General features: G+C 72.7%; 91 protein-coding genes (1 of these 91 running past the window's edge). 40 read left to right on the top strand and 51 right to left on the bottom strand.

Annotated elements, in window-relative coordinates; all coding sequences use genetic code 11:
• Positions 1-374 precede the first annotated feature (374 nt).
• Positions 375-887, bottom strand: coding sequence for a hypothetical protein (locus tag ABZ810_RS28540; protein WP_358408483.1), 513 nt, complete (start codon positions 885-887; stop codon positions 375-377).
• 554 nt (positions 888-1441) lie between these two features.
• Positions 1442-1711, bottom strand: coding sequence for a DNA-binding protein (locus tag ABZ810_RS28535; RefSeq protein ID WP_358408481.1), 270 nt, complete (start codon positions 1709-1711; stop codon positions 1442-1444).
• A gap of 310 nt (positions 1712-2021) precedes the next feature.
• Here ABZ810_RS28535 and ABZ810_RS28530 point away from each other — a divergent pair, with 310 nt between their 5' ends.
• On the top strand, positions 2022-4331 hold the full coding sequence (locus ABZ810_RS28530) for a LuxR C-terminal-related transcriptional regulator (protein ID WP_358408479.1): 2310 nt from the start codon (positions 2022-2024) through the stop codon (positions 4329-4331).
• Positions 4332-4609: 278 nt separating this feature from the next.
• On the opposite strand, the gene ABZ810_RS28525 is transcribed toward ABZ810_RS28530, so the two are convergent.
• Positions 4610-4777, bottom strand: a complete 168-nt coding sequence (locus ABZ810_RS28525) for a hypothetical protein (RefSeq protein WP_358408477.1) — start codon at positions 4775-4777, stop codon at positions 4610-4612.
• Between the two features lie 420 nt (positions 4778-5197).
• On the opposite strand from ABZ810_RS28525, the gene ABZ810_RS28520 reads away from it, so the two are divergent.
• The 3 genes from ABZ810_RS28520 (at position 5198) to ABZ810_RS28510 (ending at position 8406) form a co-directional block, all read left to right on the top strand.
• Positions 5198-5578: a hypothetical protein gene (locus ABZ810_RS28520; protein ID WP_358408476.1), complete on the top strand. Its 381-nt coding sequence runs from the start codon at positions 5198-5200 to the stop codon at positions 5576-5578.
• Between the two features lie 634 nt (positions 5579-6212).
• A complete protein-coding gene (locus ABZ810_RS28515; protein WP_358408475.1) occupies positions 6213-7439 on the top strand; it encodes an FAD-dependent oxidoreductase in 1227 nt (408 codons plus the stop codon).
• A 10-nt stretch (positions 7440-7449) separates the two neighbouring features.
• Complete coding sequence (locus tag ABZ810_RS28510) at positions 7450-8406, top strand: sigma-70 family RNA polymerase sigma factor (RefSeq protein WP_358408473.1); 957 nt, start codon at positions 7450-7452, stop codon at positions 8404-8406.
• Positions 8407-8517: 111 nt separating this feature from the next.
• Here the strand turns inward: ABZ810_RS28510 and ABZ810_RS28505 are convergent, their stop codons facing one another.
• The 3 genes from ABZ810_RS28505 to ABZ810_RS28495 all read right to left on the bottom strand — a co-directional run bounded on the left by ABZ810_RS28505 (position 8518) and on the right by ABZ810_RS28495 (position 12194).
• Complete coding sequence (locus tag ABZ810_RS28505) at positions 8518-9459, bottom strand: arginase family protein (RefSeq protein WP_358408471.1); 942 nt, start codon at positions 9457-9459, stop codon at positions 8518-8520.
• A gap of 53 nt (positions 9460-9512) precedes the next feature.
• Complete coding sequence (locus ABZ810_RS28500; protein WP_358408470.1) at positions 9513-10610, bottom strand: hypothetical protein; 1098 nt, start codon at positions 10608-10610, stop codon at positions 9513-9515.
• A 153-nt stretch (positions 10611-10763) separates the two neighbouring features.
• The gene (locus tag ABZ810_RS28495) at positions 10764-12194 is read right to left on the bottom strand and encodes a pyridoxal-dependent decarboxylase (protein ID WP_358408468.1); all 1431 of its coding nucleotides are present in this window, start codon (positions 12192-12194) and stop codon (positions 10764-10766) included.
• A 94-nt stretch (positions 12195-12288) separates the two neighbouring features.
• On the opposite strand from ABZ810_RS28495, the gene ABZ810_RS28490 reads away from it, so the two are divergent.
• Together ABZ810_RS28490 and ABZ810_RS28485 are read left to right on the top strand one after the other, a co-directional pair.
• Complete coding sequence (locus tag ABZ810_RS28490; RefSeq protein WP_358408466.1) at positions 12289-12777, top strand: Lrp/AsnC family transcriptional regulator; 489 nt, start codon at positions 12289-12291, stop codon at positions 12775-12777.
• Between the two features lie 494 nt (positions 12778-13271).
• Complete coding sequence (locus ABZ810_RS28485) at positions 13272-13679, top strand: hypothetical protein (protein WP_358408463.1); 408 nt, start codon at positions 13272-13274, stop codon at positions 13677-13679.
• A 51-nt stretch (positions 13680-13730) separates the two neighbouring features.
• Here the strand turns inward: ABZ810_RS28485 and ABZ810_RS28480 are convergent, their stop codons facing one another.
• On the bottom strand, positions 13731-13943 hold the full coding sequence (locus ABZ810_RS28480) for a hypothetical protein (RefSeq protein WP_358408461.1): 213 nt from the start codon (positions 13941-13943) through the stop codon (positions 13731-13733).
• 386 nt (positions 13944-14329) lie between these two features.
• Here ABZ810_RS28480 and ABZ810_RS28475 point away from each other — a divergent pair, with 386 nt between their 5' ends.
• The 4 genes from ABZ810_RS28475 (at position 14330) to ABZ810_RS28460 (ending at position 16257) form a co-directional block, all read left to right on the top strand.
• The gene (locus ABZ810_RS28475; protein ID WP_358408459.1) at positions 14330-14785 is read left to right on the top strand and encodes a carboxymuconolactone decarboxylase family protein; all 456 of its coding nucleotides are present in this window, start codon (positions 14330-14332) and stop codon (positions 14783-14785) included.
• A gap of 36 nt (positions 14786-14821) precedes the next feature.
• A complete protein-coding gene (locus tag ABZ810_RS28470) occupies positions 14822-15274 on the top strand; it encodes a nitroreductase/quinone reductase family protein (RefSeq protein WP_358408456.1) in 453 nt (150 codons plus the stop codon).
• 273 nt (positions 15275-15547) lie between these two features.
• Positions 15548-16096 (top strand): hypothetical protein, encoded by a 549-nt coding sequence (locus tag ABZ810_RS28465; RefSeq protein WP_358408454.1) that lies wholly within the window; start codon positions 15548-15550, stop codon positions 16094-16096.
• Between the two features lie 23 nt (positions 16097-16119).
• Positions 16120-16257 (top strand): hypothetical protein, encoded by a 138-nt coding sequence (locus ABZ810_RS28460; protein ID WP_358408451.1) that lies wholly within the window; start codon positions 16120-16122, stop codon positions 16255-16257.
• Between the two features lie 72 nt (positions 16258-16329).
• On the opposite strand, the gene ABZ810_RS28455 is transcribed toward ABZ810_RS28460, so the two are convergent.
• Complete coding sequence (locus tag ABZ810_RS28455) at positions 16330-16731, bottom strand: hypothetical protein (RefSeq protein ID WP_358408448.1); 402 nt, start codon at positions 16729-16731, stop codon at positions 16330-16332.
• 305 nt (positions 16732-17036) lie between these two features.
• Between ABZ810_RS28455 and ABZ810_RS28450 the strand changes: the two genes are divergently transcribed.
• Both ABZ810_RS28450 and ABZ810_RS28445 read left to right on the top strand, forming a co-directional pair.
• On the top strand, positions 17037-17309 hold the full coding sequence (locus ABZ810_RS28450; RefSeq protein ID WP_358408446.1) for a hypothetical protein: 273 nt from the start codon (positions 17037-17039) through the stop codon (positions 17307-17309).
• 137 nt (positions 17310-17446) lie between these two features.
• Complete coding sequence (locus ABZ810_RS28445; RefSeq protein ID WP_358408443.1) at positions 17447-17695, top strand: hypothetical protein; 249 nt, start codon at positions 17447-17449, stop codon at positions 17693-17695.
• A 60-nt stretch (positions 17696-17755) separates the two neighbouring features.
• Here ABZ810_RS28445 and ABZ810_RS28440 read toward each other — a convergent pair whose 3' ends face one another.
• A complete protein-coding gene (locus ABZ810_RS28440; protein WP_358408440.1) occupies positions 17756-18676 on the bottom strand; it encodes a LysR substrate-binding domain-containing protein in 921 nt (306 codons plus the stop codon).
• A 72-nt stretch (positions 18677-18748) separates the two neighbouring features.
• On the opposite strand from ABZ810_RS28440, the gene ABZ810_RS28435 reads away from it, so the two are divergent.
• Genes ABZ810_RS28435 through ABZ810_RS28425 form a run of 3 tightly spaced genes read left to right on the top strand, consistent with a single transcriptional unit; the run spans position 18749 to position 21256 of the window.
• Entirely contained in the window at positions 18749-19930 is a 1182-nt protein-coding gene (locus tag ABZ810_RS28435) for a thiolase family protein (RefSeq protein WP_358408437.1), read from the top strand.
• Complete coding sequence (locus ABZ810_RS28430; protein WP_358408434.1) at positions 19927-20622, top strand: 3-oxoacid CoA-transferase subunit A; 696 nt, start codon at positions 19927-19929, stop codon at positions 20620-20622. Before ABZ810_RS28435 ends, ABZ810_RS28430 begins: the two co-directional genes overlap by 4 nt.
• Before the next feature lies 1 nt (position 20623).
• On the top strand, positions 20624-21256 hold the full coding sequence (locus ABZ810_RS28425; RefSeq protein WP_358408432.1) for a 3-oxoacid CoA-transferase subunit B: 633 nt from the start codon (positions 20624-20626) through the stop codon (positions 21254-21256).
• 18 nt (positions 21257-21274) lie between these two features.
• Here ABZ810_RS28425 and ABZ810_RS28420 read toward each other — a convergent pair whose 3' ends face one another.
• The 4 genes from ABZ810_RS28420 to ABZ810_RS28405 are packed head-to-tail and all read right to left on the bottom strand — an operon-like array spanning position 21275 to position 25173.
• The gene (locus ABZ810_RS28420) at positions 21275-22531 is read right to left on the bottom strand and encodes an FAD-dependent monooxygenase (protein WP_358408431.1); all 1257 of its coding nucleotides are present in this window, start codon (positions 22529-22531) and stop codon (positions 21275-21277) included.
• Between the two features lie 31 nt (positions 22532-22562).
• Positions 22563-23195 (bottom strand): maleylpyruvate isomerase family mycothiol-dependent enzyme, encoded by a 633-nt coding sequence (locus ABZ810_RS28415; protein ID WP_358408428.1) that lies wholly within the window; start codon positions 23193-23195, stop codon positions 22563-22565.
• Positions 23195-24031: a fumarylacetoacetate hydrolase family protein gene (locus tag ABZ810_RS28410; protein ID WP_358408426.1), complete on the bottom strand. Its 837-nt coding sequence runs from the start codon at positions 24029-24031 to the stop codon at positions 23195-23197. Before ABZ810_RS28410 ends, ABZ810_RS28415 begins: the two co-directional genes overlap by 1 nt.
• Positions 24028-25173 carry a cupin domain-containing protein gene (locus tag ABZ810_RS28405; RefSeq protein ID WP_358408423.1) on the bottom strand — a complete coding sequence of 382 codons (1146 nt, stop codon included), beginning with the start codon at positions 25171-25173 and terminating at the stop codon, positions 24028-24030. Before ABZ810_RS28405 ends, ABZ810_RS28410 begins: the two co-directional genes overlap by 4 nt.
• 68 nt (positions 25174-25241) lie before the next feature.
• Here ABZ810_RS28405 and ABZ810_RS28400 point away from each other — a divergent pair, with 68 nt between their 5' ends.
• The 5 genes from ABZ810_RS28400 (at position 25242) to ABZ810_RS28380 (ending at position 34649) form a co-directional block, all read left to right on the top strand.
• Positions 25242-26045, top strand: a complete 804-nt coding sequence (locus ABZ810_RS28400; RefSeq protein ID WP_358408422.1) for an IclR family transcriptional regulator — start codon at positions 25242-25244, stop codon at positions 26043-26045.
• A 146-nt stretch (positions 26046-26191) separates the two neighbouring features.
• Positions 26192-26581 carry an SHOCT domain-containing protein gene (locus ABZ810_RS28395; protein WP_358408420.1) on the top strand — a complete coding sequence of 130 codons (390 nt, stop codon included), beginning with the start codon at positions 26192-26194 and terminating at the stop codon, positions 26579-26581.
• A 28-nt stretch (positions 26582-26609) separates the two neighbouring features.
• On the top strand, positions 26610-27605 hold the full coding sequence (locus ABZ810_RS28390) for a DUF389 domain-containing protein (RefSeq protein ID WP_358408419.1): 996 nt from the start codon (positions 26610-26612) through the stop codon (positions 27603-27605).
• A gap of 202 nt (positions 27606-27807) precedes the next feature.
• A complete protein-coding gene (locus ABZ810_RS28385; RefSeq protein ID WP_358408418.1) occupies positions 27808-32232 on the top strand; it encodes a GEVED domain-containing protein in 4425 nt (1474 codons plus the stop codon).
• Positions 32233-32516: 284 nt separating this feature from the next.
• A complete protein-coding gene (locus tag ABZ810_RS28380; protein ID WP_358408417.1) occupies positions 32517-34649 on the top strand; it encodes a substrate-binding domain-containing protein in 2133 nt (710 codons plus the stop codon).
• A gap of 30 nt (positions 34650-34679) precedes the next feature.
• On the opposite strand, the gene ABZ810_RS28375 is transcribed toward ABZ810_RS28380, so the two are convergent.
• Positions 34680-35501: a trypsin-like peptidase domain-containing protein gene (locus ABZ810_RS28375; RefSeq protein WP_358408416.1), complete on the bottom strand. Its 822-nt coding sequence runs from the start codon at positions 35499-35501 to the stop codon at positions 34680-34682.
• A gap of 483 nt (positions 35502-35984) precedes the next feature.
• On the opposite strand from ABZ810_RS28375, the gene ABZ810_RS28370 reads away from it, so the two are divergent.
• Complete coding sequence (locus ABZ810_RS28370; RefSeq protein ID WP_358408414.1) at positions 35985-36431, top strand: nuclear transport factor 2 family protein; 447 nt, start codon at positions 35985-35987, stop codon at positions 36429-36431.
• Positions 36432-36448: 17 nt separating this feature from the next.
• Here the strand turns inward: ABZ810_RS28370 and ABZ810_RS28365 are convergent, their stop codons facing one another.
• Entirely contained in the window at positions 36449-37441 is a 993-nt protein-coding gene (locus ABZ810_RS28365; protein WP_358408412.1) for a YafY family protein, read from the bottom strand.
• Positions 37442-37565: 124 nt separating this feature from the next.
• Here ABZ810_RS28365 and ABZ810_RS28360 point away from each other — a divergent pair, with 124 nt between their 5' ends.
• The gene (locus ABZ810_RS28360) at positions 37566-38027 is read left to right on the top strand and encodes a VOC family protein (RefSeq protein ID WP_358408410.1); all 462 of its coding nucleotides are present in this window, start codon (positions 37566-37568) and stop codon (positions 38025-38027) included.
• Between the two features lie 402 nt (positions 38028-38429).
• Positions 38430-38639, top strand: coding sequence for a hypothetical protein (locus ABZ810_RS28355; RefSeq protein WP_358408408.1), 210 nt, complete (start codon positions 38430-38432; stop codon positions 38637-38639).
• 18 nt (positions 38640-38657) lie between these two features.
• Here the strand turns inward: ABZ810_RS28355 and ABZ810_RS28350 are convergent, their stop codons facing one another.
• Genes ABZ810_RS28350 through ABZ810_RS28325 form a run of 6 tightly spaced genes read right to left on the bottom strand, consistent with a single transcriptional unit; the run spans position 38658 to position 44587 of the window.
• Positions 38658-40235, bottom strand: a complete 1578-nt coding sequence (locus tag ABZ810_RS28350) for a fused response regulator/phosphatase (protein ID WP_358408405.1) — start codon at positions 40233-40235, stop codon at positions 38658-38660.
• Positions 40225-41952: an ATP-binding protein gene (locus ABZ810_RS28345; RefSeq protein WP_358408403.1), complete on the bottom strand. Its 1728-nt coding sequence runs from the start codon at positions 41950-41952 to the stop codon at positions 40225-40227. Before ABZ810_RS28345 ends, ABZ810_RS28350 begins: the two co-directional genes overlap by 11 nt.
• A 7-nt stretch (positions 41953-41959) precedes the next feature.
• Positions 41960-42997, bottom strand: a complete 1038-nt coding sequence (locus ABZ810_RS28340; RefSeq protein ID WP_358408401.1) for an ATP-binding SpoIIE family protein phosphatase — start codon at positions 42995-42997, stop codon at positions 41960-41962.
• Positions 42985-43395 (bottom strand): ATP-binding protein, encoded by a 411-nt coding sequence (locus ABZ810_RS28335; protein ID WP_358408400.1) that lies wholly within the window; start codon positions 43393-43395, stop codon positions 42985-42987. The genes ABZ810_RS28340 and ABZ810_RS28335 overlap by 13 nt, the downstream gene beginning before the upstream one ends.
• Complete coding sequence (locus ABZ810_RS28330; RefSeq protein ID WP_358408398.1) at positions 43392-43781, bottom strand: STAS domain-containing protein; 390 nt, start codon at positions 43779-43781, stop codon at positions 43392-43394. Before ABZ810_RS28330 ends, ABZ810_RS28335 begins: the two co-directional genes overlap by 4 nt.
• Entirely contained in the window at positions 43781-44587 is an 807-nt protein-coding gene (locus tag ABZ810_RS28325; protein WP_358408397.1) for an STAS domain-containing protein, read from the bottom strand. Before ABZ810_RS28325 ends, ABZ810_RS28330 begins: the two co-directional genes overlap by 1 nt.
• A gap of 140 nt (positions 44588-44727) precedes the next feature.
• Between ABZ810_RS28325 and ABZ810_RS28320 the strand changes: the two genes are divergently transcribed.
• A complete protein-coding gene (locus ABZ810_RS28320) occupies positions 44728-45105 on the top strand; it encodes an STAS domain-containing protein (RefSeq protein ID WP_358408394.1) in 378 nt (125 codons plus the stop codon).
• A 45-nt stretch (positions 45106-45150) separates the two neighbouring features.
• On the opposite strand, the gene ABZ810_RS28315 is transcribed toward ABZ810_RS28320, so the two are convergent.
• The 5 genes from ABZ810_RS28315 to ABZ810_RS28295 all read right to left on the bottom strand — a co-directional run bounded on the left by ABZ810_RS28315 (position 45151) and on the right by ABZ810_RS28295 (position 49794).
• Positions 45151-46143, bottom strand: a complete 993-nt coding sequence (locus ABZ810_RS28315; RefSeq protein ID WP_358408392.1) for a CU044_5270 family protein — start codon at positions 46141-46143, stop codon at positions 45151-45153.
• The gene (locus ABZ810_RS28310) at positions 46140-46691 is read right to left on the bottom strand and encodes a sigma-70 family RNA polymerase sigma factor (protein ID WP_358408390.1); all 552 of its coding nucleotides are present in this window, start codon (positions 46689-46691) and stop codon (positions 46140-46142) included. Before ABZ810_RS28310 ends, ABZ810_RS28315 begins: the two co-directional genes overlap by 4 nt.
• Positions 46692-46776: 85 nt before the next feature.
• A complete protein-coding gene (locus ABZ810_RS28305; RefSeq protein WP_358408388.1) occupies positions 46777-47625 on the bottom strand; it encodes an LLM class flavin-dependent oxidoreductase in 849 nt (282 codons plus the stop codon).
• A 66-nt stretch (positions 47626-47691) separates the two neighbouring features.
• Positions 47692-48591 carry an RNA polymerase sigma-70 factor gene (locus ABZ810_RS28300; RefSeq protein ID WP_358408386.1) on the bottom strand — a complete coding sequence of 300 codons (900 nt, stop codon included), beginning with the start codon at positions 48589-48591 and terminating at the stop codon, positions 47692-47694.
• A gap of 24 nt (positions 48592-48615) precedes the next feature.
• The gene (locus ABZ810_RS28295) at positions 48616-49794 is read right to left on the bottom strand and encodes an FAD-dependent oxidoreductase (protein WP_358408383.1); all 1179 of its coding nucleotides are present in this window, start codon (positions 49792-49794) and stop codon (positions 48616-48618) included.
• A 210-nt stretch (positions 49795-50004) separates the two neighbouring features.
• On the opposite strand from ABZ810_RS28295, the gene ABZ810_RS28290 reads away from it, so the two are divergent.
• On the top strand, positions 50005-50571 hold the full coding sequence (locus ABZ810_RS28290; RefSeq protein WP_358408381.1) for a hypothetical protein: 567 nt from the start codon (positions 50005-50007) through the stop codon (positions 50569-50571).
• Positions 50572-50600: 29 nt separating this feature from the next.
• Here ABZ810_RS28290 and ABZ810_RS28285 read toward each other — a convergent pair whose 3' ends face one another.
• The gene (locus ABZ810_RS28285) at positions 50601-51683 is read right to left on the bottom strand and encodes a hypothetical protein (RefSeq protein WP_358408378.1); all 1083 of its coding nucleotides are present in this window, start codon (positions 51681-51683) and stop codon (positions 50601-50603) included.
• A gap of 385 nt (positions 51684-52068) precedes the next feature.
• On the opposite strand from ABZ810_RS28285, the gene ABZ810_RS28280 reads away from it, so the two are divergent.
• Positions 52069-52272: a DUF397 domain-containing protein gene (locus tag ABZ810_RS28280; RefSeq protein ID WP_358408376.1), complete on the top strand. Its 204-nt coding sequence runs from the start codon at positions 52069-52071 to the stop codon at positions 52270-52272.
• A gap of 21 nt (positions 52273-52293) precedes the next feature.
• On the opposite strand, the gene ABZ810_RS28275 is transcribed toward ABZ810_RS28280, so the two are convergent.
• The 11 genes from ABZ810_RS28275 to ABZ810_RS28225 all read right to left on the bottom strand — a co-directional run bounded on the left by ABZ810_RS28275 (position 52294) and on the right by ABZ810_RS28225 (position 63688).
• Entirely contained in the window at positions 52294-53313 is a 1020-nt protein-coding gene (locus tag ABZ810_RS28275; protein WP_358408374.1) for a GlxA family transcriptional regulator, read from the bottom strand.
• Between the two features lie 123 nt (positions 53314-53436).
• The gene (locus ABZ810_RS28270) at positions 53437-54063 is read right to left on the bottom strand and encodes a transcriptional regulator (protein ID WP_358408372.1); all 627 of its coding nucleotides are present in this window, start codon (positions 54061-54063) and stop codon (positions 53437-53439) included.
• 10 nt (positions 54064-54073) lie between these two features.
• The gene (locus ABZ810_RS28265) at positions 54074-54448 is read right to left on the bottom strand and encodes a DNA-binding protein (protein WP_358408369.1); all 375 of its coding nucleotides are present in this window, start codon (positions 54446-54448) and stop codon (positions 54074-54076) included.
• A gap of 67 nt (positions 54449-54515) precedes the next feature.
• Positions 54516-55814: a cation:proton antiporter gene (locus ABZ810_RS28260; RefSeq protein ID WP_358408367.1), complete on the bottom strand. Its 1299-nt coding sequence runs from the start codon at positions 55812-55814 to the stop codon at positions 54516-54518.
• A gap of 3 nt (positions 55815-55817) precedes the next feature.
• On the bottom strand, positions 55818-57203 hold the full coding sequence (locus ABZ810_RS28255) for a nucleotide pyrophosphatase/phosphodiesterase family protein (protein ID WP_358408364.1): 1386 nt from the start codon (positions 57201-57203) through the stop codon (positions 55818-55820).
• Positions 57200-58369, bottom strand: a complete 1170-nt coding sequence (gene eboE, locus ABZ810_RS28250; RefSeq protein WP_358408362.1) for a metabolite traffic protein EboE — start codon at positions 58367-58369, stop codon at positions 57200-57202. The genes ABZ810_RS28255 and eboE overlap by 4 nt, the downstream gene beginning before the upstream one ends.
• A gap of 4 nt (positions 58370-58373) precedes the next feature.
• Complete coding sequence (locus tag ABZ810_RS28245; protein WP_358408360.1) at positions 58374-59252, bottom strand: TatD family hydrolase; 879 nt, start codon at positions 59250-59252, stop codon at positions 58374-58376.
• A complete protein-coding gene (locus tag ABZ810_RS28240; protein WP_358408359.1) occupies positions 59252-60748 on the bottom strand; it encodes an EboA domain-containing protein in 1497 nt (498 codons plus the stop codon). Before ABZ810_RS28240 ends, ABZ810_RS28245 begins: the two co-directional genes overlap by 1 nt.
• The gene (locus ABZ810_RS28235) at positions 60745-61620 is read right to left on the bottom strand and encodes an SCO3242 family prenyltransferase (protein ID WP_358408358.1); all 876 of its coding nucleotides are present in this window, start codon (positions 61618-61620) and stop codon (positions 60745-60747) included. Before ABZ810_RS28235 ends, ABZ810_RS28240 begins: the two co-directional genes overlap by 4 nt.
• Positions 61617-62825, bottom strand: coding sequence for an inositol-3-phosphate synthase (locus ABZ810_RS28230; RefSeq protein WP_358408357.1), 1209 nt, complete (start codon positions 62823-62825; stop codon positions 61617-61619). The genes ABZ810_RS28235 and ABZ810_RS28230 overlap by 4 nt, the downstream gene beginning before the upstream one ends.
• Positions 62822-63688 carry a hypothetical protein gene (locus ABZ810_RS28225; RefSeq protein ID WP_358408355.1) on the bottom strand — a complete coding sequence of 289 codons (867 nt, stop codon included), beginning with the start codon at positions 63686-63688 and terminating at the stop codon, positions 62822-62824. The genes ABZ810_RS28230 and ABZ810_RS28225 overlap by 4 nt, the downstream gene beginning before the upstream one ends.
• 189 nt (positions 63689-63877) lie before the next feature.
• On the opposite strand from ABZ810_RS28225, the gene ABZ810_RS28220 reads away from it, so the two are divergent.
• From ABZ810_RS28220 to ABZ810_RS28210, 3 genes are all read left to right on the top strand, one after another.
• The gene (locus ABZ810_RS28220; protein WP_358408354.1) at positions 63878-64489 is read left to right on the top strand and encodes a helix-turn-helix domain-containing protein; all 612 of its coding nucleotides are present in this window, start codon (positions 63878-63880) and stop codon (positions 64487-64489) included.
• Between the two features lie 125 nt (positions 64490-64614).
• A complete protein-coding gene (locus ABZ810_RS28215; RefSeq protein ID WP_358408353.1) occupies positions 64615-65394 on the top strand; it encodes an ABC transporter ATP-binding protein in 780 nt (259 codons plus the stop codon).
• Positions 65394-67949 (top strand): FtsX-like permease family protein, encoded by a 2556-nt coding sequence (locus ABZ810_RS28210; protein ID WP_358408351.1) that lies wholly within the window; start codon positions 65394-65396, stop codon positions 67947-67949. The genes ABZ810_RS28215 and ABZ810_RS28210 overlap by 1 nt, the downstream gene beginning before the upstream one ends.
• On the opposite strand, the gene ABZ810_RS28205 is transcribed toward ABZ810_RS28210, so the two are convergent.
• From ABZ810_RS28205 to ABZ810_RS28150, 12 genes are all read right to left on the bottom strand, one after another.
• The gene (locus tag ABZ810_RS28205) at positions 67933-68952 is read right to left on the bottom strand and encodes a methyltransferase (protein WP_358408349.1); all 1020 of its coding nucleotides are present in this window, start codon (positions 68950-68952) and stop codon (positions 67933-67935) included. The genes ABZ810_RS28210 and ABZ810_RS28205 overlap by 17 nt on opposite strands.
• Before the next feature lie 29 nt (positions 68953-68981).
• A complete protein-coding gene (locus ABZ810_RS28200; protein WP_358408347.1) occupies positions 68982-70217 on the bottom strand; it encodes a hypothetical protein in 1236 nt (411 codons plus the stop codon).
• 59 nt (positions 70218-70276) lie between these two features.
• Positions 70277-71557 (bottom strand): MFS transporter, encoded by a 1281-nt coding sequence (locus ABZ810_RS28195; RefSeq protein ID WP_358408346.1) that lies wholly within the window; start codon positions 71555-71557, stop codon positions 70277-70279.
• A gap of 12 nt (positions 71558-71569) precedes the next feature.
• On the bottom strand, positions 71570-72493 hold the full coding sequence (locus ABZ810_RS28190) for an ornithine carbamoyltransferase (protein ID WP_358408344.1): 924 nt from the start codon (positions 72491-72493) through the stop codon (positions 71570-71572).
• Positions 72481-78936, bottom strand: coding sequence for an amino acid adenylation domain-containing protein (locus ABZ810_RS28185; RefSeq protein WP_358408342.1), 6456 nt, complete (start codon positions 78934-78936; stop codon positions 72481-72483). The genes ABZ810_RS28190 and ABZ810_RS28185 overlap by 13 nt, the downstream gene beginning before the upstream one ends.
• Positions 78933-84017 (bottom strand): amino acid adenylation domain-containing protein, encoded by a 5085-nt coding sequence (locus ABZ810_RS28180; RefSeq protein WP_358408340.1) that lies wholly within the window; start codon positions 84015-84017, stop codon positions 78933-78935. The genes ABZ810_RS28185 and ABZ810_RS28180 overlap by 4 nt, the downstream gene beginning before the upstream one ends.
• On the bottom strand, positions 84014-84220 hold the full coding sequence (locus ABZ810_RS28175) for an MbtH family NRPS accessory protein (protein ID WP_358408339.1): 207 nt from the start codon (positions 84218-84220) through the stop codon (positions 84014-84016). Before ABZ810_RS28175 ends, ABZ810_RS28180 begins: the two co-directional genes overlap by 4 nt.
• Positions 84221-84240: 20 nt before the next feature.
• Complete coding sequence (gene sbnA / locus ABZ810_RS28170) at positions 84241-85197, bottom strand: 2,3-diaminopropionate biosynthesis protein SbnA (protein ID WP_358408336.1); 957 nt, start codon at positions 85195-85197, stop codon at positions 84241-84243.
• Between the two features lie 77 nt (positions 85198-85274).
• Entirely contained in the window at positions 85275-86243 is a 969-nt protein-coding gene (locus ABZ810_RS28165) for a TauD/TfdA family dioxygenase (protein ID WP_358408334.1), read from the bottom strand.
• An 81-nt stretch (positions 86244-86324) separates the two neighbouring features.
• Positions 86325-87743 (bottom strand): condensation domain-containing protein, encoded by a 1419-nt coding sequence (locus tag ABZ810_RS28160; protein WP_358408332.1) that lies wholly within the window; start codon positions 87741-87743, stop codon positions 86325-86327.
• Entirely contained in the window at positions 87740-87982 is a 243-nt protein-coding gene (locus ABZ810_RS28155; protein WP_358408330.1) for an acyl carrier protein, read from the bottom strand. Before ABZ810_RS28155 ends, ABZ810_RS28160 begins: the two co-directional genes overlap by 4 nt.
• A 5-nt stretch (positions 87983-87987) precedes the next feature.
• On the bottom strand, positions 87988-89799 hold the full coding sequence (locus tag ABZ810_RS28150; protein WP_358408327.1) for a fatty acyl-AMP ligase: 1812 nt from the start codon (positions 89797-89799) through the stop codon (positions 87988-87990).
• A gap of 438 nt (positions 89800-90237) precedes the next feature.
• On the opposite strand from ABZ810_RS28150, the gene ABZ810_RS28145 reads away from it, so the two are divergent.
• The 8 genes from ABZ810_RS28145 to ABZ810_RS28110 all read left to right on the top strand — a co-directional run bounded on the left by ABZ810_RS28145 (position 90238) and on the right by ABZ810_RS28110 (position 101007).
• Positions 90238-91059 (top strand): AfsR/SARP family transcriptional regulator, encoded by an 822-nt coding sequence (locus ABZ810_RS28145; RefSeq protein ID WP_358408325.1) that lies wholly within the window; start codon positions 90238-90240, stop codon positions 91057-91059.
• 85 nt (positions 91060-91144) lie between these two features.
• Positions 91145-92740 carry a tryptophan halogenase family protein gene (locus tag ABZ810_RS28140; protein ID WP_358408324.1) on the top strand — a complete coding sequence of 532 codons (1596 nt, stop codon included), beginning with the start codon at positions 91145-91147 and terminating at the stop codon, positions 92738-92740.
• Positions 92730-93278 carry a flavin reductase family protein gene (locus tag ABZ810_RS28135; protein WP_358408322.1) on the top strand — a complete coding sequence of 183 codons (549 nt, stop codon included), beginning with the start codon at positions 92730-92732 and terminating at the stop codon, positions 93276-93278. Before ABZ810_RS28140 ends, ABZ810_RS28135 begins: the two co-directional genes overlap by 11 nt.
• Entirely contained in the window at positions 93275-94501 is a 1227-nt protein-coding gene (locus ABZ810_RS28130) for an acyl-CoA dehydrogenase (protein WP_358408320.1), read from the top strand. Before ABZ810_RS28135 ends, ABZ810_RS28130 begins: the two co-directional genes overlap by 4 nt.
• Positions 94502-94618: 117 nt before the next feature.
• Positions 94619-94960, top strand: a complete 342-nt coding sequence (locus tag ABZ810_RS28125; RefSeq protein ID WP_358408318.1) for a hypothetical protein — start codon at positions 94619-94621, stop codon at positions 94958-94960.
• A complete protein-coding gene (gene fxsT / locus ABZ810_RS28120; RefSeq protein ID WP_358408317.1) occupies positions 94957-97575 on the top strand; it encodes an FxSxx-COOH system tetratricopeptide repeat protein in 2619 nt (872 codons plus the stop codon). Before ABZ810_RS28125 ends, fxsT begins: the two co-directional genes overlap by 4 nt.
• A 5-nt stretch (positions 97576-97580) precedes the next feature.
• Positions 97581-98633, top strand: coding sequence for a hypothetical protein (locus ABZ810_RS28115; RefSeq protein ID WP_358408315.1), 1053 nt, complete (start codon positions 97581-97583; stop codon positions 98631-98633).
• A 136-nt stretch (positions 98634-98769) separates the two neighbouring features.
• The gene (locus tag ABZ810_RS28110) at positions 98770-101007 is read left to right on the top strand and encodes a LuxR C-terminal-related transcriptional regulator (RefSeq protein ID WP_358408313.1); all 2238 of its coding nucleotides are present in this window, start codon (positions 98770-98772) and stop codon (positions 101005-101007) included.
• Between the two features lie 34 nt (positions 101008-101041).
• Here the strand turns inward: ABZ810_RS28110 and ABZ810_RS28105 are convergent, their stop codons facing one another.
• Positions 101042-101596 (bottom strand): DUF308 domain-containing protein, encoded by a 555-nt coding sequence (locus ABZ810_RS28105; RefSeq protein WP_358408311.1) that lies wholly within the window; start codon positions 101594-101596, stop codon positions 101042-101044.
• 177 nt (positions 101597-101773) lie between these two features.
• Between ABZ810_RS28105 and ABZ810_RS28100 the strand changes: the two genes are divergently transcribed.
• The 3 genes from ABZ810_RS28100 to ABZ810_RS28090 form a co-directional block, all read left to right on the top strand.
• The gene (locus ABZ810_RS28100; protein WP_358408309.1) at positions 101774-104437 is read left to right on the top strand and encodes a hypothetical protein; all 2664 of its coding nucleotides are present in this window, start codon (positions 101774-101776) and stop codon (positions 104435-104437) included.
• Positions 104434-105918: a hypothetical protein gene (locus ABZ810_RS28095; protein ID WP_358408307.1), complete on the top strand. Its 1485-nt coding sequence runs from the start codon at positions 104434-104436 to the stop codon at positions 105916-105918. Before ABZ810_RS28100 ends, ABZ810_RS28095 begins: the two co-directional genes overlap by 4 nt.
• A gap of 336 nt (positions 105919-106254) precedes the next feature.
• Positions 106255-107413, top strand: the 5' portion of a protein-coding gene (locus tag ABZ810_RS28090; RefSeq protein ID WP_358408305.1) for a LuxR C-terminal-related transcriptional regulator. It continues 962 nt past the right edge of the window; 1159 of the gene's 2121 nt are visible here — the first part of the coding sequence; it begins with the start codon at positions 106255-106257; its stop codon lies off the right edge, out of view.

Below are 107413 nucleotides of genomic sequence, written 5' to 3'. Positions count from 1 at the left end.
GTCAGAAGGGCGTCCAGTTCAGTCTTCACAAACCGATCTTGGATGCCCTTCGTCACGCCCGCCGGACATCACCAAATTTCACATCAACGATCTAGAAGGGGCCGCCTACGACGGCACGAGTTCTCAGAGCGGCCCAGGCGCCCACGGGGCCGAGTTGGGCGGCCGGGTGCCGCTGGCCGCCTCCGTACTTGCGCGGGGACCCCGCGCGGGGCCTCACGACGGGCCATCGCGGGCGGGCAGGTGCCGCCCGTCCGCCACACCAGGCTACGAGGCCCCGCCCCCACGCAAGCCCGGACCCGTCCAGCTCCGAAGCCACGTCCCGCCCTCACCACCTCCCGCAGATCACCAATGTGGACGCAGACTAGTCAATTGGGTCAATTGCGAAGACTCCGTATATATTCTTCATCCGAATAGCCAAGGCTAGACCTTGCGGCACTGACAAATTCATCAAAACACGCGTAGGCTTGAGGGTCGGTCCCAGGCGACCATTCATCGAAAGTCATCTGAAAAGCTTCCGCCGCCTCGATAACATCGGGAGGAGCGAATAGCTCAAGCTCCCACCTGAGATAGCTCAATTCAAGCTCATGCCTTGCCTGTCTATTAAATAGACGGAGAGTCTCTTCTTCTAGTTTACGCTTTTCTTCGCCATTCTGTGAAGCGCCCTCTTCAGCGATAGCATCCGCCAATTTCAACTGATGCTCCATGGCCTCTCGCCCCTTGGCCAGGAAACGCGCATAGATACTCTTTTGCTCCTCCCGGTGAAGCCGCAAGTCTTCTCGCGCGTATTGCTCCTGCCGAGTCCGCCCCGAAAACCAATACTGCAAAGCAGCACCTAGACAAATACCAACCAAAGCAAATCCGCCAGAAAGCAGAGACGTCCATGACATGTTTTGCACCTCACCTCAGAGGATTTGAACTCCAGCTTTACCGGCCCAGGCTCCCGGGGCAGTGGCAAAAGGTCAAGGACCCAGGCCAGGAAGAGTCACTAGGTCGACCCCACTATCTATCCGCAGCGTTAAGGCCTAGGCGCTGGCATGCCTTCCTCGTTAACCACAGGTGGAGGCTCCGGGGAGCCAGATGGGGAGCCGCCCAGGCTGAACTAGCCGAGACGGGGCGGGACGTACGTGATCCCAGGGACTGGAAGAGCAACCGTACGGAACTGATCCACATCGCTCAGTGCTGGTTCGAGTCCAATCGCGGCAGCTTGACGCTTAAGCGTCAACAGCCCGTGCCACTGTCGTGCCAGAACCACCGGTGAACCACGGGGTGACACGGCGACTCAGGGAGTCGCTCACTTCGCCTCTGACCTGGATTGCAACAGCTTGAGCGATCTTGACCCGTACTCTTCCAAACTGGCTACGCGGGTTCGATTCCCGTCGCCCGCTCCACTGTTTCCCCAAGTCAGCCGCCCTGTTTGCGGCCCTGAAGATCACTTCGTTGATCATCTATCACCGTCTCGTGGATTGCCCACGCCTCTTGTCCGCTCTACGCGGATCTTGACTGCTCTACGCGGACGGAACCTTCCAAGGCCGAGCAGCCTGTGCAGATCGGCTGTGACGACGCGGTAGCTGACACCGATCCGGATCACTCTGCAGGGGAACTGGTTCCGCTTCGCCAGGTCGTAGGCGCGGGTACGCCCCATGCCGAGCGCCCGGGCGGCACTCTCGACACTCGTCGTCGTGGGCAGGGCCAGCAGTTCGTCACGGCTCATGGGCCGCATGCTCAGCCTGCCGTTCCGCCGGAACCGTTCGGCTGGCCGCTCGGCACGGTGGCCGTCAAGGGCCGGATCGTGATCTTGCTGCATGTCTCTCCTCTTCGCGGCGCAGGGCCGCGTGGTCGTGGATGTGTGCGGTCATGAGGGCGTCCTCTCTCCTCGGCAGCGAACGCATGCGCCCTGACCGACGCAAACCATAGATTCCCGTCACTTGGCGCCATCGCGCCGTTACCGTGTTCGTGGACGTCTGTCCGGCCGGTCGTAGCGGGCTCCGGCTGTTCCTGTCGATCGGTGAGGACGGTGGCTCGTGACCGAGAGTGGGGCGTGGAGTTGGGCGAAGACCGGGGCGCGGTACGAGCCGACTGGGTTCATCGGGAGGGCCGCCGAGCTGACCGCCGTCGAGAAGGGGCTGGCCGCCGCGCGGGTGGTCACGCTGACCGGCCCCGGGGGGATCGGCAAGACGCGGATCGCATTGCGGGCCGCCCACCGGGCGGGCCGTGACTTCCCTGACGGGGTGTCGGTCGTGGAGCTGAGCGGCCTGCGGGACGCGGAGTTCTTGCCTAACGAGGTCGCCGCGGCCGTCGGCATGCCCGAGGCGGACGCCCGCGAGTCGATGGACCAGCTCCTGGACTACTTCGCCGACAAGCGGGCGCTACTGGTGCTCGACACCTGCGAGCACCTGGTGGGGGCGGTGGCCGCGTTCGCCGACATGCTCGTCGGCAACTGCGCGCACCTGGTGCTGCTGCTGACCAGCCGCCAGCCGGTGGCGCTGCCGGGCGAACACGTGCTGGCAGTCCCGCCGATGCCGGAGCCGGACTCGGCGTCGACCGAGGAGACCAACGACACCGTCGCCTTGTTCGTCGCGCGGGCCCGGGCGGCACGGCCGGAGTTCGCGCTGGACGACGACAACCGGTCCGAGGTCGTCATGCTCTGCCGACGGCTGGACGGCATGCCGCTGGCGATCGAACTGGCCGCGGCGCGGCTGCGGACCATGACCCTCGACCAGATCCTGCGGCGGCTGGACAACCGGCTGCAGGTCCTGGCCGGCTCCCGCGCCGTCCTGGCCCGTCACCAGACGCTCCGCGCCACCATCGAGTGGAGCCACGACCTGTGCTCGCCCGCCGAGAAGGAGCTGTGGGCGCGGCTGTCGGTCTTCGCCGGCGGCTTCTCCATGGCGGCCGTCGAAGAGGTGTGCGCCGGGAACGAGCTCGACGGCTTCGACGTCATCGATCTGCTGCTCGGGCTGGTCGACAAGTCCGTGGTACAGCGAATCGACAACGTCGAGGAGGACCGCTACCGGATGCTCGACACGCTGCGCGAGTTCGGCGCCGAGAACCTCGAGCGCGCCGGCCGGACCGAGACCTACGCAGCCCGGCACCAGCGCTTCTTCCTGCGGGTCGCCACCCGGGCCGGCGAGGAATGGTTCGGCGACCAGCAACTCCTGTGGGGCCAGCGACTCAAGGCCGACCTGGACAACTTCCGGGTCGCTCTCGACTTCGCCATCGCCAACCCCACAGACCAGGCCTCGCTGCGGATCGCCAACGGCCTGTGGGGGCTGTGGCTGAGCGGGAGCCGGCTGACCGAGGCGCGCCGCTGGTTCGACAAGGCTCTGGAGGCCGAGCCTGACCTCACCAGCGACCATGTGATCGCGCTGTTCTTCTCTGCGTACTGCGGCGTCCTGCAGGGCGACCCGCGCGTCCAGGAAATGATCGTCCGGGTGAGGACCCTGGCCGAAGAGCTCGACGACGACTTCCTGCGGGTGCGGGCCGAGTACGTCGAGGCGGCGGGGGCGGCGCTGTGGGTGTCCACGGCGGAGGCGATCGCGGGGATGAATCGGGCGCGCGAGCTGGCCGCCGCCGCCGGGGACCCGTTCATCCGGGTGATGACCACCATCCCGCTGGCGGCGATGCACGCCGCCCAGGGGGATCCCGCCGCGGCGCTGCTGGCCGTCCAGGACGGGCTGGCGGCTTTGGCGCACATCCCGCGGGAGTCGTGGAACCGCAACCTGCTGAAGACCATGCGGGTGCTGTGCCACCTGGCGCTGAACCAGGTCCAGGAGGCCCGCGACCTCGGCCGGGCCACCGTCCCCGACCTCATCGAGCAGAGCTCCACGATGGCCGCGATGATCGAGTACCTCGCCTGGGCGGCGACCGCGGACCGCGACTTCGAACTGGCGGCCACCCTGCTCGGCGGCTCCGGAGCCCTCTGGCGCAGAATCGGCCGCCTGCTGTGGGGCGAGTTGAGCCTCAACGCCATGCACACCAAGTTCGAGACCGACCTCATCCAGGCCTTGGGCGGAGAGCGCTTCACCCGGCTCTACACCAGGGGCGCGGCTCTGACGCACCCGGAACTGTCGGCACTCGCCACCGGTGACGCACGCCAGCCCCCACCCACGTTCGAGGAGGAAGTGGGCAGCCCCCTGGGCCCGCTCACCAACCGCGAACGCCAGGTCGCCCGCCTCATCGCCGAAGGCCTCAGCAACCGCCAGATCGCCGAACGCCTCGTCATCTCCAAACGCACCGCCGACGCCCACGTCGAACACATCCTCACCAAACTGGGCTTCCGCTCCCGCACCCAGGTCGCCGCCATGATCGGCGCCCTGAAAGACGAGGGATAAGAGGCCGCTCCCCCACCCTCTCTCCGCCCAGACCAGGCCCGAGCGACGACGGGCACCAGCCCCTGAGCAGGGGTCCGGCCCAGATGCGTCTGGACCCCGCAATCAATAGATCTTGAGGTGTCGACAGGAATCGCGTCCCGTGGCCCCAGCAAGGCTCAAACGATACAGATCACAAGGTCTGCCCGGTGGGCGCTCTTGCGACGCCAACGTTCGTGACAATCCGTAATCATGCGCCTCGCGGCCCCAGCCGAGCCACCGCCCGCCGCAACTACCAGCGTTCAGATCTTCGCCGGGTCGGCCACCAGGCGCAGCGCATCAGCCGGCGCCCGGCGGTGCGGCGTGAGCAACGATGTCAGCTCGTCATAACGCCCGTCGATCCCTCCGTGGCCTGGATGGCTGTCCACCCCGGCCTCTCCGGCCACATGACGCCGGAAGCCCACATCCACCTCGCTTGATCATCTATCACTTTTCTGTCATCGGATCTTGTGTGATCCGGTGATAGCGGCTGCGATCGATCGTCAGAAGAATATGCCTGCTGACCTGCACTTTAGCCGGATAGACGGTCATCTTCGAGCATGTGGATTGGTCACGGATCACGGCTTCCAGACTGGCTACGCGGGTTCGATTCCCGTCGCCCGCTCCACACCCCCAGCTCAGAGCCCTGATCGTAAAACGCTCGGCCGATTCAAGATCTTCTATCACCGGGGATCGAGCACGACCATGTGTTCATCTCCGACACGAGACACCACAGCGGCTACGCCGTACGTCCAGCCGACCTCAGAGTGCAGACACCAGGCGTCCGCGGTTCCCGGCGGATTCGGCTATTTCCTATCAGAGATGCCGTACTGCCTCTACTATCCGCTGCCATGGCGCCAGAAGCTTTTACGACCTCCTCCGCGGTCTGGCTCGTGACCGAAGACGTTCACCTCATCCGCGCAGATACCATCACCAGCATCGGTGTAACCGGCGACCAGCTCACCGTCTGGCAGGGTGACCGGGCCACCACGGTGGTCCAGGTCGGTGACCGCCCTCAGTTCTCTACGAGCTACGCAGGCATCTTGGCTCAGCACCTTGCCGCTGCTGCCACCAACCGGACCCTTGACCGCCAAGGTCAGCCTTTCCCCCTCGTCTTCGCATGGCTCTACCTCGACGATGCGGCCGAGCCACGCTGGCACGTTGGAGTACAGGGCAGCCACGAAAACGTCGATCCTCCCATGCCACCCTTCAGCGCTGGCGCACCAGCCTGACCCCAATCCAGGGCAGGGCTGATGATCGGGTGCGATCTCCGCAAGCCGTGCCCACACCTGTTCCGACGCGGTGTGCGGCACGAGCCGGATGGGATTCCCGCCGGCGTCGAGCAGGACTTCATCCGACGTGACCAGAAACCGACTCGCTCCAGGCTCGGGCCGATGGAATGGTGGGGCGCGGCCCCGCTTCATCCGCGCCCCACCAGGAATCAGCAGCGGGAACGGTTGTTGATCGCCGGCCTGGTGCAGCAGCCGTCAGGGCGATGGCCTCCATGCCTCCAGGCGTGACATTGGCGAGCACGGCCGAGCTGGACTTGACGGCCGTGTCCGCGCTCGCCGAACCCTCGGTCCCGCCCATGGCCGCTCCCGCCGTGGCGGCGACTCGCTTGCCCGCGAAGACTCTGCCTTGGCGAAATGGTTTCAGAGCGCGGGTGCGAGCAGCCACGTGATTCCGCGTAAACCTCGGCGACGCGGCCGAGGTTGACTTATCACTTCGGGTGATCCGGCAAGATCTGTCAGCGGGTCATCAAGGTCGCCGCCACCCTGTGACTCAAGTCACATCTGACTCCTGTCAGCAGTCGGGGTGCTGTTCCGCTCAAGTCACCGAGAGCGAGCGAACCGACAGGAGCATCACATGAAGCACCGCATCGTCGTCCTCGGCGCCGGCTATGCCGGGGCCTACGTGGCCGGGATCCTGGCCCGCCGGCTGTCCCCGGCCGACACCGAGATCACTGTGGTCAACGCCGTGCCGGACTTCGTCCAGCGAATGCGGCTGCACCAGCTGGCGACCGGCCAGCACATCGAGGCTCCGAAGCTCGCCGACGTCTTCGCGGGCACGGGGATACGGCTGCGCGTGGCCCGCGTGACCGCCGTCGACCCCGAGCGCCAGGTCGTCACCGTGGCCGATGCCGAGGGCGGCGACGAACTCGGCTACGACACGCTCCTGTACGCGCTCGGCAGCCACGGCGCCGACCACGCCGTGCCCGGCGCGGCCGAGCACGCCTTCGACGTCGCCGCCAGGCCTTCGGCGCTGCGCCTGCGCGAGCGCCTGGACGGCCTGGGCAGGCGGGGCGAAGGCGGGCGCGTGCTGGTCGTCGGCGACGGGTTGACCGGCATCGAGACCGCCACTGAGATCGTCGAATCCCGGCCCGGCCTGTCGGTGACGCTGGTCGCCCGCGGTGAGCTGGGCGCCCGGCTCTCCGCCGGAGCCCGCCGCCACCTGCGCCAGGCCTGCGACCGGCTGGGCGTCACCGTCCTTGAGCGCACCAGCGTCGAGGCCGTCGAGGCGACGCGGGTGCTGTGCGCCGACGGCACCGCCCTGGCGTCCGACGCGACCGTGTGGACGGCCGGGTTCGCGGTCGGCCCCGTCGCCGCCGCCGGCGGGCTCGAGGTCACCGAGAACGGTCAGATCGTCGTCGACCGCACCATGCGGTCGGTCTCGCACCCGAACGTCTACGCCATCGGTGACAGCGCCTACGCCATCGGCGACAACGGCCGGCCGCTGCCGATGTCCTGCGCCTCGGCCGGCCACACCGGCCGGCAGGCCGTCGAGGCGATCGTGGGACGCCTGGCCGGCCGCAAGATCGCGATCACCAGGCTGGTCTACGCCTACAACCACATCAGCCTCGGGCGGCGGGACGGGATCCTGCAGACGATCGACGACGAAGGGCGGGCGAAGCCGAGGTACAGGGGCGGCCGGAATCCCGCGCGGATCAAGGCGGGCATCCTCAAGATGTCGCTGTGGGCCACCTCGCACCCGACCTTCGGCATGCCCAAGCGGAGGCACCGCCTGGCCACCGCGCCGGACGCGACGGCCGAGAGGCCGATCGGCCGCCGAGAAGGCGGTCGCGTTGCCGCCTAGGGTGGTCCGCGTGGACGGCACCGCCACGGATCGCTTCGACACCGGCCGGTTCGAGGCCAGCCGGAACCGGCTGGGCGCACTGGCCTACCGGCTGCTGGGCTCCGCCGCCGACGCCGAGGACACCGTGCAGGATGCGTTCCTGCACTGGCAGGCCACCGACCGGCGACGGATCAAGGTGCCGGAGGCATGGCTGACCAAGGTCGTCACCAACCTGTGCCTCGACCGGCTCCGCTCGGCGCGAGCCCGCCGCGAACGCCCCGCGGGCGCCTGGCTGCCCGAACCCCTCCTCGACGGCGACCCGATGCTCGGCCCGGCCGACTCGTTCGAGCAGCGCGAATCGGTCTCCCTGGCCGTGCTGACGCTCATGGAGCGCCTGTCGCCCCTCGAGCGGGCCGTCTACGTCCTGCGCGAAGCGTTCTCCTGCAGCCACGCCGAGATCGCCGAGATCCTCGACATCACCGAGTCCGCGAGCCAGCAGCACCTCCACCGGGCCCGGCGCCGCATCACCGCCGCGCGCCGCGGCGGCGGCGAAATCGACCCGGCAGCCGCCCGCAGGGTCGTCGAGGAGTTCCTCGCCGCGGCCTCCTCCGGCCGCACCGAACGGCTGGTGGCGCTGCTCACCGACGACGCGACCGCGATCTCCGACGGCGCCGGCGGCCTGGCCGGGAAGGTGCTGCGGTACGACACTCCGCAGCGCATCGCCGCCGTCGTACGGGCCGGCTTCATGCCCACACCGGCGAAACGGCGATTCGTCGGCGGGACGCCCTCCATCCACTACGCGCTCGTCAACAGCACCCCCGCCGTCCTCTTCGTGGTCGGCGACCAGGTCATCGGCGCCGTGACGTTCGACATCACCGGCGGCAGGATCGCCACCGTGCGCGGCATCGCCGCCCCCGCCCGCCTCGTCCGCCTCACCGAAGCCTGGCGGCGGCACGGACCGGACACGCCGCTCATCAGCCTGTGGTGACCCGATGCCGGCCGCGGCCAGGCGCCACCAGCCCCTGCCCCGGGCCCGGAGCCCAAGCCCTCCGCCGCCTGACCGCAGAGGGTGGGGTGACCGGCGTGGCCCGGCGTCCGCTCAGCGGGTGTCGCCGCCGAGGGTGCTCAGCCCGGCCACGAGGACCCTGGTGAGGAGGTCGGCATATCCGCCGTCCGGGTCGAGATCGGGGTCGAAGACGGTGACCTGGGCGCCGGTCGCGCGAGGGGCGAGGGCCGCGAGCAGGCCGGTCAGCTCGGCGGGGGAAAGGCCGCCGGCGTCGGGGCTGTCGACGGCCGGCATCACGCCGGGATCCAGGATGTCCACGTCCAGGTGCAGCCAGTAGCCGTCCAGCTCGGCGCGGTCGACGACGTCGAGGATGCGCCGCGCGGCGTGGCCGGCGCCACCGCTGATGATCTCCGCGGCGGGGATGACGGCGGCCAGCAGGCCGGTGGTCTCCTGGAGCTCCTCGTCGTCGTCACGGCAGCCGGCGTGAACGGTGTCGGCGGGCGCGAAGTAGGGCCCCAGGCCGTCGAGGTCGGCGATCGCGGGCCAGTGCAGCCCCACCGCGGCGGCCAGATCCTCCCCGGCCAGGCTCGCGCAGTGCGCGGAGTTGCCGGGGTGCCGGAAGTCGGTGTGGCCGTCGAGATGAACGAGGCCGTACCGCCCCGCGCGCCGCAGGGACAGCCCCGCCGCCACCAGGATGCCGCAGTCGCCACCGATCACCAGCGGAGCCCGGCCCTCGGCCCGCACGAGGTCGATACGGTCGGCCAGGCGACGCGCATGGTCGACGATCGCGTCCTGGTTGCGCAGGGAGCCCGGCCTGGCGTCGTCCGCGTAACGGCCCGCCAGTACGACGCCATGGTCCTTCGCGCCGCGCTCCTCAAGACGCCGGTAAAGGCCCGCTTCGCGCAATGCTTCAGGCGCCTTGGCCGTCCCGGGCACACTCGTAGGCGCCGGAGGCCGCAACCCGAGGTTGGTAGGAGCAGCGACCAACCCGATCATCTCGATCCCCTCGTCCGCGAGCCCGATCTCTCCACCCATGATCCACCACGGCATGGATGACCGGGCCCGCCAGGACGGGGGTCCAGTGAGGGTCAGGGGCGGTGTTCTATGAAGGGGTAGTCGGCCAGGGAGCTGGGCAGGCCGGCCGACCAGAGGGAGCGCGTTCCTGGGACGCGGGCCAGGTCGCGGATCCAGACGGGGGTGGTCGGGCGGCCCTCGCCGCTTTCGGTGGTCCAGTTGCCGCCGCTGTAGTGGAGGTAGCTCTTGTCGTTGTCGACGGTGCTCACCGAGACCCAGGCGCCCTGGTCGCCGTCGTCGGCGAGTGTGGGGAAGTGGTAGGCGTACGGGCTGGCCGGGATGGTCGCCGACGTCCAGGTCGTCCCGTCCCAGTGCATGAGCTCGGGGGCCGCGTAGCCGGTGCTCGCGCGGTAGGCCCAGACGCTCGTGGGCGAGGCCGGCGCGATCTTCGCGATGTACGTCTGCGCCTTGAACGGGTAGTGGATCGTGCTCCACCTGGTGCCGTTCCAGTGCAGCATGGCCTCGGTCGGGCCGGTGCCGGGAATATCGCAGGTGCAGGCGATCCAGATGTCCTTCGCCGATCGGACGGCGATGGTGGAGGCGCTGACCATGGGCACGGGAGTTCTCGCCCGTACCCATCGGCCGTTCTGGAAGCGCAGGGCCACGGCCTTCTTCGCTTCCGCGTCGTACCCGAGTGACCAGGCCGGTCCGCCGGGTGCCGCGGAGACGATCTGCAGGTACGTGGGCAAGGGGGACGGCATGGTGGGCCGGACCCCGGCCGGGTAACCGACCCTGCGCCACTTGACGCCGTTCCAATGGAGTGCGGGCGAGCCGTTCTCGTTCAGGTAGATGCCCCAGGCGTTCCGTGGTCCGGCGGCGGCGAGGTCGACGACCTGGCCCGTGCCGGGCGGCAGTGCCTGGCGCCGCCACTCCAGGCCGTTCCAGGCCAGCATGAAGGGCGTCCCGCTCGATGTGGCGTCCTCGATCCCGCCGGCCCACGCGGCCCGCGGCCCGGCCGCGGCGATTTCGGTCACCACGGCGAGGCCGTTGAGGGGCGGGGTGGGCACGTTCTCCCATTCCGGAGGTGCCGCGGTGGCTGCGGAGGGGGTCAGCAGCAGGGCGGAGAAGGCGGCGACCCACGCGGTGGCGCGGAGAACTCGATGTCCTGCCATGAAGGCTCCCGGGCGCTCTGGTTGATCTTGCCGCCATTTGCTGGCAAGACGCTGGGAACCTGCTTACCTCAAGATCGATCAGATATATAGACGTGATTGTTTATATGGCCGGTTCGGGCCATCTAGGTGTAGTAACCCGCAGGGTTACTACACCTAGGACCGGGCGAGGTCGAGTTCGGCGACGAGGGTGTCCAGGTCGGCTTCGGTGGTGGCGAAGTTGGTGACGCAGGCGCGCAGGGCGGGGGTGCCCGCGATGGTGGTGACGGAGATCCAGGCACGTCCCGTGCTCAGGACGCGGTCGCAGATCGTCCGCAGCCGCGCGGCGTCGGAGGTCGGTTCGCTGAAACAGACGACCGGCAGCGGGGTGTCGTTGAGGATGCGCCACCCCGTGTCGAGGAGGCGCCGGCGCAGCTCGTCGCCCAGGCCGGCCTGGTGCTCGATCATCTGCGCGTAGCCGGTACGGCCGGCGGCGGCCAGGGCGACGAACAGCTTGAGGCCGATCGCCCGGCGGGACCACTGGGCGGACGCCGCGTAGGGGTCGACGGCGCCGGGGATCTCCGCGGGCATGTAGGCGGTGCTGATGCGGAAGGTCTCCAGCAGCCCCTCGGCGTCAGGGGTCAGGAACGTGCCCGCCCCCATGGGCATGGACAGCCACTTGTGCGCGTCCAGGGTCACCGAGTCCGCGCGTTCGATGCCGTCCAGAACGGGCCGCAGCCGGTCCGACAACGCGGCGGCGCCCGCCCATGCCGCGTCGACGTGGAAACGCAGCCGTTCGGCGGCGGCGATGTCGGCCAGGTCCACGAGCGGGTCGATCACTCCGGCGCTGGTCGTGCCCGCGGTGCCGACCACCAGGAACGGGAGCAGTCCTTGCTCGCGGTCCGCGGCGATGAGGGCGGTGAGGGCGCGGGTGTCCATCCTCAGGTCGTTCGTCACCGGGACCAGCCGGACCGCCCGGCGGCCCAGCCCGCACATGTGCGCGATCTTCAGCCACGCCAGGTGGCTTTCGGCGCTGGCATAGAAGACCGGGTGTCCGGGGAGGGCCGCGATCCCGTCCTCGCCGATCCGGGGGTACGCGCGGGTGAGGGCGAGCAGGACGCCGGTGAGGTTCGCCTCGGCGCCGCCGCTGGTGAAGTGACCGGCCACCGGCTCGCCCGGCAGGCCGAGGCGGCGCCCGAGGAATCCCAGCACGTGCCGTTCGATCTCCGCCGCGGCGGGTGCGTGCGACCACGCGGCCAGCTGCGGGTTGAACGCGGCCGTCAGCAGGTCGCCGAGGACCCCCATGACGGCCGGGTTGGGGTTGAAGAGGCCGAAATAGCCGGGATGGGTGGTGTGGACGATCCAGTCGCGCAACATCGCGGCGGCGTCGTCGAGGACCTGGCCGGGCTCCAGCGCATCCGCGAAGTCGTAACGTTCGAGATGGCGGCGTACGGTCTCGGGCGCGACGTCCGGCGTGGCGGGCAGGTCGCGCACCCCGGCGTTGTGCTCCTCGATCAGATCGATGACCTGCGCGAACAGTCGCCGCCGCGCCTCCGTTCCCAGCTCGAAGACGTTCCTCTCGCCGGCCTCCGCCGTTGCTCTCTTCATGAGCCGGACGCTACCCGCATCCACCTGAGCTTCTACAGGCACATGTGAAGGCCCTATCCCACTTCCGCCTTTGATTTAAAGGTAGGGTCGGCTGATGGCCGACGAAGTGAAGACCGACCTGGACGCGACGGACTGGTGCATCCTCGACGAGCTGCAACTGGACGCGCGGGTCAGCTACAGCGAGCTCGGGCGCCGGGTGTCCCTGACGCCTCCGGCCGTCGCCGAACGGGTCCGCCGGTTGCGCGAACGCGGCGTCCTGGAGGGGTTCACCGCGCGGGTCAGCCTCGAAGGGGTGGGGCTGCCCATCCTGGCGTTCGTCACCATCCGTTTCCCCGGCAGCGACTACCGCGAGTACCTCCGCCGCATCGAGGCCGTTCGCGAGATCATCGAATGTCACCACGTCACCGGTGACGACTGCTTCATCGCCAAGGTGGCCGCGCGCTCGATGCGGCATCTCGAGGAGGTGGTCGCCGGCCTCGCCCGGTTCGGATCGACCTCCACGACCGTCGTCTACTCCACCGTCGTCCGCGACCGCGGCGTGACCCGCGACCTCACGAACGGAGCGCCGCGGGAGCCCGCGTGACCACCGCGACAGGTCACCCGGCACGGCCGGCGCACCGGCCGCCGTTCTGTCCCCGCCGTCCGTGATCTGCGCGAGATCGTACGGCGCACCGACGCCCTTTCGGTCGAGCTCCACTACGACCTGCGCCCGCCCGGCGCGTTCATCGAAGACGGCGGCTGCTGTACCTGTCGCACCGCTACACGGGCAGCGGCATCCTCATCGTCAAATACCGGAAACAGCACCGCAAGGGCGCGGCCTTTCCGTGGGTGAATGGAAGCACCTTCGAAAGGTACTGCGGTTAGCGGCAGATGCCGCGGAGGGCCGGGAGGCGGAGACCCTCGCGGGTGTGCGGTGTCCAGCCGCCCGGCCCCCCGCATCCGAACGTCCGCGGACCTTCCCATCTCGGTGGGGAGTTGTTCATCCGAAGACCGTTAACTTCACGTTCTCGCTCATGCTCATCCGGCCGTCCGGCGTGTTGTCGTTGAAAGGCCAGCTCCCGAGGCACCAGGAGAGCAATGAGCAACACCCTTCTGGCCACCGCGGTCATCGTGGCATTGGCCGCGGCGGCCCCGATCGGAGCGTCTCCCCCGCGTTCCTCCACCGCCCAGGCCACGACCACCCGCCACACTTACTCGATCAAGGGCTCGTTCACCGGGTCCTACCGCTCCGGCTCATGGAAGGCCGCCGCGGGCACGCAACGGATCAGCCTCCGCGTCACGTGCGCGGAGGGACAGCAGGTGACGGTCGCGCTCTACCGTGTGCGAACGGACCGGACCCCGCGCGTCGGCAACCCCGGCGCGATGAGCTGCAACGACAGCGCGCGTTTCGGATGGCGTACCGCGGCGGGGCGGTACTTCTACACGATCCGTATCGACGACGCCGCCCTGCGCGTCCAGTACAAGGGGACCCGCTTCCGCCCCTAGATCGATCTGCGGCGCTCAAGCCGAACCTCGTCGCTTGAGCGCCGCCGCCATCTACCGGGTCAGCTGGGGAGGGCCCTCGTACAGCGACTGCAGGGCGGCCTCGTTGAGGGAGGCGACCAGTGCGCGCGGCAGGGCCTCGTCGTCGGGATGGTGGTCGGCCAGGTAGACCAGCGCCTCGCCGATCTCGTGGCCGGTCAGCTCCGCCAGCGTCTTGCCCGACCATACGGGCCGCTGATCGGGCCCGGCCTCGGTCGTAGCGATCATTTTGCACCCCCTGTGCTGCGCCCCCTGCGCGCACATCAATCTAGCCAACGGCCATTGCCACACGCACAGGAACCGGCACAGCCACTTGAACGCACCTTTGCCATGCGGTCGCCATGTGCTGCGACTTTGACGGGGTGACCTGGGGGAATTGTGGCGGTGGGTGCTGTCGCGGGGATTCGTGCGGTGATCGAGATCACGGCGGGTGGGTCGTCGCTCCGCGTCCCGTCCCGCGCCGGTGGAAGGTTCTTGGGGCGGGAAACGGCTGGTCGGGGTGGTTTCGGGTGTCCCAGGGTGTCCCACGGCCGTCGCCAACGGCGGGGGCCTCGGGCTGTCATGGGGTCACGCCCCCCAAGGGAGGCGCCGAACGGAAAGAAGGAGAAACCACGATGCAGTCTCGTATGCAGAACCCCGCGATGGTCCTGTCGGGCGCGATGCGGCCCATCCAGGAGATCTTCAAGGCCGTGCACTCGGGCGGGGTGCCGGGAGAGATCCTCGAGCTGGTGCACCTGCGGGTCAGCCAGATCAACGGGTGCAGCGCCTGTGTCGACGGCGGGGCCAAGACGGCGCGCAAGGCCGGGGTGAGCGAGGAGAAGCTGGCCACGGTCGTGGCCTGGCGGGAGACCCCGTACTTCAGCGAGGAGGAGCGGGCGGCGCTCGCCCTGGCCGAGGCCGCCACGCGCCTGGCCGACCGTCCCGACTCGGTGAACGACGAGGTCTGGGACACCGCCGCCACCTACTTCGACGAGAAGCAGCTCGCCGCGATCGTCCTGATGATCGGCGTCGCCAACCTGTTCAACCGGCTCAACGCCACCACCCGCCAGATCGCCGGGGCCTGGGGCTGACCGGGCCCGCCGTACACCGACCAGAGGAGATCGAAAATGTCGCAGGCGACCGCTCGTCAGAGCGACCACGGCGCCGTGTCGCGGTGGATGCAGCACCGGATGAACGCCCGGATGGGCCGCAAGATCAGGAAGGGCCGGGGCACGTTCATGGGCATGGACGTCCTGATCCTGCACACGGTGGGACGCCGGAGCGGGCAGCCGCGGGAGACGCCGCTCGCGTGGTTCGGCGACGGCGAGGACGCGTGGCTGGTCGTCGGCTCGGGCGGCAAGGCCGACCACCCGGACTGGCACCTCAACCTGGTGGGGCGTCCCGACGCCGCGGCGGTCGAACTGCCCGGCCGCGACGCCGTGCGGGTGACGCCGCACGTGCTCACCGGCGCCGAGCGGGAGCGGGCGTGGAAGGAGATCACCGCCGCCCAGCCCCGCTACGGGAAGTACCAGAGCAAGTCCGACCGGGAGTACCCGATCGTCCGGCTCACCCCGCGATGAGCCGGCAGGGCCGGGCCCCCAGGGGCCCGGCTCCGGCATGACCTGGATGCTCGCGTGGTCGGTCGTGCGCGCGGCGTCCGCGTACGAGTTGTCCGTGAGCGCACAAGGTTTTCGTCAGCGCGCACAGCACGCCTGATCCGGCGGCCGTCCGCGAACGCTCCGGAAAGGGTGGCCCCTGGCCGTGCCCCGTGGTGAGCGGACGGAGATGACCGGGTGCAGATTCCAGATCAGCATGCGTACAGGCCGGGCGACCCGAGGGCCTGGGACGACTCCTTGAAGGCCGAACGCCGGAAGGGCACCTGGGGCAAGCGGCTTTCCATCGCCGCCATGCTGATGTTCTTCGGTGCCTTCGCCGGAGGCGCCATCCTGGTGATGAGCAGAGTATCGAGCGCGCCGGAGCCGGGTGATTGCCTGGAGGCGGAGGGGCGGGGCGGCAAGACCGGCGTGACGACCGAGTTCCACGTCGTTCCCTGTGAGGCGCCGAACGCCGCCTACAAGGTCGTCTACCTGGGAAGCGAACTGGGGTGCGACGACAACACCTACGGAAGCACGTCGGAACGGAGCGGCCGGCAACGGTGCCTGATGCTGAACGCGAAGGCCGGGGACTGCTTCTACCAGGAGGTCGGGTTCCCCACCGGCAAGGTCACCAAGGTCGCGTGCGGGCCGGGCGCGAGTTACCGGGTCGTCTCCGTGGTGCAGGGCAAGACCGATCACACCGTCTGCGGGCCAAACGTCAACCCGCTGGAACGTGAAGATTTCAACCAGCCCCTCGCCTTCGTGTATCCGAAGCCGGGCCTGACGATCTGCACGACCGGTGCCTGAGCCGGTGAGGGCCTGATGCGCGGGTGGACGTCCTGGTCCGCAAGCAGAACGTGATCCTCCAGGCGGTGGCGGCCGGAGATCTGGTCACCGTTCAGCGGCCGGAGGACATGGCCCCCGTCGCCGCGCGGCTCGCGAACGCCCTCGACCAGCCTCTCGGCTGAGAGGCATCGCCGCGATCTCGTCCGACACGTCGGCCCGGCCCTTCATGGACGCGGGGCCGGGCCGCCGGATGTTCAGGGTGTCCCGGTCGAGCAGCATTCGCTCTGGCGGGTCACGCCCTTCGAGGTGGCGATGACGGTGGTGGACTTGCTGCTGTCGCGGGCCTGGCAGAGCGAGTCGCGAGTGCTGCCGGGCGTCTTCGGCAGGGATCCGGTGGACGCCCCGACGTCGCCGAGCGGGTCTGGATTCCTTACCGGCGGGACGACCATGGTCGGGTCCGCCTCGCCGGCGCCGGGGAGGGCCGGTGCGGGACTGAAGGTCGTGGACACCGTCGCCTCGCACACCCCGTCGGGCGGTTGTGCGGTCGCGGCGAGCGCGCCCGTCGTGGCCGGGAGCAGGACCGCCGAGACAGGAACCATCACCAGCAGGCTCAGCAGTCGGCCGCCTCGGACCCGGATGTTCGCGATACGTCCCATGTGCTGCCTTCCTTTCTGGGCTGGAAACGACGATCAGCCCCTCAGGGACGCATTGTAGTCAATCGAACACAATACGTAACGGCACCCCCTCGGCGAGGTCGGGGGATTCGGGAGATCTGACCGATACCCCCCGATCGCCATGGATGCACAAAATGACTATTACTTACTGAGTGTATTGAATCGACCACTCTGGGCAATGAAGCCTCTGTACGCATCGGACCTTCGCCCCAATTGCGGAGCGTCCGGGTCCGATCACCGAACCGCGTTGCGATCAGTCCCGGCGCGGACGAGAGGGAATGGATTACATGAACAGGGTGCATCGCATCACCGTCATCGGGTTCGCCGCGGCCGGCCTGGCGCTCGCCGCCCCCGCCGCCGCCATGGCCGACGACACCTTCCACGGCCAGGGCAGCAAGTCGGCGGGCCCCAACGGCGCCACGTCCACCGGCACGATGTCCGGCGCCAGCGACGGTCACGGGGACGACGGCCACGGCGGCGGCGTCTTCTACGGCAAGAAGACGCAGACGGCCGGCCCGAATGGCGCGACGTCATCCAAGGTGTTCAGCGCCGCTGGTTGATAGCGTTTCCGCAGGTAACAGTACGTACTGCTGAGCAGCGGTCCCGCCCGATCCTCTTGGGCGGGATCTCTGCTTTGCTCACGTTCCGACCGCCGTGAGCCGTTCCGGCCACCGATCCGCTTGAGCCGAAGGACTACATGATCTCCAAGCTCGGAGGCGCCGCCGCCCTGGCGTTCGCCGCCACCGCCCTGACCTTCACGTCGCCGGCCGCCCACGCCGACACCCGGTATGACCAGGCATGGACCCGGGTGGACTCGACGGGAAGCTCCATCCACCTCCGTTCCTCGTACGTGAACGATCAGGACGTGGTCGGGTTCCGGGACTCCTACTTCCGTTCCGGCCCGGAGGGCGTGAGCACCCACCACACCTTCAGCGAGGCCCGCTGAGCCCGGGCCGGAGCCGCGTGGACGCCGGCCGGTCTCTCGTGAAGAGGCGGCCCGAGACCGTCAGCCGACGATTCGATCGGTGATCGATGCGTCGACGGCGGGGACGATCTCCGCGATGGCCGCGGCGGCTCGGGTGAGGTGGGGCTCGGAGCGGTCGGTTCGGTGGGCGAGGGACAGGTCGACGGTCGCCTCGGGACGGGAGAGCGGCCGGAACACGACGCCTTCCAGGGACAGCGCGGTGACCGGCTCCGGGACGACGGCGACGCCGAGGCCGCCCGCGACGAGGGTGACGAGGGTGGACGTCTCCCCCACCTCGTGGCGGATGCGCGGCTCGACGCCGGCGTCCCGGAAGAGGGTGACGACGACGTCGTACATCACCGAGCGGCGGCCGGCCGAGTGCACGATGAGGTCGGTGTCGCGCAGGTCGGTGATCGCCGCGTGCGGCAGCCCGGCCAGCGGATGGTCGGCGGGCAGCGCGACGACGAGGCGGTCCCGGCGCAGCGGCAGGACGGTGAACGAGGGGTCGGCGATCGGCGGGCGGAGCAGCGCCAGGTCGATCTCGCCGGCCCGCAGGGCCGCCACCTGGTCGGGCACCAGCATCTCGCCGCGGAACGAGAAGTCGACGCCCGGCAGCTCCCGGGCCAGGCCGCGGGAGATCGCGGGCAGCAGGCTGTAGGTCGCCGAGCCGACACAGCCGATCGCGAGATGGCCGACGGCGCCGGCCGCGACCCGGCGGGCCTCGTGCGCCGCGTCGTCCACCTCGGCGAGGATCCCGCGGGCACGGGCCAGGTAGCCGCGCCCGGCGTCGGTGAGGCCGACCCGCCGGGTGGTCCGGCGCAGCAGCTCCACCCCGAGGTCGGATTCGAGCTGCCTGATCGCCTGCGACAGCGGCGGCTGGGCCATGTGGAGCCGTTCGGCGGCGCGGCCGAAGTGGAGCTCTTCGGCGACGGCGACGAAGTACCGCAGGTGACGTAGATCCATATGCCGCGAGTCTCAATTGGGGCGGATATTGATACTTCACTGTATCAAGGCAGGCCACTTAGCCTCGGAACCATGAGCTCCTATCTCTACTCCGCCGTCCGGACCCCGTTCGGCCGGTTCAACGGCGCGCTGGCGGGCGTCCGGCCGGACGACCTCGCGGCCGGGGTGATCACCGCGCTGCTGGAACGGGCCCCCGGCCTCGACCCGGCCGCGGTCGGCGAGGTCGTCTGGGGCAACGCCAACGGCGCGGGCGAGGAGAACCGCAACGTCGGCCGGATGGCCGCGCTGCTCGCCGGGCTGCCCACCAGCGTGCCCGGCACGACCGTCAACCGCCTCTGCGGCTCCAGCCTCGACGCGGCGATGATCGGCTCCCGCACGATCGAGACGGACGAGGCCGACGTGATCGTGGCCGGCGGAGTCGAGTCGATGACCCGCGCGCCCTGGGTGCTGCCCAAGCCCGCCAAGGGCTTCCCGCCCGGCGACCTCGCCGCGGTCTCGACCACGCTCGGCTGGCGGCTGGTGAACCCCCGCATGCCGAGGGAGTGGACCGTCTCGCTCGGCGAGGCGAACGAGATGCTCCAGGAGAAGTACTCCGTCGGCCGCGAACGCCAGGACGCCTTCGCCCTGCGCTCGCACCGGCTGGCGGCCGCCGCCTGGGACGAGGGCTTCTACGACGGCCTGGTCGTCGAGACCGCCGGGCTGGCCCGCGACGAAGGCGTGCGCGCCGACTCCTCGCCGGAGAAGCTGGCCGCGCTCAAGCCGAGCTTCCGCCCCGACGGCACCATCACCGCGGGCAACGCCTCGCCGCTCAGCGACGGGGCCGCCGCGCTGCTGCTCGGCTCCGCGGCCGCCGCCGACCGGATCGGCCTCCAGCCGCTCGCCCGCATCGCCGGGCGCGGCGCGTTCGCGCTCGACCCGCAGGACTTCGGCTACGCCCCGGTCGAGGCGGCGAACCGCGCCCTCGCCCGCGCCGGGATCGGCTGGGACCGGGTGGGAGCGGTCGAGCTGAACGAGGCGTTCGCGGTGCAGTCGCTGGTCTGCGTCGACGCCTGGGGCATCGACCCGGAGATCGTCAACACCCGGGGCGGCGCGATCGCCGTCGGCCACCCGCTGGGCGCCAGCGGCGCGCGGATCCTCGGCACGCTCGCGAAGGTGCTGCGCGAACGCGGCGAACGCTGGGGCGTGGCCGCGATCTGCATCGGCGTCGGCCAGGGCCTGGCCGTCGTCCTGGAGAACCCGGAGGCCCGGTCATGAGCCGCACCCGGATCCTGGAGACGGTCGACGAGGCGGTCGCCGGCGTCGAGGACGGCAGCACCGTCCTGGTCGGCGGCTTCGGCATGGCCGGGATGCCGTTCGGCCTCATCGACGGGCTGATCCGGCAGGGCGCCGGGGACCTCACCGTCGTGTCCAACAACGCCGGCAACGGGGAGGTCGGGCTGGCCGCGCTGCTGAAGGCCGGCCGCGTGCGGAAGGTGATCTGCTCCTTCCCCCGGCAGAGCGACTCCTACGTCTTCGACGAGCTGTACCGGGCCGGGAAGATCGAGCTGGAGGTCGTGCCGCAGGGCAACCTCGCCGAACGTATGCGCGCCGCCGGAGCCGGCATCGGCGCGTTCTACTGCCCGACGGGCGTGGGCACCCCGCTCGCCGAGGGCAAGGAGACCCGGACCATCGACGGGCGCGTCCACGTCCTGGAGTACCCGATCAAGGGCGACGTCGCCCTGGTCAGCGCCCACCGCGCCGACACGATGGGCAACCTGGTCTTCCACCGGACCGCCCGCAACTTCGGGCCCGTCATCGCCACCGCCGCCACCACGACGATCGTGCAGGTCGGCGAGGTCGTCGCGGCCGGGGACCTCGACCCGGAGGCGGTCGTCACCCCCGGCATCTACGTCGACCGGGTCGTCCGGGTCGAGCAGCGGCGCTACACCGTCGAAGGAGCACGCTGACATGGCCCTCACCACCGACGAGCTGGCCGCGGTCGTCGCCCGCGACATCCCGGCTGGCTCCTACGTCAACCTCGGCATCGGGCGTCCCACCAAGGTCGCCGACCACCTCCCCGGCGGCTCGGGCATCGTGCTGCACACCGAGAACGGCATGCTCAACATGGGCCCGGCCGCGACCGGCGACCAGATCGACCCCGACCTCACCAACGCCGGCAAGGTGCCGGTGACCGAGCTGCCCGGGGCCTCCTACTTCCACCACGCCGACTCCTTCGCCATGATGCGCGGCGGCCATCTCGACGTCTGCGTGCTGGGCGCGTTCCAGGTCTCCGCCACCGGAGACCTCGCCAACTGGTCCACCGGGGCGCCCGGCGCGATCCCGGCCGTCGGCGGCGCGATGGACCTGGCGATCGGCGCCAAGCAGGTCTTCGTGATGATGACGCTCTTCGACAAGGGCGGCCGGTCCAAGCTGGTGGCGGAGTGCACCTACCCGCTGACCGGCGTCGGCTGCGTCAGCCGGATCTACACCGACGTCGCCGTCATCGACGTCGGCCCGGACGGCGCCCTGGTCCGCGAGACGTTCGGCATCACCCTCGACGAGCTCTCCGACCGGGTGCCCGTCCCCCTCAAGTCCGTGTGACCGGCGGCGGCTCGGGGGTCAGCCGCCGGTGAGGCTTTCAGCTTTCGCGGTGGACAGCGGGATCGGCGTGAACATCGGGGGCTCCTGCGAGGGGAGCAGCGCGGTCGGTCCGTACAGCCAGTCGACGAACGCGTAGTCGTAGGTGTCGCGCTCGCGCAGCAGCACGTTGCGCCGTTCCCGCGCCGGGCCGTTCAGATGCCAGAGCTCGCCCCAGGCGCGGGAGGTGGTGAGGACGCGGCGGCAGTGCTCGGGCCGCACCGCCTGGTAGGCCGACAGGACCGCCGGCCAGTCCACCGATCCGTCCCCGGCGCGGTTGCGGGCGACGTGCTCGCCGAGCACCCAGCCGTCCTCGATCGCCATGACCGCCCCCTGCGCGATGTACTGGAGCGGCGGGTGGGCGGAGTCGCCGAGCAGCGCCATGCCGCCGTCCACCCAGGTCATGATCGGGTCGCGGTCGTACATGCGCCACCGCTTGTCCCGCCACATGTCGGGCAGGCCTCCGCGCACGAACTCGCAGGTCCCGGCGAACGCGGCGTCCAGCTCGTCGGGGGTGCCCCAGTCCTCCTCGCCGGCGAGCGCCCTGGGCGACTCGAAGACGGCGACCTGGTTGAGCAGCTCGCCGCCGCGCAGCCCGTAGTGGACGAAGTGGCAGCCCGGTCCGACGTACACGACGACCTCGCTGAGGTCGACGCCGGCGGCGCGGCCGGTCGCGGTCGGGGTGGTGCCACGGTAGGCGACGTAGGCGGAGGAGACCGGCCGGTCGTCCGACAGCAGCCCGCGCGCCACCGAGTGCAGCCCGTCGGCGGCGATCACGATCCGCGCCTCCTCGACGCGGCCGCCGGCGAGGGTCACGCGCGCGCCGCCGGCGGTGGTGGCGTAGCCGGTCACCCGGTGCGAGGTCGCCAGGTCGACGCCGGCGCGCCCGCAGGCGCGCAGCAACATGCCGTGCAGGTCGCTGCGGTGGATGACGAGGTACGGGAAGCCGTGGCGCCGCTCCAGGTCGCGCAGGTCGAGGCGGGTCAGCTCGGCGGCGCCGACGGCGTCGCGCATGACCATCGCGTCGGGGACGACGCCGAGGCTCCGCGCCTCGCCCAGCAGGCCGTAGTCGTCGAGGATGCGCGTGCAGTTGGGGGCCAGCTGGATGCCGGCGCCGACCTCGCCGAACGCGGCGGACCGTTCGAGGACACGGACCGCGAGGCCGCGGCGGGCCAGCGAGAAGGCGGCGCCGAGGCCGCCGATCCCGCCGCCGACGATGATCACATCGGGGTTCGTCATGTCGTTGCCTTCCCGGTCTTCCTGGGTCGGTTCAGAGCCACGGGCCGAGCGGCGGCGCGCCGGCGAGGGCGTGCGGCCGCCCGGCCAGCCAGGCGGCCACCTCGGCGGGCGGCCCGTACGGCAGTTCCGTGACCTCCAGCCCGCGCTTGGCGGCGATGTCGGCGACGAGGGCCTCGACGAAGTCGTCCGGCAGGGCGGCGAAGGAGATCCCGCGGTCCAGGTCGACGGCGTGGACGTAGATCTCGCGCGACCGCATCCAGGGCACCTCGGTGGCGGGCACGGTACGGCCCTGCGCGGTGACGACCCGGGCCTGCCATCCGGAATGGGTGAGCCCGTCCATCGCGGTCCGCAGCGCCGCGGCGGACCGCGTCAGCCATTCCGTCAGGTAGGCGCCGGTCATCCGGGGGCCGCGCGCGATCCCCGCCGCGCGTTCCTCGGGCGAGGCGTACATGGGGGTCTCCTCGCCGGTGGCCGCCCAGCGCACCAGGTTGCCCAGCGCGTCGGCGTTCGCCGCGACGTGGGCGACCAGGTGCTTGCGGGTCCAGCCGGGGAGGGCGCTCGGCGCCTCGTACTCGGCCTCGGTCAGGCCGCCGGCGGCGTCGAGGAAGAGCTCGGTGCCCTCTCGGGACCAGCGGACGGCGTCGGCGAACGAACGACCGGGCATCACGCGTCCTTGACGACGCGGTTGACGCAGGCGCCGAGGCCGTCGATCTCGGTCACGACCGTCTCGCCACCGGTCAGGTAGGTCTTCGGGTCGCGGGCGTGCCCCACGCCGGCCGGGGTGCCGGTGGCGATCAGGTCGCCGGGGCGCAGCGTGATGATCGTGGAGACGTACTTCACCAGGAAGACCGGGTCGAACAGCAGCGTGCCGGTGTCGTCGGACTGCATGACCCGGCCGTCCACGGTCGTCTTCACGCCCAGCGCGGGCCGGACGCCGCCGACCTCGTCCGGGGTGACCAGGTAGGGCCCGACCGGGGTCGAGGAGTCCCAGATCTTGCCCTGGGTCCACTCGATCGTGCGGAACTGCCAGTCCCGGACGGAGACGTCGTTCATGACGGTGAACCCGGCGATGGCCGCCTCGGCCTCGGCGTCCCCGGCCCGGCGGACCTCCGCGCCGATCACGACGGCGAGCTCCACCTCCCAGTCGAGGGCGCCGGTCTCGGCGGGCTTGACGATGTCGTCGCGGGCGCCGATCAGGGAGTCGGCGAACTTCGGGAAGAGCGTCGGGTAGGACGGCGGCTCCCGGCCCATCTCCCTGATGTGGTCGGAGTAGTTGTGGCCGACGCAGATCACCTTGGACGGGTTCGGCACGACCGGGGCGAAGTCGGCGGTGTCGAGGTCATGGGCCCGCGCCGTGCCGGAGGCGTCCGCCGCCTTCGCCCTCCAGTCCGGATCGGCCAGCAGGGCGCCGAGGTCGGCGTGGCCGAGGTCGACGAGCCGGCCGTCGTCGAGACGGACGGCGCGGGTGCCGCCGGCGGTGCGGATCGTGGCGAGCCTCATCGGATGTCCTTGGCGGATCGGTCGAGGCGCAGCGCCTCGAAGACGGGGGCGTCGCTGAAGCGGAAGAGGTCCAGGGCGCCGGAGTCGGAGTCGGACGCGCCCGCCTCCGAACGGGCGGAGAACGGCTCCCACGACGGGACGACGAACAGGTCGCCGCGGGTCACCGACCAGGTCCGGGCGCCGGCGGTCACCGTGCCCGAGCCGTCGAAGACCTGGTAGACGCTGGAGCCGGTCTCGCGGACCGGGGCGATCTCGGCGCCCCGGGCGATCCGGTGGAACTCCGCGCGCAGGGTCGGGAGGACGTCCGCGCCGTCCACGGGGTTGCTGAAACGTACGGCGGCGTGGCCGGGCTCCACCGTTCCCGCGTACCCCTCCCTCTCCAGTTCGAGCTGGTCGGACAGGGCGCGGTCGGTGTGCTCCCACTTGTAGGAGAGCAGCGGCGAGCCGGGGGCGGTGTGGCCGGCGCCGACCGGGCGGAGCCCCGGGTGGCCCCAGAGGCGTTCGGAGCGGGAACGTTCGGGCGTGATCCGTTCGGCGTCGGAGATCTCGTCGCGGCCGAACTCGAAGAACTGGGTCTCGCCGAGGTACTGGAACGGGATGTCCAGGCCGTCGATCCACGCCATCGGCCGGTCGGTGGCGTTGTGGTGGGCGTGCCAGCTCCAGCCGGCCTGCGGGAGGAAGTCGCCGCGGTTCATCGGCACCGGGTCGCCGCCGACGACCGTCCACACGCCCGAGCCCTCGACGACGAACCGGAAGGCGTGCTGGGTGTGGCGGTGCTCGGGGGCGTCCTCACCGGGCATCAGGTACTGGATCGCCGCCCACAGGGTCGGGGTGGCGAAGGGGCGGCCGCCCAGGCCCGGGTTGGCCAGCGCGATCGCGCGGCGCTCGCCGCCGCGGCCGACAGGCACGAGCCGGCCGGCCCGCTCGGCGAGGCGGACGAGCCGCTCCCATTCCCACCGGTGCGGTACGGCACGGGAGCGCGGATGAGCCGGCATCAGGTCGCCGATCTCGGTCCACAGGGGGACGAGCAGCTCCGATTCGAAGCCGCGGTAGAGGTCTTCGAGCTCGGGCGTGACGTCCGGCCGGCCGGGTGCGTCGACCGCCTCCAGCTTCACGGGAGATCCGGCGGAAGTGCTGGTCATACGGGCATCGTGGCGCCTGTACGCTTCCGAAGAATAGGAAATTCTGCTCTCCAGAATCCAGGGCCGGGATGGACAAGCCGCTCAAGGAGCCGCCTCCGTACGCCATCGCGAGCGTCGACAACGCGCTGCGCATCGCGACGATGCTCCAGCTCGAGGGCCCGCTGACGGTCAGCGAGGTGGCGCGGCGGCTCGGCGTGGCCGCCTCCACCGCGCACCGGCTGCTCGCGATGCTCGTCTACCGCGACTTCGCGGTGCGGGACTCCGACCGGACCTACCGGGTCGGGCCCGTCCTCGAGCTGGCCGCCCACTCCCAGTCGGCCGCGGCACGGCTGCGCGCGGTGGCGCTGCCGCATCTGCACCGCCTGGTGGAGCTGCTCGGCGAATCGGCGAACCTCACCGTCCGGACCGGGACGACCGTGCGGTTCATCGCCAGCGTCGAGTCGCCCCAGGTCCTGCGGGTCGGCTCCCGCGAGGGCATGGTCTTCCCCGCGCACTGGACCACGGCGGGCCTGCTGCTGCTCGCCGAACTGCCGCCGGAGGAGCTGGCCGAGCTGTACGCGGCGGGCCGCCCGGACGACCGGTACGACGACCGGCACGAGCGTGACGACCGGTACGGCGACAAGCCCGATCTGGACGTTCTGCGGGCCGACCTGGAACGGGTGCGCCGCAACGGGTTCGCGCTCAACCAGGGCCGGTCCGAGCGGGGCGTGGTCGCGGTCGGCGTCCGCGTGCACGCGCCGGGCGGCGAGGTCGTCGCCGGGATCTCGGTGTCGATGCCGAGCGCGCGGTACGAGAAGGAGCGCCTGCCGAGGCTGGTCGGCACGTTACGGGCCGCCGCCGACGCCCTGGAACGCGACCTGTCCGCCCGCTGAACCGGCCCCCCGTCCGGCCGTTTCCTTTCATTTGCCCACGCATGACGTTCACGTGCCATGGGACGGGAGATACCTGGGTGACAAGGCCGTCAACCCGTCGCGATGGGCGGCCTGTCTCTGACTCTGGCCGAGAACGGACACCTGCCATGGACGATTACCCGCTGCTCAACCTCTTCTGGACCATGTTGTGGTTCTTCCTCTGGATCATGTGGCTCTTCCTGCTGTTCCGCGTGATCATGGACATCTTCAGCAGTGAGGACCTCGGCGGCTGGGGCAAGGCCGGCTGGACGGTGCTGGTGCTCGTCCTGCCCTACCTCGGCGTCCTCGTCTACCTGATCGCCCGAGGCGGCTCGATGCACAAGCGCCAGGCGCGACAGGTGGCGAAGCAGGAGCAGGCGTTCCAGGACTACATCCGCCAGACCGCCGGCGCCGGGCCGAACACCGCCGACCAGCTGGAGAAGTTCGCCGACCTCAAGGCGCGCGGTGAGATCACCGACGAGGAGTACCAGCAGGCCAAGACCAAGATCCTGGCGTGACGCCGGTTCGGGGCCGGCCGTGCGACCGATGATGCCGACGGGGGTGCGGGACCGGCTGGTCCCGGAGGCGCAGCGGCGGACGCTGGAGGAGCTGACCGACGACCTCGACCTGCGGGCGGGAGACCGGACGTCCCGGTATTCGGCGTTCTGGACGATGCTCGTGCTGTCAGCCGTGATCGCCGCGGCCGGGGTGATGGCCGACTCGACCGCGACGGTCATCGGCGCCATGATCATCGCCCCGCTGTCGACGCCCATCATGGGCATGGCGCTCGGCCTGGTGAAACGGTCGCGCACCGGCGCGGGCTGGTTCGTCCTCGGCGGCGTGACCGCCGTCGTCGCCGTCGGGCTGCTGGCGTCGCTCGCGCTGCCCGGCTCCTACCAGCTGCTGGCCAACGGCCAGATCTCCGGCCGGACCTCGCCCGGACTGGCCGATCTCGTCGCGGCCATGGCGACCGGCCTCGCGGGAGCCGTCGCGCTGGCCCGGCGCGACGTCGCCGCGATCCTGCCCGGTGTGGCGATCGCGATCTCGCTGGTCCCGCCGCTGGTCGTCGTGGGCGTCTGCCTGGGCGCCGGCGCCCCGGCGCTCGCGCTCGGCGCGCTGGTGCTGTTCCTGTCCAACATGTTGTCGCTGGTCCTGGCGGGGACGTTCGTGTTCGCCGTCCTCGGCTACGTGGACGTGCCGGCGAACGCGTCGCGGCGGCGTGCCGTGCTCGCCCTCAGCGGGCTCGGCCTGCTCGTCGCGATCCCGCTGCTCCTCAGCACCGTCGCGAACTACATGTTCGCCGCCTGGGAGGACGGTGTCCGGGCCACGGCGGCCCGATGGCTCGCGGACGAGCCGGGAGCCTCGGTCATCGGGGTCCGCAGGGAGTCCGCGACGTTCCACATCGCCGTCCGCACCCCGTCCGGCCTGCCGCCGACGGATCGCCTGCTGGCCGACCTCCGTGGAACCGTGCCCGACGGGCTCCCGATCGTCGTGGAATCCACCCAGGGCCGGATGGTCACCATCGGCCGCGTCGGCGGCTGACCCGCCGCGGCCGGCTCCTTCCCCGCGACGCGGATTGCAAGATCAACAAACAAAGTTGATCAAGAGATGGAGAACTTCCGCGCGCCACCGGCCTCCCCGCCGGGCAGGAACGACCCGGGCGCCTCAACGATCATCAGAACGGTCTGGTGCGTCCTGTTCCTGTGACCGCCTTGCGGTTCGTCTAATTCGGGGAGTGACCGCGGTGAGCGGTGTGAGATTCGACTTCTGGACGCGCATTTTGATCATGGCGCTCGTCTCCGCCGTGGTGCTCGCATGCCCCGGCATCGGCGAGGCGATGGCCGTCGGCCACACGGGCGCGGCGCGCGCCGAACTGCCGTTCGCGCAGCGCTATGGCGAGACCGCTCGCGGTGGAATGGCGCGGGCGGGCAACGGCGTCGTCAGCTGCTATCCCCCGGCCGACGGCAGGTGCACCGGACGGCGCAACGGCTCCGGTTACAACGATCTCCCTGCCACGTTCATCGATGTCGACGGCGACGACACGACGTTCGACTCCAGCAGCGCCGACCTGTCGATGCCGGCCGGAGCCACGGTGAAACTGGCCAGGCTCTACTGGGGCGGCCGATCCCAGACCTCCACGGACACGCCCGGTCTTCCGTCCGGCAACAGGTCCGCTCCCGACGCCGACGCGCGCGGGACGGTGAAGTTCAGGACGCCCGGCGGCTCGTACCAGGACGTGACCGCCGACGCCGGGGACATCGGCCAGACCACCACCGCGTACGCCGGCTACGCCTACGGCGCGTCGGCCGACGTCACCGCCCTCGTCGCGAGCGCCGGAGCGGGCACCTACACCGTCGCCGACCTGCAGACCGCCCGCGGCTCCGACGGGCTCGGCGCGTTCGGCGGCTGGAGCGTGGTGGTCGTCTACGAGGACGACGACTCCCCGCTGCGCAACCTCACCCTCTACGACGGCTACCTCTACCAGGAGTCCAGCGACCCGCCGACCACGGGCACCGTCAGCGGATTCCAGACCCCCACCAACGGAACGGTCCACGCACTGCTCGGCGAGATCGTCTACGACGGTGACGACGGCATCGAAGGGGACTACGCACAGGTCAAGACGACCAACGGGCCCCAGACCACCCTGACCGACGGCGCCCATCCCGCCAACGACTTCTTCAACTCGACGGTCGCCACGCTCGGCGCCGACGAGACGGCCCGCGACACCGACTACCCCAACAACCTCGGCTACGACTCCAGCATCATCGACGCCTCGTCGGCCTTCCGCAACGGCGACACCGACGCCACGTTCTCGATCGGCACCAGCGGCGACACCTACTGGCCGCACGCGCTCTACTCCCAGATCGACCTCAACGAGCCGAAGATCGAGCTGGCCAAGGAGGCGAACGTGGTGGGCGGCGGCCCCGCCCAGCCCGGAGCCGAGGTGGAGTACACCATCAGCGCCCAGAGCACGGGTCCGGACGACGCGGTCGAGACCGTGCTGACCGACTCCGTTCCCGCCGGGACCACCTACGTTCCGGGCTCTCTCGAGATCGTCACGGGGGCCGGCGAGGGCGCCAAGACCGACGCGGCCGGCGACGACCAGGGCGAGGTGACCGGCGACGACATCACCGTACGTCTCGGGACCGGTGCCGACGCCACCGACGGCGGAACGCTCGCCGTCGGTGACAGGGCCGTCGTCAGCTTCCGGGTCAAGCTGACCACCGAGAGCGCCGGGACGACGGTCACCAACACCGCGACGGTGGAGTACGGCGGCGCCGACTACCCGTCCGAGCGGACCAGGACCACCGCGGACGCCAAGACCCCGGTCGCCCAGGTGCAGATCGCCAAGTCGGCGTCACCCGAGAACCCGCTTCCCGGGGACAAGGTCACCTACACGGTCAAGGTGACCAACCCGACCGACACCGACTACGACGGGGTGAACTTCACCGACGACCTGACCAAGGTCCTCGACGACGCCACCTACAACGACGACGCCCAAGCCGACTCCGGCGACGTCTCGTACACCGAGCCCGACCTCACCTGGACCGGCGACGTCCCGGCCGATTCCACCGTCACCGTCACGTACTCGGTCACGGTCACGGACCCTCCCACCGGCGACCTCGTCATGGTCAACGCGGTCACCTCGACCACGCCCGGGACCAACTGCACCCCCGGCTCGGACGGGAGCCCGCCTGACGACCCGGCCTGTTCCACCGAACAGGACCTCCCGAAACTCCAGGTCAAGAAGACCTCGGAACCCGGCGAGCCCAAGCCGGGCGAGAAGGTCACCTACACGCTGACCGTGGAGAACGTCGGCAAGGCCGACTATCCGGGAGCCACCGCCACCGACGACCTGACCGCCGTCCTGGACGACGCGACGTACGACGACGACGCCTCCGCCGACAAGGGCTCGGTCTCCTACGCCGAGCCGAAGCTCACCTGGACCGGAGACCTGAAGGTGGGCGAGAAGGCGACGATCACCTACTCGGTCACGGTCGACGACCCGCCCGGCGGTGACGACACCCTGACCAACGCCGTGGTGGTGCCCGGCTCGAACTGTGTCGACGGCACCGAGCCGGACTGCCACAACGTCCATCCCGTTCCAGAGCTCACCGTGAAGAAGACGGCCGCGCCGGCCGCCCCGAAGCCGGGCGACAAGGTCACGTACACGGTCACGATCGCCAACGACAGCGAGGCCGACTATCCGGACGCCGAGCTCACCGACGACCTGACCGGCGTCCTCGACGACGCCACCTACGACGACGACGCCACGGCCGACTCCGGCGCCGTCTCCTACACCGAGCCCAAGCTCACCTGGACCGGCGACGTCGCCAAGGGACAGACCGTCACCATCACCTACTCCGTCACGGTGAAGGACCCGCCGGCAGGCGACGACATTCTCAAGAACGCCGTGGTGGTGCCTGGCTCCAACTGCGCCGACGGCACCGATCCCGACTGCGGCACCGTCGTCCCCGTCCCGGAGCTGAAGGTGACGAAGAAGGCCTCGCCCGAGGTGGCCAAGCCCGGCGAGACGATCACGTACACGGTGACGGCGCAGAACGTCGGTGAAGCCGACTACCCGGGCGCCGAGCTCACCGACGACCTGACCGGCGTCCTCGACGACGGCGCCTACAACGACGACGCCCAAGCCGACTCGGGCAGCGTCTCCTACACCGAGCCCAAGCTCACCTGGACCGGCGACATCGCCAAGGACCAGACCGTCACCATCACCTACTCGGTCACCCTGAACGATCCGGCCACGGGCGACGACACCGTCAAGAACGGAGTGGTCGCGCCGGGATCCAACTGCGTCAAGGGCACCGAGCCGGAGTGCAGCACCATCGTCCCGGAGCCCGAACTGCGCTTCACCAAGACGGCCTCTCCCGAGAACCCCGCGCCCGGCGGCACGGTGAAGTACACGATCACCGTCACCAACCCCGGCAGGGTCATCTACACCGGGGCGTCGTTCACCGACGACCTCACCGGGACGCTGGACGACGCGACGTACAACGACGACGCCGCGGCCACCGCGGGCACCGTCTCGTACGCCGAGCCGAACCTGAGCTGGCAGGGCAACGTCCCGGCCGACAGGACGATCACCATCACCTACTCCGTCACCCTCGAGCGGCCCGCGACGGGTGACGGGAAGCTGACCAACGCCGTGGTCTCCGACGACCCGGGCGGCAACTGCCCGCCGGGGTCCAAGGATCCGCGCTGCGGCGCCGTGGTGCCCATTCCGGAGACCGACTTCGGCGACGCGCCCGACGCCTACAAGACCAGGTTCGCCACCGGCGGCCCGTACCACTGGATCACCAAGGGCCTGACCCTGGGCACGGCGGTGACCCCGGAACGGGACGCCCCGAGCACCCTCGACGGGACGACCGACGGCGGCGACGACGCGGTCAGGACCTTCGCGCCGCTGGCCAAGGACCAGACCTCGTACGCGCAGGACCTCTCCGTGCGCAACACCACCTCGAGGCCCGCCCTGGCCGCGGGCTGGATCGACTTCGACCGCGACGGCGCCTTCGAGCCGGGTGAGCTGGCCCAGCGCCGGGTCCCCGCCGGAGCCACCACGGTGCGGCTCTCCTGGCCCAGGATCTCGGTGCCGGCCGCGGGTGCGACGTTCGCCCGGTTCCGCCTCTACGGGGACCTCCGCACGCTCGGCGGCTACCGCCTGGCCGCGCCGCAACCGGGCCCGGCCGCCTACGGCGGCCGTGGTGAGGTCGAGGACTACCCGCTGTCCATCCGGCCGGGCACCCCGAAGCTGAACGTGGTCAAGAAGTCCAGCGCCGGGAAGACCACGAAGCCGGGCAGCCGCGTCCGCTACACGATGACGATCACGAACGTGGGCAACGCCCCGTTCACCTCGTCCGACCCGGCCGTCGTCACCGACGACCTGAGCGACGTCCTCGACGACGCCCGCTATGGCGACGACGCCAAGGCCACCGCGCCCGCGGTCAGCTACAAACGCCCCAAGCTCACCTGGCGGGGCCCGCTGGCCACGGGCGCGACGGTGACCGTGACCTATACCGTCACCGTCCGCAAGAAGCCCCGGGGCGACACCGTCCTCAGGAACACCGTCGTCGCCCCGAACTCCAATTGCGAGGCGGGCACGTCAGGCAAGGGCTGCGGAACCCGCACCAAGGTCCGCTTCCCTCACAAGTGACGGCATGACGCCCTGCCCGGCCGCACAGCCGGGCAGGGCGTCCGCATCACCCGCGGTGCCGTTTCCGGGTGCCATTTCGAGCGTGCGGTGTGGCCGCGCGGATCTGCCCGAGAATCATGCGTAAGGGACAGGTGCGGCGTGTTTCGCGAAGATGGAACGGGCCAGGTCCCAGCTATCGGCAATTGATCTTGTTAGGGCCTGGCGCATATCGGGAAATATGTGTATCTCTTAGGTCACTTCGGCATCCTGAGTTGCACACGTCCGTGCGAGATGTGGGGGCCGCCGTGAGCGGACACGACCCGAACGACCCCGCCGACGATCCGTCACGGCCGATCTTCGGACCCGCCAACGACGGGTCCTCACGCTGGTTCGACGGAGCCGGAAGGCCGCGGATACCCGACGAGAGTCTGCCCGAGAGGTACCGTCCGAGGGAAGCTCCGCCCGGCTACGAGTCCGGCGCGCAGGGCGACGACCCCTACGGCGCGCCGGGGAGCGGTCCGTACAGGATGCCGGGGCCGCGCGAGGAGGACCGGCGGCCGGGACCGCCACCGCCGGCGGGCGACCGCGACGTGCGCGGCGGCGGCGTCTACGACGACCGGGTCAGCGCTTCGGACAGCTGGCCCAACAGGATCTCCGGTCCCGGCGGATCCGGCCCCTACGCCGCCGGACCGCGACGCCGCAGGCCCGTCAGCGTGATGATCGGCCCGCTCGCCGGCGCGGTGGGACTCGCGGTGCTGCTGGGGGTGGGCGTCTACGCGTTCGTGGGCAGCACCGACTGCTCGGGCACCGACGCCATCACGCTCGACATCGCGGCGGCACCCGACATCCAGCCCGCCGTCGTCAACGCGGCCGGACGGTTCAACACCGCCAAGCACGAGGTCGACGGCGACTGCGTGCGGGCGGTGGCCCGCAAGGCCGACCCCGCGTCGCTGACCCCCCTGCTGTCGGGACAGGCCCCGGCCGGAGGCAGCGCCCGCATTCCCGACGTGTGGATTCCCGACTCCTCGTCCTGGATCGCGCTGGCCGCCCCGCGGGACAGCGGCACCCAGAGCGGCCAGGCCGCCAAGGTCCAGGTCACCAAGACCTCGGTGGCGTCCAGCCCCATCGTGGTCGCGCTCCCCCGCACGCTCGCCGTCCAGCTGAAGTCGCAGGGCGTCACGGCCAGCCCGTCCTGGGACAACCTCCTCAAGGCCGCGGGCGGCGTCGAGGGCGGCGCGGTGACCAAGAACCAGATGATCCCCAAGGACTCGGTACGGCTCCTGGTGCCCGATCCCGCCCGCAACGCGGCGGGGCTGGGCGCACTCATGATCACCAACACGCTGCTGGCCAACGACCCCAACAAGGAGTCGATCTTCGCCGGCATCGTGCGCACGGCCCGGGAGAGCACCCGGCCCACCGTCCAGGCCCAGTTCAGCCAGTTCAAGCCGGGCCGCAAGGGGCAGCAGCCCATCGCGCTGGCGCCCGAGCAGGCCGTCTGGACCTTCAACCGGACCGGACCGGCCGAACCGGCCGTGGCGATCTACCCGCTCGAAGGCACGCTGTCGCAGGACTACCCGTTCACCATCACGACCGCCGACGCGCGCGAGCAGAAGGCCGCCCGGCTGCTGGAACGGGCGATGAGCAGCGCGGCCACCCGCGACGACGTGGCGAGGCTGGGCTTCCGTTCCCCCGACGGCAAGGCGCCGAGCACGTTCGCCGAAGGTACCGGGGTGAGCGCGCAACGCCCCCGCCAGCTGCCCGTGCCCACCGCCGCGCAGACCGGGCAGATCATGCAGGCCTGGTCCAGGTTGTCGCTGGGCATCCGCATCCTGACGCTGATGGACATCTCCGGCACCATGGCCGAAGCCATCACGCCCGGCGTGACGCGCCTCCAGGCCACCGCCCAGACCGCCCAGGGCGGGCTGAGCATGATGTCCGACGACACCGAACTCGGCGTCTGGGTCTTCTCCACCAAGCTCCGGGGCAACGTCGACTGGCGCCAGACCGTCCCGGTCGGGCCGCTGGGAGAACGGCTCGGCTCCGCCACCCGGCGGCAGCTGGTGTTGTCGAACCTCAGCGCGCTGCGCCCCAAGGTCACCGGCGACACCGGGCTGTTCGAGACGCTGATGGCCGCCTACAAGGAGATGACCGAGAGCTACAAGCCGGAGTACGGCAACACGGTCCTGCTCTTCACCGACGGGGTCGGCAACGACGACCCCGGCGGCCCGTCCCTGAAGAAGACGCTGGCCACCCTGAGGGCCACCACCGACCCCAACCGGCGGGTCCAGGTCATCATGATCGGCGTCGGCAAGAACGTGGACACCCGGGAACTGCGGCAGATCGCCGACGCGGTGCCCGGCGCCGTCTACGTCGCCGAGACCCCCGGGCAGATCTCCAAGATCTTCCTCCAGGCCATGGCGCGCCGCATCCAGGAGTGACGGCGCGCGCCGTACCCCTGGACGACGTGACTACTGGATGAGGCGCCGGGCGACGGCGTCCGCACGTTCGGACGGGATCGCGAAGCCGATGCCGATCGAGCCCGACCCGCCCCCGTCCGCGCCCTGTCCCAGCGTCGCGATGGCCGTGTTGACCCCGATGACCTGCCCGCGGGTGTTCACCAGCGGGCCGCCGGAGTTGCCGGGGTTGATCGACGCGTCGGTCTGCACGGCCGACTGGCGCCTGCCGTTGCCGAGCGACACCCGGCGCTGTGCGGCGCTGACGATCCCGGACGTGACGGTCCCGGCCAGCCCGAGCGGCGAGCCCACCGCGAGCACCTGGTCGCCGACGCGCAGGCTCGACGAACGGCCCATGGCCAGGGGCGGCAGCCTCGACGCGGCTCCGATCGACAACACCGCGATGTCGTTGGCCGCGTCGGCGCCGACGAGACTCGCCCTGACGTTCGTGCGGTCCGGCAACATGACGACGAACGTCCGCCCGCCGTCCACGACGTGGGCGTTGGTGAGGATGTGTCCCTGATCGTCGATCGCGAAGCCCGAGCCGGTCGAACGCCCCGACCCGCCGCGCACGTTGATCGAGACCACGCTCTGCTGGACCCTCGCCGCCGCGCTCCGCAGGTCCCCGGGCTGCGTCACCGCCGTGGACCCCGCGTCCGCCTCCACCGGGCGTCCCGTCCCCGGGGCCTCCGCCTGCTTCGTCCCCACCAGTCCGGTGGCCACGGCCCCGGCCGCGCCCGCCACCGCGCCGCTCAGAGCGGAGATCAGGGCGGCCGTGACGAGAACCCCGCGCGACCCCCTGTTCCGGTGACGGCCCGAGTCGCCCACGTCGCCCATGTCTCCCGCGTACGAGAACGCCGCGCCCCGCGAGTCCTGCTGAACCCGAAGGTCGTGCTGATACCGGGAGTCCTGCCGACCCCAGGCGTCCCGCTGAACGCGTGAGTCCTGTTGAAACCGGGGGTCCTGCTGGATCCGGGAGTCCTGCTGAAACCGGGAGCCCTGCTGGACGCGAGGGTCCTGCCGAACGCGGGAGTCCTGCTGGTACCGGGGGTCCTGCTGGATCCGGGGGTCCTGTTGGACGCGGGGGTCCTGCGGCCACGGCGTTTCGAGCGTGCGCGTCGCCGTCCGAGCGCGATCGCCCCAAGGGTCGTTGTGATAACGGTGGGCGGGGTCGATGCTCACGTCGGCTCCTCAGCTCGTCGGCGAGAGTCATGCTCACCGGGAACTACGTGCCGGAGCGCCCCCAGGGGTCAACCGGCCGCGGAAGTCATCGGTCACCCGAGCGTGGCCAGGTGTGGGCGATACCGGGAGGAAGACGTCATGGGTGCGCTGGAGGATCTGGTCGCCAGGTCCGAGATCGACCAACTGCTCGGCCGGTACACCGCGTTCGGCGATTCCGGCCGTTCCTCGGACTTCGGCGCGCTCTTCGCCGCCGACGGGATCCTGGACATCGGCGGGCGGCGCCAGGCCGTGGGCCCGGCCGGGGTGACGCGCTTCGCCGAGGAGGCCAAGGACGGGATGCGCGCGCTGGCGGGGGCGCACCACGTCTCGTCCCGCCTCATCGAGCTGACGGGGCCGGGCGAAGCCCGCGCCGGCAGCGTCTTCATGTTCGTGGGACCGGACGGCCCCGACCACTGGGGCCGCTATCGCGACCGGCTCGTCCTGACCGCGGACGGGTGGCGGTTCGCGCTGCGCAAGGTGCGCTTCGACGGCTTCGCCTCCGGCTCCCCCGCCCCGGCGATGATCGAACGGCTCGCACGAACCTGACCTCCGCCGGGCGCCGTTCATGACCCGCCCGGCTCCGGTGAGATCGTCGCGCCGGCCGCCAGCAGCCTCTCCGCCAGCTCGCGGCACCGCCTTCCGAGCTCCGGCGGGTCGAGCACCTCGAAGTCGTGTCCCAGCAGCACCATGTGCAGGATGACGGCGTCGAGGCTGCCGGCGCCGCTGAGCACCTCGCAGCGCCCGTCCTCGCGCGGACGTACGACGGCCGCCGACGCCGGAAGCTGCGCGCGCACCGTGCCGGCCGCCGCGTGCACGAGGAAGCGCGCCCGATGCGGATAGACCCGGCTCGCCACGTTCTCCTGCACGTACGCCGCCGCGTCGGGGGCCTCACGCGGGACGAAGCGCCAGGTCCGGGCGGTCACATCGGTCATCCGGTCGACGCGGAAGCTGCGCCAGCCGTCACGATCGAGGTCGTAGGAGAAGAGGTACCAGCGGCGGTCGGAGGCGACGAGGCGGTAGGGCTCGACCCGCCGTTCCCTCACCTCATCGCCGGACGGATGGCCGAAGGCGACCTCGACCCCGTCGCGGCAGGCCCTGGCCAGCGTCATGAGCACGTCGGGGCCGACCGCCGGACGTCCGCCGCCGAACGACTCCACCGAGCCCGAGAGCGCGCGCACCTCGTTCCGCAGCCGGATGGGCAGCACCCGGTCGAGCTTGGTCAGCACCCGGAGCGCGGCGTCGCCCGCGCCGGCGACCGCGCCGCCCGCACCGGCGAGCAGCGAGACCGCGGTGGCGATGGCCTCCTCGTCGTCGAGGAGCAGCGGCGGCAGGTCCTTCCCCGGGCCGAGCCGGTAACCGCCGCCGACGCCCTGGCTGGCCGCCACCGGATAGCCCAGCGTGCGCAGCCGCTCGATGTCGCGGCGCACCGTGCGCGGCGTGACTCCGAGCCGGCCGGCGAGTTCGGGGCCGGTCCAGACGTGGCGCTGCTGGAGCAGCCCGAGCAGCGCCAGCACCCGTTCCGTCGTGCCCCGTTCGTCACCGTCCGCAGCGTCCACGCCGCCCACCCTGCCAGATAGCGGACCGATCCTGTCCGCTAGGGGTGTCAGCGTGGCTCCGTTGACGCGGATGAACTTGACTGGCCGAACCGCACGAGAAACCCGCTACCCGACGGAGCGCCTGATGAGCCGCCACATCCAGATCACCTTCGACGCCCACGACCCGAAGGCCCTGTCCTCCTTCTGGAACGAGGTCCTGGGCTACGTCCACCCCGGCCCGCCCGGGGTCGACGTGCCCGAGGGCACCGACCCGCTCGACGCGTGGGACGACTTCCTCGCCCGGGTCGGCGTACCGGAGGACCAGCGCAACTCGCGGTCGGCCATCGAGGACCCGGACGGGCAGGGGCCGCGGGTCTTCTTCCAGCGGGTGCCCGAGGACAAGGTCGCCAAGAACCGCGTTCACCTCGACGTCCGAGCGGCTCCCGGGCTCCAGGGGGACGAGCGGATGGCGGCGCTGGAGGCCGAGTGCGAACGGCTCGTCGCGCTGGGGGCGGCCCGGGTGCGCCGCTTCGAGCCGGAGCCCCCGATGAGCCACGGATTCATCGTCATGGCCGACCCCGAGGGCAACGAGTTCTGCCTCGACTGACGCTCCCGCGCCCACCACGCGGCGCGGCATGACCCGCACGGCGACCGCGAAGCCAACGACCGCCACCGGCTGAGCCGAACGGACCAGAGCAGCCATGGCCGCGTGCTCGCCGGCCTCAGCCGCTCGCCGTGGCCGCGCCGGCCGATGCTCGTTCGTCGCTCGCCAGGCATCCCCAGGAGGTCGACCGCAAGCTGCGCCGCGCCGTAGCCGCCTGCGGCCTCGCCTGACCGGCCGTCCCGGGCGACGGTCGTCAGCAGGGGTCGACGTACCAGACCGGGTCCCAGTTGAAGCTGGGGTTCCCGTTGCCGGAGACCGACGTCCAGAACGCCCCCGGCGCCAACGCCGCGATGTTGCGCGACCACGTGTGGGCCGCGGGCGGCGACGGCGCGGCCTGGATGGGTCGTGCTCGGCGCCATGAAGGAGGACGCGCACGTGCGTCTCGCCCATCCCGAGACCAACGGCGGCGCGCGCCTGCTGCGGCGCGGCTACTCCTTCACCGACGGCTCCGACGGGCACGGGCGCCTGGAGGCCGGGCTGTTCTTCATCGCGTTCCAGCGCGAGGCCCTGTACGACCTCGTCGAACTCCTCGCCCTGGCCCACCTGGCCGGGTGAACCGCGCCGGTGCGCCCGTCAGGAGGGGTCGCGGCGGAGGACGACGAGGGCGACGTCGTCCTCGCGGTGCCCGAACTCGTCCAGGACCCGGTCGCTGTACTTCTCCAGGTCGCCGTCCAGCCGCATGAGGCGCAGCCGGTCGAGGTTGTCGGTCAGCGGAACGCCGCGGTCCTCGATGAGGCCGTCGGTGAACAGCGCGACCACGCCGCCGGGCGGGACGGTGGTGTGCTCGACGCGTACCTCGCTGACCGGGAAGCCGAGCAGGACCCCGCCGCCGGCGCCGTACCAGGACTGGCCGTCCTGATGGAACAGCGGCGGCAGGTGGCCCGCGCTGGCGATCTTGAGGTCGCCGGTGACGGGGTCGAGCGTCATGATGCAGACGGTCGCGGACTGGTCGTCGTGGTACCGCGCGAAGACGCTGTTGAGCCGGGCCAGGATCGTCTCGGCGTCGTGCCCCTCGTCGGCGAAGGCGCGCAGCGCGTGCCGCACCTCGGCCATCACCGTCGCGGCCCGCAGCGAGTGGCCCTGGACGTCGCCGATGGCGACCAGCAGGTGGTCTCCGAAGTCCAGCACCTCGTAGAAGTCGCCGCCGATCTCGGCCTGGTCGCTGGCCGGTTCGTAGCGGACCGCGAACGTCCAGCCCGGCACGTGCGGTGTGCGGGCCGGCAGCAGGCTGCGCTGGAGCGTCAGCGCGATCGCGTGCTCCTCGGCGTAGGACCGCAGCGCCTCCACGGCCAGCGCGACGGTCTGGCCGAGCTGGCGGAGCAGGTTGGTCTCGTCCTCGCCCATCGCGTCCCGGTACTGGATGCCCAGGCAGATCGGCGGCCGGCCGGCCTTGGTGCGCGAGAGCACGAGCGCCACGTCGCCGCCCGCCGCGTTGTCGGGCAGGATCGCGGACAGGTCGTCCTGCGAGACGGTGGCCACCGCCGAGCCCATGTCCTCGCCGAGCGGCACGAGCTCGCCCAGCCGCCGGAGGGTGTCGGCGGGGCTCGTCCGCGGCCAGGGCGGGGTGCCGGGGTCCAGGCACACCGTGCGCCGGAGCCGCCCGTCCACCGGCAGGATGAACGAGGCCGCGGCGACGCCGAAGACCTCGGCGGCGCCCGTCGCGGCGGCGATGGAGAGCTGGTCGAAGGTCTCGGCGGAGTTCACGGCCAGCGTCGTCCTGGTGAGGCTGGCCAGCCGCGCGGCCATCCGTTCGGCCCGCAGCCGGGCCCGGTAGTAGCGCAGCACCGCCTCGACCGTGGCGAGGAACTCCTCGGGGTCGATCGGATCGGTGAGATAGGCGTCGGCGCCCTGCTGGAGACCGTACGTGCGGTCCGACGTCGCGATCGCGGTCGCGGAGATGTGGATCACCGGCAGCGACGCGGTCTCCGGCGCGGACTTGATGCGCTCGCACACCTCGATGCCGTTCATGTCCGGAAGCCGGACGTCGAGAATCACCAGTTCGACCTGGTGGTCGGCCAGCTGCTCCCAGGTCTCGGCGGCCGATCCGGCCTCGATCACGGTGTGCCCGGCGCGGCGCAGCCAGCTGCTGATGATGTACCGCTTGGCGGGAGTGTCGTCGACGACGAGGGCGGTCACCCGTTCACTCCGCATCCGGCCCCCTCGCCGCTTCCATGGCCTGGTGAACGGCTTCGCTCAGAGCGTCGCCGTCCAGGTGCGCCTTGTCCACCGTCGCGCCGGCCCTGCTCACCCGGGGATCGCCCAGCGCGCGAAGGTCCACGTCGGTCATCAGGACGACCGGGATCCGCGGCGGCAGCCGTTCCAGCACGTAGAGCCCGTCGGCCTCGGGCATCCGCAGGTCGAGCAGCACCAGGTCGGGCGGTGCGGCGTCGGCTCGGGCGAGCGCGGCGCGTCCGTCGCCCGCCTCGCTGATGCGGGACGCGGAGCCGGCCAGCAGCTCGCGCAGCTCGCGGCGGACGTTCTCCTCGTCGTCGACGATCAGGACGTGGCCGACGCCGAGCTCGCGGCGGACCGGGGGCGGCGTTCCGAGCGGGAGCCACAACGTCACCGTGGTGCCCTCGCCCGGCGTGCTCTCCAGAGCGAGGTCGCCGCCGAGCAGCCGGGCGAGCCGCAGCGCGTACGGCAGTCCGAGCCCGGTCCCGCCCCGGGTGCCGGGCGTCTGGTAGAACTCCTCGAACACCCGCTGCTGGTGCTCGGGCGCGATGCCCACGCCGGTGTCGGCGACCTCGACGACCAGCCCGTCGGCCTCGGCCCGCACGGTGACGCGGACCCCGCCTTCGGCGGTGAACTTGATGGCGTTGCCGACGAGGTTGCGCAGGATCCGGGTGAGCATCACCTCGTCGGTGACCAGCCGTACCGAGCCGGGGGCGTCGATGTCCAGGGTGATCCCGGATTCCGCGGCGACCGGGACGAGCTGGGCGGTGGCCTGGCCGAGCACCGCCCGCAGGTCGGTCTCGGCCGGTTCGGGCACCAGTGCGCCCCGCTCGGCCTTGGCGAAGTCCAGCAGCTCGTTGACCAGGGACAGCAGGGTCTGCCCCGAGTCGGCGATCAGCTCCACCTGCTGGTGCTGCTCGGTGCTCAGCGGCTCGGCCGAGCCGTCGAGCAGCAGCCGGGCGAGGCCGATGACCGAGTTGACCGGCGTGCGCAGCTCGTGGCTGACGTTGGACCAGAACCTCGTCCTGGCCTCGGCGACCTCGCGGAGTTCCTCGCTCCTGTCGTCGAGCTCGGCGTAGAGGGCGACGACGCCCCGGTTGGTCTCCTCCAGCTCGTCGGAGAGCTGGTTGTAGAGGGCGACGACGCCCTGGTTGGTCTCCTCCAGCTCGGCGTTGAGCACGCGCAGATCCTCGCGCTGCCGGCGGATGTCGTCCAGGGCGTCGATCAGCTCGGCGTTCTGGGCCCGCAGTTCCTCGGTGGGCGAGACCGGCATCAGCTCGGTCAGCCGGGACTGGACGGCCGACAGGGCCTCCTCGGCGGGCGCCGGGACCTCGGCGTGCATCAGCTTGCGGAGCCGGACGACGATGTCCCCCGTGTCCGTCACGTCGTCCTCGACGGAGTCGACCAGGCGCGCCGCCGCCGCGGCGCCCTCCCCGGGCAGGCGCCCGCCGGCGTGCGCGCTGAACACGAACTCCACGACCAGCGCGGGCCGCGGCGTCGTGACGACCAGGAACCTGACCGTGACCGGGACGGTGACCGCGATCAGCTCGCGGCCGACCTCGCTGACCGCGGTGGCCGTCCGGACCTGGTCGGAGGTGTCGAGCCTGAGCGCCGCGGCGGCCTCCCGGCCCGTGCGCCGGACCGTGAAGAGGTCGTCGGCGTCGTGGATCTCGAAACGTCGCAGCTCGTGTCGCATCGGCGCCTCACCTGGCCTGGACCGCGACGACCGAGGCGTCGTCGTTGCGCACCCCGGCGTCGCGCAGCAGCGTCGCGGCGACGAGCAGCGGCTGCCGGGTGAACAGCCCGGGATAGTCCCGCGGGTTCCAGCGGTCGGTGAGCCCGTCCGAGTGCAGCACCACCGTGGCGTCCGGCGGCAGGTCGTAGACGTGCTCGCGGATGGTCCTGGCCTGGTGCCCGGCGATGCCCGGAGTCGAGATCATGCCTCGGCGGCCGTCCGGGTCGACGATCCAGCCGGACACGTTGCCGAGTCCGGCGTACCGGACCCGCCCGGCGGCGACGTCGATCTCCGCGACCGACACCGCGCCGCCCCGGGTCACCGCCAGCTTCCGGTGGATCTCCTTGAGCAGCGCGGCGGGTCCGGCCGCCGGATCGCACCGCTGGACGGTCCGGACCGCCTCGGCCGTGGCCCGCTCGGCGAGCGGCCCGTGGCCGAGCCCGTCGCAGAGCATGACGTGGACCGCGGCTTCACCGGTGTGCACGGCGTAGCCGTCGCCGCAGACCTGCTCACCGGGCTTCGGCTTGGTCAGGCCGGAGTGGCCGGCCACGGCCGGGAGCCCGGTCTCGGCGGCGAACCGCGCGGCGAGCACCGAGCCGCGCCGCGGAACGGAATGCAGGTCGCTGCTGTCGGCGAGCCTGGAGATCGCGCCCAGGCCGATGCCGAGGGTGCCGCTGGTGGAATAGCCGTCGGCCATCGACCGGGACACGTCGGCGATCCCCGGGCCGCTGTCCAGGCAGACGAACTCGATCGCGGCGACGCCTCCGGTCCGGACGATCCAGACGCCGAAGACACCGTTGACGGCGTGCTTGTGCAGGTTGGACGCGGCCTCGCTGACCGCCAGCTCGATCTGGGCGAGCCGGTCGGCGGAGAAGCCGAGCCGGCCGGCCAGCGCCGTGACCCGGCGGCGCACCCCGGCGACCGCGCTGACCTCCTCCACGGGCAACCAGAGCGTCTCCCCGGCGGCCGGGCCGACCGACCACCCGGCGCCGTTCAGCGGCGCCATTTGGTCACCGTGACCGTGGTGCCCACTCCCACCGCCGTCTCCAAGTCGAACGCGTCCACCAGGCGCCGCGCGCCCGTCAGTCCCAGGCCCAACCCCTGGCCGCTCGTCCAGCCATCGGTCAGTGCGAGATCCAGGTCCGCTATACCCGGGCCCTCGTCGCGAAACATGATGCGGACGCCGCTCCGGCCGCGCTCGTCGGTCACCTCTTTCACCCGGGCCACGCCGCCCCCGCCGTAGACCAGGGTGTTGCGGGCCAGCTCGCTGGCGGCGGTGACCACCTTGGTCTGGTCGACCAGGGAGAGCCGGGCGGCCCCGGCCACGGTGCGGACCGCCTGGCGCACGCGCACCACGTCGTCGCCGGTCTCGATGGCGATCTCGGTGTCGCCGGATGTGGTCACCGAAGGTCCCGCAGCGCCCTGGCCGTCTTGCTCGCGCCCTCGGCGTTCAGCAGCGCCAGGCCCTTCTCCAGGTCCAGCGCGGTGCGCACGCCGCCCAGCGACAACCCGAGCTCGACCAGCGTGATGGCGACCGCGGGCCGCATGCCGACCACGACCGTCTCGGCGTCCAGCAGCCGCGACATGGAGGCGATGGTGGAGAACATCCGGCCGATGAAGGAGTCGACGATCTCCACGGCGGTGATGTCGATGATGACCCCGCGGGCGCCGGTGGCCACCACTCGTTCGGCCAGGTCCTCCTGGAGCGCCAGCACCGACTGGTCCTGAAGGTCGATCTGGATCGACACCAGCAGGATGTCGCCGATCTTGAGAATGGGAACGCGGTCCATCAGGCCTGGCCCCGGTTGACGACCTCGACGCCGCTGTGCCGCAGGACGTACGCGAGCGCGTCGGCCAGCGTGGCCTTGGTGACGATGTCGGCGAACTCGATGCCCAGCGTCACGATCGTGTGCGCGATCTGCGGCCGGATGCCGGAGATCACACACTCGGCGCCCATCAGCCGGGCCGCGACCACGGTCTTGAGCAGGTGCTGGGCAACCTCGGTGTCGACCGCCGCGACACCGGTGATGTCGATCACCGCGTAGCCGGAGCCGGTGTCGACCAGCGTCTGCAGCAGGGTCTCCATCACCACCTGGGTGCGGGCCGAGTCCAGCGTGCCGATCAGCGGCACCGCGACGATCCCGTCCCAGAGCTTCACCACGGGCGTGGACAGCTCCAGCAGGCTCTCCGTCTGGTCGGCGATCACCTGCTCGCGGGTGGCGACGAAGGTCTCGAAGGTGTGCAGGCCCAGGTCGTCCAGCACGGACGAGAAGAGCACGAACTCCCGGTAGACCTGGGCGTCCGCGTCGGCGCCGTCGAGAATCGAGAAGACGGCCTGCTTCAGCGCGAAGACGCTGACGGCGGTCTCGGTCGGCGTGAACCCCTGCCGCGCCCGCGAGCGCGACAGATCGGCCAGGACCGGCCGCAGCTCGTCGGCCGCGGTGCCGCCTGGCCCCTCCGCCGCATGCCGCGTGACGATCTCGTACAGCTCCTCCAGTTCGCGGCGGAGCTCACGCTCGGTGATGCGCCCGCGCACCGTGTCGGCCACCTCGGCGACCCACCGCGCGAGGACCTCGTCCCGGCGTTCGGAGAGCAACTGCGCGATTCGTGTTTGTCCTGTTGAGCCCGGTTGGGTCACTGAGTTCCCTCACTAAGTCATCAACCACTCAAGGTTATGCAGGAGACTAGCGTCCCAACCGGTATGAATCGCCCATAACCCTCTTGGGAGCGACTGCGATGAGCGAGTTGTCACTGTCGGTCACGGAGACTGACGGACGCACGGTGATCACGGTCTCCGGGGACCTGGACATCCGGTGGGCCGAACGGCTGACCGCGCTGGCCGCGGAGCGGGTGCCCGACGGCGCCAGCGCGATCATCGACCTCACGGACCTGGCGTTCCTGGACTCGGCGGGCCTGGGAACCCTGCTGAACCTGTGGAAGCGGCTCCAGCGCGGCGGCGGCGACCTGGTCCTCGCCGGCGCCGGGCGGCACAACGCGCGTGCGCTCTGGCTCACCGGCCTCGCCGACCGCCTGCCGCGCGCCGACTCCCTCCAGGCGGCCCTGGACGCCGGACGCCCGGCGCCGGGCACCGGACGCTCGGCCGCCGACGGCTGACGGCCCTCCGCCGCGGGGGCGAAGGGCCGTCGGCAGCGGGACCTGTCAGGGGCGGCGTCCGGGGACGTCGACGATCCCGGCCGCCAGGCGGACCGACTGGCTCTCGATCGTGCCCTTGGTGAACGCGCCGGCGTCCGGCATCGTGTGGTCCTTGATCACGGTCGTCCGGTGTCCGCGATAGGCGTAGGTCGCGCGGTCCAGCAGGACCTCCTGCCGCAGGTAGCCCTCGACGACGCGGCCGACGGACAGGGCGGGCCTGCCGGCGGCGTCCACGGCCGACCTGTCGAGCGTGATCGCCGTGACCTTCGCCATCGCCTGGTAGATCGCCTTCTCCTGCTCGGGCGGGAGCACGGCGTTGTGCTGCAGCAGGGCCGACAGCAGCCTGAACGCGATGGCGTCGGCATCTCCCGGGATCGGGCTGCGGCTCCGGCGCGCCCAGGCGAGCAGCGCGTCCGGATCGCGGGGCAACCTCGAGACCGAGGCGTAGTCGATGGGGGGCATCCCCCCGCCGGTCGGAGAGATCACCAGCTTGCCCCTCTCGAACGAGGCGACCCGGATGCCGTCGGCCCGCGTCCACGAGCGGTCGGTCACGGTGGTGTACGGCGACGACGGCGTCACCACCTGCCCCTTGAGCGGGTTCCCCGTCCTGCGGTACCGCGTCTCGTCGTAGATCCACTGGTTCGGGCGCGGCTCGGTGAACGGCCTGCTCTGCACGGCACTGGCGGCGCCGGCGAGCACGACCTGGGCGTCGCCCGCCGGGACGACCGAGCGTGGACGGCCGTCCCCGTCCGTACCGCCGAGGTTCGGTGCCACCGCCACGGCGGCGGTGACCGCGACCGCGAGCCCGCCGGCCGCGACGAGCCGCCGGCGCGGCGAGAACCGGGCGGCGCGGGACGCGGCGGGGGCCGGCGGCGCGGCCGTGACGCGGGCGAACGCGGCGCGGCCGGCCGCGTCGTGCGCGGCCCCGGTCAGGGCCCCCCGCGGGCTCGGGTTCGCCGGTGCGAGCAGCCGCCGGACTTCGGTGATGTCGTCGTTCATGACTGCGGGCTCCTCTGCAGGGTCGGGGCGGCGGGCAGGCGGTGGTCGTCGGCGTCGAGTTCGGCGAGCACGGCCGACAACCGCCGCCGGGCGCGGTGCAGGCGTACCGAGAACGTCTTCGCCGAGCACCCCGCGACGACCGCCGCGTCCTTCGGGTCGAGCTCCTCCCAGCCGACGAGCTGCAGGGCCTCGCGGTCGCGCGGCGACAGCCGCCCGAGGGCCGCGTGGATGCGCCCGCCCTCCGCCAGTCCCAGCGCCACGTCGGCGACCGGTGCGCTGAGCTCGCGGTCGTCGCGCATGCGCCCCCATAGCCGCCCGCGCCGCCGGTGGCCGCGCGCCTCGTTCGCCAGCACGTTGCGGGTCACGTGCAGCAGCCAGGGGAACGGGCGGTCCGCCGGGACCTCGTCCCGCCGCCGCCAGGCGACGAGGAAGGTCTCGGCCGCCACGTCCCGCGCGGTCTCCTGATCGACCCGCCGGGCGGCGTAACCGAGGACGTCGTCGTAGTAGGCGTCCCACAACGCGGCGAATCCATCATCCACCTCGGGCACGGCATCTCCCTTCCGCCGTTTCTGTGTCACCCACAGATGTCCGGCGGCCCTTGGATGCCTACATGCCTACACGGGGAATTCGGGCTCAGCGGGGCGGGCCCGCCTCGATTCGCCGCAGCGCGGCGTCGTGCTCACCGGGCACGGGCCGGAAACCCTCCAGCCACCAGGTCGCGCCGGCGGCGGCGATCGCCCCTGCCGTCTCGCGCGCCTCGTCCGGGCGGTCCGCGGGCGTACGGCCGGTGATCACCACGTCGAACGCCCCGGTGCCGCCGCGCCGCGCGATGATGTCAGCGACGAGCTCGGCGACCGCCGCGGGGGTCGGGTTCCACGAGCCGTCCTGCGGGCTGACCATCATCGGCGCCACGCCGTCCCACCGGACCGCCCGGTCGAGCGGCCGCCGGTTGGGCCAGTTGCAGCCGATCCAGACCGGCGGCCGCGGCCGCTGCACCGGGACGGGCTGGAACGTCACGCCGGCGACGGCCAGGTGCTCGCCCTCGAAGTCCACCCGCTTCCCCGACCACAGGCGGTCCAGCACCTCCAGGCCCTCGTCCAGCCGCCGCGCCACCCGCGCCGGCTCCGTCGGCTCGCCCCAGGTGCCGAACTCGGCCTCCAGCGTGAAGCCCAGCCCCGCGCCGAACACCAGCCGTCCCTCCGACAGCCGGTCGAGCGACGTGGTCTGCCGCGCCAGCGTCCCCGGCCGGCGCCGCGCCACCGCCGTGACCAGCGGCCCGAACCTGATCCGTTCGGTCGCCGCGGCCACCAGCGTCAGCAGCACCCAGGGGTCGGCCACCTCGTGGTCACCGAAGGGGAAGACCACGTGGTCCCAGACGAAGAACCCGTCCCAGCCCGCCTCCTCGGCCCGCCGCGCCAGCTCGGCGGTCCCCCTTGCCTCGGCGAACTCCCCGAGGTTGGGCACGCACAGTCCATACCGCATGCCGGCAGGCTAACCGCGGAACGAGGCCGATGGAAGACTCATTCTCACTCAGAGAGAATCAGAATCTCACTCATCGGGGCGGAAGAGGCCGTTGTCGGGGGTGAGGCCGGTGAGCTTGTCGGGGTTGACCTGGAAGCGCATGTTCTGGATGCGGCCGCCGGCGAGGTCGAACGAGAGGGCGCCGACGGTCTGGCCGTTCATGACGGCCAGGACGCCGAGCTCGCCGTTGATGACGGCGGGCTCCATGGTCAGGCCGGCGAGCTCGGGCTTGGCCAGGAAGCCCACGATCCAGCGCGCGACGCTGTCGGTGCCGTGGAGCGGGCGGCGGGAGGCGGTGACCTTGCCACCGCCGTCGGACCACGCGGTGACGTCGGGGGCGAGCAGTTCCAGGACGGCGTTCAGGTCGCCGCCCGCGCAGGCCTCCATGAACTGGGCCGTGATCTGGCGGCGCTGGGCCTGGTCGGCGTCGAAGCGGGGGCGGCGGGCCTGGACGTGCTCGCGGGCGCGGTGCGCGATCTGGCGGACCGTCGGCTCGGGCCGTTCGAGGGTCTCGGCGATCTCGGCGTGCGAGTAGCCGAAGACCTCACGGAGCAGGAAGACGGCGCGTTCGACGGGGGTGAGGGTTTCCAGGACGACCAGCATCGCGGTGGAGACGGTCTCGGCCAACTCGGCCTCCATGGCGATGTCGGGCGAGGTCAGCAGGGGTTCGGGGAGCCACGGGCCGACGTAGGTCTCGCGGGTGGCGCGGGCGGAGGTGAGACGGTTCAGCGAGAGGTTGGTGACCGTGCGCACCAGGTAGGCCTTGGGGTGCCGGATGGTGTCGCGGTCGGCGGTGCTCCAGGTGAGCCAGGCGTCCTGGAGCACGTCCTCGGCGTCGGTGACGCTGCCCAGCATGCGGTAGGCGGTGGCGAAGAGCAGGCGCCGGTGTTCGAGGTACGGGTCCTGCTCGGCCCTGTTCTCGATCATCAGCTCATGGTGCCAGAGGGGGCGTCACGCCGCGGGCCGGCGGGTGGCCCGGCCGCCCTTGGAGAGGACGGTGGTGGTGTTCACGCGCTTGCTGAACCGGAACGTCGTGAGGGGGCTGCCGCTGACGAACTCCTTGTAGGCGACGGCGGCACGGCCGCGGAGGTACCGGCGGCCGGGGGTGTCGTCGGCCTTGGTGAACTGGATGACCGCGTCGCGGCGGCCGAGGCTGACCGGCTGGTGGAAGTAGCCGAACCGGAACGGCTTGACGTCCTTGCCGCGCAGCAGCCGCGCGATGGTGTCGGCGGTGTACTGGGCGGTGGGCAGGCCGCTCTGGCAGGTGCCGTGGATCTGTCCCCAGGCCATGCGGACGGCGGCGGCGTCGCCGATGGCGTGGATCCGCGGGTGGGACACCGACCGGAGTGTCGCGTCGACCAGGATCAGGCCCCGGTCGTCGGTGGCGATCCCGGCGTCGGCGGCCAGCGGCGGCACCTTGACGCCGGTGGTCCACAGGCACGCGTCCGACGGGACGAGCCTGCCGTCGGCGAGCTCGACGGCGTCCGGCAGCACCTTGGTGACGCGGGCGCCGGTCTCGACGGTGACGCCGAGCCGGTCCAGGGCGCGGAAGAGGTGGGCGCGGGCCTTGGGGCCCATCATGCCGCCGGGCTCGTCCAGGCTGATCAGCGTGACGTTCAGGCCGGGGCGGCTCTCGGCGATCTCGGTGGCCGCCTCGATGCCGGTCAGGCCACCGCCGGCGACGGTGACCGTGCCGCCGGCCGCGGCGACCTCGGCGAGCCGCGCGGCGAACCGGCCGGCGGCCTCCGGGCCGTTGAGGGTGAACGCGTTCTCGCCGGCGCCGGGGACCTTGCCGGTGTCGGTCGCGCTGCCCAGCGCGTAGACGAGCGTGTCGTACTCCAGGGTCCCGGCGCCGTCGACGGTGACCCGCCGGGCCTCGGGGTCGATCGCGGTGGCGGCGCCCTGGACGAAGGTGATCCCGGTCCCGTCGAGGATGTCGGGGATCTGGTGGTCGGCCAGCTCCTGCCCCGCGGCGATCTGGTGCATCCGCAGGCGCTCGACGAAGCGACTCGAAGGGTTGACCAGGGTGATCCGCGCGCCGGTGCGGCGGGTGCGGCGGGCCAGCCGGATCGCGGCGAGCATGCCCGTGTAGCCGGCGCCGAGGACGACGATGTGGTGGCCGTTGTTCATGACGTTCTCCCGAGGTCTGGCACCGGTTCCTGTTCCGGTGACGCCCATGGGACAAACGGGCCCGCCCGGACGTGACACGTGAAAATGTGAACCACGTCACATCCGGGCGGGCGGTCCCGAACGTCAGGACGCGGCGTCCGCGAGCTCTCGCAGGTCGCCGCGGACGCTCTGGCCGCCTCGCAGTCCCGTCCCCACGAGGCGCTGCTCGAGATGGCCCGCCGGCGTACGGGATGGGCTCGCATCGAGGCGATCTGGCACCTGCGCGGCGCCACCGTGGACCGCCCCGTCAAGGACTGGCTCATCCGCGAGTCCTGCGAGGGGAGCCTCATCGACTTCTACGTCGCCGACATCGCCGCCGAGACCGGAGACCTGGCCGGCGCGCTCACCGCCGCCGGCGCCGACGACGCCGACGACGCCGTGGTGGACGGGGCCGGCTGGATCCTGGTCGGCATGTGCGACGGCATGGCCCCCTCGTGCTCCATGGTCGGCTTCCCGGACGCCGAGATCGTGCTGACCGCGTACGTCCGGCGCGTCCTCGCCCGGTCACCCACACTCTCGCGCCTGTTCAAGCTCGCGTTCGTCGACGATTTCCTGCACGGCGGACAGGCCGAACACGCCCCGTGGAGCGACCGCCTGCCCGGCCTCCGGGCGCTCTATCGCCGGGCGCTGTCGTCGCCGTACGCCCACCAGGCCATCGCCAAGGGGCTGCGGGACCCCGAGTGGGCCGATCGGACGAAGGCGCTCGGCGAGCATCTCGGCCTGCTCGACGGCGACTAGGTGTATTCGGCCTGGATGCGCTCGCGCCGTCAGGAGTCTCCGGTGGGGATCCAGGGCGGGGGTTGCGGGGAGGACGTGGGGGCCGGCGGGCTGAGGTCGTGGTGGCGGCAGAGGACGTCGAGCTCCTGTCGCGCGTCCGGGTGGCCGTTGCTGGCGGCCCGGCTGAACATCTTGAACGCGGCCCAGGGGGCGTCGGCCTCGACGTGGTGGAGGCCGGCGCGGTAGGCGGCGGCCGTGTGGCCGTTGCGGGCCGCGCGTTCGTAGAAGAGCAGCGCCGAGGAGGGCAGCCGGGCCTCCTCGTACTCAAGCCCGATCTGGTAGGCGGCCTCGGCCGCCGCCAGGTAGTGCGGGACCTCCTCGTCCCCGGCCGGGTCGCCCGAGCAGGCGTACCCGGCGACGTCCGCGCGCCGGAGCCAGTGCTCGGCCTCGTTGACGTGGTCGTCGCAGGCCAGCAGGGTGGCGAGCCGGAAGCGGGCCTCGCCGTCGCCCGCCTCGGCGTGGCGCAGCAGGCGCAGGCCGGTGCGGCCGTAGGCGGCGGCGTAGCGGCGGGCACGTTCCGGTGCGGGCTCCAGGTCCGGCGGGGCGGCGTCGGGGTGCGGCGACGGAGACCGCGGGACGCCACGCGCCCCGGACCCCGGGCTCTGCCAGCTGCCGTCGGTGCGGCTCCGCAGGCCGGTCACGTCCATGCCGTCGGCCGGCGCCAGGTCGATGTACCCGGACGCGTCGGCGGGGACGGGGGCGGACAGGGGCGGGGCGCCGTGCTCGCGGATGAGATCGCGGGCGGTCTCGTGCCGCCGCTTCCAGTCCGCGATCGAGCCCGCCGTCGTCTCGGGGTCCAGGCCGTCCTCGAGCGCGATGAGCCGGAGCACGGCCACGTAGGAGTGCACCCAGGCCCAGGGCGGCAGGCGGCGGCGTTTGCCGCTCAGGATGTCGTGCGTGGTGGACGCCGCCACCAGGCGGATGCGCAGGTGCGGATTGAGCTCGTCGCCGGTGAAGTCGCGGCTCCGGTCCTCCATGCGCTCGAACGAGGGCGCCCCCACCGCTTCCCGGGCCTGGTCGAGGTCGGCGACGAAGCCGTCCACAGCTGCGTTCGCGTGTTGATTGTCGGGCATTCCTGATCCGCTCAGGTGTCGGAGGTGATTGTCGATCTCTCAGGGAGCCTGAACATGATCCCACCGCCCGGTGGCCGGTTTTGTGTGTTTTGACACATCCCATGACATCCGGCGCCATCCGCACCTCGCGCCCCTGTTGAATCGGCAGGTCAGGCGCTTTCTCCGGATGACTCCGGATGCGGCCGGACGGTTCCGGGGACCGGCCGGGACGCGAGTGATCAATTGCGACTACATCTGGATTCATGCAGGTTCATCCGCCTGCATCCGGTTCGATCCTGTTCTTCCAAAGTGCTCCACGGCGGACGCCGCGGCGGGCCAATCTCGGGAGCACGCGCCGTCCGATCCGGCTCCCGCATCACAGAAGGGCACGCCCGTCTTGCCGCCGATGACCACCGACCCTCCAGCGACGCCCTGGCGGAAGAGCACGCGATCTCTCGCCGCCGGTGAATGCGTCGAACTCGCCCGTCTCGCACCACGGCTGACGGGCCTGCGCGACAGCAAGAACGCCACCGTCGTGCTCCGCCTCGACGTCTCCGAGGCGAGGACGTTCCTCGATCACATCAAGGCCGGCAGGCACGACCGTCCCTGACGGCACGGGCGTCGTTCCCGTTCAGAGGGAGGCGCGGGCTCTGCTCCGGCCGTTGGAACGCTGGGCGGTGCGGTAGGCGGCGGGGGACATTCCGTAGCGTCCGGTGAAGGCCCGCCGGAGGCTCTCGGCGGAGCCGAGCCCGCACCGGGCCGCGACGCGCGGCATGGTGAGCGAGGTCGTGGTCAGCAGCTGGGCCGCGGCCTCCAGCCGCGCGACCCTGACGTACCGGCCGGGGGTGTCCCCCAGGTGCTGGTCGAACAGGCGGGTCAGGTGCCGGACGCTCACGCCCGCCTGCCGGGCCAGGGCCGTCGCCGTCAGGTCGCCGTCCAGGTGGGAGCTGATGTGCTCCACCAGTTCGCGCATGACCGGGTCGCCGGCGGGCGGCGCGGAGGTGAAGATGCTCATCTGGGCCTGGTTGCCGGGCCGCTGGAGGTAGGTGACCAGCTCGCGGGAGACCGTGCGGGCCAGCTCGGCCCCGTGGTCCGCCTGGACGAAGGCCAGGACGAGGTCCAGCGCGCTGGTCATCCCGGCGGCGGTCCACACCCGCCCGTCCTGGATGTAGATCGGGGCGGGGTCCACGATCACGGCGGGATGGCGGGCGGCCAGCTCGTCGGCGAACCGCCAGTGCGTGGTCACGCGCCGCCCGTCCAGCAGCCCGGCCGCCGCCAGGATCCCGGCGCCGGTGCAGACCGACGCCACCCGCCGGCTCTCGCGCGCCAGCCGCCGCACGTGCCCGACCAGCGCGGGATCCTCCGCGATCCGCGCGGACGCCGGGCCGAGGGGGTTCCAGAGGTTCCCGACCCCGCCGGCCACGACCAGGGTGTCCAGCGGGCCGATGACCTTCTGGAGGGGCTCCTGGGCGCTCAGGGACATCCCGGTCGGGCAGTCGATCGCGCGGCCGCCCGGCGACACCACCACGACGCGGTACGGCACCGTCAGCCGGCCGATCACGTTCGCCATCACCAGCGGCGTCACGACGCAGGCGATGTCGATCATGCCGGCGCCGTCGTACCCGACGACGACGACCTTGCGTTCACCCATGCGCCGAAGCTAATCGGCTCCCGCGGGGGTCACGTCCCGGGGAGCCGGATCAGGCCGCGACTGTGCACTGAGGCTAAAGAAGCGTGCACTCCCCAACAACGGCGGCGCCCGCGTACGAGGCCCTCACGCGTCGGAGCCCCGGGGGATGCCCAGGGTCGCCAGGAGGTCCTCGTGGAACTGGATCCACAGGATGTGGCACGAGTCGCGGTCGTGGCCGTCGACCCAGGCGCGCTGCCCCTTGTCGACCCGGCCCAGCGCCGCGGCGTAGCGGTCGGCGTAGCCGTCGAAGCGCGCCAGGCGCCCGGCGAGCCGCTCGCACAGGTCGGTGAACGCCGTGCCCACCCTGGTCAGGGTCCGCAGGACCCGTTCGTCCCAGTTCCAGTCGGTGTGATCGTTGAACGCCATGGGGTCGAGGCGCGTGGGCCGGATCTGCCAGTCGGTGCAGGCCGCGCCGAAGCGCCGGTTCAGCGGCCTGAACTCGGTGTGGACGGTGGTGACGGTGTCGCGCGCCGCCGCCCGGTCGAGCTCGTCCGACATGCGCCGCTCGTTCTCCGCGCGGCCCGCGTCGGTCAGCGACCAGCCCGAGTCGCCGGCGAAGCTCGACCGGCCCGCCCAGCCTCGCGCCTCGAAGTCCAGCAACGCCTCCTCGACCGTGCCGGCCGGCAGCCCGAAGCGGCCGGCGACGCGGGACGCGGTCGAAAAGCCCAGCACCCGGACGCCGTGCAGGGCCAGGTCCTCCGGATCGGACACGTAGGTCACCTCACGCACCCCCGCGCCGGTGCTCGACCCGGTCGGTCACCCGGCCGAACCGTTGCTGCGCGGCCTGGGCGGAGGCCAGCCCCATGTCACGGGAGATCCGCGGCCACGACATGCCCTGGGAACGCGCGGTGAAGAGCAGCGCCGCCTCGATCTGGTCCAGCTCGGCCCGGGCCGCGGGCAGCAGCGCCAGCGCCGCCCGCACATCGCCCTCGTCGGCACGCCACAGGGCGAAGTGGATCAGATCGACGGCCGAGGGCGGCTGCTCGCCGTGCGACCAGGGCGGCCGGGGCAGGGACGAGGCGCCCGCGTCCATCAGGTGCCGGCGCGCCGCGGCCTCGTCGGCGGCCTGGCCATGATCGGCGTCCGGGGTCTCCATGCCGGCCACCCTGGCGCATCAACATCATGTTGTCAACATCATGTTGATGCCCGAGGACGGTATGACGCTACGTCGGGGCCCGTTCGGCTTCGGGGAGGCGCAGGAGCTCTTCGGCGGTGTGCTCCACGTGCTTCATGCTGTAGCGGAGCAGCGGGGGCGCCATCAGGGACGTCACGATGGCCACGAGGACGATGACGGTGAACATCTCGGGGCCCAGGACGCCGAGGCGCAGGCCGACCATGGCGATGATGACCTCGATGACGCCGCGGGCGTTCATCCCGGCGCCCACGGCCAGGGCCTCCCAGTGGCCCAGGCGGCCCAGGCGAGAGCCCAGGTAGGCGCCCGCGAACTTGCCGAGGACGGCCGCGGCGAGCACCCAGAGTCCGGTGAGCAGGACGACGGGGTCGGCCAGGGCGGTGAGGTCCATGCGCAGCCCGGCGGTCGCGAAGAACAGCGGGGCCAGCACCGCCAGCACCGTGGTGCGCAGGGGCGCCAGCCTTTCGGTGGTCACCACGCCGCAGCCGTTGATGACGATCCCGCAGACGAACGCGCCGAAGACGGCCTCCAGCCCGAGCGCCTGGGTGCCGGCCGAGGCCAGGAGGACGAGGACGGCGACCAGGGCCACGGTCGGGCCTCCGTCCTCCTGGCGTTCGGTGGCCCGGAGCAGGACGCGCAGGAGCGGCCGGACCAGGATCGCGGCGAGGACGCACACCACCACGCCGCCGAGGGTGAACCCCAGGTCGGAGCCCCGCACACCGGAGGTGGCGAGCGCGGCCACCACCGAGAGCAGGAGCCAGCCGACGATGTCGTCGACCATGACGGCGCAGAGGATCAGCTGGCCGATGGTGCGGTGCACCAGGCGCAGTTCCATCAGCGTCTTGGCGATGACCGGGATGGCGCTGACCGCCATCGCCACTCCGATGAACAGGGCGAACGTGCTGCGTTCTGTGCCCTCGGGGATGAGCGACCCGGGCAGCGCGAGGCCGGTAGAGATGCCGAGGCCCAGCGACACGGTGACGCCCATCATGCTGATCCACGCGGCGGTGACGCCCTGCCGCCGGACCAGGCGCAGGTCGACGTGCATGCCGGTGACGCCGACCAGGAGCAGGACGCCGACGTGCCCGACCGCGTCGAGGAGGTGGAACCGGCCGGGATCGCGGGGCAGCAGCCAGTCGCTGAACCCGGGCGCCGCGTTGGCCAGGACGGACGGGCCCAGCAGCACGCCCGCGCACAGCTCCCCCACGATCGGCGGCATGCCCAGCCGCGCCGCCAGGCGGCCGAGACCGAGGGCCAAGGCCAGGAGCAGTCCGAGCTGGAGCAGGAAGACCAGCAGGACGCCCGGGGCGATCGGCTCGACAGGGGCCATCGCTCAACCGGCGACCGGCGTGTTGACGCCGGCGAGTCGCAGGAGCAGGTCCTTCACCTCGGTCGCCTTGATGACGTCGCGGCCGGGCCCGGCGTCCGAGCACAGGAGCACGGGCCCGTCCGCCGGGTCGTCCGGCAGCCGTCCGTGCGTTCCGCGGACGCAGGACGGGTCGAGCGGAACGACCCGCATCGAGTAGCGCAGGCCGAGCTTCTTGCGCGCCAGCGCCGCGGCGGCCCTGGCCTTGGCGAACGGGTCGTGCGGGTCGAAGAAGAGCTCGGCCGGGTCGTAGCCGGGCTTGCGGTGGATCTCGACGGTGCGCGCGAAGTCGGGGGCGTGGTCGTCGTCGAGCCAGTAGTAGTAGGTGAACCACGCGTCGGGTTCCGCGACGAGCACCAGCTCGCCGGACCTCTCGTGGTCGAGCCCGTACCGGGCCTGGCCGGTGCGGTCGAGGACCTCGTCGACGCCGGGGAGGTCGGCGCAGATCCCGCGCACCCATTCGAGGTCGGCGGGGTCGCGGACGTAGACGTGCGCCACCTGGTGGTCGGCCACGGCGAAGGCGCGGGACGTCCACGGGTCGAGCTGCTCGCCGCTCTCCTGGCGGTAGACCTGGAGCAGGCCCGCCTCGCGCAGCGCCCGGTTGACGTCGACCGGCCTGCGGGCGGCGGTGATGCCGTACTCCGACAGCGCGACCACGGCCGCGTCGCGGGACCGCGCGTCCTCGAGCAGCGGGGCGAGGGCGGCGTCGACCTCCCGGGCGGCCCGCGCGGCCTGCGGCGAGTCGGGCCCGTACCGTTGCAGGTCGTAGTCGAGATGGGGGACGTAGACCAGCAGGCAGTCGGGGCGGTGCCGGCGCAGGACGGACCTGGCGGCGGCGACGATCCACCGGGACGAGGCGATCCCGGCCGTGGGCCCCCAGTAGGTGAACAGCGGGAACGGCCCGAGCTCGGCGGTGAGCTCGTCGTGCAGGGCCGGCGGGCGGGTGTAGCAGTCCGGCGACTTGCGGCCGTCGGCGTGGTAGACCGGGCGCGGGGTGACGAGGAGGTCGGTGGCCGCGCCCATCGCGTACCACCAGCAGACGTTGGCGACGCGCCAGCCCGGCTCGCCGGCCCGCACGGCGTCCCAGAGCTTCTCCCCCCGCACCAGCGCGTTGTGCTGGCGCCACAGATGCACCTCGCCGAGCTCCCTGAAGTACCACCCGTTGCCGACGACGCCGTGGTCGCGCGGCATGAGGCCGGTGAGCAGGGTCGACTGCACCGAGCAGGTCACGGCGGGCAGCACCGTCTCCAGGTTGGCCTGGAAGCCGCCGACCGCCAGGTGACGCAGGTTGGGCATGGACGCGAGCAGCCGCGGGGTCACTCCCACGACGTCGATGACCACGAGCGGTCTCATGCGTTCTCCTCTTTCAGCCCCAGGGCGAGCAGCCGGTCCCGGGTCCAGGCCAGCTCGGCGGCGAGTCCGTCGGCCAGGGACGCGTCGCCGGCCGGACGGTCCGCCTCCGGCAGGACCCGCCAGGTGTAGGTCTCGACCTCGACGTGGCCGGTACGCGGCCGGGGCCCGCCGAACAGCGCGGCGAGGCCCTCCTCGAGGACGGAACGGGTGCTCGACAGCGGCGGCCCGGGTTCGGCGTGCACCGGCAGGTGGAAGTGCACGCGCCAGGGAGAACGGCCCGGCAGGCCGCCCTCCAGCGCCTCGTCGAGGTCGTCGGCGGCGAGGACCCGGCCGTGCCGTTCCTCGCGCGTCTGGTGCAGGAAACGTTCCTCGCCGAACGCCGCCAGCGCGCGGCGGGTGGCGGGGTCCGAAGGATCGTCGACGTGCAGGGCCAGCGACGCCTGGGTCTTGACCACCGGCAGGCCGGCCGCGTCGAGGCGCTCCAGCGCCCGGCGCGGATGCTCGAACTCCACGGCCAGGTGGCACAGGTCGAGGCAGACACCGATCCACTCGGGGTCCACGTGCGACAACGCCGCGGCGGCGTCGCGGCCGGTCTCCACGACGCAGCCCGGTTCGGGCTCCAGCCCGACGCGGATCGTGCGGCCCGTCTCCGCGGCCAGCTTGGCCAGCCCGGTCGCCAGGTCGCCGAGCAGGCGCCGCGCGGTGCGCGCGTCGCCGGGCGTCCAGGGTTCGCGCCAGGCGAGCGGGAGCGTGGAGACGCTTCCCTCCGCCACGTCGTCGGGCAGCAGCCCGGCGAGGACGGCGGCGACGTCGAGGGTGTACCGGAGGCGGGCGGGTTCGGTCCAGTCCGGGAAGTAGACCTTGCGCTTGACCACCGGGTCGTGGAAGCCGCGGTACGGGAAGGCGTTGACCGTGACGACCTCGAGCCCCCGGGAGCCGAGCCCGGCCCGGAGCCGGGCGACCTTCGCCGGGTCGGCGGCGAGTTCCGCCGCGAGGTCGGCGGCGAGCCACAACCCGAGCCCGAGCCGGTCGGCGCCGAGGCGTTCGCGGACCGGGCCGCCGAACCGTTCGAGCTGTGCGAGCACGCCGTCCAGGTCCTCGGCGGGGTGGGCGTTGGTGCAGTACGCGAGGTGGACGAGGCCGCCGCCGGGGTGCCGCAACCGCATGGCGTCAGTCCTCCCGCCGGGCGCCGCGCAGGACCGAGTTGCCCGCGTACGTCGCGCCGAGTGCCTCGCCGGGGGCGTCGAGCTGCTCGGCGCCGAGGTCCAGCCGCCCGCTCTGCCCGAAGAACGTGACCGGGTTGCGCCAGAGCACCCGGTCCACCTCGTCGCCGGTGAAGCCGGCGGCGAGCATGGCGTCGCCGGTCCTGCGGGTCTTGAGCGGATCGCTCCGGCCCCAGTCGGCGGCGGAGTTCACCAGGACGCGCCCGGTGCCGTACGCCTGGAGGACCGCCACCATCCGGTCCTCGTCCATCTTGGTGTCCGGATAGATCGAGAACCCGGCCCAGCAGCCGGTCTCCAGCACCATCTCGACGGTCACCTCGTTGAGGTGGTCGACGAGCACGCGCTCCGGCGGGACGCCCGACTCGCGCACCACGTCCAGGGTGCGCCGGGTGCCGGCGGCCTTGTCGCGGTGCGGCGTGTGGACCAGGACCGGCAGGTCGTGCTCGACCGCCATCTCCAGCTGGCGCTCCAGGGCGGCGTCCTCCTCGGGCGTCATCGAGTCGTAGCCGACCTCCCCCACCGCGACGACGCCGTCCTTGGCCAGGTAGCGGGGCAGCAGGTCGAGGACGCCCGCGCACCGCGGGTCGTTGGCCTCCTTGGGGTTGAGCGCGATCGCGCAGTGGTGGCTGATGCCGAACTGCGCGGCGCGGAACGGCTCCCAGCCGACCAGCGAGTCGAAGTAGTCGGTGAACGAGCCGACGCCGGTTCGCGGCTGCCCGAGCCAGAAGGCCGGCTCCAGGACCGCGCGCACCCCGGCCTCGAACATCTCCTCGTAGTCGCGGGTGGTCCTCGATGTCATGTGGATGTGGGGGTCGAAGATGCGCATCAGGTCACCTGATCCAGCCGGGCGAGCACGAGACGGACGTCGTCGGGTACCGGACGGCCGGCCGCCATCCGTTCGCGGGCCAGGTCGCGGAGCATGCGGTTCAGCTCCGCGTCGGCCCGCAGGTCGAGGCCCGCCACCGTCGCGAGGGGCATGCCGAGGAACACGCACTTGAGCACGCCGTGCCGCCAGGCGTCGCCGTCCAGGTGCTCGGCCGCGAACGCCCCGAGGGCCGCCGCGATGAGGCGGGTGTCGTTGCTGCGGAGCGCGTCGCGGACGAGCGGCACCGCGTCCGGGCCGGTGCCGAGCACGTCCAGCGCGCGGAGCACGCCGCGCTTCTCGGCGGCGTCGCCGTGGTGGTAGACGCCGCCGGCCTCGGCGGCCAGGTCGGCGCCGTCCGCCGGCAGCGCGCCGAGCAGGACCGCGCGCACCGCGTCGTCGACGGTCCAGCCGTCGAGCGCGGGCACCGGGGAGCCGAGCGGTCCGCGCCCGCACCGCCGTCCGGCGGCGGGGAACCGCCGCGCCAGGACGTCCGGGTCCCGCGCCACCAGCGCGCAGGACTCGTGCAGCCAGGCGGCGGCGCCGACGCTGAGCCGCTCGACGAGGACGGCGCGGACCTGTTCCAGCGTCGCGCGTTCCCGTTCGGGGCGCGGCTCGGCCGCGGCGGCGGCCTCGGCGGCCGCGTGCTGGAGGAAGGCCAGCGAACGTTCGGCGACCCGGGGCGCGTCGTGGCCGTGCCGGGGCAGCTCGACGGCGACCAGGCCGCGGTACCCGGTCTCGGCCAGCGCCGCCAGCACCGGCGGGAAGCCGATCTCTCCTTCGCCGAACTCCAGGTGTTCGTGGACGCCCCGCCGCATGTCGTCGATCTGCACGTTCACGATGCGGTCGCCGGCGCGGCGGACGCAGTCGGCGACCGGCAGCGGCTCGTTGCACCGGCAGTGGCCGATGTCGAGCGTCAGGCCGAACGCCTCCGGCCGGCCGAGCAGCGCGTGCAGCCGTTCGTAGCCGTCCAGGTCGTGGACGAGCATGCCGGGCTCGGGTTCGAAGCCGAGCGGCACGCCGCGCCGTTCCGCGGTCTCCAGGACGGCGGAGCAGCCGGCGGCCAGCCATTCCCACGCGTCCTGCTCGGGCACGTGCGCGGGACGGATCCCGCTCCAGAACGACACGGCCTCGGCGCCGAGGTCGGCCGCGACGTCGACGGCCGTGCGCAGGAAGGCGACGCGCCTGTCCCTCCCCCGGTCGGACACCAGCGTCGGCTCGTGCTTGCGGCGCGGGTCGAGCAGGTAGCGCGCCCCGGTCTCCACCACGACGGCGAGGCCGAGGTCGTTCAGCCGCCTGGACAGGGCGGTGACCCTGCCCGGCAGGTCGGGGGCGAACGGATCGAGGTGGGCGTGGTCGAGCGTCAGCGCCACGCCCTGGTAGCCGAGGTCGGCGATGACGGCGAGCGCGTCCTCGAGCCGGTGGTTGGGGAAGCCGTTGCTGCCGTAGCCGAATCTCATGTCACGGCCGCCCGCCGGGCGAGATGCCGTGCGACCGGGTACGCGGCGGCCACGGTGACCGCGCCGGCGCAGGAGCCGCCCCGGGCCGCCAGGGCCGCCTGAAGCGGGACCAGGCCGAGGATCCCGGCGCCGACCGCGCGCCGGATCCGGCCCGCCGTCGACTCCCGGACGGCCGCGGCCTGGGGGCCGCCGACCGCGACGGCGTAACCGGTGGCGAGCGCGGCGGTGAGGACGCGCCGCCCGCGCGGGAGGTCGCGGCGCCCGCCGCGCACGGCGGCGGCCGACACCAGTGCCGTGCCGGCCAGGACGGCCAGCGGGACCTCGCGGCCCATGCCCTCGACCTCGCCGCGCGACAACCCGGTCACGCCGAGGATGTGCAGGCCGACGGTGAGCGCCTCGGGGAGCGCCGCGCCCGGCCGGTGGCCGCCGGTGCCGGCGAGGACGTTGAGCGCGCGGGCGGCGGCCATGGCGAACGGGCCGAGCGGGGTGTCCTTCAGCGCCAGGTCGTACGCCCACACGGTGCCGGCCAGCGGAACCGTGATCGTCAGCGCGCGCCGGCCGGCGACCGCCGCCGAGGCCGCGACCCCGGCGGCGGTCAGGCCGGTGGCCAGCGCCAGCGCGAACCCCGGCGTCACCCGCCCGGACGGGATGGGCCGCTCCGGCCGTTCCACCCGGTCGAGCTCGCGGTCGGCGTAGTCGTTGAGGGCCATGCCCGCCCAATAGAGGCAGACCGAGCCCGCGGCGAGGCCGGCCGGGCGGAGCCCGAACGGCCGCCCCGACGCGGCGGTGCCCGCCAGGACGTCGCCGGGCACGGTCAGCGCCGCGGGCGCGCGCACCAGGACGGCGATGGTCCGCAGATCGGGCACGGTCATGCGCTCTCCTCAGGCCGTTCACCGGCACCGGCGCCGGCACCGAGCCGCCGCGCGGCCCACTCCCGCAGCGCGGTGTACTGCGCGTCGAGCCGGTGGTCCGTGGTGCCCGCGGGGTCCTTGAAGAAGAACGCCAGCGGGACGAGCGCGCCCGCCTCGCCGGCCTCGTGCGCGCGGGCGGTGAAGCGCGCCAGGTCCAGCACCAGCGGCGCGGCCAGCGCCGAGTCGCACCCCTCCCAGGTGAACTGCAACGTCATCCGCGTGCCGAGGAAACCCTCGAACAGCACGTGGTCCCAGGACGTCTTCCAGTCGCCGAGGTCGGGCACGTAGTCGATGTGCAGCTCGCCGTCCACCGGCCGGCCCAGCAACTGCGCGAGCCCGCGCTGCTTGGAGGCCGTCTTGCTGGCCGCGGCGGCGGGGTCGGCCAAGGTCGCGCCGTCGCCGCCGCCGAGCAGGTTCGTCCCGGACCACGCCAGCACCCGCAGCGCGCGGGCGGCGAACATGGGAGCGAGCGCGGAGCGCAGCAGCGTCTCGCCGGTCTTGCCGTCGCTGCCCGCGTACGGCAGCCCGCGCGAACGGGCCAGCGCGTCGAGGGCGGGCAGCCGCGGACCGGTCGACGGCGTGAAGTCGACGAACGGGCAGCCCGCCCGGAAGGCCGCGTACGCGTACGTCGAGCTCGGCGGCAGCACCTCGTCACCTGCGGCGATGGCTCGTTCCAGCGCGTCGAGGTCCTGGTGTTCGGGCCGGCGCGGGGCCGGCGGCTCGGTCGAGGAGACGTTGACGACGACCACCCGGTCCAGGCCGTGCCGGTCGCGGAAGGCCGTCATGTCGGCGGCGAGCCGTTCGGCGGCGGCGGACGGCGGCTCCCCGCCGTCGTGGCCGTCCCTGATCTCGGCGTCGGCGGCCAGCAGGTCCGGGCGTACGGCCGCGGCGACGGCGGCCGGCAGGACGCCCGCGCTCGCCAGCTGCTCCGCCCGCTTCACCAGCGGGGTCTGCACGACGTCGTGGCCGCCGAAGACCAGGTCGGAGAGCGCCGGCAGCCCGGCGCCGCGGAAGTCCCCTGTCTCGGCGACGAGCCCCGCCGCGCCGGCCAGCCCGGTCCGCACCGCCGCGGCGCCCGCCACGGCGGTGGTGGCGACCGAGCCCCGCGCGCCGGCGAACCAGACCCCGGTGCGCCCGCCCCGCCGGTCCCCGCGCCGGTCGGTCATCGCGCGCCGGGCAGGTCGCTGGGGTAGGGGAAGCTGACGAACGCCGCGTCCAGCTGCTCGGACGTGCGCGGCAGCCACGACCGCTTGAGCCCGGCGTCGACGTCCTTCGGCAGGCCCGGGTTGTCGGGCGAGTCCTTGACCGGCTGGGCCACCGACTGGGCCGCCCAGGCGTACCCGACGAGCCGGTCGATGGCCGACCACCAGGCGGCGTCGATGCCGAGGAAGACCTGCGCGCGGATGATGACGTGCCAGCGGTGGTAGGCCTCGGTCCCGCCGCTCGGCGGGTCCATGGTGTGCAGCTTGTAGCCGTCGGGCAGCCGCGGGTCGTACAGCTCCCCCTGCGCCATCTGGGCGAAGCAGACGAGCAGCTTGCTCGGGTAGCGCCGGTAGTAGGCGTCGAAGAACAGTTTCTGGATCCGCGACATCTCGGCCAGCTCGGCGCGCGCCGGCGCCCACAGGGCGGCGTAGCTGCTGCGGTAGTCGTCGCGCTGGACGTGCTCCAGCCAGAGCTTGCGCCACGACGGAACGGGCCCGACCTTCTCCCCCACCGCCTTGAACAGCGCCTGCCAGGACGCCGGCGGGTTGAAGTAGCTGTACTGGTCGAGCCGGTACCAGAACTCGTTGGCCCTGGCGTCGCCCTTCATCCCGGGCACGTCCGGGATCGGCGGGTTCGGGCCGGGCAGCTGCGGGTCGTCGGCCTGGAGCCGCGCGCCTCCGGTGGGCGCGAGAGGGCCGGCCGCCCAGGCCGGTCCCGCGCCGGCCGCCGATCCGGCCACCACGGCGCCCAGCCCCGCGGCCGCGGCCACGGTCGACCTCGTCAGAAGCGCCCTCCGGTCGAGCTCCCCGGGCCTGGCATCGCTCATCAGGATCTTCCTCCTGCGCTGGTAGGCGAGGCGGGCCGCCGGGGCCCACGCGAACGATCGCCATCGTGGGCCGGGGGGCTATAGAGCCTCTATACGCCCGGCCCGGGGCGCGGTCGCACAGAGCAGCGTGCACAGTGAGCTATGCACAGAACCTTGCACAACCGTCTGTGCATAACTTACTGTGCAAGTATGAGCGAGGCACCGACTCCACTGGAGATCACCGACCTGGAGGCGCTCAAAGCGCTGGCGCATCCCAGGCGGCAGCGCATCCTGCACCACCTCGGCCTGCACGGGCCGGCCACGTCGGCGACGCTCGCGCGCGCCCTCGGCCTCAACACCGGGGCCACCAGCTATCACCTCCGGGAGCTGGCCAAGTACGGGTTCGTCGAGGAGACGCCCAAACGCGGGCACGCGCGGGAGCGGTGGTGGCGGGCCCCGGTCCGCGACCTGCGGATCCCGCCGCGCTCCAAGCAGAGCGAGCAGATGCGGGTCGTCGTCGACGAGATGGCCCGGCTGGAGATCGCCGACGACTTCGAGCAGTTCCTGCGGTTCCAGGTGCAGCGCGACACCCTGGGCGCGTGGTCGGACGCCTTCCCGCACTCGCGGGGCTCGATCCGGATCACGCTGGAGGAGCTGGACGACTTCTTCGAGGAGTACATCCAGCTCGTCAAACGCTACAAGCGCTCGGACGCCGACACGCCGCCGGGCGCACGGACCGTGCTGACCCGGTTCTTCGCGTTCCCCGCCCCGACCGAGGAGGGCTCGGTCAGCGAGAACGGCGTCAGGGAAGGGGTGGGCTGACAGGCGACCCCACCGACCGGCACAGCGGGCCGCCGAGCGGCAACTCGGCGGCCCCTGGAGGAAACGTCTTCCGCCCTCACGGGCGGCGCTCTCAACGCCTCTTCCATTGAAACGGAGCATATCCCGTGCCTTTCAGCAAGAGCCGGGCCCGTTCGGGCCGGGACTCCGCCGGGGCCGAGCTCGCGTCCAGGCTGGACGCGGTCACCAAGGTCTACGGCCGCGGTCCGGGCACCGTGACCGCCCTCGACAACGTCACCCTGGGGATCCACCGCGGCAGCTTCACCGCCGTCATGGGCCCCTCCGGGTCGGGCAAGAGCACCTTCCTGCACTGCGCGGCGGGCCTCGACCGGCCCACCTCGGGCGTGGTGCACCTGGGCGACGTCAGCCTCTCCGGCCTCAACGAGGCCAAGCTCACCGAGCTGCGCCGCAGCCGGGTCGGCTTCGTCTTCCAGTCGTTCAACCTGATGCCCTCGCTCACCGTCCAGCAGAACATCAACCTGCCGCACCGGCTGTCGGGCACCCGGGCCAAGCGCGACTGGCAGCGCGAGGTCATCGGCAAGCTGGGCCTGGCCGACCGGCTGGGGCACCGGCCCGCCCAGCTGTCGGGCGGGCAGCAGCAGCGGGTGGCGATCGCCCGCGCCCTGGTGACCCAGCCCGACGTCCTGTTCGCCGACGAGCCGACGGGCGCGCTCGACGTCCGCACGGCGCAGCAGATCCTCATGCTGCTGCGCTCGATCGTGGACGAGATGGGCCAGACCGTGGTCATGGTCACGCACGACCCCGTCGCGGCCTCGTACGCCGACAGCGTGCTGTTCCTCACCGACGGCCGGATCGTCGACTCGATGATCAAGCCGGGGGCCGACCGGATCGCCGAGCACATGACGCGGCTGGAGGTGCATCGCTGATGCTCTCCCTCGCGCTGACCACGCTCCGCGCCCGCAAGGCCGGCTTCGCCGGCGCCTTCATCGCGCTGTTCTTCGCCTCGACGCTGGTCGCCGCCTGCGGCATGTTGCTGGAGACCGGCCTGCGCGGCGGCATCCCGGCCGAGCGGTACGCGGGGACGCCGGTGGTGGTCGCCGGCGACCAGAGCGCGCACACCGTCAAGAAAAAGAAGAAGGGCAAGGAGAAGCAGAAGTCCAAGCCGCTGGCCGAGCACGTCTGGATCCCGGCCGGCGTCGCGGAGAGGCTCGGCGCGGTCCAGGGCCTGAAGGCCATGATCCCCGAGGTGTCCTTCCCGGCGTACGTGGTCAGGGACGGCCGGGTGCTCACCGGCCCGGACGGCTCGGACTCGTGGGGCCACGACTGGTCGTCGGCCGGGCTCACCCCGTTCACGCTGAGCGGCGGGCGCGCGCCCGCCGCCGACAACGAGGTCGTCGTCGACGCGGCGCTGGCCCGGCAGGGCCGGCTCGAGCCCGGCGACACCGTCACGGTGCAGTCCACCTCGGCGCCCGGCAGCTACAAGGTGTCGGGGATCGCCGGCGGTCCGGCCGGCGGGCTGCAACGCCAGGCCGCCGTGTTCTTCTCCCCCGCCGAGGCCACCCGGCTGGCGGGGCGGCCGGGGCGGCTGTCGGCGATCGGGCTGGTGCCCGACGGCAAGACCGACGCCGCGACCGTGGCCGACCAGGCGCGCAGGGCCGTCGCCGGCACCGGCGCGAAGGTCTACAGCGGCGACGAGCTGGGCTCGCTGGAGTTCCTCGACGCCTCCAAGGCCCAGGTCATGCTGATCAGCCTCAGCGGCACCCTCGGCGCCACCTCGCTGCTCGTCGCGATCCTGGTGGTCGTCGGCACGTTCGGGCTCTCCATCCAGCAGCGGTACCGGGAGATCGCCCTGCTGCGGGCGGTGGCCGCGACGCCGAAGCAGGTGCGGCGGCTCATCGGCCGCGAGGCGGTGCTGGTCGGCGTGCTCGCCGGCGTGGCCGGCTGCGTGGCGAGCCTGGCCGTCGCCCGGTGGTTGCGGGCCCGGTTCGTGGAGGCCGGCGCGATCCCGGACGTGCTCACGTTGTCGCTCAGCCCGCTCCCGATGTTCGCCGCGATCGGCGCGACGACGCTGGCCGCCTGGGGCGCCGCCCGGATCTCCAGCCGGCGGATCGCGATGATCCGGCCGACCGAGGCGCTCGGCGAGGCGGCGATCGAGCCGCCGCGGCCGGGCGCCGTGCGGCTGCTGGCCGGGGTGGCGTTCCTGATCGGCTCGATCGTGCTGACCATCGTGCTGGGCGGCCTGTCGACCGAGCCGGCCGCGATGCCGGTCACGTTCGTCACGGCCCTGCTCTGGGTCACCACGGTGTCCCTGCTCGGCCCGGTGATCGCGGCGACCGCGGCGCGGGTGCTGGGCGTCCCGCTCAAGGCCCTCTCCCCCGTGGGCGGCTACCTCGCGGCGGCCAACACCCGCGCGGCCTCCCGCCGGCTGGCCTCGGTCGTCACGCCGCTCTGCCTGGCGGTCACGATGACCTGCACGATCCTGTTCGCCCAGACGACGCTGGGGCACGCCGCCCGGCAGGAGAAGCGGGAGGGGATCACCACGCGGTACGTGCTGGCCGCCGGCAAGCCCGGCGTGCCGAGCGCGGCGGCCGAGGCGGCCCGGCAGGTCAAGGGCGTGCAGACCGTCACCGAGGTCGTCGAGACCAACGCCCGCGGCCTGGGCCTCGGCAAGTACACCGTCCAGGGCGTCACGCCCGAGGGACTGGCCACGACGATGGACCTCAAGACCACGTCCGGCTCGCTCGCGCGGCTCGGGCCGGGGACGGTCGCGCTGAGCACCAACGGCGCGTCGCGCGCGCACGCCGAGGTCGGCGACACGTTCCGGCTGCGGCTCGGCGACGGGACGCTGATCTCTCCCAGGGTGGTGGCGATCTACTCCCTCCAGCTGGGCTTCGCCGACGTCACCCTGCCGCGCGACGTGGTCGCGCCCCACGTCGACAATCCGCTGAACGCGTCGGTGCTGGTGCGGACCGCGCCCGGGGCGGACGACGTGAAGGGCGACCTGGCCCAGGCGGTCCGCGGCTTCGCGACCGTGCGGGTGGCCGACCGCCAGGAGGTGGAGGCCGCGCAGGCGGCCCAGCAGCGCACCAACCAGCGGGTCCAGTACCTCGCGATGGGCCTCATCATCGCGTTCACCGCCATCGCCGTGGTCAACACCCTGGTCATGGCGTCGGCGGACAGGACCCGCGAGTTCGCCCTGCTGAGGCTGATCGGCACCACCCGAAGGCAGGTGCTGCGGATGACGCGGTGGGAGTCGGCGGTCGTCGCCGTCATCGCCGCGGTCCTCGGCACGGTGCTGGGGGTCGTCGTCCTGTCGGCGTTCACCGCGGGCATGACGCGGCAGGGCGCGCCCTACATCCCGCCGGCCGCCTACCTGGCGGTGCTGGCGGTCGCGGCGGGCACGGCCTTCCTGGCGACGGAGACGGCGGTACGGATGGCGCTGCGCGGCCGGCCCGCCGACACGATCAACTCCCGGGAGTGACCCCGTGGTGCAGGGGCCGCGCCTCGATCAGCGTGGAGCGCGGCCCCTGCGCGGCGGCGGCGAGCCCGAAGCCGCCGCGGCCCAGCAGGGCCTCCCACTCGCCCGCGGTGCGTTCGCGGCCGCCCAGGAGCACCAGCATGTGCAGATCGAGCAGCTTGGCCGGATGCGGGCCGCCGTCCTCGGGCACGACCTGCTCCAGCAGCAGCAGGACGCCGTCGCCGGGCATCGCCTCGCGGCAGCGGCGGAGGATGGCCACCGCCTCGTCGTCCGCCCAGTCGTGCAGGATCTGGGCGAGCACGTACACGTCTCCCCCGTCCGGGACCCCGGCGAAGAAGTCGCCGCCGGCGCAGCGCGCCCGGTCGCCGAGGCCCGCCGCGTCCAGCGTCCGGGACGCCTCGTCCACGACGTGGGGCAGGTCGAAGACGACCCCCTTGAGCTCGGGCCGGGCCGCGAGCAGCGCCGACATGAGCACGCCGTTGCCGCCGCCCACGTCGACGACGGTGCCGGCGCCACCCCACGACCATTCCAGCAGCGGCAGCAGGCGCAGCTCCACCAGCCCGGCCTGGGCCCGGTTGAACGCCTCGGCCTCCTCCGGGTGCCCGGCCAGCCAGTCGAAGTACGGGCTGCCGTACACGGCGTCGAAGGCGGCCTCGCCGGTACGGAGCGAATGCGCGGCCCGCGACCAGGCCACGTACGCCTCGCCCGACATCAGCTCGGCGAAGTGGCGCAGCGAGCCCGGCTCGTCCGCGCACAGCAGCCGGCCCGCCGGGGTGAGCGCGAACGTGTCTCCGGGCTCCTGGGTGACCAGATCCTCGGCGGCGAGCACCCGCAGGAACCGGCGCAGCGCGTCGGCGTCGGCTCCGGCGCTCTCGGCCAGCGCCGCCGTGGTGGCGGGCCCGGCGGCCAGGCGTTCGGGGATCTCCAGCTCGCAGACCGCGTGGATCGCCTGCGAGACGATGAAGCCCATGATCTTCCTGCGCACGTCGGCGTTCGCGTCGGCCATCGGGGCGGCACCTCTCCCGGCACCGGGGCTCATCCGGTGCCCAGCGTGGTCAGGGCGGGGAAGAGCGGCATCTCCGCGGTGGTCTTGAGGTAGTCGGCGCCCGCGGTCCCGCCGGTGCCCGGCACCACCCCGATTATCTTGAGCGTGATCCCCCAGTGCGTGCGCTTCATCCCGCGCCAGGCCCCGTCCAGCCGGGCCAGCTGGACGGCCACGTCGGTGAGCCGGTCGCTCGGCAGCCGGTCGGCCGCCGCGACGAACGCGTCCTGGAGCGTGGGGCCGGCGAGCCCGATCTCCGGGAGCTTCTCGGCGTACGGGTGGGGCGTGCGGGTGGCGCTCAGCAGCTCCACCTCGCGGTAGGCCTTGGACTGGATGGCGCTGCGCCCCGACGTGTACTCGCGGATCACCGCGAAGGACTTCTTCGGCATCGTCGTCACCACGCGGTACAGGGCGGCGGTCGCCTCCAGCCGGCCCGCGGCCTCGGCGAGCTCCGCCTTGGCGAGCCCGGCGTCGTCCAGCTCCAGCGCGCGCGTGGCGCGGGTGAGGTGCCCGACGACCTGGCGGTACAACATCTCGAAGATCTGGATGCTCCGGATGAACATGTGCTCGTCGTGCAGGCGCGTGGTGGGGAGCATGGCGAGGTTGACCGCGCGCAGGTGCGCGGTGGGCACGGCCGCGAGCGCGCCGCCGGCCCGTTCCCGGCAGTACGCCGCGAACTCCGCGCCGCCGTCCTGCCCGGGCTCCCCCTCGGTCGCGTCCGGCGCGTCCGGCGCGAGCAGCGCGGACTTGGTCAGCGCGTGCAGGCAGGCCTGGGTACGGGCCCGTTGTGCCCGGTGCTCGGGGGCCCGGCTCAGCGCCGCCGCCTCGGTCGCCAGCAGTTCGGCGATCAGCGTGACGATGAGCGTGTCGATCCGGACGCCCGCGACCCCCTCCAGCAGCTCGGTGCCCAGGTAGGAGTCGTAGTCGCCGTCGTCCTGGTCGAACGTGCTGGGCAGCCAGGTCGCCAGCGACCAGGGGGCGTCGCCGGGATCGGCGGGGCCGCTCAGCCACGCGTGGGCGTCGCGCAGCGCCCGGACCAGCCTGGCGTCGGCGTGCGTGCGCCCGACCGCCTGGTAATGGGTGACGACCGCGTCATAGGGGAAAACACCGCGGCCGTCCCGCCAGCGGTTCAGATCGCGCAGCGCGCGGTCTCCCGAAACGTCGTCCCGAGCGGCATGGATCGCCGAATCCCGCGATCCTCCGACACCTGTCTCCGCGAAATCGTTCACGATACTCTCCGGCCATTGAACACCATTCCCGAAGAGTGCTCCCACGCCCTATATGGCGCCTATACGGAAGGGCCGCCGGGGGGTTCGGGGGCGCCGACGACCTCGTCGATCCGCCGGTTCGCGGCACGGATCGCCGGGCTCAGCGCGGCCGCGCCGCCCAGCACCGCCATGATCACGCTCATCCCCGCGACGGTCCACGCGCTGCCGAACAGGTCGAGGGCCTGTCCGGCGGCCAGGGACCCCAGCCCGACCGGCCCGAGCGCGATCAGCGTGACGAACCCGCCGACGCGGCCCATCAGCTCGTCGGGCGTGGCGCGCACCATGTAGAGCGCGCCGGTCACGTTGATCAGGCCGCCGATGTAGCCGCTCACGCAGAACAGCGCGCCGAGCGGCACCGGGTCGCCGGTGACCGCGATCGGCGCGATGAGCACGGCCCAGACCGACAGTCCCCCGACGATGAGCGCGCGCAACGTCAGCCGGCTCGTCCAGGCGCCGCACGTGAGCGCGCCCACCAGCCCGCCGACCCCGGAGAGCGCCGCGATCGGGCCCACCATGGCCGCGGACCTGCCGCCCTCGGCCAGGATCACCATGAGCGCGAGATTGAGGCCCTGAAAGAGCATGTTCGAAATGGCGATCAGTAGCATGACATCGCGCAGGAAGCCATGCCGCCAGACCCAGACGGCACCCGCGGAGATCTCCGCTCGTATCCCTTCCCTGGTCCGCTCAGAATCGGCCTGCAGCCGTTTCCTGAGCATTAACAACATCGCGAACGAGACCATGTGGAAAAGGGTGCTGAAAACGAAGGGAAGGGTCCGTTCGAGAGCGTAGAGACCGGTGCCGAGCGGCTGCCCGAGAAGGGCCGCCGCCCGCGACCGCGCCTCGTTGCGCGACAACGCCTGGGACAGGTGGCCCGCCACGACGACGTGCCTGACGGCCGACCGTTCGGCGAGCTGGTAGACCACGCCGAGCGATCCCTGCGCGAACGCCACGATCATCAGGAAGGTCCACGAGGCCGCCCCGGTGACCAGGGCCGCGGCCACGCTCGCGGTGCTCAGCGCGCATCCCGCGTCGCACGCCAGCATCAGCCGCCTCCGGTCGTACCGGTCGACCAGCACCCCCGCGGGCAGCTGGACCACCAGGTTCGGCGCCAGCGCCGCGAAGCCGACCCAGCCCGCCGCGCTCGGGGATCCCGACTGCCAGAGCACCAGCAGCGGATAGGTGATGACACCGATCCGGAGCCCCAGCGCGGTGCAGCCCGCCCCGATCCACAGGAGCAGGAAGTCCCGGTTGTTGCGGAGCGGCTCCGCGGGACGTCCGGTCGGCCGCTCGACTGCCGCCACTCCGCGGGGCCTTCAGCGCACCCCGTCGCGGCACCAGTCCAGGACCGCCATCGCGCTGTACATCTTGTTGGCCGCCTGGTCGAATGCGACGCTCGCCGGGCCGTCGAGGACCTCGGCGCTCACCTCCTCTCCGCGGTGGGCGGGCAGATCGTGCATGAACACGGCCTCCGGGTTCTCCTTCCACAGCTCGGTCGTGACCTGGAAGGGTGCGAAGACGTCCCGCCATCCGGGGTCGGCCTTGCTCGTGCCCGTGGTCTGCCAGCGGGTGGTGTAGACGACGTGCTGGCCGATGGGCGGCTCGCCCATGTCGTGCCGCTCGGTGACCACCGCGCCGGACCGTTCGGCGTATCGCGCGGCCCTGGCCATGACGTCGGCGGGCAACCCGTACCCGGGCGGTGTGCGCAGTTCGAGCTCCGTCCCGGGGAAACGGCTCAGTGCCAGGGCGAGCGCGACGGCCGTGTTGTTGCCCTCGCCCACGTACAGCACGCGCAGCTTCTCGACCCCGCCGAAGTGGCAGGCGAGCGTCGTGAGGTCGGCGAGCGCCTGCGTGGGGTGCTCCTGCTCGCTCATCGCGTTGACGACCGCCATCCGGTCCTGCGCGGCCCACGCCCGCATCTCGGCGGTGTCGGCCGCGGTGCGCGCCACCAGCACGTCGAGCATCCGGGCGAACACCCGGCCGGTGTCCTCGCTGGTCTCACCCGTGTTGGTCTGGAGGTCGTCCGGCCCGTACGTGACCACCTGCGCGCCCAGCCGCAGCGCGCCGGCGGAGAACGCGGTCCGGGTCCGGGTCGAGGTGCGGCGGAAGTAGACCCCGACCACGTCGCCGTCGAGCGGGCGGTCGTGCGAGCCGTTCGCGCCCGCGTACCGGGCGCCCGTCTCGACCAGATAGCGCAGGTCGTCGTCGGTCAGGTCGTCGATCGAGATCAGGTGTCGCACGGTCTAGCCCCTTCGGTTCGGTGGTCCGCCCCGCCGGCGTCGGCCGCCAGGTCGGCGAGCTGCGCCAGGGTGAGGTCGCGGTACGGCAGCCGCGGGGTGAGCGGCAGCCCGGCCCGGCGGGCCGCCGCGATCATGGGCAGGAGCGCGAGGGAGTCGCCGCCCAGGTCGGCGAAACGGTCCGTGGCCGCCACCGGCCCGACGCCGAGCACGCGCGACCAGATCTCCGCGAGCCGCCGCTGCGCGGGGGTGGCGGGCGGCGGTCCGGGCGGTGCCCCGGCGGCGCGTGCCAGCGCGGCCCGGTCGAGCTTGCCGTTGGCCGTCAGCGGGAGGCGCGGGACCGCGATGACGCGGGACGGGAGCAGGTACGCCGGAAGCAGGCCGGCGAGCCGGCGCCGCAACTCCGCGGTGTCCGGCGCGCCGTCCCCGTCCCGGGCTCCGTCCCTGGCTTTGTCCCTGGCTTTGTCCCTGTCCTCGTCGAGGACGACGTAGGCGGTGAGCGAGGTCTCCCCGGACGCGGTGACGGCCGCGTCCGCCACGCCCGGCAGTCCGGCGAGCACTGCCTCGATCTCGCCGGGCTCCACCCGGTGACCGCGGATCTTCAGCTGACGGTCGGTGCGGCCCAGGAAGGTCACCGTGCCGTCGGCGGACCGCCGCGCCAGGTCACCGGTACGGAAGAGCCGGGACCCGGCGGGCCCGTACGGATCGGGAACGAACCGCTCCGCCGTCGCCTCCGGCCTCCCCAGGTATCCGAGGGCCACGCCGGGCCCGCCCGCGTACACCTCGCCGGCGACGCCCGGCGGCACCGGTTCGAGATGCTCGTCCAGCACGTGCAGGGACGCGCCGGGGATCGGGGCGCCGAGCGGGACCGACGGGGTGCCGAAGGGCCGGTCCACGCCGGTGTACGCGCAGCCGACGGTCACCTCGGTCGGCCCGTACTCGCAGCCCAGGGCGAAGACGTCCCGCCACCGCCCGGCGAGGTCGGCGCGCAGCCCCTCGCCGGCCGTGACGACCAGTCCGGCGAGCCCGGCGAGGTCCTCGTCCGTGAGCCGTTCGGCGACCCACGCGAGCTGCCCCGGCGTGAGCTCCACGAACGAGAACGGCCCGGACTCCAGCAGCGCGGGCCCGAGATCGGCGGGCCCGAGATCGCCCGGGAGGACGTGCAGCGGCTGCCCCGCCAGCCACGGCGCGAAGAGCGACGGGACGACGATGTCGAACGCGACCGAGCCCAGCAGCGGCGCCCCGCCGGTGCCCTGGGAGGCGTACGCCGTCACGGCCCAGTCCAGGTAGGCGGCCAGGCCGCGGTGCGGGATCAGCACGCCCTTCGGGCGGCCGGTCGAGCCCGAGGTGTACGCCACGTACGCGACCGCGTCCAGGTCGTCGCCGCGCGCGGGCGGCTCGGCCCTCCCGGCCCGGTCGAGGCTCACGTCGAGCACCGGGGGCCCGTCCGCGGCGTCCAGCAGGGCCCGGTGCGCGGGCTCGCTCACCACGGCCGCGGCCCCGGCGTCCGCGAGCGTCAGCCCGATGCGCTCCGCCGGATGGCCGGGGTCGAGGGCGAGGTAGGCGCAGCCGGCCTTCCACACGCCCAGCAGGGCCGCGGGGAGGTCCAGGTCGCGTGCGAGGAGAACGGCGACCACCGACCCGGGCGCGACGTTCATGCCGCGCAGCCGGTGGGCGAGCCCGTTCGCCCGTTCGTCGAGCTCCCGGAAGGTGAGCCGCCGCTCGCCCGCGACCACGGCCACCGCGTCCGGCGCCGCGGCCGCGCGGAGCTCGAACGCGGCGGGCGTGCTCACCGGGTCGGCGGCGGGCCGGGCGCTCCCGCCGAGGGTCACCAGGGCGCGGCGTTCCTCCTCGGTGAGCAGGCCGCTCCGGGCGTCGCCGTCCAGGTCCTCGGCGATCTCGACCAGCGTCGAACGGATCTTCTCCAGGAAGCGGGTGCCCTCGGCGCGCGGCATGACCCTGGTGCTGGTGGAGAGCAGCAGCCGGGTCCCCATCGCCCCGACGCACAGCGCGAACTCGTTGGGGCTCTCGTCGATGCTCGCCTCGAAGTCCACCAGCTCGGTGTCGACCTGGTAGAAGTCCAGGTAGTGGAAGAGCGCGTCGACCGGGCGGTGGCCCAGCTCGCGCTGGATCTCCGGCATCGGGAACCGCCGGTGCGGCCACAGCTCGATCTCCCGCGCGAACACCTGCCGGATCAGCTCGCGCCACGTCCCCGGCACGCCGTCGAACGCGAACGGCACGGAGTTGAGGTACATGCCCGACACCCGGTCGGCGCCCAGCACCTCGGGGCGGGCGTCGCAGACCATGCCGCTGAAGAACCGCCGCTCGGGCGTGTAGGTGCTGAGGACCTTGAGGAACGCGGCGTGCAGCACGGCCTTCAGCGGCGCCTTGGCCCGTGCGGCGGCGGCGCGCAGCCCGCTCTCCAGGTCGGCGAAGGACAGCGCGCCCTCGTACCGCTCCGCCCCCGCGGCCCCGGGCCCGTGGCCCGGCCCGCTCCCGCTCTCCAGGGCGAACTTCGGGTACGTCCCGACGATCCCCCGCCAGTAGGCGCGGTCGTCCGCCGAGGCGAGGGAACGCCGTTCGGCGGCGATGAAGTCGGCGTACCGCACCCCGGCGGGGGGCGGGGCGGGCTCCGGCTCCAGGCCGTCGCGCAACCGGCGGTAGGCGGCGAGCATCTCCATCAGCTGCGAGTGGTAGCTCCAGCCTTCGAGGATCCCGTGGAACTCGGTGACCGACAGCCACCAGCCGGTGTCGTCCATGACGTGGACGAACATCCGCATGAGCGGCGGGCGGGCGAGGTCGAACGGGGTGGCGCGCTCGCGCCGCGCGTGCTCGCCCAGGACGCGGCCCTGCTCCTGCGGGTCGAGGCCGCGCAGGTCCGCGGTGCCGAAGACCGGCTCGGCGGCGCCGTGCACCAGCTGCATCGGCACCGAGTAGGAGTCCAGGTCCATCGCGGTGCGCATCGCCTCGTGCCGGGCGACGATGAGCTCCAGCGCCCGCCGGAAGGCGTCCGGCGCGAACGGCCGGCCGTCCCTGATCCGGAACGAGGTGTGGTTGAGGTACCGGCGCTCGTCGTCGGCGTTCATCTCCAGCGCCATGCCGGTCTGGATCAGGGAGAGCGGGTACGCGTCGTCGAGCCCGGCGGGCAGCGCCGCCAGGTCGACGTCGCGGACCAGCGCGAACGGCGCCGTCGGCTCGGCGTCGTCGGCGGGCGCGGGCCGGCCGGTGAGCAGCGTGCACAGTTCGGCGACCGTGCGCCGTTCGAACACGTCCCGCACGGTCACGTCGAGGCCGGCCGCGCGCAGGGCGCCGACCAGCGCCACCGCCCGCAGGGAGTCGCCGCCGCGGTCGAAGAAGCCGTCGTGGACGCCGACGCGGTCCACGCCGAGCGACTCCGCCCACACCGCCGCGACCCGTTCCTCCATGGGCGTGCGCGGCGGCACGTGCTCCCCGCCGGCGGCCCCGGCCCGCTCCGGGTCCGGGAGGGCGTCCCGGTCGACCTTGCCGTTGGCGGTCAGCGGGACGCGGTCGAGCCGGACGAGGTCGGCCGGGAGCATGTAGGGCGGGAGGCGGGTGGCCAGCGTCTCCAGCAGTTCCGCGGGCCGCCACTCCCCCGCCTCCGGCACCACGTACCCGACGAGCCGGCCGCCGGCCGCGACCACCACCGCCTCGCTCACGCGCGGGTCGGCGCACAACGCGGAGGTGACCTCGCCCGGCTCGATCCGGTAACCGCGGATCTTGACCTGGTGGTCCGCCCGCGCCACGAAGTCGATCGTGCCCGCCGCGGTCATCCGCCCCAGGTCGCCGCTGCGGTAGAAGCGCGATCCGGGCGGCCCGAACGGGTCGGGCACGAACCGTTCGGCCGTCAGGTCGGGACGGTTCGCGTAGCCGCGGGCGACTCCGGCGCCGCCGATGCAGACCTCGCCGACCACGCCGACCGGGAGCGGGCGCAGGTGCTCGTCCAGGACGTACATCGTGGTCCCCGGGATGGGGGCGCCGATCGACACCAGCTCGCCCGCCTGGTCGTCGTCGACGAAGTACGCGGAGTTCCCGACGGTGATCTCGGTCGGGCCGTACTCGGCGGCGAGCCGGGTCCCGTCCGGGCCGGCCAGCCGCCGCCAGCGGGCGGCGAGGCGGGTGGTGAACGCGTCGCCCGCCGCGATCACCAGCCCGGCCAGGTCGCGCGCCTGGGCCGGGGTGAGCTGCTCGGTCAGCAGGTCCAGGTGCCCCGGGGTGAGCTTGACGAACGCGTACGGGGACCCCTCGGCCAGCAGCCGCCCCAGGTCGGCCACGTCGAGGTCCTGGGGCAGCAGGTGGACCGGCCGGCCGGACAGCAGCGGCGTGTAGAGGTCGGGCACGCCGAGGTCGAACGCCACCGACGAGAACACCGGTGCCCCGCCCTCGCCCGCCGAGCCGTACGCGTCCAGCGTCCAGCCCAGGTAGTTGGAGAGCCCGCGATGGTGGACGAGCACGCCCTTGGGCCGGCCGGTGGATCCCGAGGTGTAGATGATGTACGCGAGCGAGTCGGGGCCGGCCGGGTGCGGGCCGGCCGGGGGCGGCGGCGCGGCGGCGGGTTCGTTCGCCCGCTCCTCCGCGTCCACCACGATCACGGGCAGGTCCGGCAGCGCCGTGGCGTGACACGACTCGGTGAGCACGACGGCGGTGCGGGCGTCGTCCAGGATGAGGCCCAGCCGTTCGGCCGGGTGGGTCGGGTCGAGCGGGACCTGGGCGGCCCCCGCCTTCCAGACCGCGAGCAGGCAGGCGACCAGGTCGGGCCCCCGGTCGAGGAGCACCCCGACCCGGTCTTCGGGGCCGACGCCGCGGGCGCGCAGCCGACCGGCGATCTCGTCGGCCCGCGCGTCCAGGCGGGCGTAGCTCCAGCTCGTTCCGGCGGCGACGACCGCGGTCGCCGAGGGCGTCACGGCGGCCCGGCGTTCGAACACCTCGTGCACGCGCCCCAGGCCGGCGGGCGGCCGCGGGTCGCCGAGCAGCACCCGGAGCTCTGCGTCGCCGACGATGCCGAGCTCGGAGAGCCGCGTGCCGGGGTCGGCGGCCACCGCGGCGAGCAGGCGGCGGTAGTGCCCGGCGACACGTTCGGCGGTGGCCCGGTCGTACAGCGCGGTGGCGTATTCGAGGTGGCCGCCGAACGAGCCGTCGGCCTCGTCGGCCATCAGCAGGGTGAGGTCGAACTTGGCGATGCCGCCGGCGGCCTCGACGGGCTCGGCGCGCAGCCCGGGAAAGTCGGCGGCGGCGGCCCGCCCGCCGCGCATGTCGAACATGACCTGGTAGAGCGGCGTGCGCGACAGGTCGCGCTCGGGCTCCAGTTCCGCGACGAGCCGCCCGAACGGCAGCTCCTGGTGGTCGAAGTCGGCGAGGATCCGGTCGCGGTTGCGCGCCAGCAGGTCGCCGAACGCCGGGTCGCCCGTCCAGCGTCCCCGCATCACCAGGGGGTTGGACAGGTAGCCGACCAGCGGCTGCAGCTCCGGCCTGGACCGTCCCGACACCGACGTCCCGACCGCGATGTCGGCGGTGCGGGTGTAGCGGGACAGCAGCACCTGGAAGGCGGTGAGGAGCAGCATGAACGGGGACGCGTCGTGCGCGCGGGCCGTCTCCCGCAGCCGCCCGGCCAGGTCGGCGGGGACCGTGAAACGAAGGGTGGCGCCGCGCCAGTCGCGTACCGCCGGGCGGGGCCGGTCGGTGGGCAGGTCCAGCGGCGACAGGCCGTCGAGCCGGTCCCGCCAGTAGTCCAGATGGCGCCGGACGAGCGGGGCCGACAACCGTCCCCGTTCCCAGACGGCGTAGTCGGCGTACTGCGCGGGCAGCGGCGCGGTCCTGGCCGGGCGTCGTTCGCGCGCGGCGGCGTAGGACTCCGCCAGCTCGCCGAGGATCACGGTGTACGACGGGGCGTCGACGGCGATGTGATGGAGCATCAGCACCAGCACGTGGTCGTCGTCGGCGAACCGCAGCAGTCCGGCGCGCAGCGGGTGCTCCGCGGCGAGGTCGAACGGTTCGGCCGCGACGGCCTCGGCGACGGCCCGGTCCGGCCGTTCCGGCTCGGGCACCCCGGCCAGGACCCTCGTCGCGAGCGGCGGGGCCGCGGCCGGGTCGATCACCTGGCGGGCCTGCCCGTCGACGAGCACGTGCCGGGTGCGCAGGATCTCGTGCCGCGCCACCAGCGCCGCGAGCGCGGCGCGCAGGGCGCCCTCGTCGAGGTCGCCGCGCATCCGCAGCAGCAGCGGCGCGTGGTACTCCACGCTCCCCGGGTCGAGCCGGTTCAGGAACCACAGCTGCTCCTGGCCCGACGACAGCGGCAGCGGCCCGTCGCGCCGCACCGGCACGACCGACCCGCCGGCCGCGCCGCGCGCGCCGCCGGCCCGCCGCCTGCGCAGCAGTTCCTGCCTCAGGCGCTCGGCGCCCAGCGCCGTCTGCTCCACGGGTGCGTTCACCGTTCCGTCTCCGTCTCCCCTGCCGTGGCCCCGGGTGTCTCCCCTGCCGTGGCCCCGGGTGTCTCCCCTGCCGTGGCCCCGGGTGTCTCCCCTGCCGTGGCCCCGGGTGTCTCCCCTGCCGTGGCCCCGGCGATCTCCCCGGCCACGGCCCGTTCGAGCGCACGGGCGACCTCCTCGACGGTCGGGCCGTCGAACACCGCGCGCAGCGGCAGCGCGACGCCGTACTCGTCCTGGAGGATCGTGACCATCCGCGCGGCGAGCAGGGAGTTGCCGCCGAGCCGGAAGAAGTCGTCCCGCACCCCGACGACGGGGGCGGCCATCGCGTCGTCGGCGCCGAGCAGTTCGGTCCACACCTCGGCGACGTGCTCCTCGATGGGGTCGCGCGGCGCCGCCGGCTCCCCGCCGCCCGCTCCGGCCACGGCGGGCGCCACCGGCGCCGGCACCGGCAGCGCCGCCCGGTCGACCTTGCCGTGCAGGTTGCGGGGAAGCGCGTCGAGCGTCATGAACACCTGCGGGACCATGTAGTCCGGCAGGCTCCGCGCGGCGTACGCGGCCAGCGCCCCGGTGTCGGGGGATCCCGCGACGGCCGGCTCGCAGTAGGCGACGAGCAGCGGGCTCTCCCCGCGTTCGCGCAGGACGACGGCCGCCTCGCGGAGCAGGGGGTGGCCCGTCAGCACCGCCTCGATCTCCCCCGGCTCCACCCGGTGGCCGCGGATCTTGACCTGGCCGTCGCGCCGGCCGAGGAAGGTGAGCGAGCCGTCGGGACGCAGCCTGCACAGGTCCCCGGTGCGGTAGAGGCGCCCGCCCGGCGGCCCGAACGGGTCGGGGACGAACGCGGCGGCGGTGCGGGCCGGATCGCCGGCGTAGCCGCGGGCCAGCCCGTCCCCGCCGACGCACAGCTCGCCGGGGACACCGATCGGGAGCGGCCGCAGCCGCTCGTCCACCACGTGCACGCGGACGCCGGGGAACGGCGTGCCGATCGGGACGGCGGCGGCGTCCGCCGGCACGTCCCAGCGGGTCGCGGCGATCGTCGCCTCGGTGGGCCCGTACTCGTTGACCAGCCGCCGCACCCGGGACCGGATGTCGCGGGCGAGGTCGGGCGGGCACGCCTCGCCGCCCATCGCCGCCACGACCGGCCGCCGGCCGAACCCGGCCTCCAGCAGCAGCCGCCAGTGCGCGGGCGAGCCGCCCAGGTGGGTCACGCCGTGCGTGTCGACCAGCGTGAGCTGCGCGGCCCGGTCGTCCACCTCGGCGTCACCGGCCAGCACCACCCGCCCGCCCGCGGCCAGCGGGACGAACAGCTCGGCGGCGGCGATGTCGAACGAGATGGAGTGCACCGCGAGCCAGGCGTCGTCGGCGCCGAAGCCGTAGTGGTCGCGCTTGCTCCGGATGAACGCGGCCAGGGCGTCGTGCCGGACCTGGACGCCCTTGGGCCGCCCGGTCGAACCGGAGGTGTAGACGACGTAGGCCAGGCTCGCCGGATCCGGGGGCGGGGCCGGGCCCGGATCGGCGGGGTGCTCCGGGCAGTCGACGTCGACCAGGACGTACGGCCCCTGGTAGACCTCCTTGAGGCGGCCGAGCAGGGCGCTCTCGGTCACCACCACGCGCACGCCGGAGTCGTTCAGCATGTGTCCGAGGCGGTCCGGCGGGGTGTCGGGGTGCAGCGGCAGGTACGCGCCGCCCGCCCGCCAGACCCCGAGCAGGGCCGCGGGCAGGACCGGCGTACGTGACAGCAGCACGCCGACGGTCTCCTCCGCGCGGAGGCGGTGCGGCCTGAGCGTCGCGGCGATGCCCTCGGCCTTGCGCCTGAGCTCCTCATAGCTCAGGCCACCGCCGGTGCCGGTCACGGCGACGGCCCAGGGCGTCCGGGAGACATGGCCGTCGACGAGTTCCGGCACCGACGATGGCCGGACCGGGGCGGCGGCTCCGGCGGTGCCGCGCGCCGCCCGCACCGCCGCGTGGTCGTCGTCGGTGAACAGGTCCAGCTCGCCCAGCGGCAGCTCCGGCCGCGCCGCGATGGAGCCGAGCAGGCGGACGAGACGGCCGGCCAGGCGGCGTACGGTCTCCTCGTCGAAGAGCGCGGTGGCGTACTCGATGAGGCCCCGCAGCTCCCCGCCCGGCGCCCGTTGCATCGACAGGGTGAGGTCGGTGCGGGCCGCCCGCCAGGACCGCTGGACCAGCACGTCGTCGAACGAGCGGCTGGTGAGGCCCTCCTCCTGGAGGTCGAACATGATCTGGTAGAGCGGCGTGCGGGACCTGTCCCGGTGCGGCGCGAGCGTGTCCACCAGCCGGTCGAAGGGCAGGTCCTGGTGCGCGAACGCGGTCCGCGCCACCTGCCGGACGCGGCGTGCGGCGGCGTCGAACCCGGCCTCCGGGTCCAGGTCGCAGCGCAGCACGAGCGAGTTGAGGAAGAACCCGACGAGGTCCTCCACCTCGGGCCGGTCGCGGCCCGCCACCGACGTGCCGATCACCACGTCGTCCCACCGGCCGCCGTGCCGCGCCAGCAGCGTGGCGAACGCGGCCAGCAGGGTCGCGAACGGGGTGGCGCCGGCGCGGCGGCCGATCTCCAGCACCGGGCCGGCGACCGGGGCGGGAACGGTGAAGGCGACCACGGCGCCGCGGGGGTCCCGCTCGGCGGGGCGCGGCCGGTCGGCCGGCAGCTCGAACCGCTCCAGGTCGGCGAGCGCGGCGACCCAGTGGTCGCGCTGCCGGTCGTCGTCCCGCGCGTCCTGCCAGGCGGCGTAGTCGGCGTACTGGACGGGCAGCTCGGGCAGGTCCGCCGCCCGTCCTTCGAGCAGGGCGGTGAAGTCGCGTTCGAGGACGACCGACGACCAGCCGTCGCAGGCGATGTGGTGGACGGTGAGCAGCAACGTCCGGTCACCGCCGGGCAGCCGGGCCAGCAGCGCCCGCCAGACCGGGCCGCGGGCCAGGTCGAAGCCCTTCCCGAGCTCGTCGCGCAGGAGGGCGGTCAGCTCGTCCTCGTCCGCGGCCTCGGCCACGCGCAGCTCGACCGGGACCGCCGGCTCGACGATCTGGAACGGGCCCGCGGCGTCCGCGTCGTAGCGGGTGCGCAGGATCTCGTGCCGCGCGGCGAGCCCTTCCAGTGCCGCCCGGATCGTGCTCTCGTCCGCGCCGGCGGCGGGCCGCATCAGGACGGGGGTCGTCCACTCCGCGCTGGCGTGGTCCATGCGGTCCAGGAACCAGAGGCGGCGCTGTCCCGCCGACAGCGGCAGGCGCCCGTCCCTGGGCACGGGGCGCGGGCGTCCCGCGGCGTCCTGGTCGCCGGCGGCGCGGGCGAGCCGGGCCTGCTCGGCGACGGTGACGGCGGCGTAGAGGTCGGTGATCTCCACGTCGTGGCCGAACGCCGCGCCCAGGCGTTCGGCGAGCCTGGTGAGCAGCAGCGAGGAGCCGCCGAGCCGGAAGAAGTCGTCGTCCGCCCCGATCCGGGGGGCGGGCTCGCCGTCGCCGGGCCGCAGGAGCTCGGCCCAGATCCCGGCGACGCGCCGTTCGTCGGCGGTGCGCGGCTCCTGATGGGGCGCCGTGCCGGCGGCCGTGGCGGCGGTGTCCCGGGCCAGCGCGGCGCGGTCGACCTTGCCGCTGGAGGTGAGCGGCAACGCGCCGAGCGCCACGAACTCCGACGGGATCATCGGGGCGGGCAACGTCGTGCGCAGGTGGCGCCGCAGGTCGGCGGTACCGTCGCCGACGACGTGGGCGACCAGCCGGTGGCCGCCGCCGGTGGCCGGGCGGACGGTCACGGCCGCCGCGGTCACCCCGGGGCAGCGCCGGAGCGCGGCCTCGATCTCGCCGGGCTCGATCCGGACCCCGTTGACCTTGACCTGCTGGTCGAGCCGCCCGAGGTACTCCAGCGTCCCGTCCGGACGCCACCGGACCAGGTCGCCGGTGCGGTAGAGCCGGGTGCCGGCGGGTCCGCGCGGGTCGGGGACGAACCGTTCGGCGGTGAGGTCCGGGCGGCCGGTGTAGCCGCGGGCGACGCCGGGGCCGCCGGCGTGGAGCTCCCCCGGCACGCCGATGGGGACCGGCCTGCCCGCCGCGTCGAGGACGAGCACCCGCATGCCGTCGATCGGGCGGCCGATCGGGACCGGCCCGGCGGTCTGGGCGGGGTCGAAACGGTGCGCGGTGACGTCGATGGAGCACTCGGTCGGGCCGTAGGTGTTCCACAGGTCGGCGCGGGCGTGCCGCAGCAGCCGGTGGCACAGCTCGGCGTCGAGCGGCTCGCCGGCGCTGAACAGCAGGCGCAACGACGAGAGGGCGCCGTGCTCCAGCTCCGGTTCGCCCGCCAGGAGGCGCAGCACCGACGGGACGGCCTGGAGCACCGTGATCCGGTGCTCGGCGACGGCGCGCACGATCGCGGCCGGGTCGCGTTCGGCGCCGGGCGGCGCCATGACCACGGTGCCGCCGCTCACCAGCGGCGCGAACACCTCCCACGCCGCGGCGTCGAAGGTCGGCGACGTCTTCTGCAGGACGCGGTCATCGGAGCCGAGCCCGTGCGTGCGGACCGTCCAGCCCACGCGGTTGGCGATGCCCTCCTGCGTGACGAGCACGCCTTTGGGCCGGCCGGTGGATCCGGAGGTGTAGATGGCGTACGCGATCGAGCCGGGGGCCGCGGCGGGAAGTCCTGCGGGAGCCCGCGCGGCGTCGATGCGCGGCCGCTCCGCGTCCAGCGGGACGACCCGCACCCCGGCCTCGGACCGGCTTCCGGGCAGCGCGGGGACGAGCGACTCGTGGGTCAGGACGACGCGGGCGCCCGCGTCGGACAGCAGCCACTCCAGGCGCTCGCTCGGATCGTCGGGCGCGAGCGGCAGATACGCGGCGCCCGCGCGCCACACGGCGAGCAGCGCCGCCGCCAGGTCCGGGCCGCGGCGCAGCGCGACGCCCACCACCTGCTCGGGCCCCGCGCCCAGGTCGAGCAGGTACGCGGCGATCCGGTCGGCGCGGTCGAGCAGGTCGGCGTAGGTGAGCTCCGTCCCGCCCGAGACCACGGCGACCGCGGCCGGGGTGCGGGCGGCCTGGGCGGCGACCTGCTCGGCGAGCGGGACGAACCGGCCGGACGACGGGCTCACCGCGGCTCCCCGGCGGCCATCCTGCGGCGCAGCCCGGCCGGCCGCATGTCGGTCCAGACCTCGGCGATCCTGGCCAGGCAGGTGTCGCGGTCACCGCGGGTGCCCTCGGCACGCCATCCGGCCGGCGGCTCCCGGTCCGCCCACCAGATCGAGTACTGCTCCTCGTCGTTCACGACGACGTCGTAGAGCTCCTGGTCGTCCACTGTCCCTCCTCGCTCGTCGCTCATCGCTCGTCGGTCTTCCAGAGATGGGCGACCTCGCCGAAGTGGTCGCGCACCCAGGCGTCGGAGTGGATCGTGTCCAGATAGCGGTCGCCGCCGTCCGGGTAGATCAGCACGCAGACCTCGCCCGGCCCGACGTGCGGGGCCGCCTTCTCCAGCGCCGCCGTGGTCGCGCCCGAGGAGCCGCCGGCGAGGATCGCCTCGCGCTGGACGAGGCGGCGGCAGGCGACCACGCATTCGAGGTCGGTCACGTGCACGACCTCGTCGGCGTGCCCCTCCTCGAACAGGGCGGGCCGCACCGAGGCGCCGTGCCCGGGGATCAGCCGGGGCCGCGGCCGCTGCCCGAAGATCGCGCTGCCCACCGCGTCCACCGCCCAGATCCGGGTGGACAGGCCCGCCTCGGCCACGTACCGGGCGCACCCGCGCAGGGTGCCGAACGTGCTGACCGCGCAGAACAGGTGGTCCACGCCGCCGTCCAGCGCCGCCGCGATCTCCCGCATCGTCTCCTCGTGGGCGCGCGGGTTGAGCGGGTTGGAGTACTGGTCGGGGCAGTACGCCCGCGGGTTGGCGGCCAGCAGCTCGCGCACGCGCCGCAGCCGGGCGGGCAGGTACTCGCCGTTGTGCGGGTCGGGCTCGGTCACCACCTCCACCTCGGCGCCGAACGACTTGAGGATCGCGATGTTCTGCACCGAGGTCTTGGCGTCCACGACGCACAGGAAATGGATGTCGAAATAGCGGCAGATCTGCGCGAGCCCGATCGCGAGATTCCCCGAGCTGGATTCCACGACCGTGGACTCCCCGGGAATGAGATCGCCGTTCTCGATGCGTTCGCGCAAAAGGCTCAGCGCCGAACGGTCCTTGACGCTGCCGCCCGGATTGAAACTCTCCAGCTTCGCGAACACCCGGCCGGGAAAGGCCGGATACAGCCGTTCCAGCCGGACCAGGGGCGTGTTGCCCACCGCGCCGAGGATCCCGCGCACCGGCGGTCGCACCGGCGGCGGTGCCGGTGCTCGCACCGTGCCGGCGGCCCGGGCCTTCACGTGAGCACGTACCCGTTGTCGGCGCGCGCGGGCCTGGTCCGCCTGCCGTCCAGATGGATGAAGGTGCGGTGCAGCCACCGGTCCCTGCCGTCGTAGCGCGGCAGGAAGGCCGTCCGCCCGTGCAGGCTCAGGCGGTTGTCGAGGAGCGCGAGGTCGCCGCGGCTCAGCGGGAACTCCAGCGTCGTCGCCTCGAACGCCTCCTGGAGCCGCCACATCGCCTGTTTCGCCTCGTCGTCGACCGGGTGCGTGGTGGAGAAGTCGACCCGGACGTCGGGGTCGGCCGGGTCGCCGATGAGCACCGGATGCGGCCGGGCCGCGCCGTCGCGCCCGCCGAACGACGTGGGCGGCTCGGTGATGAAACGCGGCTCCCCCAGCACGGCGACCGTCCGCGCGTCGAGGCCCTCCAGGGCGCGCCGCACCGACGCGACCCGCAGCCTGGCGCGGTCCTCGTGGTCGTTGCGCAGGCAGGACAACATGACGTAGTCCGGCGAGTGTTCGTGGAAGGCGTTCTCGATGTGCATCTCGAACACCACCGAGCCGGCGTTGCTCTGCTGTTCCTCCCGCCCGGGGACCGGGACGATGTTCTGCACCAGCGCGCCGGCCTTCTCGTTGGCGAACGCGGTGGGCTCGCCGACCTGGAACGCGATGAGCATCTGGAGGCAGGCGGGCACCGTGGCGGCCCGTTCCACCGAGCCGGGGACGCTGGGCGTCGGCGGCAGTTCGGAGCCGTCGCAGGGCAGGCCGCGGATGAGCAGCAGCCCGTCGCGGCCGGCGTCGTGACGATGGTCGCGGAGCCGCTCGCGCAGCCGCCGCGGCAGCCCGTTGGAGAGCCGGCGCGCCTCACCGAGCCAGTGCGCGTCGTCGACGAGCCCCGGTGCCACGCCCGCGAGCCGGGTGGCCAGTTCCGCCATCCCGGACCGTTCCCCGGGCTCCAACTCGAAGATGGGCCCGCTGATATCGGTCATGCCACCCCTATCAGAAATGGGATTGCTTACTCATGAATGATTGGCGGGGACCCTATATTCGGCCTATAGGAATGCGGCCGGCTAAACGGCGCCGGCTCCCCAGGCGAGCACCTGTTCCAGCTCCTGGTCGCTCGCCGGCGCCGCTTCGGCCGCCGGTGTGCCGGGAGCGCTGACCGCCTCCTCCAGGAAGCGGACGAAATGGTCGAGGAGGCGCTCGACGGTCGCGTGCTCGAAGAGGTCGGAGTCGTACCGGAACACGGCGGTCAGCTCGCCCGCCGGCCCCTGGCGCAACTCCGCGGACAGGTCGAACTGCCCCTCCATCTGGGGCACGTCCAGCTGCCTCAGGACCAGCCCCCCGTACTCGACCTCCGCGCCGCCGCGTTCACCGGCGGGCAGCAGCCGTGACAGCGGGACCAGCGGGCCCGCCGCGACGTAGGTCACCAGGATCTGGAAGCCGGGGGTCCGGCCCGGCGCGCGCGGCAGGTCGAGATCGCCGAGGAGCGCGGTCAGCGGGTAGCGCGCGTGCCGGATGCCGTCCAGCAGCCGCCGGTGCGTCACCTGGGCGGCGTCGCCGAGCGTGGCGTCCGGGGCGAGCCGTGACCGTACGGGGATCGAGTTGACCAGGTAGCCGACCGCGTCGCGCTGGCGGGTGCCGCGGCGCTGGGTCACCGAGACGCCGATCAGCCCGTCGGACGCGCCCGAGTACCGGTGGAGCAGTGCGGTCAGCGTCCCCAGCAGCAGGCCGAACGGGCTGACCTCCAGCTTCGCGGCGGTGCCGGCCAGCTGCCCGGCGACGGTGGCGGGGACCGGCCTGGTGGCGGTGCCGCCGCGGAACGACTGCCTGGCCGGGCGCGGCCGGTCCGGGGTGAGTTCGAGCGCGGCGGCGCCCGCGCACTCCTCGCGCCAGTAGGCGGCGAGCCGTGCGCGGTCCTCGCCGCCGAGCACGGCGCGTTCCCGTTCGACGTGCTCGGTGTACGGGAGGGGCTCGGCGCCCTCGGCGAGACTTCCGGGGGCGTCGTAGGCCTTGACCAGGTCCGCCAGGAGGATCCACTGCGAGCTGGCGTCGGTCGCGATGTGGTGCGCGACCAGGACGAGGAGCGCCTCGTCCGCCGTCCCGCGCACCAGGGTCCACCGCACGGGCGGCTCGCCGTCCGCGAGCCGGAACGGCACGCGGCCGAGCCGGGTCGCCGTCGCCGTCGCCGCCTCCAGGTCGTCGCCGCCCGCCGCGCCCGCGTCCAGGACCGTCAGGCCGAGGGCGTCCGCGTCGCGCGGCACCCGGACCGGTGTCCCGTCCCGCTCTTCGACGACCGAACGGATCAGCTCGTGGCGTTCGGCGACCTCGCGCACGGCCCGGGCGAGCCGCGGCTCGTCCAGGGGCGCTCCGGAGGCGGTGCGCAGCAACACCGGCGTCACCACGTTGTACGCGGCGCTGTCCGGCGCCATGCGGTGCAGCAGCCACAACGCCTGCTGCCCCTCCGAGAGCGGCCGGGGACCGTTCACCGCGCGGCCAGCTCTCCGCTGAGATGCCCGGCGAGCAGGGCGACCGTCGGGTGGTCCCAGGTGATCGTGGGCTCCACCTCCAGGCCGTACCGTTCCTCCACGTCGCCGCACAGGATCATGGAGTAGACCGAGTCGAGCCCGAGGTCGGCGAACTTCGCGTCCGCGTCCACCTCCGCGGCGTCGCGGTCGAGGTAGTCGGCGACGCGCTCGACGAGCCAGCGCCGGATGTCGTCCACCATCGTCGTCACTCCCCCGCCAGGGCCCGCGCGGCGTCCAGGGCCGAACGCTCGCGCAGCGTCCGCACCCCGCGGTCCAGGTCCTCGTAGAGCGGATCGATCTCGCCCGCCAGGAAGAGGTCGCGCATGGCGCGGCGCCTGAGCTTCCCGCTCGTGGTCTTGCGGATCGTGCCGCGCCGGACGAGCACGACGTTGCTCACCCGCACGCCGAACTCCCTGTTCAGCGCCGTCTTGATGGCGCTCACCAGGGCGGCGAGCTCGGCGGCGGGCAGGCGGGAGGCCGCCAGCTCCTGGAGCAGCACGACGCGCTCCTCGGGCGCCGCCACCGGGAAGGCGACGGCCAGCCGGGTGTCCAGCAGCGGATCGGCCGCCTGCGACTCGCGTTCCAGGTCGTGCGGGTAGAGGTTGCGCCCGTTGATGATGATCAGGTCCTTGATGCGGCCGGTCACGAACAGCTCGTCGTCCCGCTCGCCGCGTTCGAGCGCGCCGAGGTCGCCGGTGCGCAGGTATCCCGCCTCGCCGTCGGCGGTGACCGCGCCGAACACGCGGGCGGTCTCGTCGGGGCGGTGCCAGTAGCCGCCGGCGACGCTGGTCCCGCGGACCCAGATCTCGCCGATCCGCCCGGCGGGCAGCCGCTCGCGCGTGTCCGGATCGACGATCTGGACCTCCATGTCGGCCGACCGCCCGCAGCCGACCAGGGTGCGGTCGCCCGCGTCGCCGGCCGGCGGCTCCAGGCGGTTCCGCTCCAGCGCCCGGCCGTCCACCCGCCGGACCGCCGGCGCCCTCCCGATCGGCGATCCGGAGACGTAGACGGTGCCCTCGGCGAGCCCGTACGAGGGGCAGAAGTGCTCGGCGCGGAACCCGGCGGGGGCGAACCGCTCGGTGAAGCGGGCGAACGTCGCGGCCGACACCGGTTCGGAGCCGTTGACCGCGCACCGCCAGTTCGACAGGTCCAGGGTGGCGAGCTGCTCGTCGGTGACGTGCCGCGCGCACAGGTCGAAGGCGAAGTTGGGCGCGGCGCTGACCTGCGCGCCGAGGTCGGACAGCAGCCGGAGCCAGCTCAGCGGGCGGCGGACGAACCCGGTCGGCGACATCATCGCCAGGCTCCCGCCGTACATCAGCGGCGACAGCAGCCCGATGACCAGGCCCATGTCGTGGAAGGTCGGCAGCCAGCTGCAGAACGGGATCCGCGGGCCCCAGTCGAGGGTGTCGCCCATGTGCTGGATGTTGTGGACCAGGTTGCCGTGGCTCACCATCACGCCGCGCGGATCGCTGGTCGATCCGGACGTGTACTGGAGGAAGGCCAGCGCGTCCGGCGCCGGGAGGGCGACGGCCCGGTCACCGCGGTCGTCCAGCGACACCGCCAGCGTCGGGGGACCGCCCATGCCCGCGTCGGCGAGGCCGGGCTCGCCGAGGCCCGCCTCGGCGAGCCAGCCCGAGACCGCCGCCTCGTTGGCGGCGTCGGTCAGGACGGCCGCGACGCCGGCGTCGGCGGCGATGCCGTCGGCCCGGTCCAGCTGGTTGCCCTGGCCGGCGAAGAGCGGTGCGGGTACGGCGACGACTCCCGCGTACAGGCATCCCAGGAAGGCGGGAACGAATTCCGGCCCAGCCGGAAACTGCAACAGTGCGCGATCACCAGGTCCGGCGAATTCCAGCAGCCGGGCCGCCACCGCACGGGCGGCACGATCGAGTTCGCCGTAGGTGAGGGCGTCGACCCGGTCGTCAGGGCGGGGGCCGTGGTGGAAACCGATCGCCGCATGACCAGGGGATTCCTGGACGTGCGCGAGAAACCTGGCCACGAAGCTGTCCGACGCCGGCATCGTGCTCACTCCTCACAAAGGCACCATGGACTTGACCCCATGGACTTCCGGCCAGCGTCTATCCGGCTGCTATACCCCTCCTATATTTTCCGGCCCGGTGCCGCCCACCGGGAGATCCCCGCTCCGCATAACGTCTGTGCACAATAGCCATGCAATATGGGGGCACCTGCACAAACAAACAAACGGTAACCACGAATGCACGGAACAGGGGCGCGCGACACACGTTCATCGTCATTCAGCCGGGCGAGGTTATTTCGTAAACAAGCTCATTGACCGGATGTTGCCACACGACCGGAGCACCTAGACTGCCGCCCGGGCGGCTGCCTATCGTCGAATCAAGATCACGTGTAGTGGGCGACCGCCTGCCGTCCGCCTCACAGCACCATCCGGTTCCCGGCCCCTCGCCCCCCTTTCTGCTCCCGAAGGGATCGTCAGAACATGATGGCAACAGTTGAGTTTCGCCTGCTCGGACCCGTGGAAGCCTGGCGCGGCACCAGTGAGATAGCACTGGACGGCCCCAAGCAGCGCACGGTTCTCGCCGCCCTGCTCCTGTCCGGCAAGAAACTGGTCTCCGACGAGGAGCTCGGCAGCGTCCTCTGGGGCGAAAACGCCCCCGCCACTTTCAACGCGCAGATCTATACCTACGTCTCCCGGCTGCGTAAATATCTGCGGGACGCGGTGAAGATAACTCGCAAGAACCCTGGCTATTCGATCGTGGTGAATTATGGCCGACTCGACGTGGACGAATTCGAGGCGTGCGCGGATCTCGGTGACGCGGCGATGCGGGCCGGTGATTTCGAGGGGGCCGTGCGGCACTACCGGGCCGGGCTGGCGCACTGGCGCGGCCCCGCGCTGACCAACACCACCGACCATCTGGTGGGCATCGAGCGCCAGCGCCTGGAGGAGACCCGCCTCGCGGTCCAGGAGGCCTGCATCGACGCCGAGGTCGCGCTGGGCGCGAGCCAGCGGCTGGTGCCCGAGCTGACCGGCCTGGTCGCGCGCTACCCGCTGCGCGAGACCTTCCGCTCCCAGCTCATGATCGCGCTCTACCGGTGCACCCGGCAGGCCGACGCGCTCGCGGTGTACGAGGAGGGGCGCCGGCTGCTCGCGGACGAGCTCGGGGTCGATCCGGGCACCGCGATGCGCCGCGTCCACCTCGCCGTTCTCGGCGGCGAACGCTGGCTCAGCGAACCCTCTCCGTCACGGAAAGGAACGTTCCCACACCCGCTCGCGCACCCGTACCCCCAGCTGGCGGTCTGACCGGCGGCCCGCCTCCCGGGGGCCCCGGTCCGGCATAGGGCTCCGATATAGGGCGTGTATAGGGGTCATTGTTTACATCAGCGTCATGACGGATGACCGAATCAAGGACGTAGTGGTTCTCGGCGGCGGCACGGCGGGCTGGATGACCGCCGCCTATCTGGGCAAGGCGCTGCAGGGAACGGTCCGCGTCACCGTGCTGGAATCCCCCGTGGTGCCCAGAATCGGTGTCGGCGAGGCGAGCATTCCCAATCTCCAGAGCGCGTTCTTCGATTATCTCGGCATCCCGGAGGACGAGTGGATGCGCGAGTGCAACGCCGCGTTCAAGACGGCCGTCAAGTTCGTCAACTGGCGCACGCCGGGTCCCGGCGAGCCGACCGGCCGCGACTTCCAGGGCGGTCCCGACCACTTCTACCATCCGTTCGGGCTGCTCCCCGAGCAGGACGGAATACCGCTCTCGCACTACTGGCTCGCGAAGAAGCACGGCGGCGGCCCTGACCCCGGCCCGTTCGACTACGCGTGCATGACCGAACCGGCGATCATGGACGCCAAGCGTGCGCCGCGATTCGCCGACGGCCGTCCCGCCACCCGTTACGCCTGGCATTTCGACGCCCAGCACGTGGCGGACTTCCTGCGCCGCTGGTCGGTCCGCGAACAGGGCGTCGTCCATCTCGAAGACCACATGGAGGAAGTGCTCTTCGACGAGCGCGGCCACATCTCCGCATTGCGCACGCGCGGCGGCCGCACCGTCGAGGGCGACCTCTTCGTCGACTGTTCCGGATTCCGCGGGCTGCTCATCAACGAGGCGCTCGGCGAGCCGTTCATCGACATGAACGACTACCTGCTCTGCGACAGCGCGGTGGCCACCGCCATCCCGCACGACGACGAGGCCGAGGGCGTGGAGCCCTACACCTCGGCGATCGCCATGGAGAACGGCTGGACCTGGCGCATCCCGCTGCTGGGGCGCTTCGGCACCGGCTACGTCTTCTCCAGCAGGTTCACCGGCCGCGACGAGGCCACCAAGGACTTCTGCCGGCTGTGGGGGCTGGACCCCGACGACACCCCGCTCAACCAGATCCGCTTCCGCGTCGGCCGCAACCGGCGGGCCTGGGTGAGGAACTGCGTCAGCGTCGGCCTGGCCAACTGCTTCCTGGAGCCGCTGGAGTCGACCGGGATCTACTTCGCGTACGCCGCGGCCCACCAGCTGGTCAAGCACTTCCCCGACCGGACCTTCAACCCCGCCCTGGTCGACGGCTTCAACGAGTCGATCGAGGTCATGTTCGACGACATGCGCGACTTCATCCAGGCGCACTTCTACTTCAGCCCGCGCGACGACACCGAGTTCTGGCGGGCCAACAAGGAGCTGCGGCTGTCGGACGCGCTGCAGGAGAAGCTGGAGACCTACCGGGCCGGGATCGCGATCAACCAGCCGGTCAACGACGAGAACACCTACTACTCCAACTTCGAGGCGGAGTTCCGCAACTTCTGGACCAACGGCAGCTACTACTGCATCCTCGCCGGGCTCGGGCACCTCCCCGAGCGCCCGCTGCCCCTGGTCGCGCACAAGCCGCGGTCCGCCGAGCTGGCCGAGCCCCTCTTCGACGAGATCCGCCGGACCCAGCGGTCCCTGGTGGCCGAGCTGCCGTCCAACCACGACTACCTGCGCAAGCTTCATGGCCGGTGACCTCGGGACGGCGCACACGGGCACGGGCACGGCCGCGGTCACGGCCGCCGACCACCGCTCGTTCATGGGCACGTTCCCCACCGGTGTCGCGGTCATCACCAGCCTCGGCGGGGACGGCCGGCCGCACGGGCTGACGTGCACCTCGCTCGCCAGCGTCTCGTTGTGCCCGCCCACGCTCCTGGTGTGCCTGGGCGAACGCAGCGGCACGCTCGAAGCGCTGCGCGGGCATGGGGCGTTCGCCGTGAACCTCCTCCACGCCGGCGGCCAGGACACCGCGGAGTTGTTCGCCTCGCCGGACGGCCGCAGGTTCCTGCTCACGCCGTGGCGCCCCGCCCCGCGTTCGGGGGCGCCCTGGCTGACCACCGCCGCGTTCGCGACGGCGGACTGCGAGGTGAGCGAGATCGTGCCGGCGGGCGACCACGCGGTGGTCTTCGGCCGGGTCCAGGCCCTGGACTGGCGGCCGGACACGCCGCTGCTGTACGGGCTGCGCGGTTTCTCCGCCTGGCCCGGGCCCGCATCCCAGAGAGGCGCGTCGTGACCCTTTCCCGAGCGCACGTCGAGGACGTTCCGCCGGTCGCCTCGGTACACGCCGGCCTGGGCGCCCGGCTCTCCCTGGGAGGGGCCGCCGGCGACGCCGCCGAGTTCCGTGACCGCGTCCGCGCCCTGATCCGCGAGCGGGTCGCGCCCTTGCTGCCGGACGCCGAGGACGCCCGCCGTTTCCCCCGGGAGGCGGTCGCGGCGTTCGGCTCGGCCGGGCTGTTCCACGAGCGGTGGACCGGCGGGCGGCACGGCGACCTCGGCCGGAGCGTCCTGCTGAGCGAGGAGATGGGCCGGGCCGGGCTCGGCGGGATCGGGATCGGCGTCGGCCTGCACCTGGAGGCGGCGCTTCCCCTCCTCTACCGCTTCGGGCGCACCGACCTGGCGAAGGACGCCCTGGAGCGGGGCCTGTCGGGGACGGCCGTGTGCTGCGTCGCCACCTCCGAGAAGGACGTGGGGTCCGATCTGTCCGCGGTCGGCGCCGAGTTGCGCCGCGACGGGACCGGATGGCGCGTCCGGGGAACGAAGTGGTTCGTCTCGCCGGGCGCCGCCGCCGATCTCGTGCTGGTGTTGTGCCGCGCGGAGGACGGGCCGGCCGTCGTCCTGGTCGAGCGCGACGGCGTGGAGGTCGTGAAGCGGCTGCGGACGGCGGGCATGCGCGGCCTGGAGACCGCCCGGCTGTCGATCGACGCCCACGTGCCGGACGAGGCCGTCGTGGCGCGCCCGGGGCACGGGCTCAGCGCCCTGCTGGCCGGGCTCATGTACGAGCGGCTCGCCATCAGCGCGCAGATCATGGGGACGCTCGACCTCGCCCTCACGCTGGCCGCCACCCACCTGCGGCGCCGCCGGCAGTTCGGCCGGCCGCTGGTCGACCACCAGGCGCTGCGGCTGCGCCTGGCGGACCTGGTCAGCGAGGTGACGATCACGCGCCGGGGGTTGTACGGCACGGTCACCGAGCTCGACGCCGGGGCCCCGGTCACGGTGTGCGACATCGCCGGGATCAAGGCGGTGGCGGGACGCCTCGGCGAACGGGTGGCGAGCGAGTGCCTCCAGTTCTTCGGCGGGTCCGGTTACCTCGAGGACGAGACGCCGCTCGCCCGGCTCTGGCGCGACCTGAGGGTGTGCCGGATCGGCGGCGGGACGGACGAGATGATGCTCGAGATCGTCGCCAGGGGCGTGCGCGGCGATGCCCGCCTCTACGAGGAATGGGTCGAGCGGGGATAGCCGGGGCGGGCTCGCGGAGAGCACGATCCCGGCCCCGCCGAACCCGGCCCGCCGATCACTGGCCGGTAGTGGCCCGGAAGCGGAGCGTGGGCGCGCGCGCCCTCGATGATGGGCGCCATGAGACACTCGCGGGCCCTCTGGATCGGCGCGGTGCTGGGCGGTGCGGCACTCGTCGGGCTGGGCGTGCTCTTCGTGGTCGTCGGCCTCGACAAGGCCGACAAGATCGCCAGTTCGGTGGGCGCGTTCGTCGGCCTGGCCGGGCTCGGCGCCTCGGTGTACGGGCTCGTCGCCATGCGTCGGGCCTCCGGCGGGAACGCGCCACCGCCACCGCCACCGCCGCCGCCCGCGCCGCCCCCGGTGCCGCCGGGCTCGAACGGCGCCTCGGGCGAACGGTCGGTCGTGGCCCGCGACATCTCCGGCATCGTCGTGACGGGTGATGACAACGACGTCCGCGGATGAGCGAGGTCGCCGCGCCGGATGATCCGCCGGCCGCCCCGCCGGGCGACCCGCCGGACGGCCGGCCCATCTCCGCGGTGGGCGAACGCTCGGTCGCCGCCGGGACGATCAGCGACAGCATCATCGTCACCGGCGACAACTCGTACGTGTCCGTGGTGCCGCCGCCCCGGCTCCCGCCGCCGGACAGGGTGGACGCGCCCGGACGGGTCGTCCGGCTCCCCCGCGCGCCGACGCCGGTGTTCGTGGGCCGCGAGGACGTGCTCGCGCGGCTGGCCGAGACGCTGGCCGCGCGCTCCGACGTGGTGATCACGCAGGCCCTGCACGGGCTCGGCGGCGTCGGCAAGACCGAGCTCGCGCTGCAGTACGCGCACCGCCGCCGGGCCGGCTACGCGGTGGTGTGGTGGATCACCGCCGAGAGCCCGCGCCGGCTGGAGACCGGGCTCGCCGAGCTGGCGTACCGGCTGGCACCGGAGGCGGCCCGCGCGGCCCCGGCCGAGGACGCGGCGGCGTGGGCGCTGGGCTGGCTGCGCTCCCACCCGGGCTGGTTGCTGCTGCTGGACAACGTCAACGATCCGGGCGACATCGAGGCGCTGCTGGCCAGCGCCGAGGGCGGGCACATCCTGGTGACCAGCCGCCGCGACGTGCGCTGGCCGGGCCGGACGTCGGCGCTCCGGCTGGACGTCCTGGACCCGGCCGACGCGGTCGCGCTCATCACCGGCATCACCGGGCGGACGTCGGACGCCGACCGGGAGGCGGCGGCCGAGATCGCGGCGGAGCTCGGCCACCTGCCGCTGGCGCTCGACCAGGCCGCCGCGTACATGCGCCAGGCGAGCGTCTCGCCCCAGCGTTACCTGCGCAGGCTCCGGGAGCAGCCCGCCCGCGCCTACCGCGCCGCCGCGCAGGGCGACAAGGCGCAGCTGACCATCGCCAGGTTGTGGGACCTGACGGTGGAGTCGATCCGCACGCGGGCGCCGGGCGCGGTCTGGCTGCTGCGCTGCCTGGCGCACTACGCGCCCGACGACGTGCCCCGCGACGTGCTCGGCGAGCCGCTGGACGAGGACGTCGACGAGGCGCTCGGCGTGCTCGCGTCCCACAACATGGTGACGCTGACCGACGACACCGTCAGCCTGCACCGGCTGACCCAGGCGGTCGTCCTGGAGGCCGCCGGGACGCCCGGCGGCGGCGAGCCCGAGCCCCGTGACGTGGCGCTGGCGTGGCTGCGGGCGGGCCTGCCCGCCGGGGATCCCGCCGCCGACATGTCCCACTGGCCGACGTGGCACTCCCTGACGCGGCACATCGAGCAGATCGCCGGGCACTACACCGCGGGGCGCGAGCCCGAAGAGCTGGGCACGATGCTCTACGCGACCGCGCGGTTCCTGGCGACCCAGGGCGCGGTGCTCCTGGCGCACACGATGCTGGTCAGGGCGGAGGGGATCCTGGAGGAGTACCTCGGCGCCGAGCATCCCACCACCCTCGACAGCCGGCACCACCAGGCGCTCATGCTCCGGGTGCTGGGACGCCTGGAGGAGGCCGCCGAGCAGCACCGGGCGGTGCTGGAGGTGCAGGAGCGCGTCCTGGGGCCCGAACACCCCGACACCCTCACCAACCGCAACAACCTCGCCGGCGTGCTCGGCTACCTCGGCCGCTGGCAGGAGGAGGAGGCCGAGCACCGGGCCGTCCTCGACGTGCTGACCCGCACCCTCGGGCCCGACCACCTGAGCACGGTCAGCGTCCGCAACAACCTGGCGTTCGTGCTGCTGGCCCTCGGCCGCGCGGAGGAGGCGGAGGCCCAGCACCGCGCCGCGCACCAGGCGCGCAGCCGCGGGCAGGGCCCCGACCATCCGGCGACGCTCGCGTGCAGCAACAACATCGGGCTCGCCCTGCGCGCCCAGGGCAGGCTCCGGGAGGCGGAGGCGCAACACCGCGCCACGTACGAGGCGCGGGCGCGCGTCCTCGGCGACGCGCATCCCGCGGCGTTCACCAGCCTCAACAACCTCGGCGTCGTCCTCGGCGACCTGGGCCGCCTGGACGAGGCCGAGGCCATGCACCGCGACGTCATGGAGGCGCGCGGCCGGGATCGCGGCGCCGACCATCCGGGCGCGCTGATCAGCCACAACAACCTGGCCGCGGTCATCGGCCGCCGCGGCCGCTGGGACGAGGCGGCGGAGCGGCACGGATCGATCCTGGACACGCGGCTGCGCGTGCTCGGCCCCGCGCATCCGGCCACCCTCACCAGCCGCAACAACCTCGGGGTCGCCCTCTTCATGCTGGCCCGGCCGGAGGAGGCCGAGGCGGAGCTCGGGACGGCCGCCGAGGCGCGTGCCACCGTTCTCGGCCAGGACCACCCGGCCACTCTCACGACCCGCAACAACCTGGCCTGCCTGCTGCGCGCGACGGGCCGCGCCGGGGAGGCCGAGGCCGAGCACCGCACGATCCTGGAGGCGTTCACCCGGAGGCTGGGCCCCGCGCACCCCAACACGGCCGCCAGCGCCGCCAACCTCGCCCACGCCCGCCGTGACGAGGGCACCGCGACCGCCGTAACCTGCCGTTTCAACCTCGTGAACCTGCAGGCGGACACGCTGTGCTCGGAACACGACCCGGAGATCCCTCGGGGGTAACGGACATGACGCGCGAAGACCACTACCCGTCGGTCACCCGCAGGCTGCTGAAGTTGTACCGGGAGGGGCGCCTCACCGAGGTCGCGTCCGTCGAGGTCGAGCCGGAGTACGGCTACATCGCGAAGATCAGGTACCGGAACGGCGCGATCCGGATCACCAAGGGCGCGGACGTGGGCCTCAACTCCTCGACGGCCTACGAGCTGGCCAACGACAAGGCCTACACCAAGGACTTCCTCGAACGCGCGGGGTTCTCCTGCCCCCGGGGCAGGGCGTTCCTGCTGCCGTGGTGGGCCGACCAGATCCGTCCCCGGCTCGCCGCCCGCGGCTTCGACGCCATGGTCGACACCCGTTCGCTGCCGGAGTACGTCCGCGCGGAGCTGGGCTTCCCGGTCTACCTCAAGCCCGGCGACAGCGCGCGCGGCCTGGGCGTCTGGCGTTGCCACGACGAGGAGCAGATCGACCGGGTGCTGGAGGAGTACGCGCGGGAGCGCATCAAGATCGCGCTCGTGGAGGAGGTCGTCACCCACCCCGACCACCGGCTGGTCGTCCTCGACGGGCGGCTCATCTTCGCCTACGCGCGCATGCCGCTCGCCGTCACCGGGGACGGCGTCGCGACGATCGAGGAGCTCATGACGGGCTTGCAGGACCGGGTCGCGGCCCGCGGCCGGGAGATCCGCTGGGACCTGCACCGCGAGCGCGTCCGGCTCCGCCTGCGCCAGAACAACCGCAAGCTCACCGACGTCCCCCTCGAAGGCGAGATCGTCACCCTGCTGGACATCTCCAACCTGTCCGCGGGCGGCACCGCCGAGGACCTGACCGGCGTCGTCGCGCCCCGCTGGCGCGACCTCGCGATCGACGCCGCCGCCGCGATGGGCCTGACGTTCTGCGGCGTGGACCTCGCCTGCCCCGACCTGAAGGACCCCGCCGGCGACTACGTCCTGTTCGAGCTGAACGCCTCCCCCGGCCTCGACCACTTCGGCGCCACCGGCCCCGGCCAGGAGTCCGTCGTGGAGGATCTCTACGTGACGATCTTCAACACGCCCCGCCAGGGAGGCTGAACCCTGCCGGACCGGTATCTGAAGCAGCTGAATCCCGGCTGAACCCTCGACCGAAACCCGGGCCCGGTGCCCGTAATCAAATTCGTCCAATCTCCGGACACCGGTGATGACGAATGGGTCACGGGAGGTCGAGACCATGGCGAGATCGCACGAGGGACCGGCGGTGAGGGCCGACCGGTGGCCGCTGACGGGCCGGGAGGCCGAGCTGGGGATGATCCGTTCGACGCTCGGGGCGCGGGGGCCCGGCGGCGTGCTGTTCGCCGCCCCCGCCGGGGCGGGGCGCACGCGGCTGGTGCGCGAGGCCCAGGCGATGGCGGGGCGCGCGGGCTGGGACGCGCAGTGGCTGAGCGTGACGCGCTCCACGTCCGCGGTGCCCTTCGGCGCGATGTCCGGGCTGCTCCCGGTGAACGGGCGGACCGGCGGCGGGACCTCCGACGGCCTGCGGCGGATGGTGCGCGCGGCGGCCCGGCGGGCGGCCGGGCGGCCACTGGTGTTGTGCGTCGACGACGCGCACCTGCTGGACGAGCAGTCGGCGTCGGCGGTGCACCTGCTCGTCGCGCACGGCCTCGTCGCCCTGGTGGCGACGGTGCGGCCGGACGAGCCGGCTCCCGACGCCGTCGACGCGCTCTGGCGCGACGGGCTGGTCCGGCGGGCCGACCTCGATCCGCTGGGCGCCACCGAGATGGAGGCGCTGGTCGACGCCGCGCTCGGTCCCCAGGTGGAGACCGTGACCCGGCGCGAGCTGCTCCGCCTGGCCGCCGGCAACCCCTGGACGCTGCGCGAACTGCTCGCCGGGGCGGCGGCCGACGGGTCGCTGGCGCACCGCCAGGGCCAGTGGTCGTGGAGCCCGTCAGGCCGCCGCTATGGCGCCGGGCTGCGGGCGCCCGCTGAGGCGGCCTTCGCCGCCCTGCCGGAGCCGGAGCGCGCGGTGCTGGAGGTCGTCTCCTGCGCCGGGCCGCTCCCTTGGGCGGTTCTCGGCCGGCTCGCCCAGGCCGGTTTCCTCGACGGCGGCGCGGTGACCGCCGCCGGGGCCCGCGGCCTGATCGTTCAGGAGACCGCGGAGCGGCGGCGCACGGCGCGGCCGGGCCACCCGCTGGACGCCGAGATCCTGCGGACGACGCTGCCGGCCGCGCGCGTTCTGCGGATCCGGGAGGTGGTGGCCGAAGCCCTGGCCGACCTGCCGGGACGGCGGCGCGGCGACGTGGCCGACCGCGCGTCGCGCGCCCTGGACGCGGGCGCCGCCCCACCGGCGGCCACCTTGCTGGACGCCGCGCGCCGGGCCTCGGCCGGGCCCGACCTGATGCTCACCGAACGGCTGGCCGGGGCGGCGCACCAGGCCGGGGCGGACACCTCCGGCGTCCACGGCGGCTGGATACGTTCCCTCGCCTCCCTCGTCGTCACCGGCCATGTCGACCAGGCCCGAAGGCTCGCGGACGAGGAGTACGAGCACGCCGCGGAGCGTCTCGACCGGGGCGCGGCGGCCGGGTGGGCGGCCTGCCGCGGGGTGCTCGCCAAGGCGCAGGGCGACCTGGCCGCCGCGCGCTCGACGCTGGTCGAAGCGGCGGTGCTCGCCGACGGCACGCCGTGGGCGGGGTTCCTCCTCGCCGAGCTCGCCGCGACCGCCGCCCTGACGGGCGACGCCGAGGCCGCCGCCGGCCGGATGCGGCAGGCCGCCCGGTGCCCCGAGCCGCCGCCCCTCGCCGGGCCGTGGATCGCGCTCGACCGGGCCTGGACCGTCGCCGCCGCGGGAGACCTCGACGAGGCCGCGGGCCGGGCGCGCCGCGCGGCCGAGGCGGCCCGGGCGCTGGGGCAGCCCGCCGTGGAGATCCTGGCCTGGTACGACCTGGCACGGATGGACCGCCCGCACGAGGCGCTCGCCCCGCTCACCGTCCTGGCCGACACGCTCACCACCCCGCTCTCGGCCGCGATGGCGCGGGCCTGCGCGGCCCTGGCCGCCGCCGACGGGCCCGCCCTCGACGATGCCGCCGCGGCCTTCACCGGGTTCGGCCTCAGCGTCCACGCCGCCGAGGCCGCGGCCGCCGCCGTTCGCGCGCACCGCGACCTGGGCACCCGGCACCGTCCCGCCATGTACGCCTCCCGCGCCCGGCTGACCGCGATCCTGGCGTCGTGCGCGATCACGCCCCGGACGCCCCTGCTGAAGCGCGACGACGACCTGGCCGCGCTCACGCCGCGCGAACGCCAGATCGCGCTGCTGGTGGCGACCGGGCTGCGCAGCAAGTCCGTCGCGAGCCGGCTGTCGTTGTCGGTCCGGACCGTGGACAACCATCTCGGGCGCGCGTACGCCAAGCTGGGGGTGTCCGGCCGCGCCGAGCTCGCCGCCACGATCGGCGGGCGGCCGGCCCGACCGAAATGATCTCCTTGCGGACGAGGCGCGGTGACCCCGCGCGCTAGGCGGGCTGGCGGTGGATCCAGATCGCCATGCCGCTGACCAGCGCGCCCCACGTGATGAACCAGATGCCGGTGATGATCGTCAGCGTCAGCAGCGAGACGTCCGGATAGGCCAGGACGAAGATCCCGGCCAGCGTCGTCAGCACCGCCAGGGCGATCGCCCAGCCGCGGTGCCGCTCGTGCGTGTCGGTCACCGCCTTGACGAACTCCAGGATCCCGGCGATCAGCCAGAAGAGGCCGAAGAGCAGCGTCAGGATGATGACGGTCTGGAGGATGTTGCGCAGCGCCAGCACGCCGACCAGGAACGACAGCGCGCCGATCAGCGCGTACAGCACCCGCGTCCCGCCGCCGTCATGCGCCATGATCGCCTGCGCGATGCGGAAGACGCCGTGGATCATGAGCTGGAGGCCGAACAGGATCGCGACGACCTTGATGCTCGCCTCCGGCCACACCACGAGCGCGACGCCGAGCGCCAGCGTCAGCAGGCCGGCCGCCAGGGCGACGCCCCAGGCCGCGTCGAGCATGCGGGTGGCCGCGCTCGCACGACCTGTCACCGGGGCTCCCCCGGTCGCTTCGGACACCATGGTCCCTCCCATCGCCGTCCCATCGCCGTGTGGCCTCACGGTGCGGCCGGGCGGAGGGGCGCGGCATCACCCGTGGCGGATGAACCCGTCCGGCCGGTTCCGGACGGAAGGTGAGCCCAGCGACGCTCCCGGACGGAGGCTGAGGGCATGGACGCTGAACGAGCAAGGCTTCGCGAGTCGGCGGCCCCGGACGCGCCGTGGCGGCGGTGGGGTCCGTACCTGAGCGAACGGCAGTGGGGAACGGTCCGGGAGGACCACAGCGACAACGGCGACGCGTGGAACCACTTCCCGCACGACCACGCGCGGTCGCGCGCCTACCGGTGGGGCGAGGACGGCCTCGGCGGCGTCTCCGACGACCGGCAGCGGCTGTGCCTGTCGGTGGCGTTGTGGAACGAGCGCGACCCGATCCTCAAGGAACGCCTCTTCGGCCTCACCAACGGCGAGGGCAACCACGGAGAGGACGTCAAGGAGTACTACTTCTACCTCGACAGCACCCCGACCCACTCGTACATGAAGTTCCTCTACAAGTACCCGCACGCCGCGTACCCGTACGAGGAGCTGATCCGCAGGAACCGCGAGCGCGGCAGGGAGGGGTTCGAGTTCGAGCTCCTGGAGACCGGGGTCTTCGACGACGACCGCTACTTCGACGTGTTCACCGAGTACGCCAAGGCCACGCCGGACGACCTGGTGATCCGGGTGACCGTCGCCAACCGCGGGCCGGACGAGGCCGTGCTGCACGTCCTGCCGACGTTGTGGTTCCGCAACACCTGGCGCGGGGACCGGCCGGCGCGGCCGATGCTGCACGAGCACGCGCCCGGCGTGATCCGGGCCGAACATCCCGAGCTGGGCACCTACCGGCTGTACTGCGAGGGCGGCCCGGAGCTGCTCTTCACCGAGAACGAGACCGACAACGAGCGGATCCACGGGACGGCGAGCGCCTCGCCGTACGTGAAGGACGCCTTCGACCGGTACGTGGTGCACGGCGAGAAGGACGCGGTGAACCCGGACCGCGCCGGCACCAAGGCCGCCGCGCACTACCGGCTGGTCGTGCCGGGCGGCGGGGAGGCGACCATCGACCTGCGGCTGTCGGCGCAGGAGGCCGCCGAGCCGCTCGCCGTCGCCGACCAGGTGCTGCGCAGCAGGCGCGCCGAGGCGGACGCCTTCTACGAGGCGCTCACCGCGCCGTCCGGGCTGAGCGGCGACCAGGCGCTCGTGGTCCGGCAGTCGATGGCCGGCCTGCTGTGGAGCAAGCAGTACTACGAGTACGACGTCGAGACCTGGCTCGCCGAGCACGGTCTCGATCCGTGGACGCCGTCGGACTGCCGCAACCACGCCTGGTTCGACATGGACGCGCACGACGTGATCGTGATGCCGGACAAGTGGGAGTATCCCTGGTTCGCCGCGTGGGACCTGGCGTTCCACGCCGTGGCGCTCGCCGCCGTCGACCTGGACCTCGCCAAGCACCAGGTGGAGCTGCTGCTGGGCGACCGCTACCTGCACCCCAACGGCCAGATCCCCGCGTACGAGTGGAACTTCGGCGACGTCAACCCGCCCGTGCACGCGTGGGCGGCGCGCTACGTCTACGAGGAGGAGCGGCGGCGGACGGGCGGCGGTGACCGGGACTTCCTGGAACGGGTCTTCCAGAAGCTCCTGCTCAACTTCACCTGGTGGGTCAACCGCAAGGACCCCGAGGGCCGCAACGTCTTCCAGGGCGGCTTCCTCGGGCTGGACAACATCGGCGTGTTCGACCGGAGCGCGCCGCTGCCCACCGGCGGCTTGCTGGACCAGGCGGACGGCACCGCGTGGATGGCGTTCTACGCGCAGTGCATGATGCAGATCGCGATGGAGCTGTCCGACGTCAACCCGGTCTACGAGGAGATGGCGGTCAAGTTCGCCGAGCACTTCCTGTGGATCTCCGCGTCGGTCGACCGGGTCGGCGACGTCGAGAGCGAGATGTGGGACGAGGGAGACGGCTTCTTCTACGACGTGCTGCGGCTGCCGGGCGGCCGGGCGGAACGGCTGCGGGTGCGGTCCCTGGTCGGTCTGCTGCCGCTGTGCGCGACGACCGTCTTCGTCCCGCGGCCGGAGGGCGAGGACCGGCTGCTGCTCGACAAGATCCGCGAGTTCGCGGGGCGCCACCCGCACCTGGCGCGGCGGGTCTCCGCGGCCGGCACGCCCGGCGTCGGCGGGCGCCGGCTGGTGTCGCTGATGGACGAGGACAAGCTCCGCGCCGTGCTGGCCCACCTGCTCGACGAGGACGAGTTCCTGAGCCCGCACGGGATCAGGTCGCTGTCGCGCCACCACGCCGCGAACCCCTACGAGTTCCGGACCGACGGCCAGGTGTACCAGGTGGCCTATCTCCCGGCGGAGTCCGACAGCGGGATGTTCGGCGGCAACTCCAACTGGCGCGGGCCGGTGTGGGTGCCGATGAACGCGCTGATCCTGCGGGCGCTGCTCAACCTGTACGCCTACTACGGCGACGAGTTCACCGTGGAGTGCCCCACCGGCTCCGGAAACCGGATGACGTTGTACGAGGTCAGCAGGGAGCTGGCGCGGCGTCTCGGCGCCATCTTCCTGCGCGGTCCGGACGGGCGCAGGCCCGTGTACGGCGGGCAGCGCCCCTTCCAGGACGACCCGCACTGGCGCGACCTCGTGCTCTTCCACGAGTACTTCCACGGGGACGACGGCGCCGGCATCGGCGCGAGCCACCAGACCGGCTGGACCGCCCTGGTCGGATCGTTCATGGTCCTCTACGGCAGCCTGACGGCCGGCGACCTGCTGCCCGGTGACGACGAGGCCACGGGCCGATGAGCACCGCCCCCGTCATCTACGAGGTCAACACGCTGGCGTGGCTGACCGACATCGAACGGCGGCACGGCGGCGGCGCCCGGATGGATCTGCGGAGCCTGCCCAAGGAGGCCTGGGACGAGCTCGCCGTGCCGGGGGCCGACGTCGTCTGGCTGATGGGCGTCTGGGAGCGCAGCCCGGCCGGGCGCGGCATCGCGCTGTCCGACCCTGACCTGGCCGGCACGTTCCGCGCGGTGCTGCCGGACCTGGGCGACGCCGACATCGCCGGGTCGCCGTACTGCGTCCGGCGGTACGTCGCCGACGAGCGGCTGGGCGGTCCCGACGGGCTCGCCGTGGCCCGCGCCGAGCTCGACCGGCGCGGGCTGGGGCTCTATCTCGACTACGTGCCCAACCATGTCGCGCCCGACCATCCCTGGCTGCTCGAACATCCCGAGTTCTTCGTCCAGTCCGAGCAGGCCGACCAGGAGCGCGATCCCTCGGCCTTCATCGCCGTCGGCGGTCATGTCTACGCGCGCGGCCGCGACCCGTTCTTCCCGCCGTGGCCCGACGTCGTGCAGCTCAACGCGCTGTCGCCGCGGCTGCGCACCGCCACCGCCGAGGTCCTGTCGTCGATCGGCGAGCAGTGCGACGGGGTGCGCTGCGACATGGCGATGCTGATGATGAACGAGGTGTTCACCCGGACGTGGGGGCCGCGGGCGGGTGCGGCTCCGCCGGACGACTTCTGGCCGACCGTGCTCACCGCGGTCCGCGCGCGGCACCCGCACATGACGTTCGTGGCGGAGGCGTACTGGGACCTGGAGTTCCAGCTCCAGGGTCAGGGCTTCGACTTCTGCTACGACAAGCGGCTGTACGACCGGCTGGTGGCGGACGGCCCGCAGCAGGTGCGGGCCCATCTGACGGCGGGCCTGGGCTACCAGCGCGGGCTCGTCCGGTTCCTGGAGAACCACGACGAGCCCCGCGCGGCCGCCGCGTTCGGCCCGGAGAAGGAGCGGGCCGCCGCCGTGGTGGTCGCGACGCTGCCCGGCGCCTCGCTCTGGCACGAGGGCCAGCTGGAGGGCCGGCGCGTCCGGCTGCCGGTCTTCCTCGCCCGGCGGCCGGACGAGGAGCCCGACACCGGGCTCCGCGCCTTCCACGAACGCCTGCTGGCCGCGGTGCGCGACAGCGGCATGCGCGGCGGCGATTGGCGGCTGCTGGACACCGCGGGCTGGCCGGACAACGCCTCGCACCTGGGCGTGCTGGCCTGGTCGTGGACCGGCGGGACGCGACGGCACCTGGTGGTCGTCAACCTGACCGGCGGCCCGGCGCAGGCCCGGATCCCGCTCTCCGGCTGGGACGACCTCGCCGGTGGTACGTGGGAGCTGCGCAGCGTCCTGACGGGCGCCTGGTACGAGCGTGACGGAAGTGAAATGGCGGAACCGGGCTTTTACATCGAGCTGTCAGGGTGGGAGGCCGAGATCTACAACATCACCCCGGCTTCGGCCTGACCCATATCGGCCACCCCTTCGACATCGATTCCCTGACGAGGCGGGGAAGGCAACGACACGTCCCCGGTGATCGGGTGCACGTCGCACGAGGGGAGCTTGACGGCTGGACACGGTGAACGGACCATCGTCATGTATCAAGATCCCGACTGGAAGGTCGGGTTGATGATGAGAGCGATCCGACGGCGCAACAGGATCACGCCACGGCGAGGCTCCGGTCCCCCCGGAGACGAGGCGGCCGCCACGCGGCACCGGCCTCCCGACACGCGAGCGGAGTGGGTGGAACGCCCCGTGCTTCTCCGGCTACTGGCCGGACGGCGGCGCACTCGTGTGGTCCTCGTGTGCGCTCCACCGGGGTACGGCAAGTCCACGCTGGTGGCGCAGTGGCTGGCGCGTCCGGAGGAGTCCAGGCCGTCCGCCTGGATCTCCTTCGACGAGGGGATCAACGACGCGCGGGCGTTGTGGACGGAGATCGCGGCCGGCCTGAGCGAGGCCTCGGGCCGCGACGACCCGCTGCGGACGATGCCGTCCGGCAACGGGTCCGCCCAGCCCGAGGGTGACGACTCCCTCCAGCAGCTCCTCACCGAACGGCTCGCGCAGGGCGACGCCCCGATGGTGCTCGTGCTCGACGGGTTCGACGCCGTGCGCGACCGGGAGTGCCTGACGCAGATGGCCCGGTTCATCGCCGGCCTGCCGCCGCGGCTCCAGCTGGTGCTGGTCGCGCGCGCCGAGCCCGCGCTTCCGCTGAGCCGGCTGCGGATCTCCGGCGAGCTCGCCGAGGTGCGCGCCGCCGAGCTGGCGTTCGGCCGGGAGGCGACGCTCCGGCTCGTCCAGCGGGTGAGCGGCCTGCGGCTCGGCCTGCCCGAGGTGGACGAGCTCCTGCGCCGCACCGAGGGCTGGCCCGCGGGAATCCATCTGGCCGCGCTCTCGCTGCGGGACGCCAGCGACCCGGCGGCGGTCCTGCGGCGGTTCGGCGGCGACGACCGCAACGTCGTCGACTACTTCACCGACGAGGTGATGCGCACGCTGTCGCCCGAGACGCGCGGGTTCCTGGCGCGCACCTCGATCCTCGACCGGCTCAGCCCGCCGCTCTGCGACGCGGTGGCGGGCACCTCGGACGCCGCCGCGCTCATCGAACGGCTCGAACGCGCGAACCTCTTCGTCGTCCCGCTCAACGGCAACCGCAGCTGGTACCGCTACCGGCGGCTCTTCCGGGAGTTCCTGTTCGACCGGCTGAGCCTGGTCGAGTCGGCCACGGTGCCGATGCTCCACCGCCGCGCCGCCTCCTGGCACGAGCTGGAGGGCGACATCGAGGCGGCGGTCTGCCACATGCTCGCGGCGGACGACGGCGACGGCGCCCTCCGGCTGATCATCCAGGGGTTGCCGCGGCTGGCGCCGACCGGCCGGCCGGCGACGCTGCACGGCTGGCTCAGGGACATCGGGGACGACCGGCTGGCGGCCCAGCCCGCGGCCGCGATCTGCGCCGCCCGGGTCGCGG

The sequence above is a fragment of the Spirillospora sp. NPDC047279 genome (genome assembly GCF_040643285.1).
Lineage (GTDB): Bacteria > Actinomycetota > Actinomycetes > Streptosporangiales > Streptosporangiaceae > Spirillospora.
This window is presented reverse-complemented; position numbering and strand designations above follow the sequence as displayed.

Coding starts and splice junctions, on each gene's coding strand:
- ABZ810_RS28540 (WP_358408483.1), bottom strand. CDS start 887: ATGTCATGGACGTCTCTGCTTTCTGGCGGATTTGCTTTGGTTGGTATT.
- ABZ810_RS28535 (WP_358408481.1), bottom strand. CDS start 1,711: ATGAGCCGTGACGAACTGCTGGCCCTGCCCACGACGACGAGTGTCGAG.
- ABZ810_RS28520 (WP_358408476.1), top strand. CDS start 5,198: ATGGCGCCAGAAGCTTTTACGACCTCCTCCGCGGTCTGGCTCGTGACC.
- ABZ810_RS28515 (WP_358408475.1), top strand. CDS start 6,213: ATGAAGCACCGCATCGTCGTCCTCGGCGCCGGCTATGCCGGGGCCTAC.
- ABZ810_RS28505 (WP_358408471.1), bottom strand. CDS start 9,459: ATGGGTGGAGAGATCGGGCTCGCGGACGAGGGGATCGAGATGATCGGG.
- ABZ810_RS28500 (WP_358408470.1), bottom strand. CDS start 10,610: ATGGCAGGACATCGAGTTCTCCGCGCCACCGCGTGGGTCGCCGCCTTC.
- ABZ810_RS28495 (WP_358408468.1), bottom strand. CDS start 12,194: ATGAAGAGAGCAACGGCGGAGGCCGGCGAGAGGAACGTCTTCGAGCTG.
- ABZ810_RS28490 (WP_358408466.1), top strand. CDS start 12,289: ATGGCCGACGAAGTGAAGACCGACCTGGACGCGACGGACTGGTGCATC.
- ABZ810_RS28485 (WP_358408463.1), top strand. CDS start 13,272: ATGAGCAACACCCTTCTGGCCACCGCGGTCATCGTGGCATTGGCCGCG.
- ABZ810_RS28480 (WP_358408461.1), bottom strand. CDS start 13,943: ATGATCGCTACGACCGAGGCCGGGCCCGATCAGCGGCCCGTATGGTCG.
- ABZ810_RS28475 (WP_358408459.1), top strand. CDS start 14,330: ATGCAGTCTCGTATGCAGAACCCCGCGATGGTCCTGTCGGGCGCGATG.
- ABZ810_RS28470 (WP_358408456.1), top strand. CDS start 14,822: ATGTCGCAGGCGACCGCTCGTCAGAGCGACCACGGCGCCGTGTCGCGG.
- ABZ810_RS28455 (WP_358408448.1), bottom strand. CDS start 16,731: ATGGGACGTATCGCGAACATCCGGGTCCGAGGCGGCCGACTGCTGAGC.
- ABZ810_RS28450 (WP_358408446.1), top strand. CDS start 17,037: ATGAACAGGGTGCATCGCATCACCGTCATCGGGTTCGCCGCGGCCGGC.
- ABZ810_RS28445 (WP_358408443.1), top strand. CDS start 17,447: ATGATCTCCAAGCTCGGAGGCGCCGCCGCCCTGGCGTTCGCCGCCACC.
- ABZ810_RS28440 (WP_358408440.1), bottom strand. CDS start 18,676: ATGGATCTACGTCACCTGCGGTACTTCGTCGCCGTCGCCGAAGAGCTC.
- ABZ810_RS28435 (WP_358408437.1), top strand. CDS start 18,749: ATGAGCTCCTATCTCTACTCCGCCGTCCGGACCCCGTTCGGCCGGTTC.
- ABZ810_RS28430 (WP_358408434.1), top strand. CDS start 19,927: ATGAGCCGCACCCGGATCCTGGAGACGGTCGACGAGGCGGTCGCCGGC.
- ABZ810_RS28425 (WP_358408432.1), top strand. CDS start 20,624: ATGGCCCTCACCACCGACGAGCTGGCCGCGGTCGTCGCCCGCGACATC.
- ABZ810_RS28420 (WP_358408431.1), bottom strand. CDS start 22,531: ATGACGAACCCCGATGTGATCATCGTCGGCGGCGGGATCGGCGGCCTC.
- ABZ810_RS28415 (WP_358408428.1), bottom strand. CDS start 23,195: ATGCCCGGTCGTTCGTTCGCCGACGCCGTCCGCTGGTCCCGAGAGGGC.
- ABZ810_RS28410 (WP_358408426.1), bottom strand. CDS start 24,031: ATGAGGCTCGCCACGATCCGCACCGCCGGCGGCACCCGCGCCGTCCGT.
- ABZ810_RS28405 (WP_358408423.1), bottom strand. CDS start 25,173: ATGACCAGCACTTCCGCCGGATCTCCCGTGAAGCTGGAGGCGGTCGAC.
- ABZ810_RS28400 (WP_358408422.1), top strand. CDS start 25,242: ATGGACAAGCCGCTCAAGGAGCCGCCTCCGTACGCCATCGCGAGCGTC.
- ABZ810_RS28395 (WP_358408420.1), top strand. CDS start 26,192: ATGGACGATTACCCGCTGCTCAACCTCTTCTGGACCATGTTGTGGTTC.
- ABZ810_RS28390 (WP_358408419.1), top strand. CDS start 26,610: ATGATGCCGACGGGGGTGCGGGACCGGCTGGTCCCGGAGGCGCAGCGG.
- ABZ810_RS28375 (WP_358408416.1), bottom strand. CDS start 35,501: ATGGGCGACGTGGGCGACTCGGGCCGTCACCGGAACAGGGGGTCGCGC.
- ABZ810_RS28370 (WP_358408414.1), top strand. CDS start 35,985: ATGGGTGCGCTGGAGGATCTGGTCGCCAGGTCCGAGATCGACCAACTG.
- ABZ810_RS28360 (WP_358408410.1), top strand. CDS start 37,566: ATGAGCCGCCACATCCAGATCACCTTCGACGCCCACGACCCGAAGGCC.
- ABZ810_RS28350 (WP_358408405.1), bottom strand. CDS start 40,235: ATGCGGAGTGAACGGGTGACCGCCCTCGTCGTCGACGACACTCCCGCC.
- ABZ810_RS28345 (WP_358408403.1), bottom strand. CDS start 41,952: ATGCGACACGAGCTGCGACGTTTCGAGATCCACGACGCCGACGACCTC.
- ABZ810_RS28340 (WP_358408401.1), bottom strand. CDS start 42,997: ATGGCGCCGCTGAACGGCGCCGGGTGGTCGGTCGGCCCGGCCGCCGGG.
- ABZ810_RS28330 (WP_358408398.1), bottom strand. CDS start 43,781: ATGGACCGCGTTCCCATTCTCAAGATCGGCGACATCCTGCTGGTGTCG.
- ABZ810_RS28320 (WP_358408394.1), top strand. CDS start 44,728: ATGAGCGAGTTGTCACTGTCGGTCACGGAGACTGACGGACGCACGGTG.
- ABZ810_RS28315 (WP_358408392.1), bottom strand. CDS start 46,143: ATGAACGACGACATCACCGAAGTCCGGCGGCTGCTCGCACCGGCGAAC.
- ABZ810_RS28305 (WP_358408388.1), bottom strand. CDS start 47,625: ATGCGGTATGGACTGTGCGTGCCCAACCTCGGGGAGTTCGCCGAGGCA.
- ABZ810_RS28300 (WP_358408386.1), bottom strand. CDS start 48,591: ATGATCGAGAACAGGGCCGAGCAGGACCCGTACCTCGAACACCGGCGC.
- ABZ810_RS28295 (WP_358408383.1), bottom strand. CDS start 49,794: ATGAACAACGGCCACCACATCGTCGTCCTCGGCGCCGGCTACACGGGC.
- ABZ810_RS28290 (WP_358408381.1), top strand. CDS start 50,005: ATGGCCCGCCGGCGTACGGGATGGGCTCGCATCGAGGCGATCTGGCAC.
- ABZ810_RS28285 (WP_358408378.1), bottom strand. CDS start 51,683: ATGCCCGACAATCAACACGCGAACGCAGCTGTGGACGGCTTCGTCGCC.
- ABZ810_RS28280 (WP_358408376.1), top strand. CDS start 52,069: ATGACCACCGACCCTCCAGCGACGCCCTGGCGGAAGAGCACGCGATCT.
- ABZ810_RS28275 (WP_358408374.1), bottom strand. CDS start 53,313: ATGGGTGAACGCAAGGTCGTCGTCGTCGGGTACGACGGCGCCGGCATG.
- ABZ810_RS28265 (WP_358408369.1), bottom strand. CDS start 54,448: ATGGAGACCCCGGACGCCGATCATGGCCAGGCCGCCGACGAGGCCGCG.
- ABZ810_RS28260 (WP_358408367.1), bottom strand. CDS start 55,814: ATGGCCCCTGTCGAGCCGATCGCCCCGGGCGTCCTGCTGGTCTTCCTG.
- ABZ810_RS28255 (WP_358408364.1), bottom strand. CDS start 57,203: ATGAGACCGCTCGTGGTCATCGACGTCGTGGGAGTGACCCCGCGGCTG.
- eboE (WP_358408362.1), bottom strand. CDS start 58,369: ATGCGGTTGCGGCACCCCGGCGGCGGCCTCGTCCACCTCGCGTACTGC.
- ABZ810_RS28245 (WP_358408360.1), bottom strand. CDS start 59,252: ATGCGCATCTTCGACCCCCACATCCACATGACATCGAGGACCACCCGC.
- ABZ810_RS28240 (WP_358408359.1), bottom strand. CDS start 60,748: ATGAGATTCGGCTACGGCAGCAACGGCTTCCCCAACCACCGGCTCGAG.
- ABZ810_RS28235 (WP_358408358.1), bottom strand. CDS start 61,620: ATGACCGTGCCCGATCTGCGGACCATCGCCGTCCTGGTGCGCGCGCCC.
- ABZ810_RS28230 (WP_358408357.1), bottom strand. CDS start 62,825: ATGACCGACCGGCGCGGGGACCGGCGGGGCGGGCGCACCGGGGTCTGG.
- ABZ810_RS28225 (WP_358408355.1), bottom strand. CDS start 63,688: ATGAGCGATGCCAGGCCCGGGGAGCTCGACCGGAGGGCGCTTCTGACG.
- ABZ810_RS28220 (WP_358408354.1), top strand. CDS start 63,878: ATGAGCGAGGCACCGACTCCACTGGAGATCACCGACCTGGAGGCGCTC.
- ABZ810_RS28210 (WP_358408351.1), top strand. CDS start 65,394: ATGCTCTCCCTCGCGCTGACCACGCTCCGCGCCCGCAAGGCCGGCTTC.
- ABZ810_RS28205 (WP_358408349.1), bottom strand. CDS start 68,952: ATGGCCGACGCGAACGCCGACGTGCGCAGGAAGATCATGGGCTTCATC.
- ABZ810_RS28165 (WP_358408334.1), bottom strand. CDS start 86,243: ATGACCGATATCAGCGGGCCCATCTTCGAGTTGGAGCCCGGGGAACGG.
- ABZ810_RS28155 (WP_358408330.1), bottom strand. CDS start 87,982: ATGGTGGACGACATCCGGCGCTGGCTCGTCGAGCGCGTCGCCGACTAC.
- ABZ810_RS28150 (WP_358408327.1), bottom strand. CDS start 89,799: ATGCCGGCGTCGGACAGCTTCGTGGCCAGGTTTCTCGCGCACGTCCAG.
- ABZ810_RS28145 (WP_358408325.1), top strand. CDS start 90,238: ATGATGGCAACAGTTGAGTTTCGCCTGCTCGGACCCGTGGAAGCCTGG.
- ABZ810_RS28140 (WP_358408324.1), top strand. CDS start 91,145: ATGACGGATGACCGAATCAAGGACGTAGTGGTTCTCGGCGGCGGCACG.
- ABZ810_RS28135 (WP_358408322.1), top strand. CDS start 92,730: ATGGCCGGTGACCTCGGGACGGCGCACACGGGCACGGGCACGGCCGCG.
- ABZ810_RS28125 (WP_358408318.1), top strand. CDS start 94,619: ATGAGACACTCGCGGGCCCTCTGGATCGGCGCGGTGCTGGGCGGTGCG.
- fxsT (WP_358408317.1), top strand. CDS start 94,957: ATGAGCGAGGTCGCCGCGCCGGATGATCCGCCGGCCGCCCCGCCGGGC.
- ABZ810_RS28115 (WP_358408315.1), top strand. CDS start 97,581: ATGACGCGCGAAGACCACTACCCGTCGGTCACCCGCAGGCTGCTGAAG.
- ABZ810_RS28110 (WP_358408313.1), top strand. CDS start 98,770: ATGGCGAGATCGCACGAGGGACCGGCGGTGAGGGCCGACCGGTGGCCG.
- ABZ810_RS28100 (WP_358408309.1), top strand. CDS start 101,774: ATGGACGCTGAACGAGCAAGGCTTCGCGAGTCGGCGGCCCCGGACGCG.
- ABZ810_RS28095 (WP_358408307.1), top strand. CDS start 104,434: ATGAGCACCGCCCCCGTCATCTACGAGGTCAACACGCTGGCGTGGCTG.